Genomic DNA, 110,957 nt, shown 5'->3' on the forward strand with positions numbered 1-110,957 from the left:
AGTAAACTTGGTTAAGTATTTCAATCGTAGCATAGTCAATGGGACTTTTTGTGTCCTAAATACATTATTTCATACACCAGGAAATTATAGATTTTTTCGATGTGGATAATTTTATTATCGGAACAGCTACGTCCAGCGCAAGCGGACCAGGGACTATCAGGCTTCCCGTACCTCATCACGATAGAAGACTTGCCGACTGGGTAAGACATGAGGCTTAGTCGCACTTATACCCTTGTGGTGAAAGTCAAAATCGGTTCGTCCCTAAACGGGCGCTTGCGCTTTGGTTCTGTTTTCAAACTAACAATTTGTGTTTGATAATATCTAATATTCAAACATTTTATGTCGTTGTTTATGTAAGCGCTTTTAAATAGAATTAGATTAAGAATTGTAACAATAATTAAAATAACAAAAGTACTGGAGGTTGAAAAATGTTAACAGGTAAAGAATATTTGGAAAGATTAAAAGATGGTAGAGAAGTTTATTTGAACGGGGAAAAAGTAGAGGATGTAACCACACATCCAGCATTTCGTAATGCGGCTCGTTCTTACGCAAGAATGTATGATACCCTACATGATCCGGAAGCAAGTAAAAAGTTAGTAACGGAAAATGAATTTGGAGACAAAACGCATTGGTTCTTTAAAACGCCAAAAGGTGCTGAGGATTTACTTCATACTAGGGATGCTATTGCAGAATGGTCTAAGTTAAACTTTGGTTTTATGGGACGTACTCCAGATTATAAGGCTTCGTTCATGGGACACTTAAATGGATATGCAGACTTCTTTAAAGGATTCGAGGATAATGCAAGAAGGTGGTACAGAAAGGCATCAAAAGAAGTATCTTTTATTAACCATACAATCATTAATCCGCAAGTGGATCGCTCGAAACCACTTCATGAAAATAAGGATGTATTTGTACGCGCGGTTGATGAGAGAGATGATGGTATTGTTGTAAGCGGTGCTAAAATGGTAGGTACAGCTGCTCCATTAACAAATTATAATTTTGTTGCCAACTACGGACCAAAAGATTTAGGCGACGGTGATCAAAGTCATGCTCTTATTTTCATCATGCCAATGAATGCACCTGGAGTGAAGATGATTAGTCGTACATCCTATGAATTAAATGCTGCAACAAATGGTACGCCATTTGATTATCCACTTTCAAGCCGTTTCGATGAAAATGATGCAGTAATTGTTTTAGATAATGTATTTATTCCGTGGGAAGATGTCTTAGCTTATAAGAATGTAGAAGTATCTAATAACTTTGTACCTGGAATGAATTTTGTTAACAGATTCTCGATACATGGTGCGACTCGTTTAGCTGTAAAACTTGATTTTATGGCAGGGTTATTGCTTAAAGCTACAGAGGGTGCAGGTACACAGCAATTTAGAGGAGTTCAAGTAAATATTGGAGAAGTAATAGCACTTCGCAATATGATTTGGTCTCTATCTACAGCAATGGCTAGTGATCCTGATGTAGGAATGAATGGTGTAGCTATTCCAAACACGTCTGCTTCCACTGCTTATCGTGTATTGGCACCGAGCACTTGGGTTCGAGTTAAAAATATCTTTGAGCAAGTAGTTGCTGGTGGATTAATTCAGTTACCATCTAGTTCAAAGGATTTTCTAAATGAAGATTTAAGACCACACATTGATAAATACTATCGTGGAACAGGTATTTCTGCTGAAGAGCGCGTTAAGTTACTGAAGATGGTTTGGGATGCGATTGGTTCTGAATTTGGGGGACGCCATGAGCTTTATGAAGTGAACTATGCTGGTAATACGGAAAACATCCGTATTGAAGCATTGAAAATGGCTGAATTTGCAGGTAAAGCAGATTCTTATAGAGCACTTGCAGAATCTGCCATGAGTGATTATGACTTGAATGGATGGACGAATGAAACTTGGATCAATCCATCAAACGTGGAAAATTTAGTAAAGCAATAAACTTCTAAGGAGGAGGATTTATAATGGATGATCGTCAATTTAGAAATGCGATGGGGAAATTTGCAACTGGTGTAAATGTTATTACAACGGAAGTAGACGGAGATGTTCATGGAATGACAGCGAATGCATTCATGTCCGTTTCCTTAGATCCGAAGTTAGTAGTGATTTCAATTGGAGAAAATGCTAGTATGCTAGAAAAAATAAAGAAGAGCAAAAAGTATGCTGTCAACATTCTTTCAAAGAATCAAAAGGAATTATCGATGATATTTGCAGGGCAAATCAAAGAAAATAGAGATGTTTCCTTTGAAAGACTAGCGGATTTACCGGTAATTAAGGGAGCCTCTACCCAAATTTCTTGTGAGGTTGTAAATGAGCACGTAGAAGGAGATCATACACTTTTTATTGGAAGAGTAGTTGACCTTCAGCTTCAGGAATGTTCAGATCCATTGCTTTTCTATAAAGGGAAATATAGTTCTTTAGAAAGATCACAAGTAGTACTGTAATTTAATTGGGTATGATAATTTGTTCTATACGAGTGAATGAATAATCAAACTCAAAAGAAATATTTATTTTTTTTGAAAATACTAACATTTCGTCCTCCATAGCGGGACGTAGGTGTTTGAATCTATTTGAAACCGGATTATTATAAAGTTAACAGCTTTAGACAACAAGATTCGATTCAAGAAAAAATGAAAGCGATTTCTAAATGAATTAATTACAGGGAGGAATTAGTAATGAGTCAATTTAAAGAACCAATTTTTGATGTAGCACAATTAGCGCATGTGGAGCTTTTTTCTCCAAAGCCAGAAGAAAGTGTAGAATTTTTCACTAGATTTCTAGGGATGAATGTTACAGCGCGATCTGGTCAGTCCGTTTATTTGAAAGCATATGAAGATACGTACCAAAACACGCTAAAAATCACTGAATCTAAAGATGCTGGTTTAGGTCATTTAGCTTGGCGTACTATTTCTCCACAAGCATTAGAGCGTCGAGTCGAAGCAGTAAAGGCAACAGGATTGGGTAAGGGCTGGATTGATGGAGATATCGGACATGGGCCTGCTTATCAATTCACAACTCCTGATGGGCATAATATGGAATTACTATTTGATGTTGAATATTATCAGCCAAAAGAAGAAGAAAAAACAAGACTTTTAAACCGTAACGTAAAACGACCTGATCGTGGTGTACCTGTACGTCGCTTAGATCATATTAATCTTATGACTTCAAATACTGGTAAAAACACAGACTTTTTAGTGGATGCGCTTGGATTTAGGATAAGAGAACAAATCCAAAATGAAGGAAATGTTCTTGGAAGTTGGATGAGTGTTTCTAACTTGGTTCATGAAATCGCATTTATGCAAGAACCAAATCAAATTCCAGGTAAATTGCATCATCTATGCTACTGGTATGGAATTCCACAAAACCTTTATGATATTGCAGACCTGTTAAAAGAAAATGATATATTCATTGAAGTACCACCAAATAAACATGGTATTAGTCAAGCGTTCTGTATGTATGTACTCGAGCCAGGCGGAAACCGTATTGAGTTATTTGGCGACGCTGGATATATAATTACAGACCCAACTTGGAAAACGGTTACTTGGGAAATGAAAGATACACCAGGGTTTGGGGATACATGGATTGGAACTGCTTTCCCTGATTCATGGTGGAACCAGGGTACTCCTCTATCTGTACCTGAAATTACTAAAGTATAATGAGAGTGATAGATTTCTTTAAAAAAGACTGGTTCTTTTTTAAAGAAATCTTCTCATTTTAAAAAATGCTTTTTTATCTCTTCCAGTAACCGAGTTTTTCGGAAATTAATTCACCTGCATGAATTAATTCTCGTGCAAAGTATTGGATTCTAGGGTTCGTAAACCGGGTGCTTGGACCAACTAGATTAATGGCGGCAATTACTTTTCCAGAGTGGTCCCGAATAGGTGCAGAAACCGAGGTAACATCCTTGCGAAATTCGCCTCTGCTTACAGAATAACCTTGTTTAAGAATCTTATTTAATTCATTTTGAAATTTATCTCTTTCGGTAATCGTTGTAGATGTGAATTTTACAAGACCGTTACGTAGGATGGTGTCTACTAGATATGGATCGCTGTGCGCAAGTAAAAGCTTACCCGAGCTTGTACAATGTGTGTGATTATGAAGTCCAGAGTGGGAGCGTAATTTAACGGAATAAGGACTTTCTACCTTACATAAGTAAACAACCTCCATATTATTCAAAACAGCAAGATGAGATGTTTCCTTATGAGTATGTGCAAGTTTTGTAACGGTAGGAAGTGCTTCATGGTGAAGGTCAATATGTTCTAAAAAGATAGAACTTAATTCTAAAACAGATATACCAAGTTCATATTTATTCGTATCTTCATTTTTTCGAACAAAACCATGTGCGGCTAGTGTTACCAGGATTCTCTGTACACTGCTTTTACTGATGCCTAGTTCAGTTGCTAGTTCTCGAACCCCTTTTTGTGGTTGATCCATTGTAAAGGCGCGTAGTATTCGAATAGAGTTGTTCACTGAAGAAAGTAAATTATTTGGTGTATGCTGATTCATCAATTGTCCCTCCTTTAGGGTTGATTATATAAAAGTAGTCAGAAAATGTCCACTATACAGGGACGCCTTTATTGTTTGAAATTTTAGTAAGTAATATGATGAAAATAGAAGATGAAAGAACCATAGAGAGGAAGGTGCCAGATCATGTCAAAAATGAAAGTGGCAATATTAGGATCTGGAAATATAGGTACAGACTTAATGTATAAAATCTTAAAGAATGATGGAAGGATGGAATTATCCTTAGTGGCTGGTATTGACCCTGAATCGGAAGGTTTACGTAGAGCGAGGGAAGCAGGAATAGTGGCTAGCCATGAGGGGATTAAGGAAATTTTAGAAGATCCAGAAATCAAGATTGTTTTTGATGCAACTAGTGCAAAAGCGCATATTAAAGCAGCTGAACAATTAAGAGCAGCTGGTAAAATGGCAGTTGATTTAACTCCTGCAGCGATAGGACCATATCTCGTGCCGCCCGTTAATTTAAACAATCATATTGAAGCAAAGAATGTCAACATGGTTTCTTGTGCGGGCCAAGCAACTACACCACTTGTTTATGCAGTTTCAAGAGTTGTTCCTGTTCACTATGCAGAAATGATTGCAACGGTGGCGAGTCGTGCGATTGGTCCTGGAACAAGACAAAATGTGGATGAGTTTACAAGAACAACGGCAAACTCTCTAGTGAAAGTTGGCGGTGCTAGAACTGCTAGAGCAATACCTGTATTTAATCCAGCAGAACCACCAATTACGATGGCAAATACCGTCTATGCAGCAATTAACGAGAAAGATTTTGACTTCGATGCAATCAAGAAATCTATCAATGATATGATTGAGGATGTTTCAGAATATGTACCAGGTTACCGTTTAAAATCGGAACCAATCATTGACTATCGAGACACTTCATGGGGACGTTTACCAGTTGTCGTCATTATGAATGAAGTTGAGGGTGCGGGAGACTATTTCCCTAAATATGCTGGGAATTTAGATATTATGACAGCATCCGCAAGAAAAGTCGGAGAATTATACGCCAGTCATTCCTTACAAAATGAGGAGGTACGAAAGTGAGTATTCCAAGACTTACGGATACAACGTTAAGAGACGGTTCGCACGCTATTAGTTATAGTTATACTATTGAACAAGTGAAGGATATTGTACGTGGGTTAGATGAAGCTGGTGTTCCCGTGATAGAAGTAAGTCATGGTGCTGGTTTAAACGGTTCCACAATTCAGCAAGGGTTTTCTAAAACCCCAGAATTTGAACTTATTAAAGCAGCTGTTGAAACAGTAAAACAGGCGAAAATCGCTTCCTTATTTGTTCCTGGAATCGGTACGAGCGAAGAATTAAGGGAAGCGGTAGAAATTGGAATAAAAGCGATTCGAATAGCTGTTCATTGTACAGAAGCTGATGTAACGGAGCAGTATATCCGTTTGGCAAAAGAATTAGATATTGAGGCTGTTGGATTCTTAATGATGTCTCATACACAACCAGCTGAAGTACTTGCTCGTCAAGCGAAACTCATGGAATCTTATGGAGCAGACTGTGTGTATGTAGTAGATTCAGCGGGAGCGTTTGTTCCACAAGATGTAAGGGAAAGAGTTTCTGCTCTAAAAGAAGCATTATCCATCGATGTAGGATTCCACGCACATAATAACTTGGGTTTAGCTATTGGTAATACGGTAGCGGCACTTGAAGCAGGGGCAGATCAAGTCGATGGAACAGTAAGAGGTTTAGGTGCTGGTGCTGGTAATGCTCCAACTGAAGTGATAGTAGCTACATTAAATAAAATGGGAATTGATACAGCTATTAGTTTAGCTGGATTGATGGATTTATCTGAAGAAGTAGTTGCACCAATCATGCCTGGTCCAATTGTTATCGACCGAGATAACTTAGCTAGTGGATATGCAGGGGTATACAATAGTTTCTTATTACACGTAAGAAAAGCAGCAGAGCAATTCGATTTAAATCCTACTGAAATTATGGAAGAACTAGGAAAACGTCAAGCCATTGCAGGTCAAGAAGATTGGATTTTAGATATAGCCCTTGAACTCGCGGAGAAGAAAAAAGATCTTCAGAATATATAGTAGGCTAACAAAAAGACTTCGGAAGTTCTAAAGTAAAATGGTACAACATTCAAAAAATAACTGAATAATAACATATTAGAGACAACACCATTTGGATTGGGTGATGAATCCATTGCTTCATCCGATCCGTTGAATTTCGAGAGACTATTAAATGATTAAGGAGGGGTATAAATGACAGTACAAGAAGCGGCAACAAAATTGTTGGAAGCGGAAAAATCAAAAAAAGTTATCCAACCATTAACAGAAACTTATCCAGGTATTACAGTTGATGAAGCATACCATACACAATTGGAAATCATTCGCCACAAAGTTGAAAATGAGGGCCTAATCATTGTTGGTAAGAAAATTGGAGCAACTAGTAAGGCAATCCAAAATATGTTCGGCGTCAATCAACCAGATTATGGACATTTACTAGACTATATGATGTATGTAGAAGGGGAGGAGATCCCATTAGAAGACTTTATTCAACCAAAAGCAGAATTTGAGATTGCTTTCAAGTTGAAGAAAGACTTAAAGGGTCCAAATGTCACCATAATGGATGTAATCGATGCTACGGATTATATAGCTCCTGCCATAGAGATTATTGATAGTAGAATTGATGATTGGAAAATAAAATTTGAAGATACGGTAGCAGATAATGGTTCATCAGCAGCGGCTGTAATCGGTGGGAAACCAACTAAATTAGATGGTATTGATTTAACTCATATTGGTATGGTTGCTTATAAAAATGGTGAAATGATTGATTCTGGAGCAGGGGCTGCAGTGTTAGGCAATCCATTACGTTCTGTTGCATGGTTAGCAAACTCTTTAGGCAAATATGATGTTTCGCTTAAAGCTGGGGAAGTTGTGTTATCTGGTGCATTAACCGCTGCAGTGGAGATAAATGATCAAGATACATTTACAGCAGAATTTGATCATATTGGTTCTATTAGTGTTACGTTTAAACGATAGAAGGAGAGAGGTGAGATCATGATTAAAACAGATGTAGTAGATGTTATTGCAAAGGAATTGTTTGATGCAGAAAAAAATAAAACTGCAGTGGATAAGTTTGTAGATAAATATCCTGAATTAGATGAGGCATTAGCATATCAAATTCAAGATAGATTAGTAGAAATGAAAGAAAAGGAAGAAAACACGAAGAGAGTTGGATGGAAATTAGGTCTAACGAGTAAAGCAAAACAGCAAATGATTGGTGTTCATGAGCCTTCTTATGGTGTCTTACTAGAAAGCATGCAATTGAATGAAGGAGAACCAATCTCCATTGCTCCTTTTATTCATGCAAAAGCAGAGCCTGAAATTGCGTTTATTTTAAATAAAGAATTAAAAGGTCCACATGTAAGTGTGGCAGATGTACTATCTGCAACGGAATATGTAGCACCAGCCATCGAAATTATTGATAGTAGGTTTTTTGGATTTAAATTTACACTTGCTGATGCGGTAAGTGATAATTCCTCTTCTTCCAGATTTATTATTGGAGAACGTTTTTACAATCCAGAAAACTTGAATTTAAAATTAATGGGATTTGTTTATAGACAAAATGGGGAAGTTGCAGCAACTGGTGCTGGGGCAGCAGTAATGGGACACCCTGCAAGGGCAATTGCTTGGCTTGCTAATAGACTTTATAAAGTAGGGAAAAGTCTAAAACCAGGTGAAGTGATCTTAAGTGGATCTCTATCTGCTGCTCTAGAAATAGCACCAGGAGACCAATATACTGCTAGTTTTGATGGAATCGGTTCCGTTCATGCGATATTTACAGAATAAATATAGGGGTGAAAAAATGCCATTTATTCAAGTTAATATTTTAGAAGGAAGAACACCAGAAACAAAAGAGCGCTTTATTCGTGAAGTAACAGATTTGGCTTCAGAGGTTTTTGATGCTCCTGAACAAAATGTTCGAGTGATGATTAATGAACTACCACCTGAACATTGGGGTATTGCTGGTGAATCAGTAAAAAAACGGAGGGAAAAATAAAATGGTGACTGTGAAAACAGATGTAAAAGAAATCGGGTTGTATATAAATGGTAAATATGTACCTGCTAGTGATAATAATACATTTGATGTAATGAACCCAGCTAACCAAGAACTGATTGCCCGTGTTAGTGAGGCTACGGAAGAAGATGTAGACCGTGCATGTCGAACAGCTAGAGATGCATTTGAGAATGGTCCTTGGAGACAAATGTCTGTAGAAGAACGTGCTGTTAAACTAAGAAAAATGGCAGATATCATTTTAGAAAGAAAAGAAGAGATTGCTCGTTACGACGCAATGGATGTTGGTAAACCTTATGAAGCTACAGTGGCTCATGAAGTTGCACGTGCAGCAAATAATATTCGTTTCTTTGCAGATTTTGCCGAAAAACAAGGTGGGGAAACATACCCAATGGGTGAGGAATTCATCAACTATACTAGGTATGAGCCGGTTGGTGTTGCTGCATTAATTACTCCTTGGAACGTTCCATTTATGTTGACGACTTGGAAACTGGGACCATGTCTAGCTGGAGGAAATACGGCTGTCATTAAGCCAGCAGAAAACACTCCTTTATCTGTTTCTCTTTTAGGTGAAATTGCAAAAGAAGCAGGAATTCCTGATGGTGTAGTAAATGTTGTACAAGGACAAGGTGGAGTGGTAGGTAATGCATTGACTACACATCCAGAAGTTGATTTAGTTTCTTTCACTGGTTCAACTGCTACTGGAAAACGAATCCTAAAAAGTGGTGCAGATACGTTAAAGAAAGTATCATTTGAACTTGGTGGTAAGGCAGCAAACATCATTTTTGAAGATGCGGATCTTGAAAAAGCGGTACCAGGTTCCATTCGTGCAGCATTCTTTAACTCAGGTCAAGTATGTCTTGCTGGATCAAGAATTCTAGTCGAGCGTTCTATTTTGGATGAATTCTTGGAGAAGTTCAAGCAAGCTGCACAGGCTTTAAAAGTAGGGGATCCGCAACAAAAAGGGACAGATATGGGACCATTGGTTAGTGAAGTTCATTATAATAAAGTAACAAGCTACCTTGAAATTGCGAAAGAAGAAGGTGCAGAGCTCATAAGTGGTGGAAAACGCCCAGATCTTCCAGAACATCTAAGCAATGGGTTTTATCTTGAACCTACTATCTATTTAATTGACAACCCGAAAGCTCGTATTTGTCAGGAAGAGATTTTTGGGCCAGTTGTAACGATTATTCCGTTTGATACGGAAGAAGAGGCTCTTCAAATCGCTAATGACACGGACTATGGATTAAACGGTGTAGTTTGGACAGAAAACCTTCAAAGAGCACATCGTATTTCTCATAATGTTCGTGCTGGTACGATATGGGTAAACTGTTGGTTCGTACGTGACCTCCGCGCTCCATTCGGTGGATTCAAGAAGAGTGGTATGGGTAGAGAAGGCGGTCATCATAGTATGGAATTCTTTACCGAAGCCAAAAATATTTGTATTGCATTGAATTAACTAGAAAACGGTTCTTCTCAAAAATGAGGAGAGCCATCTTTATTATTTAAATGAACAGACAAGTTCGCTTGAGGAGATTCAGGAACAGCTAGGGGAATTAACAAAATGGTCCAAAAAAAACGGCATTTAAGAGGGAAGCACTATCTAGTTTAGTTGCATGATAAACATCTTAAAACCTGAATTATTCACACTTCTAACCGAAAGTACGAATTGAAGCCAAAATGGAATTCAAGTTCCTGTCCCCTATCGCTTTTAAAACTGTAAAGCAGCGGATAACAGGCACCGTTTTCGTGTCACTGCCTTCGGTTCCTCCCGATTGTAAGTTATTTGGTGGAAATTTTAGGCGGCTTGAACAGTGGGGGAAAATTAAATAATGCTCAGATAACACCATGAAATAGCTTAATAATAGTTCCATCAGACTTCCAAACGTTTGGAGGTCTTTTTTTTATTTGGAAATAGATGTAACACTTTTCCGAAAATTACGTCTGTAATGATAGATAAGCTGTTAGAAAATGGAAGGGGTAGTTCTCTATGAAAAAAGGTTTGTTTATTTTAATTGTTCTTTGGATTGGCATTCTGTTAAATGCCTGCAGTAATGATGCTGAAAATAGTACTACATTCAGTGATAGGGCTGATTTTGACACAGAGGAAAGCGCAGAGATGGTAGAGATGGAAAGCAACAACTCAATTAGTGGAGGAAGTGATGGTGCCACAGAGCAGGCAGTAAGTGATTCACGAGAAGAAAGTGTTTCACCACAAGAAGGAGCATTCATCCAGACAAATCGAAAAATAATTTATACTGCCAATCTGCAAATTGAGGTAAAAAATTTCCAACAAACATTAAATACGATTCAGTCCCAGGTTGCAAATCGCGGAGGATATATTGTGGATTCTAATATGCAAGGATACGCTGAAAATGATTCCATCAATGGACATGTGACAGTGAGGATTCCCCAGGACCAGTTCCGTGAATTTATTCAGGTAGTGGAAGATGGAAGCAGTAAAGTGTTGGAAAGTTCCATTTCAGGTCAGGACGTGACAGAGGAATTTATTGATTTGGAATCACGTTTGAAATCGAAGCGTGTTGTGGAAGAAAGACTGCTCTCATTTATGGAACAAGCAGAGAAAACAGAAGACCTGTTAACCATTTCAGCCGATTTAGCAAAGGTTCAAGGTGAAATGGAGGAAATTACAGGGAGAATGAATTATTTAGAAAATAGAACTGACTTGGCAACAGTTACGATCTATATGGAGGAAAACAATGTAACAATCTCAGGAATGAGCGAAGGGGAACTAGACACCTGGGAAAAAACGAAAAAACAATTTTTGAACAGCATTAATTTTATTCTCGCCGTATTTTCAGGCATTTTTGTTTTCTTTATAGGTAATCTGCCTGTGTTTATCTTGCTCGGAATTATAGCAATGATTGTATTTTTCATTTATAGAGGAATAAAGAAAAATAACCAGAATGATTAGGCACATTGGTGAAGTTCAATGGGAGATGAGTTAATACTTGGTTATAACTAATGAAGTCAGGTGTAGATACAAAAAGTAATTGACATACAAAAGTGTCGGTCACTTTTTGTTAATCTACAATTGTGAACTAAATAACGTTCCATTAATATGACAGAAAAGGCATGGATACATATGTTTCCCATAACTAATAAGGTGAGCGTTTTTGGTTGAAGTAGGCACACTTACATATAGGAACGTTTGTTTGTTCTTTGGGGATATGCTATACTATTCGTAGGAAAACACCTCTGTAAGTCTTCATATACCACAAAGGATGTGTTGAAATGTTACGAGACATACTCATTCAAAAAAATTCCCCGTATTATACCGCACTTGCACTTCAAAAGGTAAGAGAGAGCCCAAGAGAATACTATCACAACAGAACAAAGCTGCTTAAACGGATACCGCTCGCTAGACTAATGGATTTGAAAGTGGACTATGCTTTCAAGCAACTATTTGGAAATGAAAAGAATAAGGATATCACGGTTGTCTTTTTGAATGCTATTTTGCAACGAACAGGTCGGAATCGCATCAAAGATATTTCATTTACGAATACGGAATCAGGCGGCGAATATATTGATGATAAACAGTCAAGGCTCGATTTATTAGTTGTCACTGATGCTAATGAATGGATTAATGTAGAGATTCAATTTACCAATAAATACGAAATGGTTAAACGTTCGATTTATTATTGGTCGGGGACATATCGCAACCCTTTTCAAAAAGGGATGAGTTATAGGGAACTGTCATCTGTAATAACTATTAACATCATGAATTTTAATCTACTTGATCAAACAGAACGTTTCCATACGACATTTCATTTGTACGAGGATGAAGAAAGGTTCAAATTGACAAATGTGATGGAATTTCATTTTGTTGAAATGCCGAAGTTAATAAAGGACTGGAAAGATGATAAACTAGACTCATGGAATAATGTGTTGGCAAGGTGGCTATTGATGCTTGGAATTGTTGATCACCGCCAGGGGAAAATCTACGATGATATTTATAAGGAATTGGAGGAAATCACCTTGAAAGATAAAACATTACGTCATGCTTTTGAGAATTGGGAAGAACTGAGTATGACCCAGGAACAATACCTTGCCTATGAATCACGATTGAAGCATATTATGGATGAAGAATCGGTACAGCGTGACAACGAGCTATTAATGAAAGAGGTAGAACAAATAAAAATAGAAACAGAACAAATAAAAATAGAAACAGAACAAATAAAAATAGAAACAGAACAAATAAAAATAGAAACAGAACAAATAAAAATAGAAGCAGAACAAAGAGTAACAGAAGCAGAACAAAGAGTAAAAGAAGCAGAGGAAAAAGCAAAGGAATCATTAGCCCGCCGTCTTTTAACAAAAGGTATGGAAGTGGAATTTGTCGTAGAGTCTGTAGAACTTACAAAAGATAAAGTTATTGAAATCCAGAGAGGTATGCAGGGATAAAACGTTACTAATCTAACTTTGGAAAATAATCTAGGTATCGGTGGGCCGATGATTTAAAACGGCCTTAACTATCTCCATCGCTAAGTATCATGGTTATATCCTGAGTTGTAAATAAATCTAGATTGAAATTTTAGAGCCATAACCCCCATTTCTTTAGAGGATAAAGAAATGGGGTTTTTCTGTGAGAGAAGCGCTGGGACGGTTCTTTTGCTTCCTTGGAGGAATAATTTACAAATGGGGTGTATTGTCACTTGCTAGAAATCAAAGAGCATGCGCCACCCCTTTATCATATTAGAGTAGTGGGGGACAGGCACGACCTTTATAGTCCCCCAATCCCTTTGTTTACAATTTGATTAAAATAAGCATTAATATTTTTACATTTTGTCCAATGTATAAAATATTTCAAAGATTATAATAGTTATATAATACGTACTTGTATATATAGTTAATATAACGAAACATTTCTTTGATTAGAATCTAACATAGGGCAATAACCACACCTCTCTACATGTAAATACCTCTTTATTCAATTGGTTTTTTCTAGAAATAAATACTGCATCGCCTTACGAGAGAAGGAAGCTTCGTAGTCTATTTATCATACCAACCCTTTCCAGGTCAAACCGTTTACACAAATCAGAAGGCACGAATTCATGGAATACTTCATCCGTTATGAAAGGAATAATTTTCTCTTCCTTTTTTCTTTTGTTTAGCCACTAATATTTAAAGGAGGTTTATCATTGGGTAATTTATTAAAAAACTTAATAGCTGATGATGTACTGAAGCAAAATTTCGAGGAAGCGAAGCCAAGCTTTAATCAACAGGAAGCATTGGATGAGGCAAATCGGTGCTTATATTGTTACGATGCGCCTTGTATTACAGCTTGTCCTACAGGCATTGATATCCCAAGCTTCATTAAAAAGATTGCATCTGGAAATATGAAGGGATCTGCCACGACGATTATGGAATCCAACCCAGTAGGTGCCAGTTGTGCAAGGGTGTGTCCGACAGAGGAGCTCTGCGAAGGTGCCTGTGTACTGAACCACTCGACAAAAGCAATCCCGATTGGCGACCTGCAGCGATATGCAACCGATTGGGCTATTAAAAACGAACAGGTTTTGTTTCAGGCTGGTAAAAAGAATGGAAAACGGGTTGCCATCGTTGGTAGTGGACCTGCTGGATTATCGACAGCAAGGGAATTGGCCCGTTTGGGTTATGAAGTAACAATTTTCGAGAAGAAGAACGAGGCGGGAGGGTTAGATACGTTTGGAATTGTTCCATTCCGTCTTCCAAAGGAGATAGCTCTTTGGGAAGTGGGACAGGTGGAAAAGCTTGGTGTTGAAATTCGCACCAATATGGAATTGGGGAAAGACATTTTTGCAGACGAATTATTTGAAAACTATGATGCTGTCGTGCTAGCAATTGGCATGTCAAAGGTGCCAATGCTTGGAATTGTTGGGGAGGAACTTTCAGGGATTTACGATGCTATTGATCTCGTTGAGCGAACAAAAGAAGGGCATTATGATGCAGGATTCCGTGGCAAACGCGTTGCTGTAATCGGGGCAGGAAATACTGCGATTGATGGTGCCACAACATCTATAAGGTTAGGCGCGGAAAATGTTAAGATTTTATATCGCAGGACAGAAGCAGAAATGACTGCATATGATTTTGAATATGAGTTTGCAAAGCAGGATGGTGTTGAATTTAGATGGCTGACCACCCCGAAACGATTAATCAGCGACGAAGAGGGCCATGTGAAGCAGATGGAATGTGTGAAAATGGAGCTGCGTGATTCAGGAAAAGATGGACGCCGGAGACCAGTTGAAATTACCGGCTCTGAATTCATAATGGATGTTGATATTGTTGTGAAAGCAATTGGGCAAACGAGGCATACGAAGATTATTGAAAGTTTTGGTTTGGAGCATGACGGAGGAGTTGTAAAAGTCGATCCGGAATCATCCATCACTTCAAATCCAAAAGTATATGCTTGCGGCGATGTGATTTTTGGCAAGGGTGTTGGTGAAGCAATGGTCGTATCTGCTGCCCAGCAAGGAAAGGAAACGGCATTATCCATCCACGAGCGCTTTAACGAATCTGTAAAGGAAATTGCTTTATAAATTGAATCAAGGACAGGAGGATGAACATGGCTGATATAAGTATTAATTTTGCTGGCATCAAATCACCCAATCCGTACTGGCTGGCCTCTGCACCACCAACAAATACGGGCTATCAAGTACAGCGGGCATTTGAAGCAGGATGGGGAGGCGCTGTATGGAAAACGCTTGGGGAACCCATTTTGAATGTAACTTCACGTTTCGGTGCACATCACTTTAATGGTCAGCGGGTTGCCGGTTTTAATAACATTGAATTAATTTCGGATCGTCCATTGGAGGTTAATCTAAAGGAGATTTACGAAACAAAGAAGCTGTATCCAGACCAGGTTATCATTGCTTCCCTGATGGTTGAACCTGAACGGGAGAAATGGCACGAGTTAGTGAAGAAGGTACAGGATGTTGGAGTTGATGGGATTGAGTTAAATCTCGGATGCCCTCATGGTATGTCTGAACGCGGGATGGGATCAGCTATTGGTCAGCATCCGGATTTAGTCGAAATGACGACCATGTATGCCAAGGAAGCAGCTATTGTACCTGTCATTACTAAGTTGACCCCAAATATTACCGATATCAGAGTTACAGCTAAAGCAGCATTACAGGGTGGAGCAGATGCGGTAAGCATGATTAACACAATCAACAGTTTAATTGGTGTAGATCTGGATACATGGAATACAATTCCGAATGTGAATGGGAAGGGTGCACATGGTGGTTACTGTGGTCCCGCGGTAAAGCCGATTGCGTTAAATATGGTCGGCGATTGTGCAAGAGATCCTGGGTTCAATATCCCGATTTCAGGAATTGGCGGGGTTTCCACCTGGCAGGATACGGTTGAGTTTATGTTGATGGGGGCAGGTGGTGTCCAAATTTGTACGGCAGCGATGCATCACGGATTCCGAATTATTGATGATTTGACAGAAGGTTTATCCAATTATCTGGATGAAAAAGGAATCGCTTCTGTCAGTGAAATTATTGGCGCGTCAGTTGAGAAATACACAGACTGGAGTAATCTGGATCTGAATCATAAGGTCGTTGCCCGTATAAATAACGATATTTGCATTAATTGCAATAAGTGTCATATTGCATGTGAAGATACATCCCATCAATGTATTGATATGTTAAAAGATGAGAACGGCAATAACTATCTGAAGGTAAGGGAAGATGATTGTGTCGGATGTAATCTTTGCTCGATTGTTTGTCCAGTGGATGGGGCTATTGACATGATTGACCTCACTCCAACAGAACCGCCAATGTCATGGAATAAGCGTGAAGCAGCAATTAAGATGCTTTAAAAAACAAACCTAGAAACAGTAATCTCATCTTACAAGCATTCATTCCATAAGAGGAGGATTTCAATGAAGAAGATTATTAAAAATGGAACCATTGTTACCGCAACGGATACGTACAAGGCCGATATTTTGATTGAAGAAGACAAAGTGAAAGCGATTGGAAAGGACCTTAGCGATGTTTATGCAGAAGTGATTGATGCAACCGGCCAGTATGTCTTTCCTGGAGGAATTGATCCACATACACATATGGAGATGCCATTTGGCGGAACAGTCACAAAGGATGATTTTGAAAGCGGTACCATAGCTGCAGCGCATGGTGGAACAACAACCATTATTGATTTTTGTTTAACAGAGAAAGGCAAATCGCTCCGGAGCGCACTTGAAACGTGGCATTCGAAATCCGATGGCAGAGCTGTGATTGATTATGGATTTCATTTGCAGATTGTCGAAGCAAATGAAGAAGTATTGAAGGAAATACCTGTTGTCATGGAAGAAGAGGGTGTAACTTCTTTTAAAGTTTTTATGGCTTATAAAAATGTGCTGCAGGCAGATGATGAGACACTCTTTCAGACACTGACCACCGCCAGGGAACATGGTGGATTGGTTATGGTCCATGCAGAAAACGGGGATGTCATTGAATATTTGACAAAGGAGGCCTTGAAACAGGGAAACACGGAACCGATTTATCATGCCTTGACACGCCCACCAGAGCTGGAGGGGGAAGCTACAGGCCGTGCAGCTAAACTGACTGCACTGGCAGATTCACAATTATATGTTGTCCACGTTACATGCAAAGAAGCAGTGGAGCAAATTGCGGAGGCCCGCAATAAAGGATTTCGCGTATTTGGTGAGACCTGTCCACAGTATTTGGTGCTTGATCAGTCCCACATGGAAAAGTCAGAATTTGAAGGTGCCAAGTATGTCTGGTCACCGCCGCTTCGGGATAAGTCCAACCAGGAAGTATTGTGGAACGCACTGAAAATTGGACAATTACAAACCGTTGGATCTGATCATTGTTCCTTCGATTTTAATGGACAAAAGGATTTGGGCAGGGATGATTTTACGAAGATCCCAAATGGGGGGCCGTTTGTGGAAGATCGCTTCAGTGTTCTATTTTCGGAAGGAGTTAAAAAAGGACGTATTTCCATTAACCAATTCGTTGATATGATTTCAACACAGGCAGCAAAGCTCTTTGGTCTATTCCCGCAAAAAGGGACGATAGCACCTGGAAGTGACGCGGATATTGTTCTCTTTGATCCGAATGTCGAACGTACTATTTCGGTGAGTACACATCATATGGCAGTGGACTACAATGCACTGGAAGGAATGAAAATAACCGGTCAGCCTGTGTCGGTATTATCGCGAGGCGAATTCGTTGTTAAAGATAAGGAATTTGTAGGAAATCCCGGTACAGGGAAATTTTTAAAACGCGCAAAATTTAATGATAGGACAATTGTAAAGCAGGAAGAAGCAACAGCAAATAGATAAGCTCCATAAATCCCGATGCTGCGGTTAGTCAAAGTTTGGATTTCTTTTACAATCTACTTGAGGGGTGGTTGATGGGTTTGCAAGAGAAAGTTAATAAAGATTCCTATTTGAAGTCGAAGGATTTGCTTCCTATTCATCATAAGGAAAAATCAATCGGTACAATGGGTTTTTTCGCAATGTGGGTCGGTATGGCAATCCTTCTGGCAACATTTGATATTGGTGCCATGGGGATACAGGGTATTTCGCTACCATGGGTAGTGGGGGCAACATTGATTGGGTGTATTGCTATTGGGGGCTTTATTTCTATTATTGGTGATATCGGTATCGAGCATGGCTTAGCTTTTCCTGTTTATATGAGGGCGCCATTTGGAACGGTTGGTACCCATATTCCGTCTATTACGAGGGCTGTTACTGCTTCATTTTGGTTTGGAATCAATACGTATTTTGGTGCAACTGCAATCAATGCAATCCTGAACACAATGTTCACAGGCTTTGATAACTGGCTACTATGTTATATCCTATTTGCTATATTCCAATTGGTTAACGCAGCCTCTGGTATCAAATGGATAGAGCGGTTTGCTGATTTGGCAGCACCACTTATCATTATTTTTTCTCTGTTAATCTATCAAACCTTATCGACAGAGATTGCAGCGCAAGGTAATAATGTATGGTCATGGGTGGCAAGTCCAGTAACAGGAAGCGCAGCTGTGACTGCTTTTATGGTTGTTATTTTTGCGAATATGGGATATTGGGCAACACTTGGATGTGATATACCTACTATTTCCAGGCATTTTAAGGCGCCAAAATTTGAACGGAATTGGTTTAAACGCAATAAGACAACGGTTGTAGGAAGTCTCATCGCCCTGCCATTAACGGAAGCATTTATGATAGTCATAGGGGCAGCGGCTTTTGTTGTTGCAGGAACATCGAATCCGGTCACAGCATTGCAGGAGACTTCCTCTGGATGGATGCTTGCGATGCTACTGCTTATGGTAGTTTTGACACAGTGGTCAACGAATACTGCCGCAAATGTACTGCCTGCAGCTGCCGTGTTTTCGAATGTCTTAGGACCAAGGGTTTCTCATGCGATTGCTGTTTTTGTTGCCGGTATTGTCGGAACGGTTATTCAGCCGTGGAGCGTGTACGAGGTTCTGACACAAGTGCTGTTAATAATTGGTGCCGTATTATCGTCGGTCTGTGGCATCCTTTTTGCAGATTATTACTTGCTTCGGAAACGGCGGGTAAATGTTCCGGATTTATACAAAGCTGATGGCCAATATCGCTTTAATGGAGGGGTTAATGTGGTAGGCTTTATTTCCTGGGCAATTGGCGGACTAATCGCTACCCTTTTTATGACCTATTCCTTTATCGTCGGTTTTGTTGTTGCGGCAATTGTTTACTATTTCTTATCTAAATATTGGTATTTTAATAAATTTCCACAGGCAGAAATTATTAATCCTAGTGATGAAGAATATCTTGGAATTACCGTCGGGCGTGATTGGACCATTGATGAGAATATAAATGAGGAAAAACCAATGGAAGTTGTAAAATAATGTAGCATCATATATTTTAGAAACATTCATTGATGGAAGGAGAAACGACATGTCCAACTATCAGGAATTTATAGAAGAGAAACAAGCAATCGATGCTTTAATGAAAGATAACTATAGGATTAAAAAAATTACAGGAACGCTTGAGGGTGATGTTGTGGAATTTGAGAAACAAGGGGAATTTGCCGTTAAGCAATCTATTCTTTTAACAAATCCGGACAGCAGAAAATATGTAACTACCATATTAATTAAAAAACAGTTGCAGAAGCAATAGATATGATCGGAGGAAGAAATCATGGAGAAGCAAAAAGTTCTCATAAATGGAGGACGGTTAAAGCAAACGATTGAGGAGTTTGCTGAATTTGGAAAAACGGAGAATAATGGTGTTACGAGACTGGCTCTTTCGGATGTTGATATACAAGCAAGAAATCATTTTCGGTCTCTATGTGAAGCACTTGGAATGAAGGTTACGTGGGATGACATGGGAAACATGTATGCAACACTTGAAGGGGAAAATAATGATCAACCTCCAGTAGTGATTGGTTCCCACCTGGATTCCGTCAAGAAAGGCGGACGGTTTGATGGTGTCCTTGGTGTTTTGACTGGTCTGGAGGTAATACGAACAATGGTCGATAATCAGATTAAACCAAGCATACCGATTGTCGTAGCCAATATCACCAATGAAGAAGGTGCCAGGTTTGAACCGTCGATGATGGCTTCCGGTGTCATGTCGGGACGATTTGATAAAGGTCAAATGCTAAAAAGTAAAGATGAAAACGGTGTGTCATTTGCGGAGGCATTAAAAGCGAGTGGTTATGAAGGCGATAAACAACATCGCCTAACAGATGCGACTGCTTTTATCGAACTCCATATTGAACAGGGACCTGTCCTTGAGAGTAACTCCATCGACATTGGGGTCGTTGAATGTGTAGTAGGGATGTGCTGTTATGAGGTTGAAGTAACGGGAGATTCCGACCATGCCGGTACGACACCGATGGCGATGCGCAAAGATGCTCTATTTGCAGCGATTAACCTAATAAATGAAGTTCGGCAAAATATGGGCAAACTGGACAGTGATTTGGTTTATACTATTGGTAGGATGAATATAAGTCCAAACATTCATACAGTCATTCCAAATAAAGTCGTATTTACCATCGAAGCACGTCACAAGGAAGCAGCTGTAATTCGCCAGGTGGAAGCTATTATTCAAGGGTTGACGGAGTCGGATGGCAGGGAAAAATGTGATGTAACTGCTGTAAAACTGTGGGACCGTGATACCGTCTGGTTTAGTGATCAGCTTGTAGAGTCACTTGAAAACTCCTGCAATGCATTGAACTACTCGTTTAAACGGATGCCAAGCGGTGCAGGGCATGATGCACAGTTTATTGCGACATATCTTCCTTCTGCCATGATCTTTGTTCCAAGTGTCAACGGGAAGAGTCATGCAGAAGATGAGTTAACCTACTGGGAAGATTGTGAAAAAGGGGTTAATGTTGTTTTGCAGACAGTTCTGGATTTAACGACAAATTAGCAAGCGGCATGGATGTCCGATGACATCCATGCCCTTTTTTTTCATCCATGCAGGCAAATTTACTGTGTTGGCATTGGCTTCCTTCTTTATGCTGGGACAAATTTTTCAGTAGCTTATATGCAGATAATGCCAGTTCAATAGCCTGGCGATTGATTGGTTCCATAAAGTCTCTTCTCAATAACACCTCAATTTTGTCTAGACGGTGGTGCAGGGGCAACTATAAACAGTCGATCTGCGGTTTCTTTTTTGAACCCTAAATAATGAAGGTATATCGCAAGTGTTGACAGCAGTTCCTTTTTTTCTTTGTCGTATGTTAGGATGGGACCCAACCAACGCTAGTAATCTATGATACAATTTCTCATAGGTAGACTAATCAGAAAATCATAAATACATATGAAGATAAAAAATAAAAAGGTGGAATCATCTTGAATCTTAACTATTTTCAATCGCTCTTTAATGAAGAAAATACGGAAACCCGATGTCGGAAGGTGCTAGACGAAGTATCGCCGGTGGTAACGCAATTATTTGAACGTTTTGTTGAAACATTAGGCGATCATTTAGGAAGAGAGTATTATATTCGATCCTATGACACGACACTCACCACCACATACCATGATGCACGCAATCCAGCCTATGCAGAGAAGAAAAAGAACTCGGATATAGGTAGAAAATATACAATTGGACTTTATCGCAAATTGAATGAGAAAGAGCATAATGTATTTATGTTAGAGTTTAACGGCCTTAATCAAAGTGTCCTGATACATACAGAATTAAACTTTTTCCCGTTTTGGGCGTGGGTTAAAAATAATAAATTCCACCATGTCATGGAGTCAATTCCTTCTGACTATTCTATTTTTACTGGATGGAAGGAAAAAGAAACCATACCAAAAGGAGAACTTGAAGCTTTTATAAAGAGCTGTATAAAACCAAAAAAACGCCCCTGGTTCCAGATTGGGACAAGTTTTCCATTGGAGGGAGAATTAGAAGAAGGAGTTCTTCTCCAAAAACTAGCAGAAGTGTGGGAGAGACTGGAAGAATTTCGCTCTAATTATATAGAGGAATTAAAAATCTCACAGCAATCATTTGATGCATTGATGCTGCTGGCTTCATCAAGAAACATCAATGAAACGGAACTATTGGGACGTGCTTATAAGGTAGATGTAGCTGCTGTGGAAGATTATAAATCCTCTGGTAAGCGTCAAGCCTTTCACTTATATGACGGCGATCAAATGATAACGAAAGGATTTTTATATTACCTGGAACATCATGATAAAAATTCTCCGTTCCAAACAATCATGGTTCAACTGGAAGGGCACAATCATATTTTCACAAGTGCCCGGGAAATTCTCGGAACAGGCAAGAAAGAATGGTGGATAACGAAAGTTTTTTCCACTCAGAATTTAAATAATCATGAAGTGATGCTCTATGCTATGAAACTATTGGACGAGCATGGTTATCAGGTAAGGAATACAGAATATCTGATCGGTACGTTTGATAATGATACAAGGTCATTTGTGGAAGGGGCAGACAATGTTAAAAAGACATTCATTGATGCTGCATTGATATTCGCCCATGCCAGCAAGAGACTTGAATTGCCTGAAGGAAGCATTAATCCAGTTGATCCGGGCCCAGTTGATAGTATTGAACCAAATTTCGTATTTGATGAAATTCATCAGGTGATATCAGACAGTTCGTTTACCTTTTCAATGGAAACTATAAGAGACTTACACTTGAACCTAACCAGTTTGGATGATAAACATTTTGTGTTGTTAACCGGTATATCTGGCACAGGTAAAACACAGCTTTGTCGTCTGTATGCCAATGCCGTGTATGGACTGGAATATGAAAATGATAACCCTTATTTTACAATTATCCCTGTAAGACCTGATTGGACAGATGCAAGTGCTTTATTTGGTTATTATAGTACGTTTGAAAAGCGCTATATTAAAACTGAATTCCTGAATGTGTTGTTAAACGCATTAAAAGAACGGGAGAAGCCGCATTTTATTTTATTGGATGAAATGAATTTGGCTCGAGTGGAGTATTACTTAAGTGACTATCTTAGTGCGGTGGAGTCGCGAAAAGAAATACAAATACATCAGGATGATACGATTAGTGATATTCCGCAGAAGTTAATTATTCCACCGAATGTTTATTTACTTGGTACCCTTAATGTAGATGAAACGACACATTCTATTTCGGATAAAGTACTCGACAGGGCATTTGTTATGACACTGTCGGATGTCGATTTTGCAACGTATTGGGAGCAAGCTGAACAAGAATTAAAGGAGACGTTAGAAACTGAATTCAGAATGCTGAATGAATTACATCAAGTTCTAATTAAGTTTGATTTGCACTTTGGTTATCGAACGATGGGGGAAATCCTTCAAAAATTATATGCGAATAGCCAATTGCCAGAAGAATATCAAATGGATTCTTTAGAAGCACTTGACCGGGCAATATCTGAAAAGGTATTAACAAAAGTTCGTGGGGATGAAAGAATCTCTGAAATGCTTCAGAACATCGAGATGTGGTTGACTGAAAATATAAAATTCCAAGGAGTTTCACTCAAACATGTGAAGCGGATGCAGGAGGAGTTGGATTATTATGGTGCCACTCAATTCTGGAGATAGACTGGAGATTTGGAATCCCAAAGAGGGGTGGACACCATTTCAAACAGCCTATTTAACTGAAGCAACAGAATATAAGCTTCGATACCACGGGGATCCTATAGATGTAATAATTCAAGGGGTTCCCATCTCATTCTATCCAGAGAAAGACTTCTACTTATGTACCTGGGTGACGCCATTTCAAAGTGGGTCAATGACTGTAATTGTTAATGAGGAAGAATATGAAACATATTTATACCCTGATCAACGAAAACTTACAGAGGATCAGTATGAAATCATGTTAAAAGATATTATGAATGAAGCCAGTATCTGTTTTCAGTATAGTGGGTTAGAAACGCAGGTAAACGCTTATGGAAAAAGCCGGGAGTTTTCATGGACACAATGGATCTATATGGAGCAAAATTTTTATGAACTGAGACGTATTTTTAATCGAATTGTTCAACAACCGATAAGACAGTTAAATAAAACGTCAGTAATGATGAAAAGGGAAAAGGTCCAACGTGCTGAATCAGGTACGGTGAGATGGTTGGATAAACAAGGATATGGAAGTGATATTCCTCCGAATGTTCAACATGTAAGAACTTCAGAATCGAAAAATGTATACGAAAATCAAGTATTAAAGCAGCAACTGAAAGACTTACACCGTTTGTTACGCAAGTACGAGACAACTGATATAGAAGCTATAGCAAGAAAAGCGAAACAATATAGGTCTATCGTTTCCGGCTGGGTAAACGGAGCATTTTTAAAAGATATTACAGAAAATAAAGGAGCATTTCAGATTACCCAGCGATTTAGAAAAAATCCTACATACCGGGGTTGGTATCAGTGGTTTGAAAAGCTTTATAATCATAAATTTGAAGGAATCGGATTTTCGTATCCGATTCCTTTAAAGGACACCTTTCAATTGTATGAAATTTGGTGTTATATGATGATTATTAAAGTAATAAGGGAAAAGGGATATATACAAGATACAAAGGGAATATTCCGGACTACCAATCATGGGGTATTTTTGGATTTAGCAGAGAACAAAGAAAGCCGCATTACGCTAACTAATTCAAAAAAACTTTATTATCAACGGAACTATCAATACAATACAAAGGATTTCTATACGTATACGCAAAGGATGATTCCAGATATAGTCTTGGAAGGTGAAGACAGTATGATTATCTTTGATCCCAAATATCGTGTAAAAGAAAATCTAGGAACCGCGCTCGGAGAAATGCACAAGTATAAAGATGGAATTTTACATCGTGAAACAGGAAAGAAGGCAGTGCAGCACGTATTTATTTTGACCCCTACGACTAATGAATCGGCTGATACAATGAGGTATTTTAAAACGGATTTTCATGAAAGGTATGGTATGGGGGCTATTCAATTGTTACCAGGCGAGGCAATGGATGAACTTGCAGAGAAGATTGGCATGTTGCTGAAGCACGAGGACGGTTCTTTTGCTTCCTTGGAGGAATAGTTTACCAATGAGGTGCATTATCACTTGCTAGAATTCAAAGAGCCTGCCCCACCCCTTTATCACATTAGAGTGGTGGGGACAGGCACGGCCTTTACGAAAAATTGTATAAATTTTTCCCTTTAAAATGGTAAAATAAATATACCATTGTACAAATCAAGAAAAATTTAAAACAAGGAGTTGCAATCCATTGAAGCTTTGGTCAGAGGTATTAAACAAAATCAGTGAGAAAATATCAAAGCCTAGTTTTGACACATGGTTTAAAAACACGACAATGGAAGTGGAAGAGGACACGATTAAAGTGTATGCAGCAAATGAATTTGCTAGGGACTGGCTTGCACATACCTACGGTGAATTAATCCCAGAAACAGTAAAAGAAATTACTGGTAAAACCTATACCTTTAAGTATTATGAAGCTGAAAATAAAAAGGTGTTTTCGTACACGTATCCAATGAACAACAATACTTATTCGAATAAAGATAGTTTCATTAACGAATTACAAGAGAGAATGGAACAATTAGAAGCTAGAGTTCGTCAATTAGAAGAAAGAGGCTAGTGTTCTGGCAGATTCACATACTTATCCCCCTGATAGAGCGACCATTCTATCAGGGTTTTTAATTGAATGCAAGTGCCTGACCCCTATATCTTTAATACTGTAAAGCAGCGGGGGGGGGGGGGCACCGTTTTCCCAGGTTACACAATGAGTAGTAGTGAGTCCAATCAAATTGCATTCTCTTTCCTGTTCCGTATGAATGATTTGTATCAGGGCTATATAGGTGAAGTGTTAAAATTAGTTCTGCGTGAAACTGTCTATGATGTATGGTCTCAGCATACTGAAAAAAGATTACTGGAAAACGTTTATTCAGGCAGAGGAAACATATTATTGAAGCCAGATTTCGTAATCGTTGATGAAAATTCAATTCCAAAAATTATTGTAGATACGAAATGGTTGGTGCCAGATAGTTTTCCTGGGAAATATATTGAGGTATGTCAAGTTAGGTTGGATAGTTTGCAAGCTTCGATGGAGGATGTAGGGAGGTTGTTGTCTGAGGGTGTTCAGGAGAATAGGAGCTTGTAGTATCTTAGTTAAATTATCATGCTTATATTTGAGTTTCAAATAAGTCTTGATTAAATTCTGGAGCCTTAAGCCCCCCATTCCTTTAATCATTTGGAAACGAATTCGCTGTCAGCATCAAGCAGTGGGGGGCAGGCACTGATTTTTGCTAATTAAAAAGAGCACAACTTTAAAATTAATGTTACAGTAGAAAGAATAATTTAAAAGTGAGTAGGCGAACAACATGATTGAGATAAAAACATCTTCACTAAGTGATGGGGAATTCAATAGAGGGGTATTTGCTACACGTGCTACCAAAAAAGGGGAGCTTTTACATGAAGCACCTGTCATTTCCTATCCAAATGACCAGCACCCATATATTGAACAAACCTTACTCGCAGATTACGCCTTTGAATATGGCATAAATCATACGGCTATCCTTCTTGGTTATGGGATGTTGTTTAACCATTCCTATGAACCGAATGCAACGTATGAAATTAATTTTAGAAATCATACATTTAACTTTTATGCTTTGACAGATATAAAAGCAGGAGAAGAGATTCTAATCAATTATAATGGCGATGTTGATGACAAAGAACCACTGTGGTTTGATCAGGATAAAAAGGATAGTAACTAAATGTAGTTTAAAACAGGCGCATTTATATGAAATGCGTCTGTTTTTTTACGTTGATGTAAAATATACTTTACACTTGGAACGGACGAGTTTCCCATACAAAGCAAAGTTCAATACTGCTCGAATTCTTGCAGTAAATACAGCAGATACATGGGAGGAAGATTATAGTTCTTACCCGGGGAGGTCTCGCAAGGATACCCGTCAAGAGGGAAGCTATTTCACGCAGGAACTATCATGGAAGTGGTGTCATTGTTAATAGTGAAATGTACCATATCTCAAACCAAAAGCTGGTATGTATAGACGTGCCAATTTTATTTGTAAAAAGTAGCTAACATACAACCCCCCTTGAAAAATTGATTTTTCAAGGGGGTTTATTTGTATATTTTTAATTTTTCCTAGAGGAAAATTCAATTTTGAGAAGCGTATTGACAAGTTATGCTAGATGAAGATTTTTTACGTTTTTATGTAGAATAAATCTATCAATTGCCTGTAAGGGGTAAAGAATAATTTTATTAGTAAGATGAGAGATAAAACAAGTGAAAAAGGTCAATGATCAATTGTTTGAATGACTTTTCAAGGAGAATGAATGAAGGAAAGATCTATTACCAGATGCAACGATTAGGAATCTATGATCCGTTAAAATTTTATATGGAAGGATTATATGATTGCCTACAAGAAGCACCAACCAGACAAAAGCCCTCTCACAACCTACTTCAACTACACTATCCGCAATCGATTAAGCGATTTACTTCGAAAGAAATCAAGAACACTCCAAGCAGAAGAAAAAAGCCACGAACAATCGAAGAAGCAACTACTGTAAGGAAATAAAATACACAAGTGTCATGTGCCATACTCAATACCTGATATCGCAAATATGCTACTTGACGCGCAAAGGAGATAACCATTTAGGTGCACTACCTGGTTTTTGTCGAATGTTGTCGAGGGAGTTGAGGGGCAGCAGAAGTGATAGAAATCATTCATTAAATCTTTCAATTTGAAAGGGTGGAAATGATGAACTACATCAAACAAGTCAATGCTTTTTATATTCATTTGGAAACGAATCCGCTGTCAGCTTCGGCAGCGAATCTTTGGCATGTGCTGATGCATGTCAATAATCGTACAGGGTGGAGGCAGGAGTTTACCGTTGCGATGTCGGTGCTCTGTTGTAAAGCAAATTTAACGGAAAGCACGTTTAAACGAGCGCGGAAAGAACTGCAGGAGAAGGGATATATTCATGTGAAATCGCAAGGCGGAAATCGAGCAGCCTCTTATCACATTGTTTCGTTAGATGGAATGATTGATCAGGAGAATGAAGAGATTGTCGAGGTGAGCGAGAGCATGGGACGAAGTGTGGACTACAGTGTGAAGCCCAATATGGACCACAGTATGGATCGCAGTATGAACTGCAATATGAACCACAATATGAACTACAGTTTAGACCACAATGTGAGCCGGAATGCTGACCCATTATTTAAACAAAACAAAACGAAACAAAACAATACAACAAATACACCCGACGCGATTCAATTTTTCCAGGAGAATTTCGATGTGATGAGTCCGTATGTTGTGGAAGATATTATTCATTGGATGAATGACTTAGATGAGTCGTTGATTTTATATGCCATGAAACGTGCGCTTGAACGTGGAAGGGCGAACTGGGGATATGTGAAGGCGATTCTGAAAGCCTGGGTGAAGAAGGGGATTTTTTGTGTGGAGGATGCTATGGCAGAAGAAGCGGAATATCGGAGTCGACGGAAATATAGTCAGGAATCGGGTGGAGAGGTAAATTATAACGATGGTGGTAAGGGTGCTTTCGAGGTAGTTCCGGATTGGTTTAGGGAGCGGAAGCGAGAAGAGAAGATGATGAGGGGACAGATGCAAGGTATGGATAGGCAGGGGGATTTGATAGAGTTGAAAGAGGGTGTGGAGAGAAGGTTGGCGGAGTATCGGGGAGGGTGATGGTTTTTTTAAATTGCTTTAGTATAATCTAAACTAGTTTGCAGTAGGGTTTCTCTTTTTTGTGCTATTAAATAAAAAGGGTGAAAAGAAAAGAACAAGATTAACGTTCTACTGATTGATTAAGCTGTGTTTAAATTTAACATGTGGCAATTACCTTGAAATAAGAATTAACCCCATTTGCTTTAAGATTAAAAGGATTAGTAGAAAGAGAAGGAACTAGGGAAGATGAAAGTATATTTGAACTAAAAGGTAGATTATTCGACTTGCTGTTGAAGTGGAACGCAGGTCAGAGGAGATGAAAAAAAGATGGAATTGGAAAATCCTGACACTAAGAAAGCTATATAGTATACTAGCATTAAACAAACTATAAGTTGGTGAAGGTTAATGCTAAAACAAGTTCGTAGTTGGTCAAAAGATGATACAGCTAACCTAATTGCTAGTAAAAAAGTTGATTGGTCTATGTTTGAACGTGGTTCACAAATACCTATAGAGTTTTATGATGACTTTATAGAGGCTAATGGAAATGAGCCATTAAAATTAAATGAAGGTCCTAATGTTGAACTAATTTATAATGGTAACCATTACAAAGCTTCTCTAGTTTATTATGAAAGAAAAAATTCAAGCGGGACTAATTTAGAAATACGTTTTTCTCATGATACGGAGTTAAGAGAGATAATTAAAGAAAACTTTATCATCTCATACAACTATATTAAAGATAATCGTAAAGAGAATCAGAATACTCTAGTTCATACCCCCGATGACAAAGCAGAATACATCGATTTCTACAAAACAGACAAACCATATGTCTATAGAGTAGAATTCCGTACGAAAAAGGGCCAACATACCGATCTCTCCTTCTGGTGGGTAAACCAAGGACAAACATACACTCAAGAAAAAAATGGTGGATACCTCTGGGCACCTCAACATTCTAAACAAGGAATAGCGCTACCGCATCATGTTCGATTGTTAGAACCCAAAGTAGGGGACATCGTTTTTTGTTATTCTTCTGGGGAAGTTAAATCGGTTGGCGTTGTGAAAAATACTGCTCTCGAAGCACCTAAACCATCAGAAATTACTAGTGATGGCTGGCAGACAAAAGGTTATAGAATGGAACAAACCTATTATGATTTGACTCCAAAAATAAGAAAAGATGAAATTCCAGAAGCATGGAGATTAAAAGAGAATGGTCCATTTGATAGGAATGGAAATGTAAAACAAGGATACTTTTTTGATTTGTCAGAGGAATTTGTAAGAAAATTATTTGACCTATTTCCAGATCGTTTTACTTCGGAGGTTAGAGCGAAATTGATAGAATATAAAACAAACCATGGGGCTGCACCAGTTTCGGATAAAAAAGGATATTTTCTTTCTAAAGAAATTATAGTAGACCATATTTATAACTACATAAAATCAAAAGGTTTTTATTATGAAAAAGTTGAAGTCATCAACCTGTTTCTATCCCTGAAAACAAAGCCATTTGTAATCCTCTCTGGAATATCAGGTACAGGTAAAACAAAGATGGTGCAATGGTTTGCGGAAAGTGTCGGCGCTACGGAAGAGAATGGTCAGTTCTCTTTAATACCGATTCGACCAGATTGGAATGATGGTTCAGACTTGCTTGGCTATGTAGATATTAAAGGAGAATTCAAAGAAGGGCCATTAACGAAAGTTATAAGACTAGCTGGTGGGAACCCGGAATTGCCATATTTCGTTCTACTAGATGAAATGAACCTTGCACGGGTTGAGTATTACTTCAGTGATATTCTGTCTGTAATGGAAAGTCGTAAATGGAAAGATGGAGAAATGATTTCTTCTAATTTATTAACGGAGGAAACTGCAGGGTTTAATCTTAAATTGCCAAGCAATGTCTATGTAGTTGGTACCGTTAATATGGATGAAACTACACATCCATTTAGTAAAAAGGTATTAGACCGAGCGAACACAATTGAATTTAACCGTGTTAATCTGGGTAACTTATCATTTTTAAATGAATCAAGCAATATGAGACCTGTTGAGGCAAAACATAAAACATTTGCTTCCAAATACCTTCATTTGAAAGATGTTTATACTTCTAATCAGAATCTGGTTGAGCGTGTGACAAATGAATTGGTTCGAATTAATGCGGCACTACAGAAAGATAATGCGCATGTCGGATACCGAGTTCGAGATGAGATCTGCTTCTATATGGCGTATAACCATGAAGGGAACTTGTTAACATTCGACCAAGCTTTTGACCATTGTATCCTGCAGAAAATATTGCCACGCATTTCTGGCAGTGACACTCAGGTGGAGCAAATGCTACGTGAACTGTATGAAATTTTTACGAATAAACAATTAGATGAAGATATCGATATGCTAGAAATAGATCTTGCTACGGCTAAGTACCCACGTAGTGCAGCTAAAGTTGTTGAAATGCATAGGAGGTTAAGTGATGGGTTCACTTCCTTCTGGATCTCGTAAGGATGTTGAATTAGTTCAAATTGAAACGGAAGACCTTTCGTTAGTTTTGAAAGGGAAACCTTATCATGAAAGATATCAAGGATTAAAGCAATATCGTGTCATGGATTACCATGATGTAATGGAGTTTACCGTTAATGGAAAGAGAATCCAAGAAATAAAAGTTTATGACATTAATCAACAACAGTTAGTTGAGCCTTCTAGTTTAAGGCCGATATTTTTTGAAAATGGTGTGTATCAGCTGATTGTTGTATCTAAAGATCAGAAAGAAATATCCTTTTACCATGAACATCCATTAATTAGACAAGCTATATCCTCAGTTGAAGTAGGCAAGCAAGTCATGTTAATGGGTAATTTACAATTTCAAAATGAAGTAGGCCTTACAACTTTTGAAATTCGCGATAATAATCAGCAGTTACTCCTTGAGGTCACATTAGAAGTTTTTCCATCAAAACTGGATTACAAAAATGATTACAATAAGCTCTTGGAAGAAGTAAATGATGAAATTTATAATTTGGCTTACCATTTTATACGGAAAACGTATTTAGGCGCAAAAGTAAAACTTGAAGGAACACCTTCGAGAGCTGAATTCTATCGACTAATGAGCCATCATTTTAATCAATTTGTAAAAGCAATTGCGCGTATTGAACAACAACCACATCATACACTTATCAATACTCATAAAAAATCCAGAGGAGATCAGTTAAGAAAACTTGATTCCAAAGGAAGAAATTATCTCAAGAAGCGAGCTAATTTGTTTGTAGATGTTGAGAAAGGAATTCCTGTTGACCAGAAGCAAGTCATGCCGGTATCGGGACTAAGGATAAAAAAAGAACTGACCTATGATACCAATGAGAATCGTTATGTGAAATGGATGCTTGAAAGATTGATCCACAAACTCAAGGATTTACTATATTCAGTTCAAGTTCAAAATAATCGTTTTAAAAAAGATGAAGATTTCGATTTAATCCGCAAAATCCAGTTGATGATTACTCAACTTGAGGGGAAATTGAATCATTCATTTTGGGCAAGTATTGGCAAATTGGATCGTTCCGTTATGAGCTTAGTGTTACAGATGGCTCCTAATTATCGTGATGCTTTTCATATATTTCTAACCGTATCAAAGGGATTAGTACTACAAGGAAAAATATACCAAATGTCTGTTAAAGATGTAGCAACATTATATGAATACTGGACATTCTTAAAAATGGGACAAATTCTTGACCGTAACTATACAATGATTAGCCAAGATATTGTCCAAGTTAATCGTGAAGGACTATTTGTTAATTTGGAAGCAAATCAAATGGCTAAGCGAATTTATCAGCACCCAGTTACAAAAGAAAAGATTATATTAACCTATCAGAAATATGAGGGCAGGCTCCCAACTGTTACACAAAAACCAGATACGATGTTGAGTATTGAGAAGAAAGGTAAAGATTTCACGTATAATTACATATTCGATGCCAAATATCGGATTGATTATGCACAGGATGGAAGTTATTACAAAAATCGATACGCTACACCTGGGCCGATGGAAGATGATATTAATACAATGCACCGTTATCGTGATTCAATTGTAGCAGAAAATAATGGACCATATGAAAGAACTGCATTCGGTGCTTATGTTCTATTTCCATGGTTTGATGAACAGTCTTATCAGAATCATCACTTTTATAAAAGTATTGAAAAAGTGAATATAGGTGCATTACCGTTTCTACCCAATGCAACGACATTGGTAGAAAGATTCGTCCAAAGGTTAATTGATAATAGCCCTGAAAAAATACAGAGGGAGGGAATCCTACCTACGGGTACTTTAGAGGAGTGGAAATCCAGTTTAGATGAAATTGTTCTAGTCGGCTTGGTTCCTTCTGAAGAGGACTATGATCACTTTATGAGGGGAAAAGTCTATGAAATTTCGGCTAACAAATTAAGCAGAGGCTGGCAGAAGGCAAACTATATTGCCTTGTACGTGAAAAGTGGAATAGCACCTAAACATGGTGTGTTTGTATATGGGAAGACTATAGATGTAAATGCAAGAGAAGATGTGGTAATCTTTGAAGTGGAAGTTTGGAGAAACCTTCCTGAAGTAATTAAGCCAGTTCAGTATGGAATTGCTAACTATGTGTTAACAACATTAAATGCACTAAAGGAATCCAGAGAACTTCCTGAGCTCTTTATGAAATCTAAAGAAGAACTAACAGTATGGAGAATGTTAAGGAGAGTTTCTGATCAGATTAAATTAGATTTAGATGATTCTAGTCTAGATATTGCTACACAGGTTAAAGAATATCGGTTTAAAGGGATTAATGTCAAAATGCAAAAAGCTAAGAAGGAGATTGTTTTCTCACGGGAAAAAGTAGAAAATGTTGTTCCTGCTGCAGAATTGGAAAGAAATCCTTCTGGCGTGTTTCGGATGTTGGTAGAGATGATGGTTTGAAATTGTAAATTCATGTACGTATTTCATCTTTGCACTTTAGGATTTGAGAAATTTTTCTGTTTGTAGTTAGTCTAAGTAAAAACGATTTTTTCATTAAATTCTCCTTATTTGAATGGAAAAACTTTTTTATACTTACCCTAATTCTCCATAAGTAATGATTTTTGCTACACTGTTAGTAAATTATTAGTATTGTTATAAAAGAAACCACATACCTACATTTTTTTAAATGAATCAATTAATGTAATTAAAATCAAGGATCAGTCATTAAAATTCTAACAAAGGAGAAACCGATGAAAAAAGATATACACGTTGTAGGAGCAGTAATCATAAAAGAAAATAAAATTCTATGTGCCCAAAGAGGTCCAGATAAATCACTGCCTTATTTATGGGAGTTTCCAGGTGGGAAAATAGAAGCTGGGGAAACTCCTCAAGATGCTCTCAAAAGAGAAATTAATGAAGAAATGCATTGTGAGATCGACATAGGAGAACAAGTCGAACATACGGTATATGAATATGATTTCGGAATTGTTCATTTGACTACATATAAATGTAAGTTGCTAGAGGGAACTCCTGTATTGACGGAACACGCTGCTATTGAGTGGTTATCACCAAAAGAACTTCCATCTTTGGAATGGGCGCCGGCGGATATACCCGCAATCGAGAAATTAGCAGCAGAATAATTAATATATAATGATAAAAGCCTATTCCAAGTCGGGGTAGGTTTTTGAATTGTTAAACACGTGTTTGCAGTTTAATAGAATGAGTAGTAAAATTAACCTATAAATTGGAAATGATTGGTGGTAATTATGGAAGACTTCATTCAAGATTTACAGGCTTCTCTACATAAGGGTTTTATCGATCAAACATTCAATAAGTCTAGCAGGTACGTTCCTGAACTATTAGTTAATAATACCAGCCAAAATAAAAATGTATTAACGACACTTTTGGGGGAGCTAGATAGCTGCGACTCATTTCTATTCTCTGTTGCTTTTATCACGGAAAGTGGACTAGCAACTCTTAAATCCCACTTACTTGATTTGAACAGAAAAGGGATTAATGGAAGAATCTTAACATCTACCTTTCTTAATTTTAACCAACCAAAAGTATTTAAGGAATTAATGAAGATTACGAATGTAGAAGTAAGAATGACGGATATACCTGGATTTCATTCGAAAGGGTATATATTTGAACATAATGATCATTATTCATTAATTGTTGGGAGCTCTAATTTAACTGCTCATGCCTTACAAGTAAATCATGAATGGAATGTGAAGCTTTCATCTCATCAAAATGGGGAAGTAATTAACCATTTTAAGTCACAATTTGAAGATGTTTGGAATGAGGCCCATCCATTAACAGACCAATGGATTGAAAATTACGAGGCTATCTATACGCCAGTGGATTTCAAAAAAGCAGAGAAAGTCATCGAAATACCTTCTGAATACAAGGTGAATCCATTAAAAGAAGCTTTAGAGATTAAACCAAACAAAATGCAGATCGCTGCATTGGAACAAATCCAGGCCGTTCGTGATGATGGAAATGATAAAGGGTTGGTGATCTCTGCAACTGGGACAGGTAAAACTTATCTTTCTGCTTTTGATGTAAGAAGATTTGCACCCAAGAAAATGCTTTTTATTGTACATAGGGAACAAATATTGCACAAAGCTAAGTCTGATTTTCAACTCATTACGGGCGGTATCGATAAGGATTTTGGAATATTATCAGGGTCCACTAAACAGACAGAAGCAAAATATTTATTTGCAACGATCCAAACAATTTCCAAGCAACAGCTGTTAAATCAATTCGATCCGGAAGAATTTGATTATATTTTGATCGATGAAGTACATAAAGCAGGCGCCAAATCATATTTAAGAGTAATAGACTATTTTAAACCAACGTTTTTAATGGGAATGACAGCAACACCGGAGCGTACAGATGACTTTAATATTTATGAGTTATTTGATTACAACATAGCATATGAAATTAGATTACAAGAGGCTCTAGAAGAAGATATGCTCTGTCCATTTCATTATTTTGGAGTAACTGACTTAGAATACAATGGTGAGCTAATTGATGATGCAACCATTCTTTCTCATCTTGTTACGGAAGAACGGGTAAATCACATCATGGATAAGATTAACTACTATGGATTTTCAGGTGAACGTGTAAAAGGATTAATGTTTTGTAGTCGAAAAGAGGAAGCTGTAAAGTTATCGGAGGCTTTAAATAATACAGGACTTCGCACAGTTGCTCTAACTGGAGATCATTCTCAAGAAGATAGGATGCTACATGTAAATCGTTTAGAAAACGGAAGTCTCGATTACATTATTACGGTAGATATCTTCAATGAGGGGATTGATATACCGAGTATTAACCAAGTTGTTATGCTCCGACAAACACAGTCTAGTATTATTTTTATTCAACAGCTGGGAAGAGGACTCAGAAAGCATGACTCAAAAGATTTTGTTACCATCATTGATTTTATAGGGAACTACAAAAATAACTATTTAATTCCAGTAGCTCTTTCAGGAGATAAAACACAAAACAAAGATAATATTCGCAAGGCTACCGCAGAAACCAGTTATATCAAAGGTGTTTCCACGATTAATTTTGAAGAAATTGCTAAAAAGCAGATCTTTAAATCGATTAATAATAGTAATCTAACAGCAATGAAGGTCCTGAAAGACGCCTATTCAGAATTAAAAAACAGAATAGGTAAAATACCATATTTTTATGACTTTGTAGAAAACCATTCGATCGATCCAGTTGTTATTGCAAATAAATATAAAAACTATTATCACTTTTTACTTAAGGTAAAGGAAGAAGTTCCAAGTCTAAATGCTTATGAAAATAGTGTTTTGACAATGCTTTCTATTGAAATTCTTCCAGGTAAACGACAACACGAATTAATTTTACTAGATCAATTATTACGTCATACAAGCATTACGAACAAAGATTATCTGCACCTACTCGAGGATTCTAACTGTATCGTTGATCAAGTAACGTTACAATCCGTATATCGTATCTTCAGTTTAGCTTTCTTTTCACAAAATGATCAAAAGAAGTACGGTACGGATCCAATTGTAGAGTTTAGTGGTGGAAGCTATTCATTCAATAACAAGATCAAAGAAAGTCTTGATAATAATGGTTGCTTTAAGCATTTAGTTAAAGATGTTATAAGAACAGGAATTGAGAAAAGTAGAAAGTATGACTCTAATAAGTCTCTTACGCTTTATGAAAAATATTCTCGAAAAGATTCATGTAAGTTATTAAACTGGGATAATGATGAAAGTTCCACCATGTATGGCTATAAACCAAAACACCAAACATGTCCAATATTTGTAACCTATCATAAAAATAGTGAAGTAGAAGCAAGCGTCGATTATGGAGATGAATTCATTAGTCCTGAATTGTTTAAATGGTATACAAGGAGTAATCGAACTCTAGAATCCGAAGAAGTCCAAAAGATCATTCATGCTGTGGAAAACAATATAGACGTTCATTTGTTTGTGAAAAAAGATGATGATGAGGGGACAGGATTTTATTATATGGGTGAAGTGAAGCCAGATAAAGCAACAGTTCAGCAGGATAAAATGGCAGATAATAAGCCAGTCGTTCACATGAATATGGTAATGGAACAACCGGTTGAAAGTAAGCTATATAATTATATTGTGAATGGATTGGAGTAGACTCTAAAATGATTTAAATGGCTCACTTCTTTTAAAGAGATTCAATTGCCTGTCCCCATTGCCTTAATAGTGTAAAGAAGCGGGGGATAGGTACTGTTATAAGGGTTAACAAGAATTATTAAATGAGGCGGTAATCATAGATGTTAATCTACATAATTTTAATATTGCTTTTCTTATTTCTGTTTTATGTTCAGTTTAATTTTGCAAACATTAAAGGGAGCTATGGTGAGAAACGTGTAAATAAAATACTCGCTAAATTGGATGAAAATGAATACAAAATCTATTATGATCTGTACATTCCTACGGTTGAAAATAAAACAACACAGGTTGATCATGTCGTTACATCTCCATACGGCATTTTTGTAATAGAAACTAAGCATTACAATGGCTGGATTTTTGGGAATGAGAAGAATAGATATTGGACCCAGGTAATTTATAAACGAAAAGAAAAACTGTTTAATCCAATTTGGCAAAACGCAGGCCATATTAAGTCATTAGAAAATTATCTTGAAGTAAATAAGCAGTTGTTTCTATCTATTATTGCTTTTTCTAACCAATCCACGTTTAAGTTCAAGGAAGTTTTTATACAAGCAAAAGTTATCCATTTTACGGAATTGATTAAGACAATTAAAACGAAGGATTCTAAAATACTTAGCAACGAACAACTCAAGGAAATAAATAGTAAGCTGGAGAAGCTAATAATTACTGATAAAAAAGAAAAAAGAAAGATAAGCAAAGAACATGTTAATACAATCAAATTGGATGTAGCCAAAAGAAAGGTACCCTATTATGATAAAACTAAATGTCCAAAATGCCATTCTGATCTAATAAATAGAAAAGGTAAGTATGGGAATTTTATGGGATGTAGTAATTATCCGAAATGTAGATATACTAGGAAATTAAGTTGAGAAGAAATTAAAAAAACTTGGCAATAGCAAAAACGGATCTATCTCGAAATTGGTTTATGTGTTTAAAGAGGGATATAGTCAGGTTTAAAGATTTTACCGAACAGTGACAAGCACCGTTCGGTTTTTTAATAAAGATCCAAGCACGTGTCCCCAATCTCTTTAATACTGTAATGCAGTGGGGGACAGGCACTGAATCCTCGATGCAGAATTCTTTAAATGGTGTAAGTATATATAAATATTTTTTGTAATAGTCTCTAAATGATCATATATTGAAGAATTTGCTTGTTTTTGGTTTAATTATTTTTTAATGAACAGCTATCCCCATTTAACGCAGCAGTGGCTTTAAGTTAAAATTATCCAATGCCTCATTCATATCAGTAATACTATAATTCTGTTTCTCTAAAAAGAACTGTATGATTAAATCTGTCTGGTCACTAGAGGATAGCGAGTATCCGGCAGAACTTAATAATTCATCGGTTTCACTTCTGTTGAGCTCCAGGGCAAAAGCGAGTGCAATTAACGTATTTTTCTTTGGAAGGTAATTTTCATTGCTACGTATTTTGGAAAAATGTTTGCGGTCGATGCCTGCCTTATTGTACACCTCCGAATCACGGAGTCCGGACCTGTCCATATAGCTAAATAATACTTGTTGAAATGAAGGCTTACGACGGCGTTCCAGGTAATCTGATAGTTCCATTTCCTGGACGTCATAATTACTATGTACGCTGTGCTGACTATAAAGCGGTGGAAGACCTTCCAGGTGCTCTTGCATATATTCTTCCAATTCCAATAAAAACTCCCGATTAAGCATGGCAATCATCCCTCCCGAAATGTCGCTTCACAGGCGACCAACTTACCTAAATATTCCATTATGATTATAGCATACGAACAAACTTGGGAGGATGATTAGCATGAATAATGAACTTACGGAAATGATATTTTTACTAGATCGGAGCGGTTCGATGTCAGGGCTGGAGAAAGATACAATTGGTGGTTTTAATTCGGTCGTCAAGGAACAATGTAAGCTTCCTGGTGATGTATTACTGACAACGGTACTGTTTGATCATGAATATGAAGTGTTATGGAATGGTGTGGAAGCTAAATCGGTAATGTTGACGGAAAGCGATTACTTTATAAGAGGAACGACAGCACTGTTGGATGCAATAGGTAAGACAATTGCAGAAGTTGAAAATCGTTTAAAGAAAACAAAGGAAGAGCTGCGAGCAGGTAAGGTGATCTTTGTGATTACAACCGACGGGATGGAAAATGCGAGCAAGGAATTTACGTATGAGAAAGTGCATAGTCTGATAAGAAACAAGCAGGAAACATATAACTGGGAATTTATATTTCTAGGGGCAAATATCGATGTAGCAAAGGAAGCAACGAGTCTCGGAATCAGCGTGGAAAATGCTTATGACTTTGAAGCATCCAGTGATGGTGTGGATAAAATGTACAGCATCGTTCATGAGGAAATAGCTGTTAGAAGGAAGAAATGGAAATAGATTGAATTTCAGTGTGATGAGATACTCTGACACAATGGAGATACTATTATTAGAGAAAATTCAGGGAGTGACCACAGGCACCTAGACCTGATTTGCGATGGCATTGGTTAGTCCTGTTGTGGTTTTGTTATGACAGATACGAGTACTGGTTGCTAGCAGGTCCAAGGACACTACCTTGGTGATGGCAGTGCTGGTATCTGTTTTGTTTTTCGCTTTGGTTTAAAGTTAAATTTGCAATAAAAATACGATACGACAATTATGAAAAAATACCCTTAAAACGAGTAAGTAGGTTTTACATAGATTATGTTTCTGATTTAAGAATCTTGATATAGCACTAGATTATAGAACTTTTTTATGTTTCATTCTGTACTATAAATGTGTATGGTAAAGTGGTAAAATATAACTGGTCAGTAAATTCTAAAAATACAGTGAAAACATGTACACAATTCTCATTATCATTTGACACATTACACCGATATTCGGGTGGTGACAGGAACCGGCACGGGGGGAAGCTCATGGAAAATGAAAAAGTTATGAAGCTAGAGGAGAGAATCAGGCAACTTGAGTTGGATGTTCAGTTACTAAAAGAGCAACGTTTGGCTGTGAAAGAACCAATTAAGCCGAAGCATGAGCCAATAGTAGAGGATAAGCTTCATACAACTAAATATAAGCAACCAATTGTAAAGCCAAGAACCACCGAACCGCCCAAACCTTTTGAAACATTTAAGAAAAATGCAATGGATCTCGGGAAGAATCCGGTTGATTGGGAAAATCTGATTGGTAGGGTCTGGCTGCCAAGAATTTTTATTTTCATTCTATTATTAGGAGTTATTTGGGGATTTAAAGTAGCGGTCGATGTAGGAATATTAAATGAGACGAATCGGGTTATTATTGGTTTTCTTGCTGCAAGTTTATTTTTATACATCGGTGAGAAACAAATCAAGCGCAATCATCATGCATTAGGAAAGGTACTTGTATCCGGTTCTGTTGCGATTCTTCTGTTGACAACATTTGCGATGCACATTTTATATGGTATGATGCCAGCCGGGTTAGCCTTTTTCCTTAATGTTCTCTGGGTTGCCATGGGAATTTATTTAGCCTACCGCCATAAATCAGAGGCAATGGGGATCATGATGACGGTATTTGGCTATTTAATCCCATTTCTCGTCCAGGGAGCGATAGATACAAATGAGATTTTTCTTGTAATTGGCTATGAATTGCTTTTCTATATTGCATTATTAATTTTTGCCGTTCGCATGCAATATAAGAAGCTTTTCTATATTGCTGCTGTACTGCTTCATCTTGTCTTTCTAACATTGTCCATGTCTGCTTTCCAATATGATTCGATTGTTTTCGTCTGGATGGCAGTCGGTATCATGATCCAACATGAATTGATCTTTGGGATCCTCTATTTTAAAAAGATAAATAATAGAGGGACATTTCCTGTTCTGTTTACCAGTTTTATAGCGACATTGCTATGGACAAAAGACGGTTTTGGTGCCATCGATCAGGATCTGTATTATCTGCTCTATCTCGTCATTGCCACCATTCGGTATGGCACCGTTTCCTATTATTCCCATCTGCGAAAAAGGGAAGAATTATTTTCGCTGTCCATTGTCCTGGCAACAATTGGTCTGTCTTGTATCATTCTTGAAGGATTGAATAATCCGGATATGGTTTTTTCCATGTATTTGATTGTAGGTTTATTCGCCACGTATATCGGGTACTATTTCCAAGTTTTCGCACAAAGGTTTATCGGAATGATCATTTATTTTTTAACCGCATTCATCGTTGTTGTGAATCCGCTGTATGACCTTTGGAGTTGGGATTTATTCAACATGCTTTTATTGATTGGAACGCTTTATGGCATGCATATTCTCTTAAAACCGTTTGTAGAAAATCATGTGAAGCAAATACTGACAGGAGTCCTGCTTGCTGCACATGTCCTGTTTTTAATGAAAATACCAATCCTTTATAAGGCTATCAGTTGGGAAACCTTATTATGGATTGGGGTGATTATTTCTTTATATATTTTGTATCAATTGGTACGGACAGAAATCAATCGCTATTTTCATATGGGAATAGTAGCAGTAAACGTAACGATTCATTTGACCTTTATTACAAAACTTATTACAGCACTGACTGTCAATCAATCCGTGAGTATTGAAGTGATGTCCATATCGATTGGCTGGGCTCTCTATGCAACAGGCAGTTTGATTGCAGGGTTTGTCTATCAGAAGAAATCTGTTCGCCTTTTGGGGATTGGGCTACTTTTCCTGACACTTGTTAAGCTTGTATTTATCGATCTAGCCTTTCTTGACCTCATTGTCCGTGCTGGATTATTTATGGGTATTGGTGTATTGGGTATCGTTTTATCCCGCTTGTTTTATATCAAAGATAACGGAACAGAGAAAGAGGAATAATTTTGGACACTTAGTCCATTTTAGGGGTGAACGGCTTGCGAACTTACGAAAAAGTATGTGAGAATTGCCTATGTATGAGAAAGTAAGTAGTAAATTGATTCCACATTTTTGGGTATACTACCAAAAAAGATGAGGCAGGTCATTCATTTGGTTAGACGTGGAAGAATTAAAAAAAGTAATTTACTGTTATATTTGACTGTAAATCTAGTCATCGTTTTAATACTGTAAAGCGATGGGCGTTAGGCAACAATTTCAGAAATGTAGGTATACCAGGAAATTAAGTTGAGAAAATTTTAAAAAACTACAAATGTACAAAGAGATAAGTTCAAGTAAGTACTTTACTTTATCATCGTTAACAACACTATCGCAAGTCACCAAAACAACCTGTATGAGTCAATTCTGGAAAAATTATTCTGTATCGAAGGCATTATCTTTAGAATCAGGGGATGAAATTTTGGAGAAAGATTATTTAAATCTAATGCAGTTCTTTGAGGGTTACGTACGTAATTATAGAAGAATGAACTTGTCAAACGAGCATAATCGTACCATGTTAACGAAAAGAGAAGTTGACTATTTTGCGACATTAGGTGAATACCTCGGTTATTTGGTTTTTATTGAGGATTACAAATTTGATCATCTAAATGGAAAATCCCGACCAATGGACTTATCATGGTGGAAGTGGGATCAAAGAGCGAGTCAAGTAAACTACCAGTATCTTGCCTTACACTTAGAGAGGGAGAGCTTGTGGAGCAAGGATATAGATACAATCGAAAAGCTATTTTCAAAAACGGAGGATGGTTATTTCCCTCATAATGTTATCGGTATCCAATACGTGGAATCTATGGAACGCATATCTGTATTAAATGAGATGGTTATAGAGAAGAATTTAATACAGAAATCAAATGTATTGATGGTTTATCGTTATTTTGATGTTAGCGAGGAGATGGAGAAAATAGAAGCGTGGTATTTTAATGCTTCAGGTAAAGTGGAATCCAGAGAAGCAATAGCTAAAACGGATCAGTTTGGATACTGGTTTATGTGTTTAAAAGAGGAATATAGTGAGGTTTAATATGACTACCGAACAGTGCCACTCACTGTTCGGTTTTTCAATTTCCGTATTATGTAAGGGGAGAATTAGGAGAATACTATCTTGGAAGCAGAATAAATCATTAGAAACGCACCTTAATTTGAAGAGCGGTGTATAAAGCACTCCGCTTATTCCTAATGATAAAGCCGTCAAAACTTGTTTTGCGCCATTAGGCAAAGCGATTTCGTTCTTCTTCTACTTCCTAGAATCTGCGCCCGGAAGTAGAAGAACCTGTCCCTGTGAATCCCCATCGCTAGAAACAATTCTTCAGTACACAATTATCATTTCCTCCCATAATGCGAAATTTGTCAAATGTGATTTTTATCCGGTTAACGCTGTTTTTGTCCTATGAATAAACATAAATTCAATTTAATATAGAGATATATTCAAAATACAATTTAATTCATGATAATTGTATTTCATAAGAAATAACAGATTTTAATTTGTAAGCGTATTAATTGAGTTGAGAAAATAGCATAGAGAAATCCTTGCATCTCCGTTCAAGTAAATAAGAAAGGAACTTTACAATGAGTCAGAATAATGTTGAAAAAAAAGAGTCGAAGTTATCTAAAGTTCTCGAAGTAATCTCCGGAAGCTTTGCTCCAATCATTGGTGTACTTGCTGGTGCAGGTCTGCTAAAAGCAGCTTTATCCGTCTTAAGTCAGCTTGGCTGGCTTTCAAGTGAAAGCGGTACCTATATTGTTTTATCTGCTGCCGGGAATTCTATATTTTATTTCCTTCCCGTCTTTCTTGGTATTACAATCGCAATAAAACTAGGCGGAAATGGCTATGTCGGCGGAGCCATCGGAGCAGCTCTTTTAACTCCCGAAATAATGAACCTTGTCGACGCAGGTGTTGAATCAATCAGCTTTTTAGGTCTAACTGTTAATTTGGCTAACTATTCTTCAAGCGTATTTCCGATTTTTATTGCCATGTTTGTTTATGCAGGGTTAGAGAAGTTTTTGAAAAAAATTATATATAAAGATATCCAAATGTTTATCAACCCGCTTATCTCTTTAGTTATTCTGGTGCCATTAACAATGCTTTTCTTTGGTCCTTTTGGAAATTTAGTTGGAGACGGTCTTGGTGCCATTATAACTTTTCTTAGTGATAAAAGCGGACTGTTGGCAGGAGCGGTTCTCGGTGGTGCATGGACATTCCTTACCATTGCAGGATTACACTGGACAATCATTCCACTTGCTATTGCCAACCTCGCATATGGTCCTGATCCAATCATCGCCATGGCAGCCCCAGCTGTATTTGCTCAAATCGGGGTCGCAATAGCCATATTTTTCAAAACGAAAGACAATGAACTGAAGTCACTTGCCGCAAGCGGAATTCTGCCAGGTTCACTTGCTGGTACGACAGAAGCAATTTATTACGGAATTCTCTTGCGCTATAGGAAAACAATCGTTTATGTCGTTATTGCTGGTGGAATTGGAGGAGCGATTAATGGAGCATTTGGTGTCGTGATGAATGATTTCGTTCTTCCGAGTGTACTGTCCATACCTGCCTTCTCGCCTATCAGTCAGCATTTAGTCGGAACTGGAGTAGCCTTTGCGTTAGGATTAATCTTCACATATGTACTAGGCTTTCAAGGGAAAAATGATGATACCATTCATCTCAAGGTGGTTAAGCCAGAAACAATTTCTAGTCCATTAAAAGGGAATGTCATCCCATTAGCTGAAGTGAATGAGCCGCTATTTGCTACAAATACAGTCGGGAAAGGAGTTGCAATCCATCCTTCAGAAGGGAAAGTCTATGCCCCTGTAGATGGAGAAATTACAACCTTATTCCCTACACAGCATGCGATTGGAATCACTTCGAACAAAGGCGCAGAAATTTTAATTTACGTAGGAATAGATACAGTGAAGCTGAATGGACAATATTTCAAGGTCCATATCAAGCAAGGGGATCAGGTGAAGCAAGGTAATCTTCTATTAGAATTTGATATAAAAAATATTGAAAAAGCTGGATTTGATATTACCACACCTGTTGTTATTACAAATACAGAGGAATACTCCGATATCGATGTTACAAAAGAAGTGTCCGTATCATCGGAGAACAGTTTAATGAAGCTGGATATATAACATGATTTTGCGGTGTTTCTTTGAACAGAGATAGGACACCGCAGGACGCTTTTGCAACTGGAGCGTATCACAAGCAGAATAAAAATTATAGGAGGAAGAACTCACATGGAGCACAAACAACCAAAACTGGAAGTGAAAAACAAGCAACTTATTGAAAAAGATGGTTTCACATTTAAAGATTTAAATAACAATGGAAAACTTGACCCTTACGAAGATTGGAGATTAAGCCCGGAAGAACGGGCGAAAAATCTAGTTTCTTTAATGAATATGGATGAAAAAATTGGTGTGATGCTGATTAACACTCGCAGAATGGGACTTTATCAAGAGGATAAGAGCAAAACGAGCCATGATGGCGTGTTAGATGAAGGGATTGTGGAAAAGGGAGAAAGTATCTTTGCCACAAGCAAAGTATATGGAACGACCCATACAATCAAAGATAGACATTTACGCCACTACATTTTACGAGATAATTTTAGTCCGGCAGAAACAGCGGAATGGATTAATACGATGAATGAAGTAGCAGAGGCAACACGCTTAGGTATTCCAGTCATCGTTGCATCCAATTCAAGAAATGAAAATGGTGAATCGATTTTTGGAATGAATGATGCCATTGGTATTTTCTCCACATGGCCGGGTACATTAGGTCTTGCAGCAGCGGCGATGGGTGATATTAAAAATGGCAAGGATGCTTCTATCATCAGTGAATTTGCTAAAATTGCCCACGATGAATGGAATGCTACCGGTTTAAGAAAAGGTTATATGTATATGGCGGATGTTGTCACAGATCCAAGATGGCAGCGAACATATGGTACGTTTGGTGAGGATCCAGAATTTATTGCAGACGCAATTGGCCGTATTATTGACGCATTCCAAGGGGAAACATTAGGTAAAGACAGCATCGCGATGACAACCAAACATTTCCCTGGGGGAGGACCAAGGGAAAATGGTTTTGACCCGCATTATAAAGAAGGAAAGTGGAATCTTTACCCAACTCCGGGAAGTTTAGAAAAATATCATCTGCCACCATTTAGAGCAGCTGTCGAACATGGTACGTCATCCATTATGCCTTATTACTCGATCCCAAGCATCAAGAAGAGTGTGTATCAGGAATTTGAAGGCGAAGATATTCCATTTGAAGAAGTTGGATTTGCATTTAATCATTATTTCCTTGAAGATATTCTGCGCGGAAAACTGGGCTTCAAAGGCTATATTAACAGTGACAGCGGTATCGTCAACAATATGAGCTGGGGCGTTGAAAGTTTAAGTGTGCCAGAGCGTTTTGCGAAAGCGGTTAATGCAGGAACAGATATCATTGCAGATACAAATGATATTGAGAACCTGAAAGAAGCAGTGGATAATGGCTGGATCAGTGAAAAGCGCATCAATGAAGCAAATGAAAGACTGCTTACAGAAATGTTTGCATTAGGTCTGTTTGATAACCGTACGTACAATTCACCAGAAAATGCGGATAAGGTAGTAAATACTCCAGCACATTGGGATGCAGCGTATGAAGCACATAAAAAATCAGTTACTATTTTGAAAAACTCAAAAGAAACACTGCCATTAACAGCGGACAAGCTGGAAGGTAAAAAAGTGTATATGAAAGCTTACCATAAGGACACAGAGCATGCAGCAACGTATACGGAGCAAGCATTGGCCGATGCGAAGGAATTAGGTCAATTTGAGTTGACCGATGCGTATGAAGAAGCGGATATCGCTATCTTGTTCCTGCAGCCGAAATCGGGCACCTATTTTAATGCAACACCAGGATTATTGGAGCTCGGTTTATGTGAAAATAAATCATTAAAAGCCATGGATGGTTCTCCATATCAAGAAACTACTTTAAGCGATATCGAGCATTTGAATACAGTAGCAGAGAACATCCGCAGTCGCGGCGGCAAAGTTATTATAAGTGTAAATGTTAGCTTGCCATGGCTTCTAGGAAATGTAGAACCATTGGCAGATGCCTTGGTTGCCGGATACGATACATTCTTCAAAGCACAGCTTGAAATTATTGCTGGAAACGATGGTCCAACAGGTGTCCTGCCGTTGACTTTACCAGCAAGTGAAGAAGTGATTGCCGTTGATGAAAATGGTAATTGTGCATCAAGAAATGATGTTCCAGGCTATGATAAAGATAAATATATGCCAGAAGGAATGGGCTATGCCTACAAAGACAGCGATGGAAATGTTTATAAACTAGGACATGGTTTACAGTATAATGGATTTAGGTGAATGAGGCGGTCTGACCGTTTCAGTCCCCTACTGAACATATAAAATTGTCAATAGATCTACCAGGCGTCCTATATGTGCAAGTCCAGCAAGAGTAATCGTCATCACTTCTCGGATACGATTACTCTTTTTTTGTATTAAGAGGAAATTAAAGGGTAGATCTAAGAGAAGCCTATATTAGATGCAAAATAAATCATTCAAAACGCACTTAATTTACTGAAAAGACAGAAAATTACAGTATAATAGTATACGAACGACACTTCCGAAATTAAATTCATTTAAGGAGTCGGTATACGTTGACAAAGGTAAAGGAACAAACCATTTTTCATCATGTCGGAAATCGATTTCAAACAGATGATCGAGCGATTCATATCGTTGCCCGTCTGGAAGAACCGCTTGTGGTAGTTTTAGAGAATGTTTTGAGCGACGAAGAGTGTGACGAACTCATTCGATTATCAAAAGATAATATGCATCGTTCAAAAATTGGAGATTCCCGGGAAGTTAATGACATCCGAACAAGCAGCGGCATGTTTTTTGATGTAGAACATGACATTCTGACGACCATTGAAAAACGAGTAGCAAGCATCATGAACATCCCCGTCGAACACGCAGAAGGGCTTCAAATTCTGAACTATATGCCCGGACAGGAGTACAAAGCTCATTATGATTATTTTTCAGCTGCAAGCAAAGCTTCCAAAAATAACCGAATCAGCACGCTGGTCATGTACTTAAACGATGTCGATCAAGGGGGTGAAACCTTTTTTACGGAACTTGGGTTTTCTGTTTCTCCGAAAAAAGGAAGAGCGGTGTACTTTGAATACTTCTATACCGATCAACGCCTGAATGAAAAAACATTACACGCTGGAGCACCCGTCATCGCAGGAGAAAAATGGGTAGCCACGCAATGGATGAGAAAACAAAAAGTGAGATAATCAAAATTCAAATGTCAATCCCCAGTGCTTTAAAGTGGCGGAGGACTGGCACAATAATTCTCTAGAAATATACGCCGGAAAAAAGGGTGTTTTTTAAGTGGCCTCGAACGGTTTTCCTACTTCTGTATTAATATCAGAAGTGGAAGAATCGTCCGATGTTTCCACATTTACTCGATAGGTTCCTAAGCTACTTCCAATGCTTCGGGATAATCTACTGTATCAAATACTTCATCGGTCGAAGCGTCTTCCTTGATCCCTCAAAGACCGGGTGAACGAACTAAAACAGATCGCAGAGACTCCATTCGTCTTGCGCAACTTTATCGTTCAGGTGAATGAACACCTATTTATATACCGACAGAGGAGGATAAAGCTCTCCGAGATCAAAGCACGTGAAGACGCTGAAGAAGATGAGTTAAGAGCCAAACATCGATTACTGATCATGTCCCAACTCCCTAATTTGTAGCTAACGGATGGAAATAGAAGGCATAGAGAGGATCTATTACATACATAGCCCTCCTATACTATGTAGGAACAAATAATGAGTAATATAAGGCCATTGCAGAGTTTATACGCTTTGTATCAAAGTCTATTGAGATGTATACTGAATTTAGGACTTTTTTTTTTTACATAAGCCTTTTCTAATAAAAAAGGTTTCCCTGCGCACACTAGTGCTTAGGGAAATTTTTTTTGGTATATAGGAAAGTATAAAGCTTTCCTATATACATAAGTGGAACTAAGGCTGCACCGAAAGCCCTGGCGACAACCAAGTTTTCTAAGCAAGTAAGAAAGTATAAACTTTCTTACTTGCTTAAGTGCAACTAAGGCATCCGCCCAAAGGCTTGGCGTATGCCAAGTTTTCTAATGAGAAAAAAACTATAGGGGGTACATATGTTAAAATTTGAAAATGTAAGTAAAATTTACAAGGATGGATTTAAAGCAGTAGATTCCGTCAGTTTTGAAATTCCTGAAGGAGAGCTTGTTGTTCTTATTGGGCCAAGTGGATCTGGCAAATCAACAACAATGAAAATGATTAATAGAATGATTCCCCATACATCGGGAACGGTTTCTATAAATGGAAAAGATGTTACGAAGTTAAATGCAGCAGAGTTGCGTCGTAATATCGGTTATGTCATTCAACAAATTGGTCTATTTCCACATTATACGATTGAAAAAAATATTGCAATAGTTCCGCAACTTAAGGGTTGGAATGAACAGGATATCAAGGAGCGAGTGAAAGAACTTATGGAGCTGGTTGGACTTGATCCAAAGGTATTCAGCACCCGTTATCCTAAAGAATTATCAGGTGGACAACAACAGCGTGTCGGTGTGGCAAGGGCTTTAGCATCCAATCCTCGTGTTATCTTGATGGATGAACCATTTGGTGCACTTGATCCAATCACGAGGGAGCAATTACAAGGAGAGTTAATTTCTTTACAGCAAAAATTGAAAAAGACAATTGTTTTTGTAACGCATGATATGGACGAGGCGTTAAAGCTTGGTGATCGAATTGCCATCATGAAAGATGGTGCTTTACTTCAACTCGATACCCCGGAGAAATTATTACACGAACCAGCATCTGGCTTTGTCGAAGAGTTTATTGGTAAGCATCGAATTATCCAAAATCCTGACCTAATGTCGGTTGTAGATGTAATGACGGATTCAGTCTTAACTGCTCTTCCAAATCGATCCCCTGAAAAATCGCTTGCCATGATGCGCAAACAAAGAAAAACAATGTTAATTGTCGTTGACGAGAAGGACAAAATGATGGGAATTGTGTCTGCATATGATCTGATAAAGAAAATGGGCGAAATTAAAACAATTGAAGAGATTATGCTGTCCTCTGAACCATTTATCTTGAGCTCGGCTAGTGCCAAAGATGCTATTGTTATGATGCAGTCAGCTTCACACGGAATCATTCCAGTAGTAGATGAAGCCAAAAGGGTAGTAGGATTAGTGACTCGTGGAACATTGCTTTCCGCATTGTCCAGTCAATGGACAGAAATGGAGGAGGAAGGGAATGAATAATTTAAATTTATGGGAACAAATTGTCCAACAAACACAAATGCGTTGGCAAGAAGTTCTTGGGGCGACATTTGTCCATATCCAACTCGTGTTTTTTTCTATGTTAATGGCAATTATACTTGGTGTTTTCTTAGGTATTCTTATTACACGTGTACCATCGCTCGTACCTTTCGTATTAGGTGGGACAGGTATTATGCAAACCATTCCTAGTCTAGCAGTACTCGGGTTTTTAATACCTATTTTTGGAATTGGCGTTAAAACGGGGATTGCGGCATTATTTTTATATTCACTTTTACCGATTGTTCGGAACACATATACAGGTATTAAAGATGTAGATCGTGCAACCTTGGAAGCGGCTAAAGGAATGGGAATGACGGGTAAGATGATATTATTTAAGGTTGAGCTTCCTTTGTCGATTCCAATAATAATGGCTGGAATACGTACAGCGGCGGTTATCAACGTGGGAAATGCTACTTTGGCAGCGTTTATAGGTGCTGGTGGACTTGGAGACTTTATATTCTTAGGTATTACCCGGGGAATAGATGGTTTAATATTCCTAGGAGCTATTCCAGCTGCTATCTTAGCGATTATACTTGAGTTTTCCTTCAATAAGATTGAACGTTGGTCTACACCAGAAGGGTTGAAATAGAATGAATAAGATAAAATTACTATTAATGGTTATTGTTTTTATTACGGTTTTTCCCCTTGCAGGTTGCATTTTAACAACAGATGATGCAGTCACTATTGGTTCAAGAAATAATACGGAAAGTATCATATTATCGAATATTATGGGTCAATTGATTGAAGAAAAAACAGATATAGATATCATGTATCGGGAAAATCTTGGTGGATCCAATGTTGTGTGGAATGCAATGATGAATGGCAGTATTCAGGTAATACCTGATTATACAGGTACGATTGTAATAACGTATTATGGTGAAACTCCCGGGACTGCCGAGGAAACGTTAGCGAAAACGAAGGAACTGGTGGCCGAGGATGGGATTGTAGCATTAGGTACATTCGGCTTTAATAATACGTACACACTTGCATTTGACGAAGCAGAAGCAGAGCGACTAGGGGTAGAAACGTTTAGTGACTTTGCCGAAGTATCCGATCAATATACACTTGGAGCTGTTTTCGAGTTTATTGATCGACCGGACGGTTTGCCAGGCTTTGAAGAGGAATATGATCTTGAGTTTAAAGATGTAAAGGGAATGGATCATGGGATGATGTATCGCGCCATTAATAGTGGTGAAGTGGATGTAATCAATTCCTACACAACAGATGGTCAGTTACAGATATATGATTTAAGAGTTCTCGAAGATGATAAATCATACTTCCCACCTTATCACGCTCTTCCTCTAGTACTGGAAGAAACGCTCGAAAAATATCCTGAACTGGAAGAAGTACTACTGCTGCTGGAAGATAAAATTGATGAACAGACAATGCAAGCCATGAACGCCAAAGTGGATAACGAAGGCATGATGGTTGATTTTGTGGCAAAGAAATTTTTACAGGAAGCTGGTTTGATTGAGTAGATAAATGGAAGCATGGGGACGGGTCTTTAAGGGGACAATCGGAAGTTTGCGCGAAAGAGGGCACAACTAGCGGATTTAAACTGCTCGTTGTGCCCTCTTCTTATTTTATGTAATTACTATTGCAAATTTTTTGATCCATAGTGACTAATTTTCACAAACTCTGGTGGAAGAACATGCATTAAAAATCGCAGAATAAATTCAGTGGTCTTCATGGTTACTATAATAATAAGGCGAGGGATTCAAGTGCCAGTCCCTCATCGCTTTAATACTGTAAAGTAGCGGAGGGCAGAACCGTTTTCTGATGGAACATAGGTAACCCTCTATGTAAGATAAAAAAAAGCCACTCCTTCCAAATTCGAAGAGAGTGACTTTCTTTCATGAATTTCCAAACTACTGATTACAGTTTTGCCCAACGTTCCTCTAACCAGTTCATAAATTGTTCCCCTTTGTCGCCTTCATACGCATCATACACATCTAATCGCATACGTTTTAGCTTATCCGCAAAGTCTGCCACGGTGTGGTCTTTTGGTAGGCTCTTTTTCACCCGGAGGAAAATTTTATCTGTGTTTTTGATAATATCAAACCGTGAAGGTGATGGCTTCTCTACGTCCTCGCCAAACGCTACAAGTGCTTCGTAGGCTGCGATTTGCACCTTGTAGACAGTATCATGCTGCATACGGTTTTTTAATAAATCTATAATTTTTTCGTGTTGATAAGCCGATAATGTTTCGACTGCGTCTAATCGTTCTCGCCAGCTAGACGTATAATTGGCCTGTTTTTTTAATGCCTCGTAGTGCTCAGGTAATGCTGTTTCAAACTTTTTCAAGTAATTGCACCTCTTTTTTTTACTAGTGGAAAAATGAATTCCGCTTCTGCTTTTCTTATTATACGTTGTCTGGATGGAAAAAGCGATGAATCGTTGGTATGGATATGGAATTACATAGAATTTAGCTGTATGAAGAGAACCATATCATAAGTATGTGCAATTTTTTTAAGTTAAGTATCGAAAGTTAGGATGCTGAATAGTTAAGTCGAGTAAACCGGGATGCATGAAAAGTTAGATCTGTACAACCATTTCATCATTGAAACGGTTTTCATCTTGCCCTGTGACAGCTAGTTTTTGAATCGTTTTTCCTTTCGTATATCTTGTTTTTCGATAATTTCAATCTTTTGTCAGGAATGTCCTTTGATGTAGCGCCATACGCCGTCAAAAACCCGTGCTTCATATAGCGAGATGAGCAGTACAAGTAATATTGGTCCAATTGCAAGCCCAATTATTCCAAACCACTGCAATCCTACGAAAAGGGAAATAAGAATTGCTAAAGGATTTAATTTTAATGTGGTTGACAGTATCTTTGGTTCTGCAAATTGGCGAACGGTAACCGTACAAGCATAAAGGATAAATAACCCAACTCCAAGAAAGACATCTCCTGTGAAAATGCAATAAATTGCCCAAGGTATTAGAGCGAGACCTGGGCCAACATATGGAATGAGTTCGAGCATTCCAAGGATAAATGCAATGGTCAGAGCGTAATCAACTCTTAAAATAAGCAATCCAATAAGACTAATAGCAGCCGTTAAGCCCATTAGAATAATTTGTGATTTCAGGAATCCGAAAATCTTGACCTTTAAATCTCGAATCACATCCATGGTGTGTGTCTGGATAAAGGATGGTAGTTTTTTATGATACAGAGCAGTGTATTTTTCCCAGTCTTTACTTATAAAATAGATTGCTAGAATCGTAAAAATGATAACAGAAAAGGTGATCGGCAGTGCACTAATAAAAGAGGATAGTCCATTGGCAATTCCTTGTCCGATGTTTCCAAGTAAGGAAGCAATGTTGGTTCCAAGTAACTGAATGCCTTCTTGTAGTGCTTGCTGCTGAGAGGACTCTAAATTATCCATTAATCCAATTCCTTGATTCCATAGTGGTAAAACAAAATCATTAACGTATTGCTGGATTCCGGCAGATATTGTCTCAATTTGTGCTGGTACATGTTCAGACAAATAACGTATTCCTTGAATCATTTTTATAACGATGTATGTAACAGCCCCGCCGACGATACCAAAAAGGAGAAGGAGACTGGCTAGAACGGCAAGCGGCCTAGGAAATCGAACATATTTTTCAAGTAAATGGACCATGGGATTTATAAGTAATGCAAAAAGAGCTGCGATAAGAAATGGGTATGTGATTCTTAACAATTGAAAAATGATAAATACTCCAATCGCAGTCAGAAAAAGGACGATTACGATTCGAAAGAAAAGCTGGATGGTTGGCTGGTTCACAAAAGGCACTCCTCTTCATTTCCAATACAATAAATACAAGTATAAATTAAGTTTAGACAAGAAGATAGAAAACGGCAAGTAGAAAAGCGTGAATCACATCGGTGTTTCTGTGGTTCATAGTCTTGAAGAGAGTGGGAGAAACAAGTGCCAGTCCCCCAACGCATGAGCAGTGGGGAACAGGAACTGTTTTTTAATTATCTAATCTTCAACCTCAATTAGAAAGACTTTCTTCTCATAGCTGCCACGTTTCTCAGCTTTTTCAGATCGAATTTTTTCCAGTTCTTTCATGGAGGATCCATGGACATCCTTCACGAGCATATAGATGATTTCTAATAGGTCAGCCAGTTCTTCTAATGCATTTTCCTTCGTTGCTACTTGCTGGTATTCTTCCACTTCTTCCAGTAGTTTTTTCTTCAGCTCCAAAATATAACGGTCCTGATTCAGTGTCTCCGTTTTGCAATCTTTACCGGATTTTTCGATGATTTCCGGGATACGGTCACGTACGAGTTTATGATAGGTTGGCATAGGAACACTCCTTTGTTGATAGTATACTGTTTCACTTTTGTCATTAAAATAAACATCATAACGAAATGAAGAAAAAGATTTTTCCGCCATTTACTTTTACAGAAAAGATTAAAAGGGTGTTGTCTGGTAAGTGAATAAGAAGTACTATATAAATAGGATAATCTTGGAAAGAAGGGGATATTCGGGACTGTTAAGAAATAAGATAATATATAAACGAGTTCTGCACGCTCAAGAAAATTCAACCCGAGCATTGAAGTTGGTTTTCAAATACCTTGTAAAGTGGAAATAATGAAAAGTTAAAAAGAAATTTAGATTTTTTGATTTAAACCTTATGTAAATATATCTTAACGTTTTCTTAAGTAAACGTTAAGGATTCTTTAGTATAATAAATTTAAAATTTTCTTTAAAATGGGGGAATAGAATGAAGATTCTAATTACAACGGAATGTTATTCACCAGTAATTAATGGGGTAGTAACGTCTGTTGTGAGTTTACATCAAGAATTAATTAATCTTGGACATGAGGTACGAATACTAACATTATCAGGAAAGTTACGTTCGTTTGAGAAAGCTGGTGTAACGTATATCAGATCGGTTGGAATTGATAAGATTTATCCAGGTGCAAGAGTAGCATTAAAGACAGAAAATGTATACCTCAAAGCTTTAATGGAATGGGAGCCGGACATTATCCATTCACAGAGTGAATTTAGTACCTTTCAAATGGCTAAGCATCTAGCGAAAAAAAGTAACATTCCTATTGTACATACGTATCACACCATATATGAGGATTATACGCATTATTTCTCACCTAATAAAAAATGGGGCAAGGCAATGGCAGCACGGTTTTCTAAATCCATTTTAAAGCATACCGAGCGTGTAATCGCCCCTACAGACAAAGTACAGTGTTTGTTGGAAGGTTACGGTGTAAATCAACAGATTCATGTGGTGCCTACTGGAATAAATTTGGACTTATATGTAAAAGAAGTAGAAAATACGAACCAGCAAAAACTGCGAGACGGGCTCGGTATCCCTGCTCATCACAACGTGCTTATAGCTGTGGGGAGATTGGCAAAGGAAAAAAATCTGGAAGAAATCATATTGTTTCTATCAAGATTACAGAGAAGCAAGTTTACCTTGTTAATTGTTGGGGATGGCCCACATCGTAGTTTTCTGGAAAAGTATGTTTTTGAATTAGGCCTTTCGGATGAAGTGATTTTTACAGGGATGGTTCTTCCTGAAGAACTATCTAAGTTTTACCAATTAGGAGATATCTTTGTTAGTGCTTCCAACAGTGAAACCCAGGGATTAACGTATTTAGAAGCAATGGCAAATGGAACTCCTGCACTTTGTCGAAAGGACCCTTGTTTGGAAAAGGTAATTGTGGATGGGGTTAACGGGTGGCAGTTTGCTTCATACGAAGAGTTTGTTAAAGGATTGGAATTGTTATTAGAGTACAGGGATCGTATCAGTCAACATGCTAGATTAGATATCATTTCTAATTATTCTTCTACTGCTTTCGTTAAAAAGGTAGAAGAGATTTATCGAAATGCGATTCAAGCGTATAATGAGAAAGAGAAAGAACTACTTCCTTCTTCGTAAAGGAAAAATAACCAAAAAACGATGGTAACCCATACAGCACCAATGTATAAGGAATTCATTTATTATTATTATTTTATATGGTTGCATGTTTAATTCGTACAAGGGACGTAATATTCCTGATTTCCATGTGAAGATTGTCAAACTAGTAGAAGGAAACATCCAGAACGAAAATGGATTTCGTCTTGTTGTTGGTTGCATTGATACTTTTAGATGTAACTCAAATTATAATTATTCATACCAGTAGTTCCACCTCTTCTATTCGTATAGCATTGCAGCAGGTGGATTTTCTATATATGAACGAATTTGATTCTATTTATTAATTCAAAAGGGGACGTGGGGCACAGCAAATCAGCCCCGATGTCCCTTTTTTAAATTGTATGCATTGTATATAAATGATATAATTTAATAATTATAATGTTATCGAAAGGGCTGATTATTTTGGAAATTAAGCCATCAACAACGATACGGAAGGATTACAACGGTTTTTCAAAATATTGTCATGAAATTGATGAGCCGGTTATACTTACTCGTAATGGTGAAGCTGATTTGGTTGTTATGAGCCACGAGACATATCGCCGTAAGGAAGCACGCATAAAATTGCAATCTAAGCTTCTTGTTGCAGAAAAACAAATAGCTGAAGGTTCACAGTTGCTTGACGATGAAGAAGTTATCGGAAAAATGCGGAGAAAAATAAATGCCTCAAAAGAAGATTAAATATGCACCTGTTGCAATAGATGATATGGATGAAATTTTTTCGTGTATATCCAGTGATTTAAGTGCCTGTCCACCATCGCTTTATCACATTAATGTAGTGGGGACAGACACATTTGCCAAATGCCATTCCATATGAAAACATTCTACATTATAGTAGACATATCCTACTAGCTACACTTAAATCACTAATCTAAATTAATCCAAACACTCTTCGTTTCTGTATACATATCAATCGATTCTGAACCATGTTCCCTTCCTAGCCCACTTTGCTTGTAACCACCAAAAGGTGAAGCTGGATCCAGGAGGTTATACGTATTTACCCAAACGTTACCAGTTCGTAAACCATGTGCTACCCGATGCGCTTTGCTGACATCTGTTGTATTTACGCCACCGCCTAAGCCGTACTCCGTTTGGTTAGCTAGTTTAATCACTTCATCGATATCCTCAAATGGAATACCTGAAATAACTGGACCAAAGATTTCTTCTTGAGCAATACGCATGTTATTATTTACATTTGCAATCACAGTTGGTTTGACGTAGTACCCACCTTCTAAATCACGCTCTGAAGTATTACCGCCAATTAATACTTCAGCACCTTCTTGTTGACCAATGTCTACATAATTTAAGACGCTATCTTTTTGTTGTGCAGATATAAGTGGTCCAAGGTTAGTAGCTTGGTCAAAACCATCACCAAGCTTGAAGTTCTTCGTATAATCTGCTAAATCACTCATGAAGTTATCATAAATCTTCTTTTCAACAAATAATCGTGATCCAGCAACGCAAGCTTGTCCTGAATTCGTGAAAATCCCCGTGGCAGCATTAGCTATTGCTTGATCATAATTTGCATCAGCAAATACAATATGTGCAGATTTACCACCTAATTCAAGTGAGACCTTCTTCACATTTATAGAACTAGATCGCATAATTTGTCTGCCAACTTCTGTGGAGCCAGTGAAAGCAATTTTATCAACATCTGGATGTTCGGTTAATGCCGTTCCAGCAATGGATCCAGAACCAGTTACGATATTAACAACCCCGTCAGGGAATCCAGCTTCCTGAACAAGTTCACCAAGGCGTAATGCAACTAATGGGGTAAGTGATGCAGGCTTTAATACGACGGTATTCCCTGTTGCTAAAGGAGCGGATAATTTCCAAACTGCCATTAAAAACGGACCATTCCACGGGATAATTTGCCCACATACACCTATTGCTTCTTTTCTAGTGTAATTGAAAATGTCCCCAGGAATAGAAACAGGTATTGTTTGACCAGTGACTTTCGTTGCCCATCCAGCATAATAACGAAAATCATCTGCAGCGGCTGTTGGATAATATTTCGTGACATTGACAGGTGCACCATTATCAAGTGTTTCTAAGTGAGCTAATTCTTCTCCGTTTTCTTCAACGAGATCAGCTAATTTTAATAGAAGCTTTGCTCGTTCATTTGGCTTCATCATCCTCCATGGTCCATCATCAAATGCTTTACGTGCAGCTGCAACTGCAAGGTTAATATCTTCTACACCGCCATTTGGAACTGTTGTAATAATTTCTCCTGTTGCGGGGTTCCTCGTTTCAATAGTTTCATTAGTAACAGATTCCACCCATCGGCCATTTATCAGCATTTTTTTAGGAGTGGAGATAAATTCAGCTGCTTTCCGGTTTAAAGAAATTAGTGTTGTTGACATATATTTCCTCCTCTTTTGTGAGTAAAGATGTTTAATAGAGAAGTCAGAGAGTATTAACGCTGACTTCTCCAGAATTATTTATTGCTAACGGCGTCAAATGAATACAGAACACTTGGTATAAACGCATAATCAACTTGTAAATCTACTCCACTGACATATGATGCTAGATCACTGTTTATAAAAATCAGTGAATTTGCAATGTCTTTTGGAGTCGCAGGTCTACCTACTTTAGATGTAAATCCTGTAGCGGATGCATCTTTATTTGCAATTGTATTAAAGTCTTTTGACATTGGAGTAGTGGTATTTCCAGGAGAAACTACATTTATTCGAATCTTCTTCTCGGAAAGATTAAATGCCCTTTGTTTCATCCAAAGAATAACTGATTCCTTTGAGAAGACGTAGGATGGGTCTGCATCTGACTTTGGATATGCAGCAAGAAGTGCAGGTCCATTCTCATTAAACCAATCTTGTGCATCTTCAAAGCTAGGTTGTTGAACAAAAGGCAATAGATTGTCAATTTGTTTATCCCAAGCCATCCCAGCAGCTGAAGAAATGATTGCTATGGAACTATTTTCTGGCATACGCGGGATTATTGATTCAATTAAATGGACTCCACCAATAAAATTGATGGTAACAACGTCTAATGTGGTTAGTTTGCCAATTACACCTGCGACACCAGCGATACTAAATATACTGTCAATTGTATTTGGTAGTTTGTTAACAGCACTATCAATGGATTCTTTGTCACCGAGGTTTATTTTGATATAGGATGCACCAGTATACTTTGGTTCATTAATATCAAGTGCATATACCTCTGCACCTTGTTCTAACAACAATTTGGCTGTTGCTTCACCCATACCTGAAGCAGCTCCAGTAACCACAACTTTTTTGCCCTTGTAATTTAGTAAGTCAGTCATTAAAAAATCCTCCTCCTTTTTTTGAATGCGTTTTCAAATAACTAATGTAAAAGATGTCTAACAACTACAATTGAAGTATAATAGGTTAACAGATTAAAACGCAATTAGAAAAATATAACCATTTAACATATTCATTATATTCGCAAAACAAAAATAATTTAATGAACAATGGGGTGGTAAAATGTTAAATAAAGAATTTTATCTTGATAAACGAATTGTTAGAACAAAAAAGCTATTAATGGAATCATTAATTTCTTTATTACAGCAAAACAATTTCAATGATTTATCAATAACAGATATCACAACCAAAGCAAAAGTAAGCCGAGTGACTTTTTATAATCATTTTCAAGATAAAGAAAAGCTTTTAGATGAATTAATCAATAATGTTATTACTGATTTGATTTATTCTTATCAAAGCCCTTATAAAACATATAAAAGATTTACAATAAATGACGTTACTCCAGTGACAGTCAAGTTGTTTGATCATGTATATCAAAATTCTAGTTTTTATTCTACAATTGTAAATTCAGATATTTTACCTGCCTTTCAAAAACGATTAACTATGGAAATGAATAAACTTGCTTTACAAGATTATATTATACCTAACCCTAAAGTAAATAATGGAATTTATGCTAATTATCAAGCCTATGCTATAACGGGTATGATAATCGAATGGGTGAGGGGTGGCTTTAAATATTCCCCTAGTTATATGGCAGAACAGTTAATGGAAATCGTAAAGTTACCTGGAAATCAATCTTTGGTGAGAAAGAATTAATTTTAAACGTAACACAAAATTGAAATACGTATTTTCATGAGCTATTTACAACATAGACACTCGTGCAACATTTCATAACTAATAATCCAGATTCAGTGCCCTCCTTCAGTGATTCGTTGTCGGTTTCCTATACTGGAAAAGCTATCTGCGTTATAATTTAGTCGATCTTTTTTATCCAATTATCAGGATTCTTGATTAATAGCAGATCTCGATAAAAAAATATCTAGAATTATTTTCATGCATTCATTATAAACACGGATTTCTATATTTGTTTTCTGTCCCGTTATTTCCTATACCTATAGCAACTTGTTGACACTACTTTCACATCAAGCTTCTGTTGCTAAGTCTAGTTCATACCAAGTTGCCAAGAGTTCCATTTCAAATCCAATCAACGTGATCTCTTTAATTAGTTGTAACCAGATATCGTTTGCATTACCGATAGTTATGGCTGTCTATTTAATTTTAAAGCATTTATATTTGTATTACTTTGATTACTACTTCATAAAAGCATTGAAAACATAAAAATCGATTTGTAAATTCAACAGAATAGCAGTATACTTTGTATAACATATTCAAATATTTGAATATGTTATATTTTCGTTTAGTAGGGGGGAACGGTCGTTGTGGAATGATATGCAGCAATTTAAAGCTGATTTTTTTAAAGCGTTATCGCATCCTTTAAGAATTCGAATTCTTGAGTTATTAGCAGAAGGTGAAAAAAGTGTAAATGAAATTCAACAGCTTCTTAACAGTGAAGGTTCAGCCGTGTCGCAACAATTAAGTGTCCTACGAAATAAAAATATTGTCATGGGAGTAAAAGAAGGCAAGAAAGTGATGTATTCACTTCGGGATCCAGCCATTAATCAATTACTTGTTGTAGCAAGAGAAATCTTTAACAACCATCTTATTGACACTTATTCCATGTTGGAAGAATTAGATATTCAGGAAAAGAAGGGGTAGACTTGAGAAAGATTTGGACAGGGAGATTTGAAGGGTATTCGATGAAGTATTTTCAGAAAGACCTCCTTTCAGGGGTGATTGTGGGAATCATTGCGATTCCGCTTGGGATGGCTTTTGCCGTTGCTTCTGGGGTAAATCCAGAATATGGAATATATACGACCATTATTGCAGGAATATTAATTTCCATATTTGGCGGATCCAAATATCAAATTGGCGGACCTACTGGTGCTTTTATACCTATCCTATTAGGTGTTGTCCTCACCTATGGCTATGCAGATTTGTTGCTGGCAGGCTTATTAGCTGGCGTTATGCTTTGTTTAATGGGTGCTTTCAAACTGGGTTCATTTATTAAGTATATCCCTCGTCCGGTGACAATTGGCTTTACTTCGGGAATAGCGGTGATCATTTTTACTGGACAAATAGCCAATTTCCTAGGTTTAGCGGAAATTGAAAAACATGAAAGTTTTATAGCTAACATGAGAGAAATTGTTTTACATATGGATACGGTTAGTCTATATAGTGTGATAACTGCATTGATTTGCTTGTTTGCTATTTTGATGACTCCAAAATTATTTCCGAAAGTACCCGGACATCTTGTGGGATTAGTTGTATCGACTGCTGTAGCTGCGTTTCTGTTTGCTGGAAATATCCCGACCATCGGCACCGTTTTTGGTGAGCTACCTAGTGGACTTCCCCAGTTTCAGATCCCGGAGATAACATGGGAACGAATCCAGCGATTACTCGCGCCTGCTCTCGTGATTGCTATATTGGGAGGAATTGAATCCCTTTTGTCAGCAGTTGTTGCAGATGGGATGACAAATAGTAAGCATAATAGTAACAGGGAACTTATGGGACAGGGGATTGCGAATATCGTTACCCCTTTATTCGGAGGAATTCCTGCTACAGGAGCAATTGCACGAACAGCTACAAATATCAAGACTGGTGCGGTGTCCCCAATGTCTGGAGTCATTCACGGGGTTTTTGTTTTGTTCACGTTATTGCTTTTAGCCCCTTATGCTTCTCACATTCCATTAGCAAGCATGGCACCAGTTTTAATGGTAGTTGCTTGGAATATGAGTGAACGGAAGCAATTTGCTCATGTGTTAAAAATGAAGTCAGGAGATTCTCTCGTTTTAGTGGTGACATTTTTATTTACGGTGTTTACGAGTATTACAACGGCAGTACAAGTGGGACTTGTTTTGGCGGTTATTCTATTTGCCAAGCGAATGAGTAAAATGCTCGTCATTTCTAAGGTGCTGCCAGATCATACTAAATTCAACGAGACGGTTGAGTCACATGTCGTAAACGAATCCCATGATTGCCCACAAGTTAGTATCTATACGATTGAAGGACCATTATTCTTTGGTGCTGCGCAGCTTTTTGAACAACGTATTATGGAGTCGATTCATTATAAACCGAAAGTCTTGATTCTTCGTATGGGTAGAGTTCCTTTTATGGATACAACAGGGGAAGCACATTTTAAAAGTATTATCACTCACTTTAAGAAAAATGGAGGTGTCATCCTTGTTTCGGGTGTCTCTCCGGAGTTAAAAAAGACATTTATAACAACTGGTTTGTACAATGAAATTGGAGAAAGTAACTTTTTTGAGCATACTGGTCAAGCGATTAATAACGCCATGCTGAAAATGGATACGAGAAAATGTTTCGGGTGCAAGCACTTTGCTTTTCATGAGTGTGAACAGCTTTCACAAGGAATTCAACTGTCTGTCCCCAATCGCTAAGATGTTAAAATTAGGTCGTATGGAACACGATTCTTCCGTTTTCAAACCTTGTTTCTGACTCGTGATACAAGGATTAATACGTACCGAAGAGTGTCATTCACTGTTTAGTTTCAGTTCATTCTGTGCGGAGATAGCAGCTAACTATAAATAGTCCACATCAAATGGTGTGGACTATTTTACTATTTCAACTAAAACTCTACACAGATTATAATGGGTGGTTATAATTGACACTTTAGTCTTTTGGTAATTTTATGGTTGTATAGCGACTCGAAATATCGTCGACTCTTTCTAAATATCACTAGGGGGTGACAGTAGAGTATTTAGGTAGTTGAAAGTAGAGTTTCAATGGTAGGCATTATGAAGATGGTTAGCGATGCACTTTTTTCGATTGCTTAGAATCACATTAGCAAAGATCTAGTACGTCATCATAAACTCTGAGTATTTTAATTGTATACCAGTTCATGCTATAATAAAGCGCTTAGGATAATTACGACTTTCTCCTAACGGAACGGACGCCAAAAGCCTCCGTCGAGCGATAAACATGGAGGTGCAAAAGAATGAATAAACGATGGACATTCGGTGAAATTAAGAATTATGTTGAGAAAAATTCCGAAAGCAAGCTGCTGTCAACTGAATATCACGGTTTTTCTCAAAAGTTACTATTTAAATGTTCATGTGGGAACAATTTTGAAAAGACATTTACGAAATTCAAAAATAAAAACCAGCGTAAATGTGACGTGTGCGAACCGCCAAGACCGTCAAGATAAACGTATGGAATAAACGAAGTACCGATCTCTATGAATAGATGTTGGTGCTTTTTTATATTGAAGTGAATTGTATCCTCATTACGTTTTTTATTTAGAAAACAAAGAACCGAACATTGCTTGGCACTGTTCGGTATGACTATCGTATTGTATTGGGTTTTAGAATAAGTGTGAGGGATTTTACAGATGTTGTTGCTCAGAAAGATGGCGTAGTTTTTTCTCATGCTGTGCAGTTTTACTTAATATGAAGTCGGTCGTTTCCTGGGTTTCAGTTAATTCCACTCGAATTCCATCGACTTTTTTTTCTAACCGATCGAATCTCTGATCAAACTTACTTTCCAACTGTTCAAATCTCCTATCGATCTGCTCGAATCTGCTATCGATTTGTTCGAATCTACTATCAATCTGCTCAAATCTGCTATCGATTTGTTCGAATTTATTATTCATTTGGTCTCCATGTAATTTTAATGCATTTAAAATTTCTTTTAGAATAGTTTCTTGCTCCACGTCATTCACCTCCTTGTATCAATAGTATAAATCATTTTGGATTGGTTGGAAAGAGTATGAAAATAGAGGGAAAATAGAATTTTCAATGGTGAAAAACCTTGAATAAATGTGAAATCGACATTAAAATACAATGAAAAATTGATTTTAAAGCAAAAGAGAGAAATAAAAATCGTTTTTTAAAATAATAATTTTATGACTTGAACAGTCTCTTAAATAGGTGATTACTTCCTATACTATTCTTCAAGGTGAATGTGTTACGATAGTTTAATAAGACGTAGAGGAGATGGGATAAAATGAATACCTTTCAAGCGTTAGTATTAAATAAGACGGATGAGCAAACGAATTTGGATGTGAAACAATTAACGCTAGCTGACCTTTCAGAAGGTGACGTAACGATTAAAGTTGCTTATTCCAGTGTGAATTATAAGGATGGCATGGTAGGCATCCAGAATCAGATGGTAAAATCCTATCCATTAATACCTGGAATTGATTTGTCTGGTACAGTCATGGAATCGACGGATGAACGTTACAAAAAAGGTGATGAAGTGATTGTCACCAGTTATAAGCTAGGTACAGGACATTCCGGCGGATTTAGCGAGGTCGCGCGTGTACCTGCCGAGTGGATCGTTCCCCTTCCAGAAGGATTATCATTAAAAGAAGCAATGATCCTTGGAACGGCAGGATTAACGGCAGCATTATCGGTCGGAAAACTTGAGGAAGCCGGACTAAAACCGGAGGATGGACCTGTTTTAGTTGCAGGTGCGACAGGCGGAGTCGGCAGTATTGCAGTCAATATGTTGGCTCGTAAAGGGTATGAGGTTGTAGCAAGTACCGGTAAAGCAGATCAGGAAGCATATTTAAAAAAATTGGGAGCCAAAGAAGTTATCGATCGTAATGAAATAGTAGAGACAGAACCACAACCTGCACGCGAGAAAAAATGGGCTGCGGCTATCGATCCTGTTGGTGGAAAAACACTGCAATATATCCTTACTACATTAAAATATGGTGGATCTGTTGCAACATGCGGATTAGTTGGAGGGGTAGAAGTAGCGACAACGGTGATTCCGTTTATCTCCAGAAATATCAACTGGCTTGGTATTGATTCGGTGATGTCCCCAATGGATAAGCGGTTAGAAGCATGGAATCGTCTTAGCGATGATTTGAAACCGACCGCATTGAATGAGGAGATGGTCCATGAAGTTTCCTTAGCAGAACTCCCGGAAGTGCTTCGTGCTATTTTAGAAGGAAAAGTTCGGGGAAGGGCTTTGGTTAAACTTTGATTTTGAAGTTGATGTAAAGGAACTGGAAAAGATATGAACGGTGAATTTTCTCCAATTTGACCATTCGGTTGTAAAGCGTGCAAAATTCTCTATTACTGCAGAAAGAACCTTGCATAAAAAAACGGTTGTCGATTGTGATAGCGTATGAATATGTTTTTAATAAATTGACAGTAGAATGAATACATTTATACTGTAATAAGAATGAGATACTGAGTAGCGCTAACTATCAATACCTCAGTAGAAACCGCATAAAGAGCGGTTGGCCAAGTTAATGATGCTGTACAAAGAGTAATCGCCATCCTAGTCAGAGGGGCGGTTACTTCTTTTTATTTTACCCAGCTACTAATGAATAGGAAAACATGACAAAAGTAAAAAGTCAGTCCAATTAGACTGACTTTTTAAAGTCATTAATCTACTATGTCTCATTAAACAATTTCATCTGCAACTCCAATAGCAAGTAATTCATGAAGGTGTTTATCTATTTGATCATGATAGTAAGAACCTTCACCGCCAAATAATCCAAAGTGTCCCGCAATACTATGGATGACCTTTAATTCACTGTTCGGAATCAATTTTTGTTCTGCTTTACAGTCTCTTGGCGGGAAAAACATGTCTTCATCAATTGGCATGACGAATACTTTTGCTTTAATCCTTCCAAGCGCCTCTTGGAGATTCCCGTTTGTCATCCTGCTGACATCTCCACGTTGCCACTTCCAGGCCATCGTCAGTAAAGCGTTCGGGTCCATGCCTTGGAAAAAAGGCTCAAGAAATCCGGATACAAATTCCTCTGCAGATTCAACGCCGAATAATGTCCATTTTTCCTGTTGATAAAATTCAGTGCTCAATCCCAATACTGCCCAAATATCTGCATGTCTTTTTAAACCATCTGCTACTTCTGTATTGGAGTTATAGTTCCCATTATGCCAGCCGGGATCTGAGGTGATGGCCTCGATTAATGTTTGCGTAAACAGGAAATCATGGGTCGTATTTTTAGCGGTTCCGGCAATTGGCGCCGCACGTTTAACCATGTCCGGATATCTAACTGCCCATTCATACGTTTGCTGTGCCCCCATGGAACCACCGACTACAAGCGCTACTTCTTTAATTCCGAATTTCTCCGTAATCAGTTGGTGTTGCGCCCGGACATCATCAGCTATTCTTACTTTCGGAAAATCACTCATGGAAATTGGCTCGGGACTATTATGTGGTGAACTGGAAAGTCCATTGCCAATTTGATTGATGATTACAATGAAATACGCTGCTGGGTTTAGTGCTCTGTCTACGCCAATATAACTCTCGTAATCTTTGCTTGTCCCAGAAAACCAGGTAGGTATGACAATCACATTATCTTTCGCTTCATTCAGCTCTCCGAAAGTTTTGTATGCCAATTTGCAATCAGGTATTCTCCCACCATCTTCTAGATCGAAATCACCTACATCATAAATCTCGTAATTGCCGTGAATCTCCCTTGTGTAAAAGTCATTTTTATACATACATGTAACCCCTTTCATTTTCGGGTTTGCTGACTGAAAGATAGATTTATTCTGATTTAATCGTATTCTTATTATTTTAAAAAGTCAATAATATAGGAGGGAATCTAAATGGAGATGTGTGTTGTGGCGTTAACTCGTCCCAATGCACATGGGTTGGGGAAATACTATATTAAAAAAGCTCTGCATCTTGGCAGAGCTTTTAAGAAACGTTTAAATTGTTTATCATGATAATTTAAGAAGGATTAATCTGACGAGATGGCCTACTCCGACTCCGACAATTAACAGAAGGATAGGCAAAAATATAGGCCCCCACAAAAATCCAAATAACTTAAACGATGAGGAATAAATAACTCCTATCGTGCCGAAGAAAGCGGAGATGACAAAAGGTAAGTAGGAGAAGGAACCACTACCCCCTCCTGCATCACGGTAGGCATCCCATATGGCAAACATATAGATACAAGGATAGAACATCAGCCATTGGTAATTGGTTAAATGGATCGCAGTTTGGATATCGCCATGAAAACTAGGAATGATTACCGCATTTAAATTTGCTTGAACATTTATTAAAAATTCTAAGAAGATAAGTACAATCCCTTTTACGAGTTTGCCATTTAGAAATTGGCCAAACCCTGGTAATGCAATACTCCAGAGAATTTTCTCACTAGGGTTTGATCGCCCCATCCTACATCACTGTTTTTTAGCAATTGCTTGACGGTCAGGAGCCTGCGGTGGTTTCTCCATCCATCCATTTTTAATCATAATATTTGCTCCATCTTCAGCATATTGCGTAACCTCAATCATTAAGCGACTGTAATCGAGACCTAAATCTTTTCGAAGTGAAGCTCCTAATGAAGCGCCATAATACGCTATACCGGCAGTTTGCATGGCTTCAACGTGAGCCATCATTAACTTATCTGAAAATGGTGCGATTGTTGAGTCTCGGGGTGTGTCCCATGAATGTGGTGCTGGTAGATCGTTATCACTTAGTAGGGTATTAAAAATTAGGATATGTTTTTTCGCTATGTCTTTTCCACGAACCATATGATCCCTCACTTCTTTTGACTGGGCAACTTGACTAAATCCTGTTAACTGCGTCGCACCAGTAATGTTGCGTATTAAATTAAAGAAAATATGCGACACTTCGGGAGCATTTAATGGTCTTTTGTTACCTGCAATGCCAGATAGGAAGCTTTGCTGTTGAACAAACTCAATCTTTTGTGGATAAGGTATAAAAGGGGCTCGAAGGAAAATCCCTTTTTCTTGCTGTATCTGAGAAGATCGGTTGATCAATTCGGTAGACGAAGAAATGTTTTCTGAATAAAATTTCCTGATATCTTCTCTAGCTGAATTTGATAATGCAATCGTATGAGCGTTTAAACCTAGTTTTGCCTGGTTATATACATACGTTAGGTAAAACATATCATTATAGAGACGAGGTGCTTGAAGGTTTACATCTGCTTCCGTAAAACCTTGTGGAATAACAATCTGTTCTTCATTGAAGATACTTGTAATGCGTTGTATGTGATTTTCTGATACCTGTAAAGAATATTCAATGACGGCACGTATTTCTGGATCTTCCACATTTGTTAAATAATGCTTAAATACACAAATAGACATTGTATCATTCATATAATTTAACCATAAATTATTCAGCTCTGCAGCCGTGAGGTGTATGTTATGTTCTTTATCCATATCCAATCTCCTTATGTTTTTTACATTGATTCCTTACGATTTGGGGCATTTCTTCTAACTATGTGTGTTGCAGTAACTTGTCAACTTCCTTTTACGCAAATAAAGCGAGGCACAAATCTGTTTAATATGTAGCATACCCTGTCCGGAGACGATTATGAGGACGAATGGAAAGTTATTTTTTAGCAGATAGGAAAGTATAAAAACTTTTCTATCTGCATAAGTGTAACTAAGGCTATCACCGAAAGGCTTGGTGACAACCAAGTTTTCTAAGAATAATTCGTCCTTGTAACGTCGTATAATGAAAGAAAAAGGTGCTGTATTAGAACTTCAGGGTTGGCATTTTTGAGATTACAACTAAAAAGGGGGAGTGACATGGGTAAGCTGATTAATAAAGGTGTTGTGAAGGCCGCGAGTTTGATGAATATGAAAAACAGAATCAATTATTTCAAGGTAGCACCGGAAGCCCTAGAGAAAATCATGGAATTAGAGAAATACGTAAAGAAAACATCGATTGATCGAAAGTTGAGAGAACTCATTAAAATAAGGGTGTCGCAAATTAATAGTTGCTCCTATTGTTTGAATATGCATACAAAGGAAGCAAAGAAATTAAACATAACAGATGAACAGATTGACCAATTAATCAACTGGAAAGAAACGACTATATTTACGGAAAAAGAAAAAGTAGCATTAGAATTAGCGGAAAACATCACATGGATTTCTGAAAAGGGAGTTCCTGATGACTTATATCATCGCGTGAGAAACCATTACGACGAAAAATCTTATGTAGATTTGGTTTTGATCATAAATCAGATTAACATGTGGAATAGATTAGCCATCTCTATGGGAAATAAAGCAGATCATTGAGTATATGAACGGGAGTGTTTTTAGTTCGATATAGCGTAGGGATTCAATCGTCAGTCTCCAGCAGTTTAAACTGTTAAAAAGAAATGTTATTTTATAAAGCTAAAGCATACGAGAACCTACTATTCTCGTATGCTTTAGCTATTTGCTGTGACTCATTCGACAAATTTCAACAAAAACTGGGGAGACAGGCACCATGTAAGCAAAACTTTACAATTGACTGAGTCTCTTATTCCTCTTATATATTAGCAAATCGTGCTAGACAGTTGATTTCATCCCTATTTAAATACCAAATACTTACAAGTAGTGCAACATTATATAGTAACATAAAATTTAACAATGCGCAGATTTTATTTATAAATTTACATAGAATTCATCATGATTTAACACTCGTTTGCTAGGATAATAGTTGGAAGTCCAACAGACTAGGGTGGAGGAAATGATGATATGAAAATTCGTCTCGATCAGCTAACGATGAAGTTTGATGAAACGACTGCGGTAAATAATTTATCAACAACGATAAACGATGGTGAGCTTGTTTCTTTGCTTGGGCCTAGTGGCTGCGGCAAGAGTACAACATTAATGCTCTTATCCGGATTATATAAACCAACTTCTGGTCAGATCTATTTTGGGAATCAGGATGTAACAAAGTGGGATGCTGAGAAGCGGGGAATTGGAATGGTGTTTCAGAATTATGCACTATATCCACATTTATCCGTTTTGAAAAATATTATGTTTCCGCTAAAAATGCAAAAAGTTCCTAAAAAAGAAGCGATGGAGCGAGCGAAGGAAATGGCAGATTTAGTACAGATTGGCCATTTGTTGGACCGAAAGCCAGGTCAGTTGTCAGGTGGTCAACAGCAACGGGTTGCGATTGCGAGGGCACTCGTGAAAAAGCCGAATGTCCTCTTATTGGACGAGCCGTTATCCAACCTAGATGCCCGGCTGAGACTAGAAATGCGTGAGGAAATTCGTCGGATTCAGCAGGAGGTAGGAATTACGGCAGTATTCGTTACCCACGACCAAGAAGAAGCACTTAGCATTTCTGATCGCGTGATGCTTATGAAGGACGGGATTATCCAGCAAGATTCGATGCCGCAGTGGATGTATAAACATCCGGAAAATGAGTTTGTTGCGAGCTTCTTAGGAAACCCGCCCATTAATTTATTGACAATCGTTAAGAAAGCAAATGGCTACCAAATTGGAAATTCCGATCAATTGCTAAACGTACCTGCTTTTACATTACCGAAAGAAGATAATCTAGATGTAATTCACATCGGCGTTCGCCCAGAAGATTTCTTTGTCACTACAAATGGCAACCAAACCTTCACCGGAAAAATAATACATATTGAAACAATTGGAAGAGATACATTAATTCGAATGGAAATTGGTGATACAACCATCCGTGCACTTGTTGATCCACAGCATGATCTGCAAGTTGGTGATACATGTCGTTTAGGTGTATCCGATACGAACATCCATTATTTTAATGTGGAAAGCGGACAACGTCTCCATCCGGTAGAAAGGAGCATGGAGAATGCTAGAGAAACCAACATGGAAGAGCACGCTTAGAGGCTTCTTGTATTTAAGTCCAGCGTTACTTATCTTAATTACCTTTAATATTTACCCAATTATTCGCTCCTTTCTTATGAGTTTCTACACGGATTACGATTATTTTAACGATGTTGTTCATGCGTTCGGTTTAGATAATTTTATTACCATTTTTCAGGATCCGAGCTTTCTTACAGCACTGAAAAATACCGGTGTTTTTGTTATCGGCGTTGTTCCAATTTCGATTGCACTATCCCTTGGCATCGCCGTGCTGTTAAATAATAAACTAAAACTCGCTGGTTTTTTTCGGACAATCTATTTTCTGCCGTTCGTAACATCTGTAGTTGCTGTTGCAATTGTGTGGAGTTGGATCTTTCATTCGGATTACGGTCTGTTCAACTATCTATTAAGTTGGTTCGGCATTGATCCCATTGCTTGGTTAAATGATCCGAAATATGCGATGCCATCCCTCATTATTTTAAGCATTTGGAAAGGGCTCGGCTTTAATATTATTATCTTCTTGGCCGGTTTGCAGAGCATTGGCAAGCAGTACTATTTAGCTGCAAAAGTCGATGGAGCATCCGCCTGGAGCCGTTTTACGAATATTACACTTCCGCTTCTATCGCCAACAATATTCTTTGTTTCGATTATTTCCATTATTAATGGCTTTAAAGTGTTTGATGAAGTGTTTGCCTTGTTTAACGGGAGACCTGGACCAGCAAACAGTGCTTTAACCGTTGTTTACTATATTTATCAAAAATTTTATGAGGAGTGGCAATTCGGATTGGCTTCCACTGCAGCATTCGTGCTGTTTATCATTATCTTTATTTTCACGATTATTCAGCTCATTATCGGCCGCCGCTTTGTACATTACAACTAAGGAGGGATTCGTATGGGAAAAGAAGCTTTATCCAAAGGAATGATCTATTTACTTCTATCACTTGGCGCCATACTAATGCTCCTTCCCTTTGTGTGGATGATTAGCACATCGTTAAAAGCATCAAATGAAGTTATGGCCATGCCCCCTATATGGATCCCTTCTGAATGGCAATGGGAAAATTATAGCCGGGCGGCAGAGGTCGCCCCATTTGGAAAATACTTCATCAATAGTGTGATTGTGACCATACTCAGCACAATTGGTGAGCTATTGACAACAATCCTGGCAGCCTATGCATTTTCACGGATTCATTTTTATGGAAAAGGGATTGTCTTTGCTGTTCTGCTTGGTACGATGATGGTTCCGGGGGAAGTGCTGTTAATTCCTAACTTTGTCACGATTTCTAATCTAGGTTGGATCGACAGTTATGAGGCATTGATCGTGCCGTGGGTGGCAAGTATCTTTTCGATTTTTCTACTGCGACAGTATTTCTTTTCCGTTCCAAAAGAATTATCCTATGCAGCAAAAGTGGATGGATGCAGTGACTTCAAGTTTTTATGGTATGTTATGGTGCCCCTTGCCAAACCAGCGCTTATCACGATTGGACTATTAAAAGTGATTGGTAGTTGGAATGCGTTTCTTTGGCCACTTATCGTTACGAACTCCCAAGAAATGCGAACATTACCTGTTGGTTTATCAGCATTTACAACCGAAGCAGGGGTGAAATATGAGCTCTTAATGGCCGCTTCTTCCATGGTAATTCTACCGATGCTCATTTTGTTTTTCATCATGCAAAAATACATTATCTCCGGTGTAGCAAGAACCGGGATCAAAGGATAAGGCTTGCTATCTTTTTTGGAGGTGATGCATAGGAATTTTTGATGTGAGATGTCTATTCTGAGCGAAAGCCAAAACCCCAAATAGGAGGAAAAACAATGAAAAAAGCACTTTCCTTATTAATGTTATTGTTTGTACTATTTTTAGCAGCTTGTGGAAATACAGACGGAGACGACTCTGGTGAAGAAACTGACTCTAGCGCTTCCGCGGATACAGGATCAGAAGAACCAGCAGCAGAAGAATCAACAGAGCCAGTAGAGGTTGTTTTCTGGCATGCAATGAGTGGTCCACATGAAGAAGCAATCAACAGTTTTGCTGATTCATTTAACGAAGCGAACGAGAACATTACAGTAAAGCCTGTGAATCAAGGTGGATATGACGACTTAGAACAAAAAATTATGGCTGGAGCAAAAGCCGGCAGCCTGCCACACATTGCACAATCTGTAACGAACGTTGTACCAGAATACATGAACAATGATTTCCTTATTCCGTTAAATGATTTGATTGAAGATGAGGAAGTTGGTATGAGTGAAGAAGAATTAACGGACATTATCGAAGTCTTCCGTGAATCTAGTTCATGGGATGGAACGTTTTACAGTCTTCCTTTCAGTAAGAGTACCCGCGTTCTTTTCTATAACCAGACATTACTAGATGAGCATGGTTTAGAAGTTCCAGAAACATGGGACGAATTACGTGAAGTTGCTGAAACTGTAACAGGTGACGGCGTTGTTGGATTCGGATTTGAAAACTCGTTTGAATCAGAATTCCAAGGCATTTTAAAACAGCTTGGTGGCACATACATTGATGAAGAAAGTGTTGAGGCAACATTTGCATCTGAAGAAGGCATTGAAGCAATGACATTTATTAATGACATGATCGACGAAGGGATTGCTCGAACTGCAGGTGAAGATGGTTACATGTCCAATCCGTTTGGACGTGGCGATGTAGCAATGTATATTGGTTCTTCCGCAGGGATTCCACACGTTGCAGGAGCAGTTGAAGGTGACATGGAATGGACTACTGCTCCAATTCCAGCGTTGGATGGTGAAAGAGCAACCACATTTGCTGGTAACGACATCGTCTTATTCAATCAAGGCGAAGAAGCAGAACAAAAAGCTGCATGGGAATTCATGAAATACTTAACAAGCCAAGAAGTAACAACAGAATGGGCAATGCTTTCCGGTTATTTACCAGTCCGCTATTCTGCTCAAGATTCGGATGAATATCAAACCTATTTAGAAGAAAATCCAGCAGCTTTAGCTGGTCCAGAACAATTTGATGCAGGGTTCTTTATCGCTCGTGTTCCTGGCGGGGATGCTGTTCGAAACATCGTACTTGAAGAATTGGATTACATTTTACAGGATATGAAAACGGTCGAAGAGGGATTAACTTCCGCACAAGACCGCGCGAATGAAGCATTACAATAAGAAACGTAGTAGCAGGGGCCAATGCTTTAACGAGCCCCTGTATTTTTTTACAGCTATGGAAATATGCGAATGCCAAATTTTCTAATAGACCGTTCGTATTGAGTGTTTTTTCCTTGCTACATATGTGCTGAAAAAGCTTGATAAATGCAAACTTTTGATTCTAACAAGAGGTGAAAAATATGAAAACAACGATTACATTTTGGGGTGGGCTCGATACAATCGGTGGGAACATTGCTGAAGTTAAATATGGGAACGACCGGATTATTTTCGACTTTGGACTTGTTTATAACCCAGCGAGCTCCATGCTCGATACAACAGTAAAACGTAAACATACACATGTACTTGATTTATTGAAACTGCATGCCATTCCAGCGATTGACGGTATTTACAGTGAAAAAGATTTATCCGCTGCCCATAGTTTTGCTATGGAAAAGCCACTGGCCCAGGAACAAACAGATTATCAAACCGGCGTATTCATCTCACATCTTCACTTAGACCATATGGGAGCAATGGACACGATTGCACCAGCAATTCCGGTATATATGACAGAAGCTTCAAGGCAGTTATTTCGAGCGCTGGAACAAATCGATGAAGGATTAACACTTGATCGAGCATACGAAAGCCTTGCTTATCATGAAAAAATAACAATCGGCCAAATTACCGTCACCCCTTATCAGGTGGATCATGATGTGATTGGAGCGACTTCTTTTTTAATTGAAACACCAGATGAGACGATTTTATATTCTGGAGACATACGCATGCACGGGGCACACCAGGAATATATGGATGCGTGGCTTGACATCATGAAGGAGAAGGAAATTTCCATGCTTTTAATAGAGGGAACATCTTTTCGACCAGAGGAGAGCGGACTTATATTAACAGAAAAGCAGGCTGACTTACATTCAGTTCCAGAAGCAGGGAAACCGCAACAGAAGATTCCGCGCTTACAATCGGAAACAGACATCGAACAAGTTGCAGTAACATTGATGAAAGAAAGTCATGGACTCGCACTGTTCAATGTGTATCACCGCAATGTTGAACGCATCCAACAATTTCTTAATGCCGCTAAAATAGTCGGGCGAATCGCTGTGTTAGAACCAGAAACTGCCTATCTTGTAAATGAGTTTTTAAGTACTGGAGAATTTAGGATATTTTTAGAAGAAGATGAAGCGCTAACGCCATTGCAGAAAAATTTATTAAATCAATACGAAGGAATTACGGTTGAACAGATTAACGAGAGACCAGAGAAGTATTTCCTGCAAAATAGTTTCCATCACATATACCGCTTGTTGGACTTGAATTTAAAAGATAGCAATTATTTGCATGCAAACGGAATGCCATTGGGACCATACGATCCATCCTATCACACCATGCATGCGATACTCACGCATTTCCAAGTGGACTATGAATCGCTTGACGTTTCCGGTCATGCATCAAAGGAAGATATTTTGTATGTAATTGACCAGATCAAGCCAAGATTAGTGATTCCTTGGCACAGTAAGCACCCCGAACTTGTAAAACCAATAAACGAAAACGTGGAGGTTTTGCTGCCGGAGAAGTTTCGGACATATGAACTGTAGAACGGGTCACAGGCTGCAACCTTGTATAAAGCGAATACTTAAAAGAAGTGAGGAAATCGTTCCTCGCTTCTTTCCCTTTACCCTACTTAAGTGCCTCAGCATTTTACCGCGTGTATCATGGTCAGCTGTAACAACTTAATGTCTTTCCGTCTTATTTATTATGCTGGATTTTATCTTTTACTTGGATCAAACGCATCATAGGTAAGCCTTGTAGTAGTCGTCGATTCACCTTTTTCAATTTCAGACTTCGTTGCTCTTTTTCCATAAGAATCTTCCGGATCCATACCGGGTGCAACAGCTGAATCTTCTGCTCGTAATTTCTTTTGCTTTCTATCCATATTGTCATCTCTCCATTCTTGCTACAAAAGAAGTCATATCATTAATTATTTGTATTAAATCTGTTGGTACTAGTTGACAGAGCTATAATAGACCTGTGTTTCATCCTTAGAATATCCAAAATTAATATCTTTATCACTAAAAGGGAGATGGAAAAACCAGTTCTTTACTCTATTCCTGTAAATGAAAGTAACAGCAATAGCTATTTTTAATGAAGTAGCAAATGAAAGTAGTTGGATTGAATAGGTTTGGATCTACTGATTTAGAAGAAAGGAAAATCACATACCGTATAATTTTGCCAAAAAATCAAAAACTTGAATGCATAGAAAAATAAACCTAGGAGGAATAGAGATGACAGTTATCACACAGGTAAAGCAAACAATTGCTGGATTAAAGAGTGCCCAGGCAAGTTTCGAAACGTTTGCACTTGAAACGGATAATAAACAGGCACAACAGCTTTATCAAAATGCTGCACAGCAAACACAGGCAGTCTTACAAAATATAGAGCCAAGAGTCCAGCAAATGGAGCAAGAAGAACCGCAATATAAACAGTAAGATGAAAGAGGCTGACACAAAACCAGCCTCTTTTTAAAATCATCATAACTTTCTATGCGTAATCTGTACTTTACATGTCTTAAAGTGTAAGTTCCAAATGTTTGGATGAGATTTACAAAAAGTCTCTGGTCCGGTCTAACAAAAATATATTCCCCAAAAAAAATCTAGCAACCAAAAACAGCAATCAAAATGTAAAGAAATGATAATGTTTTCTTTAAACTTCCTTTACCTTTTTAGGTTAACTTGGAATTATAATCCTAAAATAGGAGAATTTATAGAAGATGTTTTTTACGTTGGATGCTAAATTGTAAAAAAAAACAATTTCCAACAGATACTTTGTATAAAGGTGGGACATACATGGAAATAAAGAATATTGCAGGAATCGGTGATGAAATTTCATTTAAGTCTGGGATAAAAGGTGTTGTCGAAAAGATCTATGACAATTCCGTGATCGTATCGGTTACTGAAAATACGACCGATTTCGAATTTGAAGGGGACAAGACGGTCGTTGGACATAGAAATTATGACATTATCCAATAGGTAAAATAGAAACTGTAGGATTGCCATATTGGTATCCTTCCTATTTTGTTGCAACGGTTACGTACACCCGTTCACATTCTTTGCTTTCAGAAATAATAAAAGGCTGCCCTAGCAGCCTTTTATTATTTCTCTACATTACCTATCTTACGCAGTAAAGTTTGGAAGTGTATTTCTAAGTGCACCGAAAGCTTGTTGTAATTGTGCTAGTTTTTCTTCATCTGTTAAATTATCCAAATTACCTACTGAACCAGCTCGAATACATAAAGGTCCTATATTCAATTGGATTAAGCCTAAAAGTACAACGGTAGTCGTACATGGAATGTTTATACATAAAAGGTCACTATCTTCACAAACAGTTCCTTCAGGACAAGTAGGACATTCTGGTTCTGGCTGTTGTTTAGCTAAATCATCTATTTTTTCCAAATAATTTCCCTCCCTTCTTCTAAGATTTAATTTATTCTATGTAAGTACTAGCTACCCGATTGGATAAGTATGCAGTTTTTTGAAAATCACATTATATAACTATATTTTTACAGTGAATCGGTTTTATTAAACAAACCTACCAAACGTAGTGGGGTACTGGCACGAATTAATAAGCTACTAATCTATTTCGATTATCGGAAAATCTCACTTAATAAGTAAAAAGACCTATATTTCCGTAAGTTCAAAATAACTATTTTCTCATTTAAATAACGCATTTTTTGGTTAAAATTGGTTCTTAATGTTCAATTTTCAAAAAAATGCATATATTTGGTTGACATTAAAATACTAGATAATTAGTCTTGAGTAAGAAGAGGTATTAGCAAATGCTTACATATACCTCCATCACTATAGATTTAAAGGAGATGGGAAATTTGTCAGGACAAATTCGTATGACGCCAGAACAGTTACAGGCAAAAGCAAAAAGGTATGGGCAGAGTTCACAACAAATTGATCAGATTTTAAGGGACTTGTCTAACTTACAGGAAGAGCTTAGAGGGGAATGGGAAGGTCGAGCGTTTGAACGCTTTGATGATCAATTCCGTGAACTGAAGCCTAAAGTACAAGACTTTTCTCAGCTAATGCAAGAGATTGAAATGCAATTAACGAAAACAGCTGAAGCGGTTGCTCAGCAGGATCAGGCTCTTTCACAAAACTTTGGTTTAAGGTAAGTAGTAAGCTTAGCGTAGAGAACTAAAGTTAGAATACCTTCTGTCACATGGTGGGCTACGCAATTAAAGTTGTGTGGCCCATGTATTTGTAACCTACCAATAGATTTTCAGTTAATTACCGCTACAAACGCAACATAATGAAGAAGTAGTGTCTTGTTTTTCAGCAACTTAGGCATATGCTCAAAGGTTTAGGCAGTTGCCAAGTTTTCTAATCGGCATTTTCTATTATCTTATTACTAGAATGGAATATTAGTTAAAAATTGAATTATCCTTACGTTTTTTTACATTTAATTCCCAGGAGCTGAAGTAGCAAATGAAATATATGGATAAGCGATGGTTACTTTTCTTCGTGTTAATCATTTTACTCGCCTCAGGTTTATCTTTTCTTGTTTTGAATCAAGAAGCAGAAACGCAACATGAAACGCCTAATAAAACACAGAAAATGGCAATAGCTCTTGTAAATGAAGATGAGGGTGCTACGTTTAATGGTGGCGAGTTAGTGTTTGGTGATGCATTTGTCAAGAGTGTAGATAGTAATAATGAACACGACTGGTATGTTGTTAGTCGGGGTGTTGCGGAAAGTGGCCTGGAGAGAAATACATATGACATGATGGTTATCATCCCGAACGATTTTACTATAAAGGCACTATCTTTCGAATCGGAAGCGCCAGAGCCAGTTGTGCTAAGTTATAAAATTAATGCATCGGAAAATGAAAGAGTTAGTGTTGAAGCAGAAAAAACAGCTAGTCAAATACTGAATGACTTTAACCGCCGCATTATTGATGTTTATTTTGCTAGTATTATCGGTAATCTTCAAGATGCACAGGACAATATTGGGGAAATAATAGAAAAACAGGCACTACATACAAATACATATAACAGTGCGATCTATAACCCATTGGAAGGGTATACGAGTCAATTCGGTCAAATTAAAGATAACACAGCTTTATCGAAAAATAGTTTTAGCGGCTTTGAAGAAATGTTGAAGGCCTATGAGGAAAAATTAGTAAGTGGAGCTGAATTAGAGCAAGACTATGTATCTAATCTTGATGAAGTTGCACAATTAAAAGAAACGAATCGTCAATCTTTATTATACTTTTATGAAGTTTTTAATGAATACCATAACGATTTAAACCATCAAGATGTAGATCGTCAGCTTGAACAACTGCAAGCTGCCAATACGATTATTAATCAGCAGTTTCAGCAAAGAGGAAATGATGCAATAAATACAATGGTGTATAACCAACCAGTTGGATTCGGTAGTACCAATATTATGAATGGATCATTAGCGCTGCAGGATCATTTACAATCATCGCTTAAAAAAGTCGAAGATACCGAGTTGAAATTATATGAGCTGTTAGATCCAGAGAATCCGAGTAGCTTTAAAAATAAGGTATCGAACCGCTTGTCTGACCTTTTGGCTAATGCATTTGCCGAAGATAATCAGTTGAATATCAATACATTATTTGAAAATCCAGATGCAAACGTAAGAGCTGACATTCGTAAGCAAATCTCTAGACTACCGTCCTTGAATGAAGCGGACTTTAGTGGATATGGTTTACCAGCTCAAACGGTAACGGAAATAAAAAATGTTATAGCGGTAACAAATAAATATAATAAAGAAATTGAATTTGTTGCGCCTCGTATCGATGGTGACAAAATTTTATCAGAGGAAATAAAGGCGCTTAAGCAACACCTAAGTACAAATGGGGTAACGATGTCAGATACCGTCGAGCTTCCGAAAAATAAGAAGACTGGACAAACATTTAAACTAATGATACCAGAAGCATATTCGGTAAAAAGGTTATCACTGACACTGCCAAAAAGTGAAGAAGCAGATTATACAGCGCTTTATATTGAAAATGGCGAAATTAAACTGCCTGCTAATCAAAAAGGTAATTTCACTGTCGATGTAACGCTAAGTCTTCTGGATGAAGACAGAGAAATAGATATATACCAGCCAGTTACTTGGGGATGGGAACTGTATCAAGAAGACATTACCGATGTCGATGTACCAGAAGAAGTTGCTATAAAAATGGCAAGCGTACCATTAGTTGCAAGCCAGCATGTTGATGCCAAAGAAGAGCAATCCGAGAATCAATTGGCGGATGAGTTAGCTGACGAGCAAGGTGATTTAACTGAAAAAGAGGAAAAACAAGCAGAATCGGAAGAAAGCACAGACCAGACAGATGACACGAACGATAATCATTCTGACGGAACCGACGAAGAGAGTACACCGGAAGAGGATGAATCTTCAGAGGGACAGCCAGATGAAGGTGACAATGATTCAGACACAACTGGTGATGATCTAGGAAATGAAGAAGAAACTGAAGATGACGAAGAAACACCTGAAATTGAAAAAGTAAAAGTGATCAATCATACGATTCGTCATGAAGTGATGTCACCACTTAAAAAGATGGATAATGCAACAAAACACCTGATTAATACGGTTATAAATACGGTAAGCCCTTATCAAAAATTGTTCTCGTCGTATGAAAGCTATTTTGGGCTAGAAATGGGATCTGAGGATTTAAGGACCAATCTGAATCAAAAACGATTGACAGAATGGGGAGCTGAATCTAAATTATCGCTCTATCATTTATTTAATGAGAAAGACATTGCAGACCTACTAAACGATTACATTGTGAATCAAGTCATTGATGGCGTAACGGAGGAAATTCGTCAGCCTTTAGCAAATCTAGAAGCACAAATCCGGTTGTATCGCCAGGAGGCCCAGCAAGCAGCTAATAATGTTGAACAGTTTGTACAGCAAGTTGTAGCTACAGGAGAGCAAGCAATTGCATTGAATGAAGCACTTGGAGAAACCTTAGCAAAAGTGGATGCGTGGCGAGAAAAAAGTAATGCTATGCTGAATGAGCAAATGGAAATTCAAGCAAATGATGATGGCGAACAAATGGCGATTATGACCTTGAGCGATGCGTTCAGGCCGCTCTTAATGACAAGTGAATCACTTGCAGAGCAAGCACAGGGTAGCTTCGATTCCGCTGAACATGTGTATGAAACGTTTGATCATATCGATCTTCAGGCAGAAACGATTGAAGAGAGTGGTGTGGCTTTGGTCAACCAGGCTGAAGTATTGTCGGTAGACATGACAAATAAGCTCCTGGAGGATCAGCAATTTGCAGAAAACTTTGCGGGTGTACTTGCGAATAGTCGTATTGGCGAAAGAGAAAATGAGAATCTATATGATTTTCTTTCTAATCCAGTACAAACAAGCAATGCAGGAACAATTACAGCGAATCAAACATTTACACCGTATTTCCTTGTTCTAATCTGCTTTATTGTTGTCTTATTTACATCCTATGTGATTTCAACCATTACGCAAAAACGAACTGATACGGATCAATTTGCGACCGAGAAGTCATTGATTGCTTGGAACACGCCAATTACATTAATTACTGCAGGAATCGGTGTGTTAGAAGGGACAATAATTGGTGTCACTTCCAGCTATTTCTTAACTATTAGTGACGGAAATATGGTATTGCTCACAGCATTAATTATTTTGTTAGTGACCGCGATGCTACTCGTTGCAACGTACTTATTAAGACAGTTAAAAATGATTGGTATGTTTATCTTGCTGATTACTTTAAGCCTGTATTTATTTTTAACAAATGCACTCGGCTTTGGTATAACGGGATTAGAAGGATTAAGAAAGGCTTCACCTTTACAATACGTTGAATCACTGTTGTTACGTATACCTCAAGACACCGTAAATTATCCACTCGCATTTCTAGTTATTACTGGGGTGGTTGTAATCGGAGCTTTAGCTAATTTGCTCGTTTTAAATGATGCAAAAGGAGAAAGGGATCTAGACAATGAAGTCAAAGCTGAAAGTTAATTTATTCTTTATAGTAGCTTTCATTCTGCTGATGTTTGATGTGAATCAGACATCAGCAGAAACAAATATGAATGATATGGAACATGAATCTGGTGGTTTACAGATAAAGGTTGATCGAATCATTAAGGGTGACAGTGAGCGTACGCAAATGAATGAAACAGAACTAGAAAAGGTTTTTCCAACACTATTTACAGAAGAGACACAAGTCTGGTTTACAGAAGTAAAAAAAGAGAACGAAGCATCCCTTGAAAGATTGGAACGTTCCTTATTTACTACAGAAATCGATTCAAATACGACAGCACTAGATATTAAAGCTTCTTTATTTGCAAGTGATTATACGAGTTCTGCTTCATCATCTACCAACCAAGTGAGTTTAGAAGATAGTGGCTCTGGTTTTGGAAATACGTTTTTAGTAACGTTAACAGCACTAGCCCTCCTGCTTTGCGGTGGCCTTTATTTTATGATGCAAAAACTGTTTGAATAGGAGATGGATGATGGCTCAGAATACGCATATTAATGTGACAATGGATTTTAGTAAATGGGTAAATGAAGGTGGAATGTATGATTTGCGAATTCCGATACAATTATCCGTCAAACAACTACTACAGTATGTGATGGAAATTTTAAATCTGGATTATCGTGCAGGGACGCGCAGTTCAATCAAAGTAATTACCAAAAATATTTTACTAGCTGATGACGACCAATTAACAGATTTTCCAGTTACGGACGGGGATATTCTAGTGGTCTTATAAAAATGATTTTTGGGTTGTTAATTTACGGAGGAGTCAATTCATATGGAGCATAAAACGATACAGATGGAGAATATCTCCCTACAATTTCATATACAGAAGGACCATTGGCAACTTCAATTGCCGAAGTCACAAACAAAGGTAACAGATATCAGGCAAATGGACTTGATGTTGAACCCCTCGGAATCATTTGTTCCTATTCAAATCGTTGAAGAACTCGATGCATTTCTTATCTCCTATCCAATCGATCCGAATCGAAGAAACTGGTCACAAGCCGGGAAGCTAAATAAGAATGATAAGTTAAGGCTTTTATGTAATATTGCAAAACTCGAAAGTTATCTATCTACGAGACTCACATTCTTTCTGCATCCAGATAATATGATGTATGATGAAAATTTGATGCCAGTTATTATTTATCGAGGTCTACGCAACATGGTACCCCCGTTTGAAATGGATGAAGCAGCTTTCTTAAAACAGTATAAATGTTTGAGCATTGCTCTTTTTTCCAAAAAATATACATTCGAGCAGTTGTATAATGGTTCCTTGCAAAATGCGACGGATACTGAATTTGAACGTCAGATCAGTGAAATTAATGATCTTGCCCAGCTCAAAACCTTTCTGTTCGACAGTTATCTAAAGGAACAAAAGAAAACCGAAAGCACAATGGAACTTGTTCTTAGAAAACGATTTCGCCTCTTTAAACAACTCGCAATCATCATGATCATTGTATCCATACTACTGGCTGCACCACTTACCTATTATGGCTTTGTAAAAGATCCTTATCAAGGTGATTTATTGGATGCCCATGGAGGTTTTCTTGCATCTGATTATGGTAGTGTAATTTCTACATTAGAAGGAACGGATCCTGAAGATTTGCCAAGTCAAACGAAATATATTTTAGCTTATTCCTATATACAAGTTGAGAATCTATCAGGGAAAGAGAAAGAGGTTATTTTAAAGCATGTAAGTTTGAAAAGCGCTCCAGATTATTTGGTTTATTGGATTTACAATGGTCGTGGTCAATTTGATGAGTCTATTGATAAGGCAAAGTACATGGATGACCCACAGCTTATTATGTATGGACTCATAAAGAAAATAGAACAGGCCAAAAATGATCCGACACTAACAGGTACAGAACGAGACGAAGAAGTGAATGCATTACAGGATCAATTAAGACAATATAGTGAGGATTACAACATAGATGGTGATGGGGCGGAGCAAGTGGAGGAAACGACGAGTGAAATAATCGATGATATGGAAAAGCAAGAAACAGATGAAGAAGAAACGGAAGAACAAGTTGAAACGGAAGACGAAGATTAAAAGCAGTCATTAGCGGAATGAATAATATTTGCTTTTGCGTTAGAAAGGGAGAAAGAAATGGCACAAAAATTACTCATGGTTACCTATCATCATCAATTACATAAATGCCATTTAGTTGAGGATACACCAAAAGAAATTACTGTAGGTAATGCTTGGTTAGACAATCTAACTTTTCCTGGGCTCAATGGTTCTTTGACAGTCAAATGGGATGGGAAAGCTTGTAGAGTTGGGGAGGAGCTTTTCCATAATCACCTTTCCAAACAGGTATCAGGTCAAGCCATGGAATTTTATTTACTTCATTTGGATCAGGGGTATTTTTATGATATTGCTGGTAAACAGTCCATTACATGTAGTGCTTCTGACTACGATGATGTAGTGATACATGATACAACAGCTAACTTCGTCCTGTTACGAAGAGAAGCAACACTCCCTTTTACATTGGATGTACAGCAAGGAGATGTTTACCATAATTTTGCCATTGTGAAGGGGCAGGTAACGGTCGAACCAGGTGATCAACTATTTATCGATGGTGTCATCATTGTTGTTAATCATAATGATATACAAATTACTGCCTCGAAAAAACCATTTCGTTCGCGGTTAGTTGCGTTAATTGATAAGGATCATCCCTATCAAGGAGAATATCCAGACTACCACCGTTCACCAAGAATCATCTATCGGGAGCCAGAGGATAAGCGGACAATTGCCAAACCGTCCAATAAGCCATCAAAACCAAGCGAGCAACTGGCACGAACGATTGTGCCACCACTCGTTTTAATTGTTGCGCTTGTTCTTATTTCGCTTGTACAGCCACGGGGAATTTATATTATGGTCATGCTCTCTGTAACAATCGTCACGATCATATTCTCGATTACGTCCTATGTGAAAAGTGTCAAAAAATATAAGACAGATATGAAGGAAAGAGAAGAGAGCTATAAAGCTTATTTACAGCGTAAAACGAAGGAGCTTTTTGAAGCGAGTGAAGAACAACGGCACGCTCTGACGTATCATTATCCTACAGTGGAGCAAATCAAGGAGATGGCCATAGGAGTAACAGCGAGAATTTATGAAAAAACGATTTACCACCATGATTTCCTCAGTTTTCGTACAGGATTAGGTAAGGTTGATTCAAGCTTTGAAATTGAATTTAATGAAGAAGAATTTACACAAGAGAAGGATGAACTGGTTGAAGAGGCAATCGAATTGCTCCAGCAATATAAGGAAATTACGAATGTCCCAGTCGTTACCTCGTTTAATAAAGGACCTGTTGGTTATATTGGTCATCGGCAGCTAGTTATTGAACAGCTACAATTAATGGTGATGCAGCTTTCCTTGTTTCATAGCTATCATGATTTGCAATTTATTACGGTTTTCCCACAAGAGGAAAAAGAGCAGTGGAACTGGATGCGCTGGCTTCCACATGCAAGTGTTCGGGATGTGAATGTTCGTGGCTTCGTCTATCATGAGCGGTCACGCGATCAGGTTCTTCATTCCCTGTATCAGTTATTAAAGGAACGTCAGAATATATTAAATGAAAAAACGAGTCAACATGAGAAAACGTATTTTTCACCACATTATATGGTACTTGTTACCGATGAAAAAATGATTCTAGATCATACCGTGATGGAGTTTTTTAATGAAGATCCAAGTGAATTGGGCGTTTCTTTAGTCTTTGTTCAGGATGTGATGCAGGCACTACCAGAACATGTGAAAACGGTAATCGATATTCGCGATACTAAAAACGGGACGATTATTTTGGAGGAAGGGGAATTAGTGAACAAGCATTTTACGCCTGATCATTTCCCGAAAAATTTTAATAAAGAAGAAATATCCCGTGCATTAGCACCGATTAATCATTTGCAGAACTTAAAAAATTCGATTCCTGAAAGTGTCACATTTTTAGAAATGTATGGTGTAGAGAAGGTAGAAGAGTTAGCAATATCTAAACGCTGGAATGTTAATGAGACGTATAAAAGTCTCGCCGTACCACTTGGCTTGCGTGGTAAAGAAGATATTGTGCAGTTAAATTTACATGAGAAAGCACACGGCCCCCATGGTTTAGTTGCTGGTACGACTGGATCGGGAAAATCAGAAATTATTCAATCGTATATTCTTTCGCTTGCAGTAAATTTCCACCCGTATGAGGTTGCATTTCTACTAATTGATTATAAAGGTGGGGGAATGGCGAATTTATTTAAACAGTTGCCACATTTACTAGGAACAATAACAAACTTGGAACGTGCACAATCAATGCGGGCACTTGCATCAATCAAGGCCGAATTACAAAAAAGGCAACGGCTCTTCGGGGAACATCATGTAAATCATATTAACCAGTATCAAAAGCTCTTTAAACAAGGAAAAGCAAGTGAACCGATGCCACATTTATTCTTAATCTCTGATGAGTTTGCTGAACTAAAGTCGGAGCAACCGGACTTCATGAAGGAACTTGTTTCAACTGCAAGAATTGGGCGTTCCCTAGGGATTCATTTAATCTTGGCAACACAGAAGCCAAGCGGTGTGGTAGACGATCAAATCTGGTCAAACTCCAAATTTAAGCTGGCATTAAAAGTACAAAATGAGAGTGACTCGAATGAAATATTGAAAACACCGGATGCTGCAGAAATTACCTTGCCAGGGCGTGCTTATTTACAAGTAGGAAATAATGAAATTTATGAATTATTTCAAAGCGCATGGAGTGGAGCGGCCTATGTTCCAGATAAAGATGATCACGAATATGTAGACACAACGATCTATGCGATTAATGAGCTAGGTCAATATGACATTTTAACAGAGGATTTAAGTGGATTAGAAAAAAAGGAAGAGATTGAAAAGACGTCAACAGAGCTAGATGCGGTAATTGATTATATTGCAGACTTTACAGAGGCAAAACAAATTAAGCCATTAGCACGTCCATGGCTTCCACCGCTTCCAGAGCGAATCTTTCCAGAGGAACTACATCCTGTAAGCTTTGAAGAAGCGTGGCTGGAGCCGAAGAAGCCGTTACAGGCTACGATTGGGCTATTGGATCAACCAGAATTGCAGGCACAGACTCCTCTTACACTCAATCTAACAAAAGACGGTCATATTGCGGTGTTCTCAAGCCCGGGATATGGGAAATCTACCTTTTTACAAACGGTTGTCATGGACTTCGTGCGCCAGCATAATCCAGAGCAATTGCAATTGTATTTATTAGACTTTGGTACGAATGGATTATTACCATTGAAAAATATTCCACATGTTGCAGACACCCTTCTCATTGATGAGGAAGAGAAAATTGGTAAACTACTTCGTTTATTAACAACGAAAATGAAAGAACGTAAGCAGAAACTAAGCCATTATGGTGTAGCAAATATGGAAATGTATGAGAAAGCCAGCGGCGAAACAGTACCGAATATATGTATCATTCTGGATAACTACGATTCCGTACGGGAGGCGGAGTTTTCCGATGAGTTTGAGAAGTTAATGACGCAAATTGCACGTGAGGGAGCAAGTATCGGCATTCATTTAGTAATTAGTGCAGGTAGACAAAGTGCCATGCGCATGCCACTCATTTCAAATATCAAAACACAAATATCACTTTATTTAATTGAAACAACAGAGGTACGCACGATTGTAGGGAGAACAGAGATTGAATTAGAAGAAATTGCTGGACGCGGACTAATTAAACTAGAGGATCCAGTTCTGTTTCAAACGATGTTGCCGACAAAAGGCGAGGAAGCGCTGGAAGTTATCAGTTCCATTCAAGAAATTGCCAATGAAATGGATGAACATTGGGAAGGTGAGCGGCCGGAGGGAATTCCGATGATTCCTGAAGGGGTTCTGGACTTCAATCAGTTTAAAAAACAAAGAAAGACAAAAGAGTTAATAGAAAGCAATCTACTTCCACTAGGTCTGGAATTTGAAGAGGTGGAACCTGTTGCATTTAATCCTAGCAGGCATGGTCATCTGACTGTAGTGAGTGATAGGAGAGATGGACTCGATAAACTGAACCAATCCTTAGCAAAAAATATATCGAACTTGTCCAGTTCTTACCAAACCATGCTTATTGATACAAGTGAACAAAAGTTAGTCGAAATCGGAAAAAGGATGAACGCTTACATTTCTGAGCATAATGGAATCGTTGCAGTAAAAGAAGATTTATTAACGGAAATTAACAGTCGTCTAAAAAATAATGAAAATAGTATCAATTGGATTGTCCAAATAACAGACTTAGAGGATTTCTGTAAACGAAGTAATCTTGCTGAGGATGAAATAACCGTCTTGCTCGAACAAGGCGCAAAAGTAGGTATCCATTTTGTTTTGTGTGGAGACTACAGTTATATCGGACTTAGCTTTGAGCAAGTAGCTAAATATGTTAGAAACCAGTCTACTGTAGGGTTAATCAGCATGCGACTAGGTGATCAAGACATATTCAAGCAGCCATATATAAGGCAAGAAACATATCCGAACCCGTTTGAATGTTATTTCGCCATGGACCATCAACATGTGAAATTAAAAATTCCGGAATAGGGAGGTAGTTAAGAATGAGCACGGACTTGAGTTTATTGCGACGGCAAAGGTCTACTGTATTACAGGGAATGAGTAATTCTAGGGAACAAATAAATATTCTTGCTGATAAAATTGCTAGATTACAGGCAGCTTCGAATAGTTTGCAATCCTCTATAACTGCATTGGAGTCAAGTAAGAGCGCAATTGACTCCCTGTCAGTTGATAGTAGTTGGTGGAAGGGTACTAATGAAACGAAATTTTATGATCGTTACGCTACTTATCAAGATAGTGTGCAGGCTTATGTTAGAAAGTCGAAAGATGCTAAGGACGGAATCGATGATGAGATAAGGCGGACTGAGCAAAGCAGATTAGTTTATACGAACGGTTTAAATAATCTGCATTCAACACTACAGTCCTTAGAAAATCAAATTAGTATTGCGGAGAGGGAATGAGTTTATTGGTAGAATTATGTTAGAAGACGAAAGATGAGAAGGACGGAATTGTTGATGAATAAATAGGGTTGTGCAACCACTTTGTTTTATACAAACTGTTTAAATAATCTGCAGGTAATATTCAAGTCTTTAGAAAATCAAATTAGTATTGACGAGAAGGGGTGAATGTAATGGCAGAAGAGGTTGGGATTAATAGTGAAGTATTTCGTTCTAATATTGAGAAGTTAAGAGGTTCACTTTCAAATTTAGAAAGTAAAATTCATGCAAATCAAACCTTTAAAAAAACGAATATTACGCCATTCACAAATGACTTGGAAAATATAATTAAAGCTGTCGAGTTAATAAATAAGTATAAAATGCTACTCGATGAAGACATTAGTACATTGAACAATGTAGGGGAGCAAATGCGTCAGAATGATGAAGACTTGGCACGACAGCATAATCATGTAAGTAATGGGACAAAGGCAATACGAGCGTAGAGGGGAGGAGTTAAAGTGGGAAATAAGGTTGATATATCTGAAGTAAATGAGCTTTCTCATGAATTAGGATCTGCTGCAGGTGACATTATCGCAGCATTGGATAGTATTAAATCTAATATTGAACAAATAAACGCAATGGATTCCTTTTCTGGGAAGGCAGCCAGTAATGCCAAAAATTATTTTAATGAATTACACGGCTCAGTTATTGATAACTTTCAAGAGTTGTTTTTGAAACTTGAAACTAATTTAGATAATCATATAAACGTATTTGGAGAAAGTGTAGATTCAAGCTCAACAGCAATTATAGATAGTAACTATTTAAATGAAACAGAAGGTAAAGTTGATTTAGAGTATACAAAGTTGAGAGGATACCATCAATCAATTGAAAGCACGATTCAAAAAGTAAGTGATATAAGTAGTGTAAGTGCACCCGAACTGTATTCGGTAACTAGTTCAAAAAGAGAAGTTGAAGATGTTATAATTGAACTTGATAAAAATTTGTCTAATTTTACAAAAGAAGGAAAATCTAGAGTAGCCAATACAAAAGAATTTCTACACTACATCGAAAAAACAATAGCGGCTGCCGGAACTGAAAAGGGAGAAGCACGATTTAATGATTTCAAAAGTGGAACTGCAAAAAATGAATTATTAGCCTTAAATGGTTTTGTATTAGGGCTTCAAAGAGTTAACACTGCAGTTACAGGTTTGACATCAAGTCGGGCAATTGCTAAAGCAGCGACAAATCAAGGATTAAGTGTAACAACGTATACGAAAAACGGGAAAGTAACCTATCGAATTACGGCTACAGAGGATGCATTAAAAGCATTAGCAGTACAGCCAGATGCACATGCTCGAAAAGCTCTAAATAAGAAGAAAAAAGGTGGGAATCCGAAGGCGCATTGGAACGATGCAACAAAATTGAAGTATCAACAAAATGCTCCAATGAATTATTACGATAAGAAAACTGGGAAACAAATATGGTCAAAAACAGGAACAAATCTAATAAATAAGCATCCCGCAATAGAAGCATTGAATGACAAGGCGTCGATTAAAGAGAAAGCTAAAACTGTTGCTAAAGCTACTGGTAAAGGAGCAGTTGAAGGCTTAAAGGATACAGTAAATGTGAAAGGAATTGCTAACAGTGGTGTAGTGAAAGGGTCGACAAAAGCACTCGGTCCATTAGGCGCTGGATTAAGCTACTATAGTAATTATCATAACGCACAAGCTGATGGCTTGAGCGGAAAGGAAGCTCATTCACGAACTGTAGTAGATACAACGGTTGATGTAGCGGTTAGTGGTGCAGTTCAGGCGGGGAGTGTTGCACTATTCACGGTAGCTATACCAATCCCAGGCGTAGGAACCGCTGTAGGGGTAATTGCTGGTTTAACTGCGAATTGGGCATTAAATCAAGGTTTTGGTAAAAGTGATAAATCAGTTATGGATAGGGCAAAAGGCGCTATTCATAAGATAAAAGGTTGGTTTAGTTAAAATAGGAGGTAAGACCAATAATGTTAAGCAGATTAAAAGAGGAAGATTTTGCAGTATTAAGAGGTCCTTTGGAATCCGGGAGGCAAAGCCCAAATTCTTTGGCTTTCACCCTCGTTCTATGTGTTATTTTTCAACCACTACTATTCTTTTTGGTATATGTCGTTGCAGCAGATTCTTCCAATTTCCCATTTATAAATAATATTTATTATATACACCTAATTATAACAATCAGTCTTGTTGTACTTTCAGCAATTTTTTCAATAAAGACTTTATATAAGAAATATCAAAAGATACAATACTTACTGGTTATTTTGGGATCACAAAATATAGGCGGGATAAGTTTTTACTTGATGGCATTATTTTTTATAGGACAAAACGTTGATTCCGAATCGTCTTTATTAACTTTAGCCTATATTACGCTGTTATTCGGTCTATTGACATTTGTAGTTACTTGTATTAGGTTTTATATTCTATTAAAGAGCGGTGCATACCGAAAAGAATCAAAAAGAGATGGGTTAAGATCTAAACTAGAATTAGATATTAAATCATATATGCCAATAATTATTACAGCCAGTATAGGTTTGGTCTTTGTTCTTCAGTTCCTTGTTAGAACATTTGGTTTAGCAGATATAGAGACTACAATAATGATGATTTTTTGCTTTTCTTTGTTCTATACAATGCTTTTCGTTCTTCCCGAACAGCTAGTCATACTATACTGCAAATATCGCTTTGACAGTTTTAACTATAATAAAAATGGAAAATTGAAACCAATGGGTAGAAAGGGTGCATAATATGAATATTGAGGTGCGTTCACTTCAATTTGATAATCTATTAGTCTACGAAACAAGGCAGTTAAGGAAAGATTGGCAAGAGGGAATATTCTTGATGGAAGATTTTACATTAGCTAACGATATTTATAAAAATGGACCTATATTCTTCTCCGTAGCTCCGGAGCAAAATGAGGAGAAATTTGGTCACTTTACGTATTATTTACCAATTAATGAACCAGTCAAATTAGATGATGAAACACATTATCAATTTCACGAGAATTTTTATGTTAGAGAAGCTCTGGTCATGCGCCAAGCAGATCAGGAAGTCGATTTTCATGCAGCTTATCAAAAAATAAAAGATTATGCTGCAAAAGTGAATATTCCAATCGAGGATACTTTCTATTGTGTATTATTAGAAGTCTACGGAGATTTTATTATTGATTTGTATATCCCAATCCAGAATCGGAGCAATGAAGTATGATTACGGATAATCATCGGATAGCCTATCGTAATGTGGTTTCCAAGTATTACAACTTTCTTCCTGAAGAAATTGATGAAGCAATTAAAGATTTTGTTTCTATCCTGGAAGAACTGGGTTTTCATCCAATTGGAGCTATGTTTTTTTCAATAATTAGTGATCCAAGTGATAAAGTTATGACAGCAGAAATCTTTCTATCGATTGAAGAGGATAATTTTAATACACGATCAACTGAACAATTCTATTTTAGAAGCTATTTTTCAATAGACCCAATGATAATGACTCGTGTAATGGATGACTTTGATACTAAATCACAAGACAAGTATTGGGAATTAATCAATTACATCAAACGCAATGGATTAGAACAACGAACTCCAGTGTTTGTAGAATACAAAAGAACCCATGCAGAAGAAAACTACGTAGAGATGAGTGTGGGAGTAAAATAAGTGGATGCAGATAATTAATTTTACATCTTATAAGAATGGAGCGAGTATACTTGAGAAGATTATTTTTACTTGGAGCGTTACTATTTATATTAGTTATTGCTGGATGCAGTAATTTAGAATCGGATAGTGAAACTGACAGCCAGAATGAAGGAAAAGATATGAACAGTCAAGAAGATACTGCAGTAGTGGGAGAGGTGGATGATTTGAATCTACAAGTTCAAAAATCTGATGAAGAAGCTGGAATTACAATTGAAGACAGTCCAATTTATAGAGCACTAGCTGAAGCAATCGATGTGGATCCCAAAATGGGAATTCCAAATGATTTCAGCTTATATCCATATGATATTGCCTTAAATGAAGATGGGAGTAGTTCTATAATCTTTCTTGCGATTAATCGATTAGAAGACTCGATTAAAGATGTTTCCTTTAATTTGACATTTGGGCATCAGAATGGCGATTACATATTTAAAGATATGGAAATTGTTCTACCTGAAGAGCAGATTGGTGTGATTGAAGCAGATAGTTCTGTTCCATTTTTAATTGATATTACCCCTGAAGATGAAGCGATATTTGAAACATTAGATATGAATAACGTTTATATGGAGTTAGCGAATTTTAAAATGGACGCGGTTGAATAATTGGATAGTAATAAAAGAGCAAAGGAAATGTAAGAAGTCCTTTGCTTTTTTTAAGAAGAGCTAATACACGAGCCTACTTTTCAAAAATGGACTTTCAATTTATTCCATACTCTTTAGGTTAGATTAATTACAATGAAGGATTTATCGTCCACGAAAAAGTACCCCAAAGGATTTACACGCGGAGAAGAAAGTATATGGTGCAACAGAACTAACTGGCAGTATAGAAGACATTCAAGTGATTAATTAGTTGAATGTTGCTATAAACAAGAATAATAAAGGAGCACGTAAGATGGCAGATGAAATAAAAGCATGGTCCTTATTAAAAACATCAGCGAGAAGAAGCGCCCGTTTAAGCATCGTTATCCCGATTGTATTTGGACTTACAGCTGTGATTACAATCCTATCAAGTGTTTTCCTTCCTGATACATATGAGGGTGCGATTCAAGTATTAATAAGAGGATTAATCATCGGTTTCTCTATTATTCTTGTCTTTTACCTTATCAATTGGTTTTTCTGTTTATCATTTTTAAGAGAAACCAAAAATCTAGAAATTGAAGAAGATAAATTACGAAGACTTATTTCTATGAATCGCTATTGCTGTATTCTATTTATGATACCAATTGTCTTTTTCGTAGGCATGTTTGGGTTCCATAAAGTGAAAACATTTGCAGAAGGTAACGTCCAAAAAGGTACATTGGATCAGATTTTATATCATTATTTAATTGAAAAATAAGGAAATTTGAGGAGAAATTGGGAAAGTATATTAAAGATTGTCTACATAATTTTTGCTGATTCAAAAAAATACTGATTGTATAAATGGAGGGGAAATATGAACGGTAGATATGTATTGCTTATAGCCTTTTTGAGTTTAGTCATAAATGGAATCAGCTTGTATAATTTATTAATTGGTTATATATCCTTATTTATTATGTTAATTGTATTGATCCCAAATATATTTATTAAAATCATTGAGATCGGAAAGAATGCAAAAGCAAGAGGTGCTGATAATATTATTGTTAAGGCCATTATGGATTTTGAAAAAAATACCCATTCTAAAGCTATTTATATTTTTGGAATCATTTTTTTGTATCTTGCAGGAGGTTCGCTCCTCGTTTTTCAAATCTATCAGTATGATTATATTGATGGCTTAGTAACTAGCAATGTTAACATACCTATTTATTACTCCGTCGTGACGTACTTAATTGGTATAGGGTATGTTCTGTTTGGTGCAAGTTTGATTACCATGACCATCCATTTCCGAAAACTTTTTCGTGAAGCATTATTGTTCCAAAAAAACGATGAATCACGTTATGTTGAGATGTAATAACTTAGGTTTGACAATATTTTTAAAGCATGTTGATAATCTCTGAGAACCGAGATAGTGAAATACTTTTTTAAAATAATTATATAGACATATTAAAGGAGACATCAAATAATGAAAAAAATAATAATAGTGATGATGAGTATTTTTGTGTTATCCGCATGTAATTTTTCCGTTAATGATGATAACGAAAAAGAAGCTTTACAGTTGCAAGTGACCCAATTAGATCAAGAATCTGGTTTAACGGTTGACAATAGTGAAATCTATCAAGAATTAAATCTACTGGTAAATGATAATCCCGAATGGGGAGAAGCAAATGATTTTTCTGTACAAACAGTTAATACGTTAAATGAAGGACAAGAGAGTGCCCAGCTAATGATGTTAGCTATTAACCGATTAGGAGAGTCGATTAAAAATGTTTCTTTTAATTTTTCTTTAGGAAATACATCAGGAGACATGGTCTGGGAAAATGAACCTGTGTTTATAGATGAAAATACTGCAGGAGTTCTACATAACGATTCTTCTCTCCCCGTTTTATTGCCGGTTTCTCCTGAACAGACACACTTACTTAATACATTAAACCAAGAGAATGTTGTAATGGATTTTTCTGAGTTTAGTTATGAAGTTGTGGAATAGACACCACTTGTATGGCCATTATACTGCTTTGCGCTTATTTATTGGTTGCTTAGAAATTTTGTTCAGGAGTAGGAAAGTATAAAATTTTGGCAGCAATTAATACTTACACATAAACGGCCACGTCCAGCTCCAGCCGCCCAGGGACTAGCGAGACTTCCTTCGCCTCCGTAAGTCCCTTAACGGGCGCTTGCGCTTTTGTTCTAAGCAAAGCGATAGTAAATCAAAATGAAAGTAGCCAAGACAAATATGAAATTAAGGAAAACAAAAATCATTTGATCTATTCTAGATTTGTGCATCTTAATTGGAGGGTAATAAAAAGAGACACCTTCAATAATAAAAATAAGTAAGATAATGTGGATAATCCCATGACCAATAATCTCCGTTATTCCAAAGAGCATGGTTGTGAGTATAAACAATATCGTGACGAGTGCTGCTAAAAGTCGGTTTAGTATGCCTACAACAAGTAAATAACCAACAACAAATTCAACAAAAGCAGCCATTACAATAAAAACGGACGGTTCAAATCCAAAGGTCGGAACAGCGTGACGCTCAATAATATCCAGCGTCATAGCAGGATACACCCATTTTTCAACAGCAACCCAACAAAGTGAAAGACCTGTACCTAGATATAAGAAAGGAAAGCCCCATTTTTCCAATTTTGATTTCTCTACGAATAACACGAAGAAAATAGCTATATAAAATCCATAATCAAGCATATGGAACCATCCTGTATAGGACCAAACCATTATAAACAAACCGAGGAGTACAATAGAAGCTAATTTAGTCGCAAAGTGATGGGGTATCAATAATAAAACAATTGCAATCCAAAATACAATGTATTGCCAGGCTTCTGTAATACTAAATTCAGGTGCAAACATAGATCCTGAAAAAGCTTGAACGGCTAAGGCAAGAGCTGTTCCATATTTTAACAAATATCTTGAATATATACGCAAAGCTGCTAGTTTTTCTTCAATCTTTTTCGCTATTTCTAAGTTCATCAATCGAGGCAGAAGTTGGGGTATTGCAGCTAAAACAATAGCAACAAATAGAGAAAATACGATGAAAAAAGGCGATAAAATATTTACAATACTCTCCTTTGAAGCTGCTTCTTCTGTAAACCATTTAACATGAGCATTTGAAATAAGTGGCGCAAACATGATACACAATAAAACAGTGATAAATAACAAACTTCTGATCACAAGAATACCTCCTTTTAGTACACAACACCTGATTGACAATTAGTTTTTGTTAATTAGTTAAATTCTATAAGTTAAATTACTATTCAAGTATCTTTCGTTTCATAAAGAATTGGATATAAATCCCAAAAACTAATTATTTAAAATTTAAGAGGGGTAGATCATTTCTTACTCTGGATTTCCGGCTACCTATTCCTTTGATCATACTCATCATAGGTAAACCTTGTCACAGTAGTCGATTATCCTTTTTCATTTTCAGAATTCGTGGCATTTTCTCATCAGATTGTCAGTACTTTTACACGAATCTTCATGCTAAGATGAAAGACTCGTGTTTTCTTTTGGAAGTGTTGTATTTCCTTGAGATTTTTTATAATCTTTTCTATTATTATTAATCCATTCCACCAAATACTTTTGATAATGTATCATTAACCAGCCTACGATTTTTCCAATGAAGTACGCTGCAATTAGTGTACCAATACCAATCGATCCTAAAGATTGAGTGAAAATAATACATACGAAACCTGCCCCACCAACATTGAATAAATCACTGGAAATTTTAGCTTTACTAAACTTCATCTTAAATTTTTCGCTTATGACATGTGTTAACTCATCATAGGGCATTAAAGGCAATTTAGCACTGAAATATCCAAGTAAACCAAGTGCTACTACGAATAAACTAATCATTAAAAATCCCCACCGCATGACCAGTGTTTCAGGTGTGGGAAACAGTTGCAAGAGGAATAATGTTACATCCATAAAGAAACCAAATAAAAATGCAATCATTAATTGCACGATAGATTCCCTCAACTTGAATTGTTTACTTAAAATCACTTGTACGATAATAAATAGGATATTTGCGGCTCCTGTCATCATTCCGACTGATAAACCGAAAGACAGTGAAAATGCATAGGCTAACGATGAAACTGGCGATACACCAAGATCTGCTTGTATGGAAAAACTGACCCCTAGGGAAAGAAAAAATAAGCCAACAATGTACAAACAAAGTCGCCTCATGGTTACATTAATATGTTTCAAATAAAATCCCTCTCTTTAAAAATAATCTAACTTCCATCTTAGCATGGAAGTTGGTATATTAAAAATATATATATTTTAATATGATCATATGTATAAACATATAACGGAGTTGAGATTATGGATATTCGTCAGTTACAGTATTATAAGGAAATCGTTAAACAAGGGAATATTTCGAAGGCAGCTGAAATATTGAACATTGCACAACCCCCATTAAGCCAACTATTGAAAAAGTTGGAAACAGAGTTAGGTGCAACTTTAATTCATCGCTATCGGCAAAAATGGGAATTGACTGAATCCGGCAAGGTTCTATATCAATATGCAGAGCAATTGTTAAATCAACTGGAAGAAGTTAAAAAACGTATTCATGAAATAGAAGAGGGTACTACGGGGACAGTACGTATCGGTGTCTCATCTGCATGTTCCAATATGTTAATTGATTACATTGTGGGATTTAGAGAACAGTTTTCCCAAATAAAAATTAACATTTTTACGGGGGACTCGGAAGGTTTATTAAACAAGTTAAAACAAAAAGAAATCGATATTGCTTTACTTTTAAGACCAAGTAATACCCAATATTATGAAATGAAAACGTTGAAAAAAGAACCTACCATTCTTATTGCTCCTAATAGTTGGACAAGCTTTCTCTCAGATCAACCCACATTAAAGGAAATTGCCAACCTTCCTTTTATCAAGCTAGGTGCTATGGAAGGTTACTCCTTTTATGAGAATATATTAAAAGCCTTTGAAGAGCATGAGTTAAAACCAAATATTATTGTCGAGTGCAAAGATATTCCGATGGTTGTAGCACTTGTCAATCGAGGACTAGGCATCTCCATAATTCCAAAAATGAACTATAAATCCCTGTTTTATGAACATTTAAAGATATACGAATTCAGACAGTTCGATTTTAGTGTAGAGCCTGTGATGATGAAATTAAAAGATGTACCAATATCGAAAGCAGCAGCACAATTTTGGGAGATAGTTAAATAGTGTATCCAGACAAAAGTAGGAAGTGCCTTATCCCCAGCACGTTATCACAATAGCATTCTAGGAGATAGGCACCGTCTTTCATTATTTTCATTTGAGAACCTATTTAGCTGTCCTGTAACGATATGCAATCAAAGTAATTGCATTTAAGATGATCGTAACGATAAGAAGAACTGCTGAAGCTGTTGTCACAGCACCCGTTATGTCTATAAGAGCTGAAAAATCCTCCATCTTTACCAGATAGTAATTATTGAAAATCTGGAAACATAGTGATATAGCACAAGCACTGATGCTAATCATGGTTAGAACAACCCAATTCTTATATGATCCACGCTTTTGATACCTGAAAAGAATGATAAGAGGAAGTATCCAAGAAATTAGTCCAAGTATGAGACTGCCAAGATTAAGCAAACCAATCATATTTAATTCTCCTTTATATATTTATCTCTTCATTTTCCTATAAATTGCTGGTACATCATTGGATCATGGGATGGAATAATGACCAAATTGGGATTATCAATCTCTGTTTGTTGTAGAATTGGAAAGTTACTTTCATATTGACTACTATTATAATGAGCTAGTCTACTTAAAAAGGACCCACCTTGATTCATTTGATAATTGTCCCTTACATAAGCACTGTCCGCGATTAAAAAGTATCTTTCCTGATTTGAAATATTTAAAAGTAATCCGAACTGACCAATTGCATGACCTGGAAATGGAACTAAAATGATAGTTCCATCCTTTAATAAATCAATCGTATTTCCAAAAGGGCCATACGGATGTCCACTCTCCTCAAAATCTAACTGTTCCAATGAAGATAGATTTATTTTTTCATACATCTGTCTCAAATAACCTTTCCATAATAATTTGAGCTTCGACTGCTGACCATAACGCCATTCGTTTTTATCTACATAAATGGTGGAATGATTAAAATCAGCAATACCACCTGCATGATCAGCGTGCAAATGAGATAAGATAACTGTTTGAATTTGCTTTGATGTTAGATTGTTTTCCAATAGTTGGCTGATGGCATTTTCCTTCTCTGTTATCTTAACGGGAGTAATTTTATTCATAAGAGAAAAAGGAAAAGCTTTTGTCGCTTCAAAGTAGCGGGTTGAATAGCCAGTGTCAAATAGTATATTACCATGTACAGGATGCTCAATCAGGAAAAACAGTGCCGGAACGGATACGTTTGATTTGTCTGCACCTTTTAGCAGGTGGGATTTTTTAGTCATACAAAAACCTGCATTCATAATTGTAAGCTTACATTTAGGGGTATGTTCTGGTACAGCAGGTAATTTCATTTTCATCCTATTCCTTCCATGTTATTATTTATAGTACGCTTTCAACTCTTTTCGAGCACGCCATCTCGATGTTTCTAATGATGTTAATTCACTGGGAACGAATTGCTTAAGTGTTCCTAATCCTTGAATTGAAATCTTAACTGCATCCCCTGGTATTAGCCATTGATTATTATCCAAACCACAGCAACCAGGAATTGTCCCCATACCAATGATTGTTCCAGCTGGTGGAGTGAAAATGGCAGAAAGGTAATCAACTGCTTCCTGTGGGTCGGCGACATAATCGGATGTGCTGCCTTTCCACGATAATCGTTTGCTTTCCCCTATTTGAACACTAACATCTAAAGATAGAGGATGATCAATTTCATCTGGTGTTACAAGGTAAGGCCCAATACCGATACTTTTGTCAAAGTCTTTACTTCTCGCTGGACCACATAGCGTGCGAAAATCCGGCAACTGGACATCCCTCGCAGATACATCGTTCAAAATAACATATCCTGCAATAAAGGTTTTCTTTTCATCATTTAGTTGGGTGGTCTCAGAATGTCCGATGACAATTCCCAACTCAGGTTCGACATCCAAATAAGACGTATAGGATGGCCAAACTAATGTATCAGATGGGCCACTGATGGATAAATGATTGCATTTGTAATAAGGCATGCTAGAATCACGAGTTGTCTTTCGTAAAGCCCTGCTGAGAACTTTTCGCATGATCGGTCTTATGATCCCTTTAAGTTCATGCTCGATCAGTGTATAACCGGAATGTAATAAATGCTTTGGAGATAGACCAAAATCAAAAACGGCTGGCGGGTTTGGAATCGGTGGATACAATTTGATTTCCTCTAAGTTGTAGTATACCTCCTTATTCATCTCTGAAAAATTATTTTGAGCATATGTATACAGTTTCCGAGCATGTTGTTCACTTTCAGGTAATCCTTGTAAATAGCTGCTGACATTTTTTAATAGAGGAGTGAAGTAGTCTGATAGAAGCTGAAGTTTTTCAAAAGAAAAGACATAGTTATCAATAACAATCCCAAACTGCTCCATCTTGGAATGATGTACGGAAAAAGTGACTAATTTCATTTTTATGCAGCTCTCCTTTAATCTTTTTCTTGATCGATACAATTTACTAAGTAGGGTAACAAGCGATCGCTTTCTTCAATGATGTAATAAACGCTCGTATAAGATTCTAATATTACTTATTCAATTTATCTGGCATTTTAGGTCAATAAACCTATCTTAAATACTACCATAATATTCAAAAAACATCTTTTGAATATAATAAAAGACGACCGTTTGGATGGTCGTCTCTGGTTAAGAAGAATTCATGTTAGCTGTTGGAAGATTACAGAAGGCTGTTGTCTATTGTAGAAGTAGGAAGTTATACGGAATCCGCTTCGAAATTGGGGTATACGCAATCTACGCTAACCTCTCATATACAGGCACTTGAACGTGCTATTGGTGGGGAGCTTTTTACGTATGTGAATAGAAATTTGCAACTTACGCAGTTAGGTAGAGAATTGATACCATTAGCTGAGGATTTACTTTCTACGCACGAACAGATAAAGAACATGCAAAGCAACCAAGAAGTTAAGGGAGAATTAAGAGTGGCTGCACCAGAATCGTTGACGATCTCTCGGCTGGGTCCAATAATAAGGGCATTTTCCATGAAATTTCCTGACGTCAAATTAATACGAACCAATGGTACATGTGGGCAAAACCAAATTGACTTAATAACTGGAAAAGTAGATGTTGCATTCATGGTTTATCCAGAAACGAAAGCCGATAAATGCTTGCAATATTCACTCTTTGAGGAGGAAATCGTCCTTGTGAGCAGTCATGATGATCTGGAGCACTTTGACGAATATAAAAAAAGTGATACTCATTTTTTTATTACAAATGAAGAGGGTTGCAGTTATCGGACAATGTTTGAAAGATACCTCTTAAAGCATGATTTGTACAACTTTCAAACAATGGAATTATGGAGTATAGAAACAATCAAAAAGATGGTCATGAGTGGACTTGGATTTGCTGTTTTACCTTACATGACAGTCAAAGAAGAATAAGATAGCGGGGAATTAAGAATCGTAAACCATCATGAAAAATTCGAGCCATTCTATTCCTACATGTTGATCAAGAAGAAAAAATGGCTATCTCCAGCAGTAGAGGCTTTTGTTGAACTTGTTTTAAAATCGGCTCGTGAAACGGATAGCGAAATGCTTGTTCAAAATAAAGTACTTCAAAGCTAACAAGAGAAACGCCAAATCTCAAAAGAAATAGATTTGGCTTTCTTTTTATTCTGATGAAAATCATCACGGTGATATCAAACAAATCTGGTGACTAACACAATAGATACGCCTATAATTATTCCAATATCTGGAGCAAGACTTTTATTCTCTTTTTTCTTTTCATATATAGTTATGATTTTCCCGAGTATTACTAATAAAATTGCTGTATTGATTGACGTATTGCTAAGCGTTGTAGGGAATGTAACACCATCAAATATTAGAAAGATGGATGTTGGGATTACAATTAACAAAACCGCACACAAATACAAGAACCATTTTAATCTTCCCATTTTAAAGCGTGTTCCTCCTCTTATATATGTAATAAACTTACATCTTCCACAAGTCTCGTTCACTTACTTTTAGAATATATCTTCACAATTCCTAGTAAAGTTTAACATAATATATCTGAAATTTATCTTTAATAAATCTTTTTACCCGGAAAATTATGTTAGTATAAAATAAATTAGCTCCGAGCTAATAAGAGAATAATTGGATTAGTAAACCGTGATACTAAAATGGTACTTTGGATATTTTATTTGACAAATTATCTTATAGAAGGAGTGTTCCCCTAGTGGTTGGAGTAGAAATTGATATGGTTGTTACAGATAGCTTAAAGGCATTGGAATTATATGAAAAGGTGTTTAATATCGAACGTGTAGAGGTTTCTGATCTTCCTCGAGGTGAAAATGAAGTAATTTTCTCCCTTTACGGCGTCCGCTTTCACATGTTGGATGAAAACCCAGAATTTGAGTTAAGAGCACCAAGCCCGGATACCCCTACAACAATCTGGTTTAATATTCTTGTACCCGATATCAAGGATACCTATTCAAAGGCGATGAGCTCAGGCTGTACGGAGGTACAACCGGTTACTGAACTACCTGATTATGGTGTGACGAATGCAATTTTCGTCGATTCTTACGGCTATCAGTGGATGCTACATCAAGTACATAGAGAAGTTAGTCATGAAGAGCGTATACGACTTTGGGAAGAAAAAAGGGATAATAATTAACAATTCGGGTACGGAGGATTGAGGAATCAGTCCCCCATACTGTGGCTCTCTCCTGTAATGCAGTGGTTCGTCCCGAGTGAGGATGGATTCCTCCCAAGTCTCTTCCTTCCAAAATTAAACATGACTGTCCTCGAGTTTAATATATTAACGTAGTGATGGCAGACATCGCCTTAAAAGATTCATTAAAATGTTCTATATCACATGTTTTAGCAATATGATTATTATAAAAATAAATGTAATCGCTTTCATTTATTGTTAGTCAAGTATCAAACAGAAAAAGCACCTGCGCTAAAGGAATTGGAATCTTCATTAAAAAGGAGGGGGTTTATGCGGTAATAATTAGTAAGAATTTCGGCTGGAATGAGAAGGGAATTAAAATTTTGTTTCGGTGGTATACCGGATGCCGTCAAATGAGTGCAGCTATTTTCATCATTTCATTAGAAAGGTGGTAGCTAAATGAGTTTAACCAAAAAGATATTAATAGCCCTTGTTCTTGGTCTGATTGTAGGTTTAGCTTTAACATTTGTACCGGAAACTATTTTTTCTTCTATTGATAACTATGTACTGTATCCAATCGGACAAATATTCATTAATTTGATTATGATGGTTGTTGTTCCAATCGTATTTGTATCTATCGTACTTGGATCTGCTGGTCTCGGTGAACCGGCAAAGCTTGGAAAAGTCGGGATTCAGACCGTATCTTTTTTCCTTATTTCAACAGCAATCGCTCTCTGTATCAGTCTTGCATTAGCTTACGCGATAAAGCCAGGGGCGGAGGGAGTATTTGATGTAAGTGCCGCTAGTTACGAAGCAAGTGAAGCTCCTCCGATTATGGAAACCATTGTTAATATCATTCCAACAAACCCGTTATCTTCAATGGCTACAGGGGCGATGCTGCAAATTATTGCATTTGCAGTATTTATCGGGATTGCACTCGCCTTCTTAGGGGAGAAGACGCGAGGGATTTATCGATTATTTGAGCAAGCAAATGAGATCCTCATGCTAGTCGTAAATCTTATTATGAAAGCAGCCCCATATGGTGCATTTGCCTTGATTGCATCTGCAATTGGAGGCGCGGGGTTAGATGCAGTCGGATCGATGGGGGCCTATATGGGAACCGTTATCTTAGGGTTATTCGTTCATGCAGGGATTACGTATAGTCTCGCAATCTGGTTGCTTGGAAGAGAAAATCCGCTTCATTTCTACAAGGGCTTTTTCCCGGCAATATCCGTTGCATTCAGTACGTCGAGTTCGAGTGCAACGTTGCCAATTTCCATGAAAACGGCACAAGAAAACCTTGGTGTAAATAAAAATATTAGCAGTTTCGTGCAACCATTGGGTGCTACCATTAATATGGATGGAACAGCAATTATGCAAGCTACGGCTGCGGTATTCATTTCGCAGGTGTATGCAATACCTCTGGGATTCAATGAAATTATGATGATTATTATAACTGCTACATTGGCCAGTATTGGTACTGCCGGTGTTCCTGGTGTTGGATTGATTATGCTTGCGATGGTGCTGACACAGATAGGTTTACCAGTTGAAGGGATTGCATTAATCATTGGAATTGATCGTTTATTGGATATGCTGCGGACCTCCCTGAATATTACTGGTGATGCTGCCTGTGCCTATATCATTTCTGAAAATGAAAAGCGGAAAAAGATAAAGACTGGCTGAATGAAGGAACAACGCATTTAATATAGAAAAGGGTTCAATTTTGTAGCGTATTTATAAAAATAAAACTTTAATGATGACGGATCATTAGACTTTGAAAAAGATAGTTCAAGAAATAAGATAATAAGGGAGTATAAAGAAAAGCTCAGCGTTTTTTTAACACTGAGCGTTTTTCTTTTTCTATGCTTTGTGTTCCTGCCATCTAATACTAATTTTGTAGTTCAAACCCGAACCCGTTTAAAAAATCCATCTTTCATATGGGTACTTATCTTTATTAGTTTCTTTTATCTTGCTCATTCGTTGTTTTCTCGATATATTCTTTCATTCTTCTTTTATCCGGTTTAAGTGTTAAACCTAAATACTTTCTTTCCTGATTGGCATCTTTGTAAAATGCTATCGCCATTAATATGACCACAACACTGAATGGCAATGCTGATATAATTGCTGCGGATTGCAGGGCATTTAATCCGCTTTCTCCACCTGCTAACAGCAATATATATGCGATTGCTGATAAAGCTAATCCCCATACGACTTTTATAAAACCTGCAGGATTTAACGTACCAAAAGCGGTCTGCATACCTAAAACAAATGTTGCAGAATCGGCTGAGGTAATGAAAAAGGATGATATAAGTGCCAAGGTAATAACAGATAAAATGATACTCATAGGGAGTTCATTGAAAATACCAAACAACTGCGTTTCCGGTGGAAGATCAAATATAATTGGGGCATTTTGTCCTACTTCAATTCCCGTCAGACCAAATGCACTAAACCAAAATATACTCACAAAGGTTGGAACGAGTAGTACCGCAAAGATAAACTCCCGGATGGACCGACCTTGAGAAATCCTTGCAATAAATATACCTACAAATGGACTCCAACTCATCCACCAACCCCAATAGTATATCGTCCAGGACTGCATCCACGCATGTTTTTGTTCGTTTAATGGGGCTACATCCAAACTATTAAATAATAATGTATTGAGATAATCACCAGTCGCACTCGTCATCATATTGAGAATAAATAAAGTTGGACCCAGAATTAAGATAGCAACAAACAATAGACCTGCCAGGATCATATTTAAATTACTTAAATACTGAATACCTTTGCTTAATCCACTCCAGGCACTGTATAAGAATAACACCGTAACAACGGCGATGATGATACCTTGGACGAGCTGATTGTTAGGGATACCGAAGAGATAGTTCAAACCTCCATTGATTTGCATTGCTCCTATCCCTAAAGAAACAGCGACACCAATAATGGTTGCGAACACGGATAATACATCTACAAAATTACCGATAGGGCCATCCACTCTATCTCCTAAGATAGGCCGTAATGTTTTGGATATTAATCCAACTTCCCCTTTCCTGAACTGTGAATAAGCTAATGCCAGTGCTACAATTCCGTACACAGCCCATGGATGGAATCCATAGTGCAGAATAGTTGATCTCATCGCTTCAGCCAATGCAGCTCTTGTTTCAGGATCAGCAGTAGGGGGAGCCAGGTAATGTGAGATTGGTTCAGATGAGCCATAAAACACTAAGCCAATCCCCATACCAGCACTAAACAGCATAGCTAACCATGATAACGTTCTAAACTCAGGTTTATCATTAGGTTTACCGAGCTTAAGTTTACCGATTGGACTAAATCCTAAAAATATACAGAAGAACAGAATTAACGTAAAAATCGTCATATAATACCAACCAAAAGTTTCAGTTACCCATGCACCAATAGCTCCAGAAGTTCGACCAAATTGATCAGGGAAAACAGCACCTAGAAGTACCAGTGTTCCGACAAGTATGGAAGCGTAAGTAAATACACTGGAGAATTGTTTTCCTTTTTCTTTCATAATATAGTTTCATCCTCTTCGCATTTTTTGATAGTATAGATTTTCTTTATACTAACATAATCATAAATCTACTCAAACCCATTTAAACATTTATAACATTCCCTTTCAATTGCTACTAAAAACAGCTAAGAAGCACCATATAAATCAATATTAAAAATTATCCTTCTCGAAAGGCTTGTGACAGCCAAGTTTTCTAATCACTTTTCTTTACAGCCTCGGAACTATTCACTAGTATTTGTAGCTATTTTTACTATTAGGCAGTTTGGGTTTTACAGTAAAACTTAAACTTGATCTAGGTCAAGGAAAGAGGTCTTTTCTCGTCTTATAATAAAGACATCATCAAACAGAGGAGAGATAAATATGACAACAACAAAATTTCAATTAGAACCCTTAACTTGCCCATCCTGCATTAAAAAGATTGAATCAAAACTAGGAAAAATGGATGGCGTGGAAGAAGCAAAAGTTTTATTTCATTCAAGTAAGGTAAAAGCTACGTATAATGAAGAAAATGTTTCCAAAGAAAAAATTCAGGAAACAATTGAAAAGTTGGGCTATCCAGTTTTAAAATAATGAGTAACACGAGCAGTTCTCGGATCGAGGGCTGCTCGTTTTTGTTGCTTAGGAAACTATAAAATTTTAATGATGTGGATAACTTAGTTACCGAAACAGCCACGTCCAGCTCCAGCGCCCAGGGACTAGCGAGACTTCCCTCACCTCCGTACGATAAGTCAACATCGGCTCCCTTCAGTCGCCGTGTTTCCTTTATCTCCTACGGCTCAGTCCAGTCCGTTCGTCCCTAACCGGGCGCTTGCGCTTTTGTTCTTCATTCATCGATCACATGTTTCTTGATAGGGATCAATTATTTTTATGTACGCAAGATTTACAATAAAAGTATAACAAGAAACAAGTACGAGGGTTCAAAGAAGTTTTTAAAGAAAATCCCCAAACTTGATGACGGTCAATTAATTAAGTTAGAAAGGATTCTATAATAAGCGTATAAAGAAAAGATGTTGATGAGGAGGTAAACATGGATGAAGGCAGTTTTACAAATTGCATCACTCGAATGTGCTGGCTGCGCTAAAAAGAAGGAAGATCATCGATTACAAATGAATGGTGTCAAATCTGTCAACGCCCGGTTTCCCAAGTCTTATCCATAAAAAAATAAGAGAGAAAAGAGAGGATAAAAATGATTCAATTTATTCATAAACATAAAAACCATATTACCGCAATATCAGGTCTATTATTAGTTCTTGCAATCGTTACACATATCACAGGTTATCACGGTTTACGGCAAGTAATCCTACTTGCAGCAACGATTATCGCGGGTATTCCAATTTTCATCAAAGCTTTCCAAGCACTTCGAATGAAAGCGTTCAGTATTGAGCTACTTGTTACGATTGCTGTGATTGGTGCCATCTTTATTGGAGAGTATGTGGAATCAGCAGTTGTTACGTTCTTATTCCTATTCGGTGACTATTTAGAAGCACGTACATTGCAAAAAACTAGATCCTCTTTAAAAGACCTTGTCGATATGGCCCCACAGGAAGCTACAGTAGTCCGAGACGGGGATCAAATGACCCTACCGATAGAAAATGTAGTCGAAGGAGACCAAGTAATCATCCGTCCCGGTGGAAAGATTCCTGTTGATGGGAAAATTATTACAGGTCAAGCATCTTTAAATGAAGCAGCTGTTACTGGTGAATCTGTCCCAGCAACGAAGAAAATAGATGACAAAGTTTATAGTGGAACGATTGTCGATAATGGTTACATTGAAATCATTGCCGAAAAGGTTGGGGATGATACGACCTTTGCGAAAATTATTGAACTTGTGGAAGAAGCACAGGAATCCAAATCGAAAACAGAGAAGTTCCTTAATAAATTTGCCAATATCTACACACCGGCCGTTGTCGTATTGTCTGTCCTTGTATATGCCTTTACAAGAGATTTACACACAGCCATTACGTTCTTGGTTGTCGCTTGTCCTGGTGCACTCGTTATCGGTGCTCCCGTATCGAATGTCGCTGGTATTGGGAATGGTGCGAAAAACGGGGTACTCGTCAAGGGTGGAGAAGTGATGGATAAATTCGCGAAAGTCGACACACTCATTTTTGATAAAACAGGTACATTAACAAAAGGAAAGCCAGAAGTAACAGACATCCATACATTTGATAAACAAGACGAAAATGAATTACTACGATTGGTTGCCCAAGCAGAGACAATCTCTGAACACCATTTAGGCCAAACGATCGTGAAAGAAGCTAAAGCAAGAAAATTAAATATAGGGGAAAAACCGCAAGATGCAGAAGTCATTAAAGGGAATGGACTTCGTGCAAATGTAGAAGGACATATGCTCGCGATTGGTAATCGGAAATTAATGCATGCAGAAAACATTGACTTGCCTTCAGAGGTCGCAGCATATGCCATTGAACGTGAGAAGTCTGGAAATACAGCTATCTTTGCAGCAGTAGATGGAAAGGTCCGTGGAATCTTCTCGATTGCTGATCAAGTTCGTGACGATGCACTAGCAGCATTAGCGGAAATGAGAAAGAATGGTATTAAAAAAATTATTATGCTTACAGGTGATAATAAACACACCGCAGAATTAGTTGCAAACCAATTAGGCTTAGATGAATTCTATGCAGAATTATTACCAGAAAACAAAGTAGAATATGTGAAGAAATTGAAAGCAGAAGGTCATGTCGTAGCCATGGCTGGTGATGGTATCAATGATGCTCCTGCGATAGCAACGGCAGATATTGGGGTTGCGATGGGTGAAGGTGGAACTGACATTTCCATGGAAACAGCGGATGTCGTCTTAATGGCAGATAAGCTAAAACAATTCTCCCATGCCTATTCTTTATCAAAAGCAACGATTCGGAATATGAAGCAAAATACATTCTTTTCAGTAGGTATTGTCTTTGTCCTGTTAGCTGGTGTCTTGGGAGGAACTGTCCACTTAGCATCAGGAATGTTCATCCATGAAGCAAGTGTATTGCTTGTCATCTTAAATGCTATGCGACTCATTCGCTTTAATCAAAAAAATACGAAAGAAGATCCAACCATTCAAGTAGCACATGCATAAGCAAGACAATTCGATGTATCAAAGGAGGTGATACGTACAATCTAGCATTGATTTTTAGCGCATACAAATGAAAATAAAAATACTTACTGGAGGAATGGAAAATGGAAAACCAAACACATACAGAACATGAACATCAGGAAGGGCAGGAACATCACCATCACCATCATCATGCAACAGCAGCATTTATGGTCAATCACCTCATTGCCAATCAAGGAGTCTTAAATGTAAAACTTCATCAATTTCATTGGTATATTCAGGGACGTGATTTCTATAGGTTACATGAAAAATTTGAGGAATTATATAATGAAGTAAACCAGTACTACGACCAATTTGCCGAACGAATGCTCGCCATTGGTGAAAAACCATATTCTACCTTAGCAGAATATCTAGAGCACGCATTTATTAGTGAAAAGCCATATGAAACTAAAATGAGTTCTAATGAAATGGTAGAAACATTAGTTAGTGATTACCGGACCATTCGGGATGTCACGATAAAAGCAATCGAATTAGCGGTCAAAGAAGGTGACTTTGTAACAGAGGATATGCTAAAAGAATATAAAGCAAATCTCGATCAGACAGTTTGGATGCTTCAAGCATATCTAGGAAATGATGCACTTGAAGGTGAAGAAGAATAAGATAAACGGGAGGCTGGGACAAAACCCCAGTAAATAAAAATAAGCGTGATACCATTCCATGAAAATTGGAAAAAAGGTATCACGCTTATTTTTCTATTTATATTTATT

The 110,957-nt window shown here is 37.5% G+C and carries 98 protein-coding genes and 1 pseudogene; 77 read left to right on the top strand and 22 right to left on the bottom strand.

Features of this window, described 5'->3' with window-relative positions; genetic code table 11:
• Positions 1-428 precede the first annotated feature (428 nt).
• From MN204_RS17660 to MN204_RS17670, 3 genes are all read left to right on the top strand, one after another.
• Positions 429-1,943: a 4-hydroxyphenylacetate 3-hydroxylase family protein gene (locus tag MN204_RS17660; RefSeq protein WP_249872418.1), complete on the top strand. Its 1,515-nt coding sequence runs from the start codon at positions 429-431 to the stop codon at positions 1,941-1,943.
• A gap of 23 nt (positions 1,944-1,966) precedes the next feature.
• Positions 1,967-2,446, top strand: a complete 480-nt coding sequence (locus MN204_RS17665; RefSeq protein WP_249872419.1) for a flavin reductase family protein — start codon at positions 1,967-1,969, stop codon at positions 2,444-2,446.
• A 231-nt stretch (positions 2,447-2,677) separates the two neighbouring features.
• Positions 2,678-3,658, top strand: a complete 981-nt coding sequence (locus MN204_RS17670; RefSeq protein ID WP_249872420.1) for a catechol 2,3-dioxygenase — start codon at positions 2,678-2,680, stop codon at positions 3,656-3,658.
• A 73-nt stretch (positions 3,659-3,731) separates the two neighbouring features.
• On the opposite strand, the gene MN204_RS17675 is transcribed toward MN204_RS17670, so the two are convergent.
• Positions 3,732-4,508 (bottom strand): IclR family transcriptional regulator, encoded by a 777-nt coding sequence (locus MN204_RS17675; RefSeq protein WP_249872421.1) that lies wholly within the window; start codon positions 4,506-4,508, stop codon positions 3,732-3,734.
• A gap of 144 nt (positions 4,509-4,652) precedes the next feature.
• Between MN204_RS17675 and MN204_RS17680 the strand changes: the two genes are divergently transcribed.
• The 14 genes from MN204_RS17680 (at position 4,653) to MN204_RS17745 (ending at position 20,961) form a co-directional block, all read left to right on the top strand.
• Complete coding sequence (locus MN204_RS17680) at positions 4,653-5,567, top strand: acetaldehyde dehydrogenase (acetylating) (protein ID WP_249872422.1); 915 nt, start codon at positions 4,653-4,655, stop codon at positions 5,565-5,567.
• Entirely contained in the window at positions 5,564-6,583 is a 1,020-nt protein-coding gene (gene dmpG / locus MN204_RS17685; RefSeq protein WP_249872423.1) for a 4-hydroxy-2-oxovalerate aldolase, read from the top strand. The genes MN204_RS17680 and dmpG overlap by 4 nt, the downstream gene beginning before the upstream one ends.
• A gap of 171 nt (positions 6,584-6,754) precedes the next feature.
• Entirely contained in the window at positions 6,755-7,534 is a 780-nt protein-coding gene (locus MN204_RS17690; protein ID WP_249872424.1) for a 2-keto-4-pentenoate hydratase, read from the top strand.
• 18 nt (positions 7,535-7,552) lie between these two features.
• Positions 7,553-8,344 (top strand): 2-keto-4-pentenoate hydratase, encoded by a 792-nt coding sequence (locus tag MN204_RS17695; RefSeq protein WP_249872425.1) that lies wholly within the window; start codon positions 7,553-7,555, stop codon positions 8,342-8,344.
• 16 nt (positions 8,345-8,360) lie between these two features.
• Complete coding sequence (thmT, locus tag MN204_RS17700) at positions 8,361-8,555, top strand: 2-hydroxymuconate tautomerase (protein ID WP_249872426.1); 195 nt, start codon at positions 8,361-8,363, stop codon at positions 8,553-8,555.
• Between the two features lies 1 nt (position 8,556).
• Positions 8,557-10,029, top strand: coding sequence for an aldehyde dehydrogenase (locus MN204_RS17705; RefSeq protein WP_249872427.1), 1,473 nt, complete (start codon positions 8,557-8,559; stop codon positions 10,027-10,029).
• A 531-nt stretch (positions 10,030-10,560) separates the two neighbouring features.
• Positions 10,561-11,505 (top strand): DUF4349 domain-containing protein, encoded by a 945-nt coding sequence (locus tag MN204_RS17710; protein WP_249872428.1) that lies wholly within the window; start codon positions 10,561-10,563, stop codon positions 11,503-11,505.
• A gap of 320 nt (positions 11,506-11,825) precedes the next feature.
• A complete protein-coding gene (locus MN204_RS17715) occupies positions 11,826-12,995 on the top strand; it encodes an Rpn family recombination-promoting nuclease/putative transposase (protein ID WP_249872429.1) in 1,170 nt (389 codons plus the stop codon).
• A 737-nt stretch (positions 12,996-13,732) separates the two neighbouring features.
• Complete coding sequence (locus MN204_RS17720; protein ID WP_249872430.1) at positions 13,733-15,109, top strand: NAD(P)-dependent oxidoreductase; 1,377 nt, start codon at positions 13,733-13,735, stop codon at positions 15,107-15,109.
• A gap of 26 nt (positions 15,110-15,135) precedes the next feature.
• The gene (gene preA / locus MN204_RS17725) at positions 15,136-16,395 is read left to right on the top strand and encodes an NAD-dependent dihydropyrimidine dehydrogenase subunit PreA (protein ID WP_249872431.1); all 1,260 of its coding nucleotides are present in this window, start codon (positions 15,136-15,138) and stop codon (positions 16,393-16,395) included.
• 63 nt (positions 16,396-16,458) lie between these two features.
• Positions 16,459-17,880, top strand: coding sequence for a dihydropyrimidinase (hydA, locus tag MN204_RS17730; RefSeq protein WP_249872432.1), 1,422 nt, complete (start codon positions 16,459-16,461; stop codon positions 17,878-17,880).
• Between the two features lie 71 nt (positions 17,881-17,951).
• Positions 17,952-19,433 carry an NCS1 family transporter gene (locus MN204_RS17735; RefSeq protein WP_249872433.1) on the top strand — a complete coding sequence of 494 codons (1,482 nt, stop codon included), beginning with the start codon at positions 17,952-17,954 and terminating at the stop codon, positions 19,431-19,433.
• Positions 19,434-19,482: 49 nt separating this feature from the next.
• The gene (locus MN204_RS17740; protein WP_249872434.1) at positions 19,483-19,704 is read left to right on the top strand and encodes a hypothetical protein; all 222 of its coding nucleotides are present in this window, start codon (positions 19,483-19,485) and stop codon (positions 19,702-19,704) included.
• 21 nt (positions 19,705-19,725) lie between these two features.
• Positions 19,726-20,961, top strand: a complete 1,236-nt coding sequence (locus MN204_RS17745) for a Zn-dependent hydrolase (RefSeq protein WP_249872435.1) — start codon at positions 19,726-19,728, stop codon at positions 20,959-20,961.
• Here the strand turns inward: MN204_RS17745 and MN204_RS17750 are convergent.
• A complete protein-coding gene (locus MN204_RS17750) occupies positions 20,918-21,124 on the bottom strand; it encodes a hypothetical protein (RefSeq protein WP_249872436.1) in 207 nt (68 codons plus the stop codon). The two genes, MN204_RS17745 and MN204_RS17750, sit on opposite strands and share 44 nt — an antisense overlap.
• 262 nt (positions 21,125-21,386) lie before the next feature.
• Between MN204_RS17750 and MN204_RS17755 the strand changes: the two genes are divergently transcribed.
• The 12 genes from MN204_RS17755 to MN204_RS17810 all read left to right on the top strand — a co-directional run bounded on the left by MN204_RS17755 (position 21,387) and on the right by MN204_RS17810 (position 38,194).
• On the top strand, positions 21,387-23,594 hold the full coding sequence (locus MN204_RS17755; protein ID WP_249872437.1) for an McrB family protein: 2,208 nt from the start codon (positions 21,387-21,389) through the stop codon (positions 23,592-23,594).
• Positions 23,569-25,059 (top strand): DUF2357 domain-containing protein, encoded by a 1,491-nt coding sequence (locus tag MN204_RS17760; RefSeq protein ID WP_249872438.1) that lies wholly within the window; start codon positions 23,569-23,571, stop codon positions 25,057-25,059. The genes MN204_RS17755 and MN204_RS17760 overlap by 26 nt, the downstream gene beginning before the upstream one ends.
• A gap of 187 nt (positions 25,060-25,246) precedes the next feature.
• The gene (locus MN204_RS17765; RefSeq protein WP_249872439.1) at positions 25,247-25,612 is read left to right on the top strand and encodes a DnaA N-terminal domain-containing protein; all 366 of its coding nucleotides are present in this window, start codon (positions 25,247-25,249) and stop codon (positions 25,610-25,612) included.
• Positions 25,613-25,756: 144 nt separating this feature from the next.
• Positions 25,757-26,134: a 5-methylcytosine restriction system specificity protein McrC gene (locus MN204_RS17770; protein WP_249872440.1), complete on the top strand. Its 378-nt coding sequence runs from the start codon at positions 25,757-25,759 to the stop codon at positions 26,132-26,134.
• A gap of 220 nt (positions 26,135-26,354) precedes the next feature.
• Positions 26,355-26,747: an SET domain-containing protein gene (locus MN204_RS17775; RefSeq protein WP_249872441.1), complete on the top strand. Its 393-nt coding sequence runs from the start codon at positions 26,355-26,357 to the stop codon at positions 26,745-26,747.
• A gap of 579 nt (positions 26,748-27,326) precedes the next feature.
• Positions 27,327-27,572 carry a hypothetical protein gene (locus MN204_RS17780; RefSeq protein ID WP_249872442.1) on the top strand — a complete coding sequence of 82 codons (246 nt, stop codon included), beginning with the start codon at positions 27,327-27,329 and terminating at the stop codon, positions 27,570-27,572.
• A gap of 183 nt (positions 27,573-27,755) precedes the next feature.
• The gene (locus MN204_RS17785; protein ID WP_249872443.1) at positions 27,756-28,703 is read left to right on the top strand and encodes a DnaD domain protein; all 948 of its coding nucleotides are present in this window, start codon (positions 27,756-27,758) and stop codon (positions 28,701-28,703) included.
• A 384-nt stretch (positions 28,704-29,087) separates the two neighbouring features.
• Positions 29,088-31,163: an McrB family protein gene (locus MN204_RS17790; protein WP_249872444.1), complete on the top strand. Its 2,076-nt coding sequence runs from the start codon at positions 29,088-29,090 to the stop codon at positions 31,161-31,163.
• Positions 31,135-33,597, top strand: coding sequence for a restriction endonuclease-like protein (locus MN204_RS17795; protein WP_249872445.1), 2,463 nt, complete (start codon positions 31,135-31,137; stop codon positions 33,595-33,597). The genes MN204_RS17790 and MN204_RS17795 overlap by 29 nt, the downstream gene beginning before the upstream one ends.
• 290 nt (positions 33,598-33,887) lie before the next feature.
• Complete coding sequence (locus MN204_RS17800; RefSeq protein WP_249872446.1) at positions 33,888-34,277, top strand: (deoxy)nucleoside triphosphate pyrophosphohydrolase; 390 nt, start codon at positions 33,888-33,890, stop codon at positions 34,275-34,277.
• A 126-nt stretch (positions 34,278-34,403) separates the two neighbouring features.
• Complete coding sequence (locus tag MN204_RS17805) at positions 34,404-37,286, top strand: DEAD/DEAH box helicase (RefSeq protein ID WP_249872447.1); 2,883 nt, start codon at positions 34,404-34,406, stop codon at positions 37,284-37,286.
• Positions 37,287-37,426: 140 nt separating this feature from the next.
• Positions 37,427-38,194 carry an NERD domain-containing protein gene (locus MN204_RS17810; protein ID WP_249872448.1) on the top strand — a complete coding sequence of 256 codons (768 nt, stop codon included), beginning with the start codon at positions 37,427-37,429 and terminating at the stop codon, positions 38,192-38,194.
• Between the two features lie 325 nt (positions 38,195-38,519).
• On the opposite strand, the gene MN204_RS17815 is transcribed toward MN204_RS17810, so the two are convergent.
• Positions 38,520-39,005 (bottom strand): hypothetical protein, encoded by a 486-nt coding sequence (locus tag MN204_RS17815; RefSeq protein ID WP_249872449.1) that lies wholly within the window; start codon positions 39,003-39,005, stop codon positions 38,520-38,522.
• A gap of 100 nt (positions 39,006-39,105) precedes the next feature.
• On the opposite strand from MN204_RS17815, the gene MN204_RS17820 reads away from it, so the two are divergent.
• From MN204_RS17820 to MN204_RS17860, 9 genes are all read left to right on the top strand, one after another.
• Positions 39,106-39,696, top strand: coding sequence for a vWA domain-containing protein (locus MN204_RS17820; RefSeq protein WP_249872450.1), 591 nt, complete (start codon positions 39,106-39,108; stop codon positions 39,694-39,696).
• A 515-nt stretch (positions 39,697-40,211) separates the two neighbouring features.
• Positions 40,212-42,119 carry a DUF2339 domain-containing protein gene (locus MN204_RS17825; protein ID WP_249872451.1) on the top strand — a complete coding sequence of 636 codons (1,908 nt, stop codon included), beginning with the start codon at positions 40,212-40,214 and terminating at the stop codon, positions 42,117-42,119.
• A 454-nt stretch (positions 42,120-42,573) separates the two neighbouring features.
• Positions 42,574-43,188 (top strand): hypothetical protein, encoded by a 615-nt coding sequence (locus tag MN204_RS17830; RefSeq protein ID WP_249872452.1) that lies wholly within the window; start codon positions 42,574-42,576, stop codon positions 43,186-43,188.
• 545 nt (positions 43,189-43,733) lie between these two features.
• A complete protein-coding gene (locus MN204_RS17835) occupies positions 43,734-45,296 on the top strand; it encodes a glucose PTS transporter subunit IIA (protein ID WP_249872453.1) in 1,563 nt (520 codons plus the stop codon).
• A 105-nt stretch (positions 45,297-45,401) separates the two neighbouring features.
• Complete coding sequence (locus MN204_RS17840) at positions 45,402-47,531, top strand: glycoside hydrolase family 3 protein (protein ID WP_249872454.1); 2,130 nt, start codon at positions 45,402-45,404, stop codon at positions 47,529-47,531.
• A gap of 293 nt (positions 47,532-47,824) precedes the next feature.
• Positions 47,825-48,460 carry a 2OG-Fe(II) oxygenase gene (locus MN204_RS17845; protein WP_249872455.1) on the top strand — a complete coding sequence of 212 codons (636 nt, stop codon included), beginning with the start codon at positions 47,825-47,827 and terminating at the stop codon, positions 48,458-48,460.
• Between the two features lie 888 nt (positions 48,461-49,348).
• Positions 49,349-50,485, top strand: a complete 1,137-nt coding sequence (locus MN204_RS17850; protein ID WP_249872456.1) for a betaine/proline/choline family ABC transporter ATP-binding protein — start codon at positions 49,349-49,351, stop codon at positions 50,483-50,485.
• Positions 50,478-51,131, top strand: coding sequence for an ABC transporter permease (locus MN204_RS17855; RefSeq protein ID WP_249872457.1), 654 nt, complete (start codon positions 50,478-50,480; stop codon positions 51,129-51,131). The genes MN204_RS17850 and MN204_RS17855 overlap by 8 nt, the downstream gene beginning before the upstream one ends.
• A 1-nt stretch (position 51,132) precedes the next feature.
• Positions 51,133-52,020, top strand: a complete 888-nt coding sequence (locus MN204_RS17860) for a glycine betaine ABC transporter substrate-binding protein (RefSeq protein ID WP_249872458.1) — start codon at positions 51,133-51,135, stop codon at positions 52,018-52,020.
• A gap of 116 nt (positions 52,021-52,136) precedes the next feature.
• On the opposite strand, the gene MN204_RS21525 is transcribed toward MN204_RS17860, so the two are convergent.
• From MN204_RS21525 to MN204_RS17875, 4 genes are all read right to left on the bottom strand, one after another.
• Entirely contained in the window at positions 52,137-52,232 is a 96-nt protein-coding gene (locus tag MN204_RS21525) for a transposase (RefSeq protein WP_368858681.1), read from the bottom strand.
• Between the two features lie 185 nt (positions 52,233-52,417).
• Entirely contained in the window at positions 52,418-52,846 is a 429-nt protein-coding gene (locus MN204_RS17865) for a HEAT repeat domain-containing protein (RefSeq protein WP_249872459.1), read from the bottom strand.
• Positions 52,847-53,193: 347 nt separating this feature from the next.
• A complete protein-coding gene (gene ytvI, locus MN204_RS17870) occupies positions 53,194-54,306 on the bottom strand; it encodes a sporulation integral membrane protein YtvI (protein WP_249872460.1) in 1,113 nt (370 codons plus the stop codon).
• Between the two features lie 198 nt (positions 54,307-54,504).
• Positions 54,505-54,831 (bottom strand): nucleoside triphosphate pyrophosphohydrolase, encoded by a 327-nt coding sequence (locus tag MN204_RS17875; RefSeq protein WP_249872461.1) that lies wholly within the window; start codon positions 54,829-54,831, stop codon positions 54,505-54,507.
• A gap of 421 nt (positions 54,832-55,252) precedes the next feature.
• Between MN204_RS17875 and MN204_RS17880 the strand changes: the two genes are divergently transcribed.
• The gene (locus tag MN204_RS17880; RefSeq protein WP_249872462.1) at positions 55,253-56,428 is read left to right on the top strand and encodes a glycosyltransferase family 4 protein; all 1,176 of its coding nucleotides are present in this window, start codon (positions 55,253-55,255) and stop codon (positions 56,426-56,428) included.
• Positions 56,429-56,866: 438 nt separating this feature from the next.
• Positions 56,867-57,142 carry a type II toxin-antitoxin system Phd/YefM family antitoxin gene (locus MN204_RS17885; RefSeq protein ID WP_249872463.1) on the top strand — a complete coding sequence of 92 codons (276 nt, stop codon included), beginning with the start codon at positions 56,867-56,869 and terminating at the stop codon, positions 57,140-57,142.
• A gap of 185 nt (positions 57,143-57,327) precedes the next feature.
• Here MN204_RS17885 and MN204_RS17890 read toward each other — a convergent pair whose 3' ends face one another.
• Together MN204_RS17890 and MN204_RS17895 are read right to left on the bottom strand one after the other, a co-directional pair.
• The gene (locus MN204_RS17890) at positions 57,328-58,824 is read right to left on the bottom strand and encodes an aldehyde dehydrogenase family protein (RefSeq protein ID WP_249872464.1); all 1,497 of its coding nucleotides are present in this window, start codon (positions 58,822-58,824) and stop codon (positions 57,328-57,330) included.
• Between the two features lie 74 nt (positions 58,825-58,898).
• Positions 58,899-59,741, bottom strand: coding sequence for an SDR family oxidoreductase (locus MN204_RS17895; RefSeq protein ID WP_249872465.1), 843 nt, complete (start codon positions 59,739-59,741; stop codon positions 58,899-58,901).
• 181 nt (positions 59,742-59,922) lie between these two features.
• Here MN204_RS17895 and MN204_RS17900 point away from each other — a divergent pair, with 181 nt between their 5' ends.
• The 4 genes from MN204_RS17900 (at position 59,923) to MN204_RS17915 (ending at position 63,985) form a co-directional block, all read left to right on the top strand.
• Complete coding sequence (locus MN204_RS17900; RefSeq protein ID WP_249872466.1) at positions 59,923-60,516, top strand: TetR/AcrR family transcriptional regulator; 594 nt, start codon at positions 59,923-59,925, stop codon at positions 60,514-60,516.
• Between the two features lie 621 nt (positions 60,517-61,137).
• Positions 61,138-61,476 carry an ArsR/SmtB family transcription factor gene (locus MN204_RS17905; protein WP_249872467.1) on the top strand — a complete coding sequence of 113 codons (339 nt, stop codon included), beginning with the start codon at positions 61,138-61,140 and terminating at the stop codon, positions 61,474-61,476.
• 2 nt (positions 61,477-61,478) lie between these two features.
• The gene (locus tag MN204_RS17910) at positions 61,479-63,218 is read left to right on the top strand and encodes a SulP family inorganic anion transporter (protein ID WP_249872468.1); all 1,740 of its coding nucleotides are present in this window, start codon (positions 61,479-61,481) and stop codon (positions 63,216-63,218) included.
• 557 nt (positions 63,219-63,775) lie between these two features.
• Positions 63,776-63,985 (top strand): hypothetical protein, encoded by a 210-nt coding sequence (locus MN204_RS17915; RefSeq protein ID WP_249872469.1) that lies wholly within the window; start codon positions 63,776-63,778, stop codon positions 63,983-63,985.
• A gap of 177 nt (positions 63,986-64,162) precedes the next feature.
• Here the strand turns inward: MN204_RS17915 and MN204_RS17920 are convergent, their stop codons facing one another.
• The gene (locus MN204_RS17920) at positions 64,163-64,489 is read right to left on the bottom strand and encodes a hypothetical protein (protein ID WP_249872470.1); all 327 of its coding nucleotides are present in this window, start codon (positions 64,487-64,489) and stop codon (positions 64,163-64,165) included.
• A 293-nt stretch (positions 64,490-64,782) separates the two neighbouring features.
• Between MN204_RS17920 and MN204_RS17925 the strand changes: the two genes are divergently transcribed.
• Complete coding sequence (locus MN204_RS17925; protein ID WP_249872471.1) at positions 64,783-65,769, top strand: acrylyl-CoA reductase family protein; 987 nt, start codon at positions 64,783-64,785, stop codon at positions 65,767-65,769.
• A 425-nt stretch (positions 65,770-66,194) separates the two neighbouring features.
• Here MN204_RS17925 and MN204_RS17930 read toward each other — a convergent pair whose 3' ends face one another.
• The 3 genes from MN204_RS17930 to MN204_RS17940 all read right to left on the bottom strand — a co-directional run bounded on the left by MN204_RS17930 (position 66,195) and on the right by MN204_RS17940 (position 68,954).
• Positions 66,195-67,262 (bottom strand): alpha/beta fold hydrolase, encoded by a 1,068-nt coding sequence (locus MN204_RS17930; RefSeq protein WP_249872472.1) that lies wholly within the window; start codon positions 67,260-67,262, stop codon positions 66,195-66,197.
• Positions 67,263-67,484: 222 nt separating this feature from the next.
• Positions 67,485-67,943, bottom strand: coding sequence for a hypothetical protein (locus tag MN204_RS17935; protein ID WP_249872473.1), 459 nt, complete (start codon positions 67,941-67,943; stop codon positions 67,485-67,487).
• Between the two features lie 6 nt (positions 67,944-67,949).
• Positions 67,950-68,954 (bottom strand): DUF3231 family protein, encoded by a 1,005-nt coding sequence (locus tag MN204_RS17940; RefSeq protein WP_249872474.1) that lies wholly within the window; start codon positions 68,952-68,954, stop codon positions 67,950-67,952.
• A 423-nt stretch (positions 68,955-69,377) separates the two neighbouring features.
• On the opposite strand from MN204_RS17940, the gene MN204_RS17945 reads away from it, so the two are divergent.
• From MN204_RS17945 to MN204_RS17970, 6 genes are all read left to right on the top strand, one after another.
• Positions 69,378-69,818, top strand: a complete 441-nt coding sequence (locus MN204_RS17945; protein ID WP_249872512.1) for a carboxymuconolactone decarboxylase family protein — start codon at positions 69,378-69,380, stop codon at positions 69,816-69,818.
• Positions 69,819-70,262: 444 nt separating this feature from the next.
• Complete coding sequence (locus MN204_RS17950; protein WP_249872475.1) at positions 70,263-71,387, top strand: ABC transporter ATP-binding protein; 1,125 nt, start codon at positions 70,263-70,265, stop codon at positions 71,385-71,387.
• Complete coding sequence (locus MN204_RS17955) at positions 71,353-72,246, top strand: carbohydrate ABC transporter permease (protein ID WP_249872476.1); 894 nt, start codon at positions 71,353-71,355, stop codon at positions 72,244-72,246. The genes MN204_RS17950 and MN204_RS17955 overlap by 35 nt, the downstream gene beginning before the upstream one ends.
• 12 nt (positions 72,247-72,258) lie before the next feature.
• The gene (locus tag MN204_RS17960; protein ID WP_249872477.1) at positions 72,259-73,083 is read left to right on the top strand and encodes a carbohydrate ABC transporter permease; all 825 of its coding nucleotides are present in this window, start codon (positions 72,259-72,261) and stop codon (positions 73,081-73,083) included.
• Between the two features lie 95 nt (positions 73,084-73,178).
• The gene (locus MN204_RS17965; RefSeq protein WP_249872478.1) at positions 73,179-74,507 is read left to right on the top strand and encodes an ABC transporter substrate-binding protein; all 1,329 of its coding nucleotides are present in this window, start codon (positions 73,179-73,181) and stop codon (positions 74,505-74,507) included.
• Positions 74,508-74,686: 179 nt separating this feature from the next.
• Positions 74,687-76,087: an MBL fold metallo-hydrolase gene (locus MN204_RS17970; RefSeq protein ID WP_249872479.1), complete on the top strand. Its 1,401-nt coding sequence runs from the start codon at positions 74,687-74,689 to the stop codon at positions 76,085-76,087.
• Positions 76,088-76,257: 170 nt separating this feature from the next.
• On the opposite strand, the gene MN204_RS17975 is transcribed toward MN204_RS17970, so the two are convergent.
• A complete protein-coding gene (locus MN204_RS17975) occupies positions 76,258-76,425 on the bottom strand; it encodes a hypothetical protein (RefSeq protein WP_249872480.1) in 168 nt (55 codons plus the stop codon).
• Positions 76,426-76,774: 349 nt separating this feature from the next.
• On the opposite strand from MN204_RS17975, the gene MN204_RS17980 reads away from it, so the two are divergent.
• Entirely contained in the window at positions 76,775-76,978 is a 204-nt protein-coding gene (locus tag MN204_RS17980) for a DUF1657 domain-containing protein (RefSeq protein WP_249872481.1), read from the top strand.
• Positions 76,979-77,335: 357 nt separating this feature from the next.
• Positions 77,336-77,518, top strand: a complete 183-nt coding sequence (locus MN204_RS17985) for a DUF2187 family protein (protein WP_249872482.1) — start codon at positions 77,336-77,338, stop codon at positions 77,516-77,518.
• A gap of 144 nt (positions 77,519-77,662) precedes the next feature.
• Here MN204_RS17985 and MN204_RS17990 read toward each other — a convergent pair whose 3' ends face one another.
• On the bottom strand, positions 77,663-77,941 hold the full coding sequence (locus MN204_RS17990; RefSeq protein WP_249872483.1) for a hypothetical protein: 279 nt from the start codon (positions 77,939-77,941) through the stop codon (positions 77,663-77,665).
• A 431-nt stretch (positions 77,942-78,372) separates the two neighbouring features.
• Here MN204_RS17990 and MN204_RS17995 point away from each other — a divergent pair, with 431 nt between their 5' ends.
• From MN204_RS17995 to MN204_RS18070, 16 genes are all read left to right on the top strand, one after another.
• Positions 78,373-78,669, top strand: coding sequence for a WXG100 family type VII secretion target (locus MN204_RS17995; protein ID WP_249872484.1), 297 nt, complete (start codon positions 78,373-78,375; stop codon positions 78,667-78,669).
• A gap of 313 nt (positions 78,670-78,982) precedes the next feature.
• Positions 78,983-82,528: a type VII secretion protein EsaA gene (esaA, locus tag MN204_RS18000; protein WP_249872485.1), complete on the top strand. Its 3,546-nt coding sequence runs from the start codon at positions 78,983-78,985 to the stop codon at positions 82,526-82,528.
• A complete protein-coding gene (essA, locus tag MN204_RS18005; protein ID WP_249872486.1) occupies positions 82,506-83,012 on the top strand; it encodes a type VII secretion protein EssA in 507 nt (168 codons plus the stop codon). The genes esaA and essA overlap by 23 nt, the downstream gene beginning before the upstream one ends.
• Before the next feature lie 10 nt (positions 83,013-83,022).
• Positions 83,023-83,280: an EsaB/YukD family protein gene (locus MN204_RS18010; RefSeq protein WP_249872487.1), complete on the top strand. Its 258-nt coding sequence runs from the start codon at positions 83,023-83,025 to the stop codon at positions 83,278-83,280.
• A gap of 42 nt (positions 83,281-83,322) precedes the next feature.
• On the top strand, positions 83,323-84,597 hold the full coding sequence (essB, locus tag MN204_RS18015) for a type VII secretion protein EssB (protein WP_249872488.1): 1,275 nt from the start codon (positions 83,323-83,325) through the stop codon (positions 84,595-84,597).
• A gap of 57 nt (positions 84,598-84,654) precedes the next feature.
• On the top strand, positions 84,655-89,103 hold the full coding sequence (gene essC / locus MN204_RS18020) for a type VII secretion protein EssC (protein WP_249872489.1): 4,449 nt from the start codon (positions 84,655-84,657) through the stop codon (positions 89,101-89,103).
• 14 nt (positions 89,104-89,117) lie between these two features.
• On the top strand, positions 89,118-89,534 hold the full coding sequence (locus tag MN204_RS18025) for a YwqH-like family protein (protein ID WP_249872490.1): 417 nt from the start codon (positions 89,118-89,120) through the stop codon (positions 89,532-89,534).
• A gap of 170 nt (positions 89,535-89,704) precedes the next feature.
• Complete coding sequence (locus MN204_RS18030; RefSeq protein WP_249872491.1) at positions 89,705-90,013, top strand: TIGR04197 family type VII secretion effector; 309 nt, start codon at positions 89,705-89,707, stop codon at positions 90,011-90,013.
• A 15-nt stretch (positions 90,014-90,028) separates the two neighbouring features.
• Complete coding sequence (locus tag MN204_RS18035) at positions 90,029-91,501, top strand: T7SS effector LXG polymorphic toxin (protein WP_249872492.1); 1,473 nt, start codon at positions 90,029-90,031, stop codon at positions 91,499-91,501.
• Between the two features lie 20 nt (positions 91,502-91,521).
• Complete coding sequence (locus tag MN204_RS18040; RefSeq protein ID WP_249872493.1) at positions 91,522-92,292, top strand: hypothetical protein; 771 nt, start codon at positions 91,522-91,524, stop codon at positions 92,290-92,292.
• A 1-nt stretch (position 92,293) separates the two neighbouring features.
• Positions 92,294-92,752 carry a DUF5085 family protein gene (locus MN204_RS18045; protein ID WP_249872494.1) on the top strand — a complete coding sequence of 153 codons (459 nt, stop codon included), beginning with the start codon at positions 92,294-92,296 and terminating at the stop codon, positions 92,750-92,752.
• Entirely contained in the window at positions 92,749-93,195 is a 447-nt protein-coding gene (locus MN204_RS18050; RefSeq protein WP_249872495.1) for a DUF5085 family protein, read from the top strand. The genes MN204_RS18045 and MN204_RS18050 overlap by 4 nt, the downstream gene beginning before the upstream one ends.
• Before the next feature lie 50 nt (positions 93,196-93,245).
• The gene (locus tag MN204_RS18055) at positions 93,246-93,833 is read left to right on the top strand and encodes a hypothetical protein (RefSeq protein ID WP_249872496.1); all 588 of its coding nucleotides are present in this window, start codon (positions 93,246-93,248) and stop codon (positions 93,831-93,833) included.
• A 289-nt stretch (positions 93,834-94,122) separates the two neighbouring features.
• Positions 94,123-94,566: a hypothetical protein gene (locus tag MN204_RS18060; RefSeq protein ID WP_249872497.1), complete on the top strand. Its 444-nt coding sequence runs from the start codon at positions 94,123-94,125 to the stop codon at positions 94,564-94,566.
• 96 nt (positions 94,567-94,662) lie between these two features.
• The gene (locus MN204_RS18065) at positions 94,663-95,157 is read left to right on the top strand and encodes a hypothetical protein (protein WP_249872498.1); all 495 of its coding nucleotides are present in this window, start codon (positions 94,663-94,665) and stop codon (positions 95,155-95,157) included.
• Positions 95,158-95,268: 111 nt separating this feature from the next.
• Positions 95,269-95,790 (top strand): hypothetical protein, encoded by a 522-nt coding sequence (locus MN204_RS18070; protein WP_249872499.1) that lies wholly within the window; start codon positions 95,269-95,271, stop codon positions 95,788-95,790.
• 200 nt (positions 95,791-95,990) lie between these two features.
• On the opposite strand, the gene MN204_RS18075 is transcribed toward MN204_RS18070, so the two are convergent.
• Both MN204_RS18075 and MN204_RS18080 read right to left on the bottom strand, forming a co-directional pair.
• A complete protein-coding gene (locus tag MN204_RS18075) occupies positions 95,991-96,989 on the bottom strand; it encodes a DoxX family membrane protein (protein WP_249872500.1) in 999 nt (332 codons plus the stop codon).
• A gap of 309 nt (positions 96,990-97,298) precedes the next feature.
• A complete protein-coding gene (locus MN204_RS18080; RefSeq protein WP_249872513.1) occupies positions 97,299-98,000 on the bottom strand; it encodes a YczE/YyaS/YitT family protein in 702 nt (233 codons plus the stop codon).
• A gap of 138 nt (positions 98,001-98,138) precedes the next feature.
• On the opposite strand from MN204_RS18080, the gene MN204_RS18085 reads away from it, so the two are divergent.
• Entirely contained in the window at positions 98,139-99,011 is an 873-nt protein-coding gene (locus MN204_RS18085; RefSeq protein WP_249872501.1) for a LysR family transcriptional regulator, read from the top strand.
• 99 nt (positions 99,012-99,110) lie between these two features.
• Here the strand turns inward: MN204_RS18085 and MN204_RS18090 are convergent, their stop codons facing one another.
• The 3 genes from MN204_RS18090 to MN204_RS18100 are packed head-to-tail and all read right to left on the bottom strand — an operon-like array spanning position 99,111 to position 101,392.
• Positions 99,111-99,428, bottom strand: coding sequence for a hypothetical protein (locus tag MN204_RS18090; RefSeq protein ID WP_249872502.1), 318 nt, complete (start codon positions 99,426-99,428; stop codon positions 99,111-99,113).
• Between the two features lie 29 nt (positions 99,429-99,457).
• Positions 99,458-100,318: an MBL fold metallo-hydrolase gene (locus MN204_RS18095; protein WP_249872503.1), complete on the bottom strand. Its 861-nt coding sequence runs from the start codon at positions 100,316-100,318 to the stop codon at positions 99,458-99,460.
• A gap of 18 nt (positions 100,319-100,336) precedes the next feature.
• Positions 100,337-101,392, bottom strand: coding sequence for a fumarylacetoacetate hydrolase family protein (locus MN204_RS18100; protein WP_249872504.1), 1,056 nt, complete (start codon positions 101,390-101,392; stop codon positions 100,337-100,339).
• Between the two features lie 251 nt (positions 101,393-101,643).
• Here MN204_RS18100 and MN204_RS18105 point away from each other — a divergent pair.
• Positions 101,644-102,558: pseudogene (locus tag MN204_RS18105) on the top strand (LysR family transcriptional regulator).
• Positions 102,559-102,632: 74 nt separating this feature from the next.
• Here MN204_RS18105 and MN204_RS18110 read toward each other — a convergent pair.
• Positions 102,633-102,887 carry a histidine kinase gene (locus MN204_RS18110; RefSeq protein WP_249872505.1) on the bottom strand — a complete coding sequence of 85 codons (255 nt, stop codon included), beginning with the start codon at positions 102,885-102,887 and terminating at the stop codon, positions 102,633-102,635.
• Positions 102,888-103,168: 281 nt separating this feature from the next.
• Here MN204_RS18110 and MN204_RS18115 point away from each other — a divergent pair, with 281 nt between their 5' ends.
• The gene (locus tag MN204_RS18115; protein WP_249872506.1) at positions 103,169-103,606 is read left to right on the top strand and encodes a VOC family protein; all 438 of its coding nucleotides are present in this window, start codon (positions 103,169-103,171) and stop codon (positions 103,604-103,606) included.
• A gap of 456 nt (positions 103,607-104,062) precedes the next feature.
• A complete protein-coding gene (locus MN204_RS18120; protein ID WP_249872507.1) occupies positions 104,063-105,286 on the top strand; it encodes a dicarboxylate/amino acid:cation symporter in 1,224 nt (407 codons plus the stop codon).
• A 271-nt stretch (positions 105,287-105,557) separates the two neighbouring features.
• Here MN204_RS18120 and MN204_RS18125 read toward each other — a convergent pair whose 3' ends face one another.
• On the bottom strand, positions 105,558-107,132 hold the full coding sequence (locus MN204_RS18125; RefSeq protein ID WP_249872508.1) for a BCCT family transporter: 1,575 nt from the start codon (positions 107,130-107,132) through the stop codon (positions 105,558-105,560).
• Positions 107,133-107,492: 360 nt separating this feature from the next.
• Between MN204_RS18125 and MN204_RS18130 the strand changes: the two genes are divergently transcribed.
• From MN204_RS18130 to MN204_RS18140, 4 genes are all read left to right on the top strand, one after another.
• A complete protein-coding gene (locus MN204_RS18130; RefSeq protein ID WP_249872509.1) occupies positions 107,493-107,702 on the top strand; it encodes a heavy-metal-associated domain-containing protein in 210 nt (69 codons plus the stop codon).
• 461 nt (positions 107,703-108,163) lie between these two features.
• Positions 108,164-108,289 carry a hypothetical protein gene (locus MN204_RS21365; protein WP_306798766.1) on the top strand — a complete coding sequence of 42 codons (126 nt, stop codon included), beginning with the start codon at positions 108,164-108,166 and terminating at the stop codon, positions 108,287-108,289.
• 29 nt (positions 108,290-108,318) lie between these two features.
• Complete coding sequence (locus tag MN204_RS18135; RefSeq protein ID WP_249872510.1) at positions 108,319-110,214, top strand: heavy metal translocating P-type ATPase; 1,896 nt, start codon at positions 108,319-108,321, stop codon at positions 110,212-110,214.
• A 101-nt stretch (positions 110,215-110,315) separates the two neighbouring features.
• A complete protein-coding gene (locus MN204_RS18140; RefSeq protein ID WP_249872511.1) occupies positions 110,316-110,849 on the top strand; it encodes a Dps family protein in 534 nt (177 codons plus the stop codon).
• Positions 110,850-110,957: the final 108 nt, after the last annotated feature.

Source organism: Oceanobacillus saliphilus, assembly GCF_023522835.1.
In the GTDB taxonomy this organism is placed as follows: domain Bacteria; phylum Bacillota; class Bacilli; order Bacillales; family Amphibacillaceae; genus Oceanobacillus; species Oceanobacillus saliphilus.

What these genes read in the sequence shown, in the direction of transcription:
- MN204_RS17660 (WP_249872418.1), top strand. Translation starts at nt 429, where the DNA reads ATGTTAACAGGTAAAGAATATTTGGAAAGATTAAAAGATGGTAGAGAA.
- MN204_RS17665 (WP_249872419.1), top strand. Translation starts at nt 1,967, where the DNA reads ATGGATGATCGTCAATTTAGAAATGCGATGGGGAAATTTGCAACTGGT.
- MN204_RS17670 (WP_249872420.1), top strand. Translation starts at nt 2,678, where the DNA reads ATGAGTCAATTTAAAGAACCAATTTTTGATGTAGCACAATTAGCGCAT.
- MN204_RS17675 (WP_249872421.1), bottom strand. Translation starts at nt 4,508, where the DNA reads ATGAATCAGCATACACCAAATAATTTACTTTCTTCAGTGAACAACTCT.
- MN204_RS17680 (WP_249872422.1), top strand. Translation starts at nt 4,653, where the DNA reads ATGTCAAAAATGAAAGTGGCAATATTAGGATCTGGAAATATAGGTACA.
- MN204_RS17690 (WP_249872424.1), top strand. Translation starts at nt 6,755, where the DNA reads ATGACAGTACAAGAAGCGGCAACAAAATTGTTGGAAGCGGAAAAATCA.
- MN204_RS17695 (WP_249872425.1), top strand. Translation starts at nt 7,553, where the DNA reads ATGATTAAAACAGATGTAGTAGATGTTATTGCAAAGGAATTGTTTGAT.
- thmT (WP_249872426.1), top strand. Translation starts at nt 8,361, where the DNA reads ATGCCATTTATTCAAGTTAATATTTTAGAAGGAAGAACACCAGAAACA.
- MN204_RS17705 (WP_249872427.1), top strand. Translation starts at nt 8,557, where the DNA reads ATGGTGACTGTGAAAACAGATGTAAAAGAAATCGGGTTGTATATAAAT.
- MN204_RS17710 (WP_249872428.1), top strand. Translation starts at nt 10,561, where the DNA reads ATGAAAAAAGGTTTGTTTATTTTAATTGTTCTTTGGATTGGCATTCTG.
- MN204_RS17715 (WP_249872429.1), top strand. Translation starts at nt 11,826, where the DNA reads ATGTTACGAGACATACTCATTCAAAAAAATTCCCCGTATTATACCGCA.
- preA (WP_249872431.1), top strand. Translation starts at nt 15,136, where the DNA reads ATGGCTGATATAAGTATTAATTTTGCTGGCATCAAATCACCCAATCCG.
- hydA (WP_249872432.1), top strand. Translation starts at nt 16,459, where the DNA reads ATGAAGAAGATTATTAAAAATGGAACCATTGTTACCGCAACGGATACG.
- MN204_RS17735 (WP_249872433.1), top strand. Translation starts at nt 17,952, where the DNA reads ATGGGTTTGCAAGAGAAAGTTAATAAAGATTCCTATTTGAAGTCGAAG.
- MN204_RS17740 (WP_249872434.1), top strand. Translation starts at nt 19,483, where the DNA reads ATGTCCAACTATCAGGAATTTATAGAAGAGAAACAAGCAATCGATGCT.
- MN204_RS17745 (WP_249872435.1), top strand. Translation starts at nt 19,726, where the DNA reads ATGGAGAAGCAAAAAGTTCTCATAAATGGAGGACGGTTAAAGCAAACG.
- MN204_RS17750 (WP_249872436.1), bottom strand. Translation starts at nt 21,124, where the DNA reads ATGGAACCAATCAATCGCCAGGCTATTGAACTGGCATTATCTGCATAT.
- MN204_RS17760 (WP_249872438.1), top strand. Translation starts at nt 23,569, where the DNA reads ATGGTGCCACTCAATTCTGGAGATAGACTGGAGATTTGGAATCCCAAA.
- MN204_RS17770 (WP_249872440.1), top strand. Translation starts at nt 25,757, where the DNA reads ATGAGTAGTAGTGAGTCCAATCAAATTGCATTCTCTTTCCTGTTCCGT.
- MN204_RS17775 (WP_249872441.1), top strand. Translation starts at nt 26,355, where the DNA reads ATGATTGAGATAAAAACATCTTCACTAAGTGATGGGGAATTCAATAGA.
- MN204_RS17780 (WP_249872442.1), top strand. Translation starts at nt 27,327, where the DNA reads ATGAATGAAGGAAAGATCTATTACCAGATGCAACGATTAGGAATCTAT.
- MN204_RS17785 (WP_249872443.1), top strand. Translation starts at nt 27,756, where the DNA reads ATGAACTACATCAAACAAGTCAATGCTTTTTATATTCATTTGGAAACG.
- MN204_RS17790 (WP_249872444.1), top strand. Translation starts at nt 29,088, where the DNA reads ATGCTAAAACAAGTTCGTAGTTGGTCAAAAGATGATACAGCTAACCTA.
- MN204_RS17795 (WP_249872445.1), top strand. Translation starts at nt 31,135, where the DNA reads ATGGGTTCACTTCCTTCTGGATCTCGTAAGGATGTTGAATTAGTTCAA.
- MN204_RS17800 (WP_249872446.1), top strand. Translation starts at nt 33,888, where the DNA reads ATGAAAAAAGATATACACGTTGTAGGAGCAGTAATCATAAAAGAAAAT.
- MN204_RS17805 (WP_249872447.1), top strand. Translation starts at nt 34,404, where the DNA reads ATGGAAGACTTCATTCAAGATTTACAGGCTTCTCTACATAAGGGTTTT.
- MN204_RS17810 (WP_249872448.1), top strand. Translation starts at nt 37,427, where the DNA reads ATGTTAATCTACATAATTTTAATATTGCTTTTCTTATTTCTGTTTTAT.
- MN204_RS17815 (WP_249872449.1), bottom strand. Translation starts at nt 39,005, where the DNA reads ATGCTTAATCGGGAGTTTTTATTGGAATTGGAAGAATATATGCAAGAG.
- MN204_RS17820 (WP_249872450.1), top strand. Translation starts at nt 39,106, where the DNA reads ATGAATAATGAACTTACGGAAATGATATTTTTACTAGATCGGAGCGGT.
- MN204_RS17825 (WP_249872451.1), top strand. Translation starts at nt 40,212, where the DNA reads ATGGAAAATGAAAAAGTTATGAAGCTAGAGGAGAGAATCAGGCAACTT.
- MN204_RS17835 (WP_249872453.1), top strand. Translation starts at nt 43,734, where the DNA reads ATGAGTCAGAATAATGTTGAAAAAAAAGAGTCGAAGTTATCTAAAGTT.
- MN204_RS17840 (WP_249872454.1), top strand. Translation starts at nt 45,402, where the DNA reads ATGGAGCACAAACAACCAAAACTGGAAGTGAAAAACAAGCAACTTATT.
- MN204_RS17850 (WP_249872456.1), top strand. Translation starts at nt 49,349, where the DNA reads ATGTTAAAATTTGAAAATGTAAGTAAAATTTACAAGGATGGATTTAAA.
- MN204_RS17855 (WP_249872457.1), top strand. Translation starts at nt 50,478, where the DNA reads ATGAATAATTTAAATTTATGGGAACAAATTGTCCAACAAACACAAATG.
- MN204_RS17860 (WP_249872458.1), top strand. Translation starts at nt 51,133, where the DNA reads ATGAATAAGATAAAATTACTATTAATGGTTATTGTTTTTATTACGGTT.
- MN204_RS21525 (WP_368858681.1), bottom strand. Translation starts at nt 52,232, where the DNA reads ATGAAGACCACTGAATTTATTCTGCGATTTTTAATGCATGTTCTTCCA.
- MN204_RS17875 (WP_249872461.1), bottom strand. Translation starts at nt 54,831, where the DNA reads ATGCCAACCTATCATAAACTCGTACGTGACCGTATCCCGGAAATCATC.
- MN204_RS17880 (WP_249872462.1), top strand. Translation starts at nt 55,253, where the DNA reads ATGAAGATTCTAATTACAACGGAATGTTATTCACCAGTAATTAATGGG.
- MN204_RS17890 (WP_249872464.1), bottom strand. Translation starts at nt 58,824, where the DNA reads ATGTCAACAACACTAATTTCTTTAAACCGGAAAGCAGCTGAATTTATC.
- MN204_RS17895 (WP_249872465.1), bottom strand. Translation starts at nt 59,741, where the DNA reads ATGACTGACTTACTAAATTACAAGGGCAAAAAAGTTGTGGTTACTGGA.
- MN204_RS17900 (WP_249872466.1), top strand. Translation starts at nt 59,923, where the DNA reads ATGTTAAATAAAGAATTTTATCTTGATAAACGAATTGTTAGAACAAAA.
- MN204_RS17915 (WP_249872469.1), top strand. Translation starts at nt 63,776, where the DNA reads ATGAATAAACGATGGACATTCGGTGAAATTAAGAATTATGTTGAGAAA.
- MN204_RS17925 (WP_249872471.1), top strand. Translation starts at nt 64,783, where the DNA reads ATGAATACCTTTCAAGCGTTAGTATTAAATAAGACGGATGAGCAAACG.
- MN204_RS17930 (WP_249872472.1), bottom strand. Translation starts at nt 67,262, where the DNA reads ATGTATAAAAATGACTTTTACACAAGGGAGATTCACGGCAATTACGAG.
- MN204_RS17935 (WP_249872473.1), bottom strand. Translation starts at nt 67,943, where the DNA reads ATGGGGCGATCAAACCCTAGTGAGAAAATTCTCTGGAGTATTGCATTA.
- MN204_RS17940 (WP_249872474.1), bottom strand. Translation starts at nt 68,954, where the DNA reads ATGGATAAAGAACATAACATACACCTCACGGCTGCAGAGCTGAATAAT.
- MN204_RS17945 (WP_249872512.1), top strand. Translation starts at nt 69,378, where the DNA reads ATGAAAAACAGAATCAATTATTTCAAGGTAGCACCGGAAGCCCTAGAG.
- MN204_RS17950 (WP_249872475.1), top strand. Translation starts at nt 70,263, where the DNA reads ATGAAAATTCGTCTCGATCAGCTAACGATGAAGTTTGATGAAACGACT.
- MN204_RS17955 (WP_249872476.1), top strand. Translation starts at nt 71,353, where the DNA reads ATGCTAGAGAAACCAACATGGAAGAGCACGCTTAGAGGCTTCTTGTAT.
- MN204_RS17960 (WP_249872477.1), top strand. Translation starts at nt 72,259, where the DNA reads ATGGGAAAAGAAGCTTTATCCAAAGGAATGATCTATTTACTTCTATCA.
- MN204_RS17965 (WP_249872478.1), top strand. Translation starts at nt 73,179, where the DNA reads ATGAAAAAAGCACTTTCCTTATTAATGTTATTGTTTGTACTATTTTTA.
- MN204_RS17970 (WP_249872479.1), top strand. Translation starts at nt 74,687, where the DNA reads ATGAAAACAACGATTACATTTTGGGGTGGGCTCGATACAATCGGTGGG.
- MN204_RS17975 (WP_249872480.1), bottom strand. Translation starts at nt 76,425, where the DNA reads ATGGATAGAAAGCAAAAGAAATTACGAGCAGAAGATTCAGCTGTTGCA.
- MN204_RS17980 (WP_249872481.1), top strand. Translation starts at nt 76,775, where the DNA reads ATGACAGTTATCACACAGGTAAAGCAAACAATTGCTGGATTAAAGAGT.
- MN204_RS17985 (WP_249872482.1), top strand. Translation starts at nt 77,336, where the DNA reads ATGGAAATAAAGAATATTGCAGGAATCGGTGATGAAATTTCATTTAAG.
- esaA (WP_249872485.1), top strand. Translation starts at nt 78,983, where the DNA reads ATGAAATATATGGATAAGCGATGGTTACTTTTCTTCGTGTTAATCATT.
- essA (WP_249872486.1), top strand. Translation starts at nt 82,506, where the DNA reads ATGAAGTCAAAGCTGAAAGTTAATTTATTCTTTATAGTAGCTTTCATT.
- MN204_RS18010 (WP_249872487.1), top strand. Translation starts at nt 83,023, where the DNA reads ATGGCTCAGAATACGCATATTAATGTGACAATGGATTTTAGTAAATGG.
- essB (WP_249872488.1), top strand. Translation starts at nt 83,323, where the DNA reads ATGGAGCATAAAACGATACAGATGGAGAATATCTCCCTACAATTTCAT.
- essC (WP_249872489.1), top strand. Translation starts at nt 84,655, where the DNA reads ATGGCACAAAAATTACTCATGGTTACCTATCATCATCAATTACATAAA.
- MN204_RS18025 (WP_249872490.1), top strand. Translation starts at nt 89,118, where the DNA reads ATGAGCACGGACTTGAGTTTATTGCGACGGCAAAGGTCTACTGTATTA.
- MN204_RS18030 (WP_249872491.1), top strand. Translation starts at nt 89,705, where the DNA reads ATGGCAGAAGAGGTTGGGATTAATAGTGAAGTATTTCGTTCTAATATT.
- MN204_RS18040 (WP_249872493.1), top strand. Translation starts at nt 91,522, where the DNA reads ATGTTAAGCAGATTAAAAGAGGAAGATTTTGCAGTATTAAGAGGTCCT.
- MN204_RS18045 (WP_249872494.1), top strand. Translation starts at nt 92,294, where the DNA reads ATGAATATTGAGGTGCGTTCACTTCAATTTGATAATCTATTAGTCTAC.
- MN204_RS18050 (WP_249872495.1), top strand. Translation starts at nt 92,749, where the DNA reads ATGATTACGGATAATCATCGGATAGCCTATCGTAATGTGGTTTCCAAG.
- MN204_RS18060 (WP_249872497.1), top strand. Translation starts at nt 94,123, where the DNA reads ATGGCAGATGAAATAAAAGCATGGTCCTTATTAAAAACATCAGCGAGA.
- MN204_RS18065 (WP_249872498.1), top strand. Translation starts at nt 94,663, where the DNA reads ATGAACGGTAGATATGTATTGCTTATAGCCTTTTTGAGTTTAGTCATA.
- MN204_RS18070 (WP_249872499.1), top strand. Translation starts at nt 95,269, where the DNA reads ATGAAAAAAATAATAATAGTGATGATGAGTATTTTTGTGTTATCCGCA.
- MN204_RS18080 (WP_249872513.1), bottom strand. Translation starts at nt 98,000, where the DNA reads ATGAGGCGACTTTGTTTGTACATTGTTGGCTTATTTTTTCTTTCCCTA.
- MN204_RS18085 (WP_249872501.1), top strand. Translation starts at nt 98,139, where the DNA reads ATGGATATTCGTCAGTTACAGTATTATAAGGAAATCGTTAAACAAGGG.
- MN204_RS18090 (WP_249872502.1), bottom strand. Translation starts at nt 99,428, where the DNA reads ATGATTGGTTTGCTTAATCTTGGCAGTCTCATACTTGGACTAATTTCT.
- MN204_RS18095 (WP_249872503.1), bottom strand. Translation starts at nt 100,318, where the DNA reads ATGAAAATGAAATTACCTGCTGTACCAGAACATACCCCTAAATGTAAG.
- MN204_RS18100 (WP_249872504.1), bottom strand. Translation starts at nt 101,392, where the DNA reads ATGAAATTAGTCACTTTTTCCGTACATCATTCCAAGATGGAGCAGTTT.
- MN204_RS18110 (WP_249872505.1), bottom strand. Translation starts at nt 102,887, where the DNA reads ATGGGAAGATTAAAATGGTTCTTGTATTTGTGTGCGGTTTTGTTAATT.
- MN204_RS18120 (WP_249872507.1), top strand. Translation starts at nt 104,063, where the DNA reads ATGAGTTTAACCAAAAAGATATTAATAGCCCTTGTTCTTGGTCTGATT.
- MN204_RS18125 (WP_249872508.1), bottom strand. Translation starts at nt 107,132, where the DNA reads ATGAAAGAAAAAGGAAAACAATTCTCCAGTGTATTTACTTACGCTTCC.
- MN204_RS18130 (WP_249872509.1), top strand. Translation starts at nt 107,493, where the DNA reads ATGACAACAACAAAATTTCAATTAGAACCCTTAACTTGCCCATCCTGC.
- MN204_RS21365 (WP_306798766.1), top strand. Translation starts at nt 108,164, where the DNA reads ATGAAGGCAGTTTTACAAATTGCATCACTCGAATGTGCTGGCTGCGCT.
- MN204_RS18135 (WP_249872510.1), top strand. Translation starts at nt 108,319, where the DNA reads ATGATTCAATTTATTCATAAACATAAAAACCATATTACCGCAATATCA.
- MN204_RS18140 (WP_249872511.1), top strand. Translation starts at nt 110,316, where the DNA reads ATGGAAAACCAAACACATACAGAACATGAACATCAGGAAGGGCAGGAA.